General features: G+C 69.6%; 99 protein-coding genes, 4 tRNA genes and 1 pseudogene. 43 read left to right on the top strand and 61 right to left on the bottom strand.

All coding sequences use genetic code 11. The features are described 5' to 3' along the window. Positions 1–20 precede the first annotated feature (20 nt). Positions 21–1469: a MocR-like transcription factor YczR gene (gene yczR / locus CCN39_RS02750; RefSeq protein ID WP_167454958.1), complete on the bottom strand. Its 1449-nt coding sequence runs from the start codon at positions 1467–1469 to the stop codon at positions 21–23. 61 nt (positions 1470–1530) lie between these two features. Between yczR and yczE the strand changes: the two genes are divergently transcribed. Continuing rightward, positions 1531–2178, top strand: coding sequence for a membrane protein YczE (gene yczE / locus CCN39_RS02745; protein ID WP_086838216.1), 648 nt, complete (start codon positions 1531–1533; stop codon positions 2176–2178). Here the strand turns inward: yczE and CCN39_RS02740 are convergent. Both CCN39_RS02740 and CCN39_RS02735 read right to left on the bottom strand, forming a co-directional pair. Further along, complete coding sequence (locus CCN39_RS02740; RefSeq protein ID WP_086838215.1) at positions 2175–2702, bottom strand: Clp protease N-terminal domain-containing protein; 528 nt, start codon at positions 2700–2702, stop codon at positions 2175–2177. The two genes, yczE and CCN39_RS02740, sit on opposite strands and share 4 nt — an antisense overlap. Continuing rightward, positions 2702–2911 carry a sigma factor-like helix-turn-helix DNA-binding protein gene (locus tag CCN39_RS02735; protein ID WP_004559389.1) on the bottom strand — a complete coding sequence of 70 codons (210 nt, stop codon included), beginning with the start codon at positions 2909–2911 and terminating at the stop codon, positions 2702–2704. Before CCN39_RS02735 ends, CCN39_RS02740 begins: the two co-directional genes overlap by 1 nt. A gap of 91 nt (positions 2912–3002) precedes the next feature. Between CCN39_RS02735 and CCN39_RS02730 the strand changes: the two genes are divergently transcribed. Both CCN39_RS02730 and CCN39_RS02725 read left to right on the top strand, forming a co-directional pair. Further along, a complete protein-coding gene (locus CCN39_RS02730; protein WP_167454957.1) occupies positions 3003–3788 on the top strand; it encodes a protein phosphatase 2C domain-containing protein in 786 nt (261 codons plus the stop codon). A 34-nt stretch (positions 3789–3822) separates the two neighbouring features. Further along, positions 3823–4389: pseudogene (locus CCN39_RS02725) on the top strand (DUF998 domain-containing protein); the annotation flags it as partial. Positions 4390–4467: 78 nt separating this feature from the next. Here CCN39_RS02725 and CCN39_RS02720 read toward each other — a convergent pair. Together CCN39_RS02720 and CCN39_RS02715 are read right to left on the bottom strand one after the other, a co-directional pair. Beyond that, positions 4468–5496 carry a D-cysteine desulfhydrase family protein gene (locus tag CCN39_RS02720; protein WP_086838213.1) on the bottom strand — a complete coding sequence of 343 codons (1029 nt, stop codon included), beginning with the start codon at positions 5494–5496 and terminating at the stop codon, positions 4468–4470. Between the two features lie 28 nt (positions 5497–5524). Then, the gene (locus CCN39_RS02715; RefSeq protein ID WP_086838212.1) at positions 5525–6082 is read right to left on the bottom strand and encodes a dihydrofolate reductase family protein; all 558 of its coding nucleotides are present in this window, start codon (positions 6080–6082) and stop codon (positions 5525–5527) included. Between the two features lie 126 nt (positions 6083–6208). Between CCN39_RS02715 and CCN39_RS02710 the strand changes: the two genes are divergently transcribed. From CCN39_RS02710 to CCN39_RS02700, 3 genes are read left to right on the top strand one after another with little or no spacing between them, the layout of a single operon-like run. After that, positions 6209–7585 carry an amidase gene (locus tag CCN39_RS02710; protein ID WP_086838211.1) on the top strand — a complete coding sequence of 459 codons (1377 nt, stop codon included), beginning with the start codon at positions 6209–6211 and terminating at the stop codon, positions 7583–7585. Continuing rightward, a complete protein-coding gene (locus CCN39_RS02705) occupies positions 7552–8127 on the top strand; it encodes a TetR family transcriptional regulator (RefSeq protein WP_086838210.1) in 576 nt (191 codons plus the stop codon). Before CCN39_RS02710 ends, CCN39_RS02705 begins: the two co-directional genes overlap by 34 nt. Further along, positions 8127–8993, top strand: coding sequence for an oxygenase MpaB family protein (locus tag CCN39_RS02700; protein ID WP_086838209.1), 867 nt, complete (start codon positions 8127–8129; stop codon positions 8991–8993). Before CCN39_RS02705 ends, CCN39_RS02700 begins: the two co-directional genes overlap by 1 nt. 258 nt (positions 8994–9251) lie before the next feature. Here the strand turns inward: CCN39_RS02700 and CCN39_RS02695 are convergent, their stop codons facing one another. Then, positions 9252–9794 carry a CGNR zinc finger domain-containing protein gene (locus tag CCN39_RS02695; RefSeq protein ID WP_208630116.1) on the bottom strand — a complete coding sequence of 181 codons (543 nt, stop codon included), beginning with the start codon at positions 9792–9794 and terminating at the stop codon, positions 9252–9254. A gap of 54 nt (positions 9795–9848) precedes the next feature. Here CCN39_RS02695 and CCN39_RS02690 point away from each other — a divergent pair, with 54 nt between their 5' ends. The 5 genes from CCN39_RS02690 to CCN39_RS02670 all read left to right on the top strand — a co-directional run bounded on the left by CCN39_RS02690 (position 9849) and on the right by CCN39_RS02670 (position 14277). After that, a complete protein-coding gene (locus tag CCN39_RS02690) occupies positions 9849–10703 on the top strand; it encodes an alpha/beta fold hydrolase (RefSeq protein WP_086838207.1) in 855 nt (284 codons plus the stop codon). Between the two features lie 95 nt (positions 10704–10798). After that, positions 10799–12196: a DUF8832 domain-containing protein gene (locus CCN39_RS02685; RefSeq protein WP_208630115.1), complete on the top strand. Its 1398-nt coding sequence runs from the start codon at positions 10799–10801 to the stop codon at positions 12194–12196. Continuing rightward, the gene (locus tag CCN39_RS02680; RefSeq protein ID WP_086838206.1) at positions 12193–12585 is read left to right on the top strand and encodes a FixH family protein; all 393 of its coding nucleotides are present in this window, start codon (positions 12193–12195) and stop codon (positions 12583–12585) included. Before CCN39_RS02685 ends, CCN39_RS02680 begins: the two co-directional genes overlap by 4 nt. Positions 12586–12596: 11 nt before the next feature. Continuing rightward, positions 12597–13739, top strand: a complete 1143-nt coding sequence (locus CCN39_RS02675; RefSeq protein WP_086838205.1) for a hypothetical protein — start codon at positions 12597–12599, stop codon at positions 13737–13739. Continuing rightward, entirely contained in the window at positions 13732–14277 is a 546-nt protein-coding gene (locus CCN39_RS02670) for a hypothetical protein (protein ID WP_086838204.1), read from the top strand. The genes CCN39_RS02675 and CCN39_RS02670 overlap by 8 nt, the downstream gene beginning before the upstream one ends. A 111-nt stretch (positions 14278–14388) precedes the next feature. On the opposite strand, the gene CCN39_RS02665 is transcribed toward CCN39_RS02670, so the two are convergent. After that, complete coding sequence (locus CCN39_RS02665) at positions 14389–14643, bottom strand: DUF397 domain-containing protein (protein ID WP_086838203.1); 255 nt, start codon at positions 14641–14643, stop codon at positions 14389–14391. Positions 14644–15072: 429 nt separating this feature from the next. On the opposite strand from CCN39_RS02665, the gene CCN39_RS02660 reads away from it, so the two are divergent. Then, the gene (locus CCN39_RS02660) at positions 15073–15327 is read left to right on the top strand and encodes a hypothetical protein (RefSeq protein ID WP_086838202.1); all 255 of its coding nucleotides are present in this window, start codon (positions 15073–15075) and stop codon (positions 15325–15327) included. A gap of 63 nt (positions 15328–15390) precedes the next feature. On the opposite strand, the gene CCN39_RS02655 is transcribed toward CCN39_RS02660, so the two are convergent. The 4 genes from CCN39_RS02655 to CCN39_RS02640 all read right to left on the bottom strand — a co-directional run bounded on the left by CCN39_RS02655 (position 15391) and on the right by CCN39_RS02640 (position 18632). Continuing rightward, complete coding sequence (locus tag CCN39_RS02655; protein ID WP_086838201.1) at positions 15391–15999, bottom strand: class I SAM-dependent methyltransferase; 609 nt, start codon at positions 15997–15999, stop codon at positions 15391–15393. After that, positions 15996–16844: an SAM-dependent methyltransferase gene (locus tag CCN39_RS02650; protein ID WP_086838200.1), complete on the bottom strand. Its 849-nt coding sequence runs from the start codon at positions 16842–16844 to the stop codon at positions 15996–15998. The genes CCN39_RS02655 and CCN39_RS02650 overlap by 4 nt, the downstream gene beginning before the upstream one ends. Next, positions 16816–17667: an SAM-dependent methyltransferase gene (locus CCN39_RS02645; RefSeq protein WP_086838226.1), complete on the bottom strand. Its 852-nt coding sequence runs from the start codon at positions 17665–17667 to the stop codon at positions 16816–16818. Before CCN39_RS02645 ends, CCN39_RS02650 begins: the two co-directional genes overlap by 29 nt. Positions 17668–17768: 101 nt before the next feature. After that, positions 17769–18632 carry a helix-turn-helix domain-containing protein gene (locus CCN39_RS02640; protein WP_013222333.1) on the bottom strand — a complete coding sequence of 288 codons (864 nt, stop codon included), beginning with the start codon at positions 18630–18632 and terminating at the stop codon, positions 17769–17771. A 236-nt stretch (positions 18633–18868) separates the two neighbouring features. Between CCN39_RS02640 and CCN39_RS02635 the strand changes: the two genes are divergently transcribed. After that, the gene (locus tag CCN39_RS02635) at positions 18869–19789 is read left to right on the top strand and encodes an MBL fold metallo-hydrolase (protein ID WP_086838199.1); all 921 of its coding nucleotides are present in this window, start codon (positions 18869–18871) and stop codon (positions 19787–19789) included. Between the two features lie 86 nt (positions 19790–19875). Continuing rightward, on the top strand, positions 19876–21315 hold the full coding sequence (gene gnd / locus CCN39_RS02630) for an NADP-dependent phosphogluconate dehydrogenase (RefSeq protein WP_086838198.1): 1440 nt from the start codon (positions 19876–19878) through the stop codon (positions 21313–21315). A 98-nt stretch (positions 21316–21413) separates the two neighbouring features. On the opposite strand, the gene CCN39_RS02625 is transcribed toward gnd, so the two are convergent. From CCN39_RS02625 to CCN39_RS02600, 6 genes are read right to left on the bottom strand one after another with little or no spacing between them, the layout of a single operon-like run. Continuing rightward, positions 21414–22148 (bottom strand): Clp protease N-terminal domain-containing protein, encoded by a 735-nt coding sequence (locus tag CCN39_RS02625; protein ID WP_086838197.1) that lies wholly within the window; start codon positions 22146–22148, stop codon positions 21414–21416. 52 nt (positions 22149–22200) lie between these two features. Next, positions 22201–23373 (bottom strand): 4-hydroxybenzoate 3-monooxygenase, encoded by a 1173-nt coding sequence (locus CCN39_RS02620; RefSeq protein ID WP_086838196.1) that lies wholly within the window; start codon positions 23371–23373, stop codon positions 22201–22203. Further along, positions 23373–24587, bottom strand: coding sequence for an NAD(P)/FAD-dependent oxidoreductase (locus CCN39_RS02615; RefSeq protein WP_086838195.1), 1215 nt, complete (start codon positions 24585–24587; stop codon positions 23373–23375). The genes CCN39_RS02620 and CCN39_RS02615 overlap by 1 nt, the downstream gene beginning before the upstream one ends. Before the next feature lie 57 nt (positions 24588–24644). Continuing rightward, positions 24645–25427: an IclR family transcriptional regulator gene (locus CCN39_RS02610; RefSeq protein WP_086838194.1), complete on the bottom strand. Its 783-nt coding sequence runs from the start codon at positions 25425–25427 to the stop codon at positions 24645–24647. After that, entirely contained in the window at positions 25424–25744 is a 321-nt protein-coding gene (locus CCN39_RS02605; protein ID WP_086838193.1) for an NIPSNAP family protein, read from the bottom strand. Before CCN39_RS02605 ends, CCN39_RS02610 begins: the two co-directional genes overlap by 4 nt. After that, positions 25744–26883 (bottom strand): 5-methyltetrahydropteroyltriglutamate--homocysteine S-methyltransferase, encoded by a 1140-nt coding sequence (locus CCN39_RS02600; RefSeq protein ID WP_244210589.1) that lies wholly within the window; start codon positions 26881–26883, stop codon positions 25744–25746. Before CCN39_RS02600 ends, CCN39_RS02605 begins: the two co-directional genes overlap by 1 nt. Before the next feature lie 82 nt (positions 26884–26965). Between CCN39_RS02600 and CCN39_RS02595 the strand changes: the two genes are divergently transcribed. Next, positions 26966–28297 (top strand): nucleobase:cation symporter-2 family protein, encoded by a 1332-nt coding sequence (locus tag CCN39_RS02595; protein WP_086838224.1) that lies wholly within the window; start codon positions 26966–26968, stop codon positions 28295–28297. On the opposite strand, the gene CCN39_RS02590 is transcribed toward CCN39_RS02595, so the two are convergent. Continuing rightward, the gene (locus tag CCN39_RS02590) at positions 28284–28823 is read right to left on the bottom strand and encodes a hypothetical protein (RefSeq protein WP_086838192.1); all 540 of its coding nucleotides are present in this window, start codon (positions 28821–28823) and stop codon (positions 28284–28286) included. The two genes, CCN39_RS02595 and CCN39_RS02590, sit on opposite strands and share 14 nt — an antisense overlap. Before the next feature lie 169 nt (positions 28824–28992). Here CCN39_RS02590 and CCN39_RS02585 point away from each other — a divergent pair, with 169 nt between their 5' ends. Together CCN39_RS02585 and CCN39_RS02580 are read left to right on the top strand one after the other, a co-directional pair. Next, positions 28993–29721, top strand: coding sequence for a rhomboid-like protein (locus CCN39_RS02585; RefSeq protein ID WP_244210588.1), 729 nt, complete (start codon positions 28993–28995; stop codon positions 29719–29721). A gap of 65 nt (positions 29722–29786) precedes the next feature. After that, positions 29787–32108: a sensor domain-containing protein gene (locus CCN39_RS02580; protein WP_086838190.1), complete on the top strand. Its 2322-nt coding sequence runs from the start codon at positions 29787–29789 to the stop codon at positions 32106–32108. Here CCN39_RS02580 and CCN39_RS02575 read toward each other — a convergent pair. The 3 genes from CCN39_RS02575 to CCN39_RS02565 all read right to left on the bottom strand — a co-directional run bounded on the left by CCN39_RS02575 (position 32102) and on the right by CCN39_RS02565 (position 34836). Then, the gene (locus CCN39_RS02575) at positions 32102–32893 is read right to left on the bottom strand and encodes an arylamine N-acetyltransferase family protein (protein ID WP_086838189.1); all 792 of its coding nucleotides are present in this window, start codon (positions 32891–32893) and stop codon (positions 32102–32104) included. The genes CCN39_RS02580 and CCN39_RS02575 overlap by 7 nt on opposite strands. A gap of 33 nt (positions 32894–32926) precedes the next feature. Then, positions 32927–33277, bottom strand: a complete 351-nt coding sequence (locus tag CCN39_RS02570) for a YciI family protein (RefSeq protein ID WP_086838188.1) — start codon at positions 33275–33277, stop codon at positions 32927–32929. Between the two features lie 152 nt (positions 33278–33429). After that, the gene (locus CCN39_RS02565; protein WP_143263915.1) at positions 33430–34836 is read right to left on the bottom strand and encodes a hypothetical protein; all 1407 of its coding nucleotides are present in this window, start codon (positions 34834–34836) and stop codon (positions 33430–33432) included. A gap of 2372 nt (positions 34837–37208) precedes the next feature. Between CCN39_RS02565 and CCN39_RS53095 the strand changes: the two genes are divergently transcribed. Continuing rightward, the gene (locus CCN39_RS53095) at positions 37209–37487 is read left to right on the top strand and encodes a tyrosine-type recombinase/integrase (RefSeq protein WP_244210587.1); all 279 of its coding nucleotides are present in this window, start codon (positions 37209–37211) and stop codon (positions 37485–37487) included. Positions 37488–37754: 267 nt separating this feature from the next. On the opposite strand, the gene CCN39_RS49180 is transcribed toward CCN39_RS53095, so the two are convergent. From CCN39_RS49180 to CCN39_RS02520, 9 genes are all read right to left on the bottom strand, one after another. Beyond that, a complete protein-coding gene (locus tag CCN39_RS49180) occupies positions 37755–38228 on the bottom strand; it encodes a hypothetical protein (RefSeq protein ID WP_143263913.1) in 474 nt (157 codons plus the stop codon). A gap of 158 nt (positions 38229–38386) precedes the next feature. Next, a complete protein-coding gene (locus tag CCN39_RS02555) occupies positions 38387–39484 on the bottom strand; it encodes a tyrosine-type recombinase/integrase (RefSeq protein WP_208630114.1) in 1098 nt (365 codons plus the stop codon). A gap of 35 nt (positions 39485–39519) precedes the next feature. Next, complete coding sequence (locus CCN39_RS02550; protein WP_086838223.1) at positions 39520–39732, bottom strand: excisionase family DNA-binding protein; 213 nt, start codon at positions 39730–39732, stop codon at positions 39520–39522. Positions 39733–39752: 20 nt separating this feature from the next. Then, positions 39753–41384 (bottom strand): replication initiator, encoded by a 1632-nt coding sequence (locus CCN39_RS02545; protein ID WP_086838185.1) that lies wholly within the window; start codon positions 41382–41384, stop codon positions 39753–39755. Continuing rightward, positions 41384–41770 carry a hypothetical protein gene (locus CCN39_RS02540; RefSeq protein ID WP_086838184.1) on the bottom strand — a complete coding sequence of 129 codons (387 nt, stop codon included), beginning with the start codon at positions 41768–41770 and terminating at the stop codon, positions 41384–41386. Before CCN39_RS02540 ends, CCN39_RS02545 begins: the two co-directional genes overlap by 1 nt. After that, complete coding sequence (locus tag CCN39_RS02535) at positions 41767–43335, bottom strand: FtsK/SpoIIIE domain-containing protein (RefSeq protein ID WP_208630113.1); 1569 nt, start codon at positions 43333–43335, stop codon at positions 41767–41769. The genes CCN39_RS02540 and CCN39_RS02535 overlap by 4 nt, the downstream gene beginning before the upstream one ends. 337 nt (positions 43336–43672) lie before the next feature. Then, on the bottom strand, positions 43673–43921 hold the full coding sequence (locus tag CCN39_RS02530; protein WP_086838183.1) for an AMED_5909 family protein: 249 nt from the start codon (positions 43919–43921) through the stop codon (positions 43673–43675). Continuing rightward, the gene (locus CCN39_RS02525) at positions 43905–44180 is read right to left on the bottom strand and encodes a hypothetical protein (protein WP_086838182.1); all 276 of its coding nucleotides are present in this window, start codon (positions 44178–44180) and stop codon (positions 43905–43907) included. Before CCN39_RS02525 ends, CCN39_RS02530 begins: the two co-directional genes overlap by 17 nt. Positions 44181–44468: 288 nt before the next feature. Continuing rightward, positions 44469–44930 carry a hypothetical protein gene (locus tag CCN39_RS02520; RefSeq protein WP_086838181.1) on the bottom strand — a complete coding sequence of 154 codons (462 nt, stop codon included), beginning with the start codon at positions 44928–44930 and terminating at the stop codon, positions 44469–44471. 139 nt (positions 44931–45069) lie between these two features. On the opposite strand from CCN39_RS02520, the gene CCN39_RS02515 reads away from it, so the two are divergent. Beyond that, positions 45070–45819 carry a GntR family transcriptional regulator gene (locus CCN39_RS02515; RefSeq protein WP_086838180.1) on the top strand — a complete coding sequence of 250 codons (750 nt, stop codon included), beginning with the start codon at positions 45070–45072 and terminating at the stop codon, positions 45817–45819. A 61-nt stretch (positions 45820–45880) separates the two neighbouring features. On the opposite strand, the gene CCN39_RS02510 is transcribed toward CCN39_RS02515, so the two are convergent. The 8 genes from CCN39_RS02510 to CCN39_RS02475 form a co-directional block, all read right to left on the bottom strand. After that, positions 45881–46264: an SCO5389 family protein gene (locus CCN39_RS02510; RefSeq protein ID WP_086838179.1), complete on the bottom strand. Its 384-nt coding sequence runs from the start codon at positions 46262–46264 to the stop codon at positions 45881–45883. 137 nt (positions 46265–46401) lie between these two features. After that, positions 46402–48045, bottom strand: a complete 1644-nt coding sequence (locus tag CCN39_RS02505; protein WP_086838178.1) for an RNA-directed DNA polymerase — start codon at positions 48043–48045, stop codon at positions 46402–46404. A gap of 438 nt (positions 48046–48483) precedes the next feature. Next, positions 48484–49080: a hypothetical protein gene (locus CCN39_RS02500; RefSeq protein WP_086838177.1), complete on the bottom strand. Its 597-nt coding sequence runs from the start codon at positions 49078–49080 to the stop codon at positions 48484–48486. 416 nt (positions 49081–49496) lie between these two features. After that, positions 49497–49570: transfer RNA gene (locus tag CCN39_RS02495), tRNA-Phe, on the bottom strand. Positions 49571–49601: 31 nt separating this feature from the next. Further along, positions 49602–49675 (bottom strand) — tRNA-Asp (locus tag CCN39_RS02490). Positions 49676–49696: 21 nt separating this feature from the next. Further along, a tRNA-Glu gene (locus CCN39_RS02485) sits at positions 49697–49769 on the bottom strand. A gap of 117 nt (positions 49770–49886) precedes the next feature. Then, the gene (locus CCN39_RS02480) at positions 49887–50663 is read right to left on the bottom strand and encodes an SCO6745 family protein (RefSeq protein WP_086838176.1); all 777 of its coding nucleotides are present in this window, start codon (positions 50661–50663) and stop codon (positions 49887–49889) included. 150 nt (positions 50664–50813) lie between these two features. After that, on the bottom strand, positions 50814–51068 hold the full coding sequence (locus tag CCN39_RS02475) for a hypothetical protein (protein WP_086838175.1): 255 nt from the start codon (positions 51066–51068) through the stop codon (positions 50814–50816). Positions 51069–51781: 713 nt separating this feature from the next. Here CCN39_RS02475 and CCN39_RS02470 point away from each other — a divergent pair. After that, on the top strand, positions 51782–52222 hold the full coding sequence (locus CCN39_RS02470; RefSeq protein ID WP_244210586.1) for a hypothetical protein: 441 nt from the start codon (positions 51782–51784) through the stop codon (positions 52220–52222). A gap of 109 nt (positions 52223–52331) precedes the next feature. On the opposite strand, the gene CCN39_RS02465 is transcribed toward CCN39_RS02470, so the two are convergent. Beyond that, positions 52332–52535, bottom strand: a complete 204-nt coding sequence (locus CCN39_RS02465) for a cold-shock protein (RefSeq protein ID WP_003097368.1) — start codon at positions 52533–52535, stop codon at positions 52332–52334. A gap of 425 nt (positions 52536–52960) precedes the next feature. On the opposite strand from CCN39_RS02465, the gene CCN39_RS02460 reads away from it, so the two are divergent. The 5 genes from CCN39_RS02460 (at position 52961) to CCN39_RS49170 (ending at position 55981) form a co-directional block, all read left to right on the top strand. Beyond that, positions 52961–54202: a L,D-transpeptidase gene (locus CCN39_RS02460; protein ID WP_167454954.1), complete on the top strand. Its 1242-nt coding sequence runs from the start codon at positions 52961–52963 to the stop codon at positions 54200–54202. Positions 54203–54371: 169 nt separating this feature from the next. After that, on the top strand, positions 54372–54677 hold the full coding sequence (locus CCN39_RS02455; RefSeq protein WP_086838173.1) for a hypothetical protein: 306 nt from the start codon (positions 54372–54374) through the stop codon (positions 54675–54677). Positions 54678–54681: 4 nt separating this feature from the next. Beyond that, positions 54682–55236 (top strand): SigE family RNA polymerase sigma factor, encoded by a 555-nt coding sequence (locus CCN39_RS02450; protein ID WP_086838172.1) that lies wholly within the window; start codon positions 54682–54684, stop codon positions 55234–55236. A 5-nt stretch (positions 55237–55241) separates the two neighbouring features. Next, entirely contained in the window at positions 55242–55727 is a 486-nt protein-coding gene (locus CCN39_RS02445; protein ID WP_086838171.1) for a hypothetical protein, read from the top strand. 2 nt (positions 55728–55729) lie between these two features. Next, on the top strand, positions 55730–55981 hold the full coding sequence (locus CCN39_RS49170; RefSeq protein WP_143263911.1) for a hypothetical protein: 252 nt from the start codon (positions 55730–55732) through the stop codon (positions 55979–55981). Positions 55982–56044: 63 nt separating this feature from the next. Here CCN39_RS49170 and CCN39_RS02440 read toward each other — a convergent pair whose 3' ends face one another. Continuing rightward, the gene (locus CCN39_RS02440; protein WP_086838170.1) at positions 56045–57379 is read right to left on the bottom strand and encodes an MFS transporter; all 1335 of its coding nucleotides are present in this window, start codon (positions 57377–57379) and stop codon (positions 56045–56047) included. Between the two features lie 237 nt (positions 57380–57616). Between CCN39_RS02440 and CCN39_RS02435 the strand changes: the two genes are divergently transcribed. Then, entirely contained in the window at positions 57617–58210 is a 594-nt protein-coding gene (locus CCN39_RS02435; RefSeq protein ID WP_208630112.1) for a PaaI family thioesterase, read from the top strand. Between the two features lie 59 nt (positions 58211–58269). Here the strand turns inward: CCN39_RS02435 and CCN39_RS02430 are convergent, their stop codons facing one another. The 11 genes from CCN39_RS02430 to CCN39_RS02385 form a co-directional block, all read right to left on the bottom strand. Continuing rightward, complete coding sequence (locus CCN39_RS02430) at positions 58270–60972, bottom strand: serine/threonine-protein kinase (protein WP_086838168.1); 2703 nt, start codon at positions 60970–60972, stop codon at positions 58270–58272. A gap of 73 nt (positions 60973–61045) precedes the next feature. Beyond that, positions 61046–62020: a glutamate ABC transporter substrate-binding protein gene (locus CCN39_RS02425; protein WP_244210585.1), complete on the bottom strand. Its 975-nt coding sequence runs from the start codon at positions 62018–62020 to the stop codon at positions 61046–61048. Next, positions 62017–63426 (bottom strand): GlnX family signal transduction membrane protein, encoded by a 1410-nt coding sequence (locus tag CCN39_RS02420; RefSeq protein ID WP_086838166.1) that lies wholly within the window; start codon positions 63424–63426, stop codon positions 62017–62019. Before CCN39_RS02420 ends, CCN39_RS02425 begins: the two co-directional genes overlap by 4 nt. A gap of 192 nt (positions 63427–63618) precedes the next feature. Beyond that, positions 63619–64740 (bottom strand): sensor histidine kinase, encoded by a 1122-nt coding sequence (locus CCN39_RS02415; protein ID WP_244210584.1) that lies wholly within the window; start codon positions 64738–64740, stop codon positions 63619–63621. 29 nt (positions 64741–64769) lie between these two features. Further along, positions 64770–66032: a helix-turn-helix domain-containing protein gene (locus CCN39_RS02410; protein WP_086838164.1), complete on the bottom strand. Its 1263-nt coding sequence runs from the start codon at positions 66030–66032 to the stop codon at positions 64770–64772. Positions 66033–66116: 84 nt separating this feature from the next. Further along, entirely contained in the window at positions 66117–66866 is a 750-nt protein-coding gene (locus tag CCN39_RS02405; RefSeq protein WP_086838163.1) for a thiamine pyrophosphate-dependent enzyme, read from the bottom strand. Then, positions 66863–67897, bottom strand: a complete 1035-nt coding sequence (locus CCN39_RS02400; RefSeq protein ID WP_086838162.1) for an ATP-NAD kinase family protein — start codon at positions 67895–67897, stop codon at positions 66863–66865. The genes CCN39_RS02405 and CCN39_RS02400 overlap by 4 nt, the downstream gene beginning before the upstream one ends. A 207-nt stretch (positions 67898–68104) precedes the next feature. Then, entirely contained in the window at positions 68105–68329 is a 225-nt protein-coding gene (locus CCN39_RS02395) for a heavy-metal-associated domain-containing protein (RefSeq protein ID WP_086838161.1), read from the bottom strand. A gap of 64 nt (positions 68330–68393) precedes the next feature. Further along, entirely contained in the window at positions 68394–68597 is a 204-nt protein-coding gene (locus CCN39_RS02390; RefSeq protein WP_004563013.1) for a cold-shock protein, read from the bottom strand. 206 nt (positions 68598–68803) lie between these two features. Beyond that, complete coding sequence (locus CCN39_RS50610; protein ID WP_167454953.1) at positions 68804–68974, bottom strand: hypothetical protein; 171 nt, start codon at positions 68972–68974, stop codon at positions 68804–68806. 213 nt (positions 68975–69187) lie between these two features. Beyond that, positions 69188–70846 (bottom strand): thiamine pyrophosphate-binding protein, encoded by a 1659-nt coding sequence (locus CCN39_RS02385; protein WP_086838160.1) that lies wholly within the window; start codon positions 70844–70846, stop codon positions 69188–69190. Between the two features lie 84 nt (positions 70847–70930). Between CCN39_RS02385 and CCN39_RS02380 the strand changes: the two genes are divergently transcribed. Together CCN39_RS02380 and CCN39_RS02375 are read left to right on the top strand one after the other, a co-directional pair. Continuing rightward, the gene (locus CCN39_RS02380) at positions 70931–72262 is read left to right on the top strand and encodes a hydroxyacid-oxoacid transhydrogenase (RefSeq protein ID WP_434781078.1); all 1332 of its coding nucleotides are present in this window, start codon (positions 70931–70933) and stop codon (positions 72260–72262) included. Then, positions 72256–72669: an acyl-CoA thioesterase gene (locus tag CCN39_RS02375; RefSeq protein ID WP_086838159.1), complete on the top strand. Its 414-nt coding sequence runs from the start codon at positions 72256–72258 to the stop codon at positions 72667–72669. The genes CCN39_RS02380 and CCN39_RS02375 overlap by 7 nt, the downstream gene beginning before the upstream one ends. A 696-nt stretch (positions 72670–73365) precedes the next feature. On the opposite strand, the gene lanKC is transcribed toward CCN39_RS02375, so the two are convergent. Continuing rightward, positions 73366–75927 carry a class III lanthionine synthetase LanKC gene (gene lanKC, locus CCN39_RS02370; RefSeq protein WP_086838158.1) on the bottom strand — a complete coding sequence of 854 codons (2562 nt, stop codon included), beginning with the start codon at positions 75925–75927 and terminating at the stop codon, positions 73366–73368. Positions 75928–76372: 445 nt separating this feature from the next. On the opposite strand from lanKC, the gene CCN39_RS02365 reads away from it, so the two are divergent. The 3 genes from CCN39_RS02365 (at position 76373) to CCN39_RS02355 (ending at position 78071) form a co-directional block, all read left to right on the top strand. Beyond that, complete coding sequence (locus CCN39_RS02365) at positions 76373–76738, top strand: hypothetical protein (RefSeq protein ID WP_086838219.1); 366 nt, start codon at positions 76373–76375, stop codon at positions 76736–76738. A 22-nt stretch (positions 76739–76760) separates the two neighbouring features. Further along, on the top strand, positions 76761–77132 hold the full coding sequence (locus CCN39_RS02360) for a hypothetical protein (RefSeq protein ID WP_086838157.1): 372 nt from the start codon (positions 76761–76763) through the stop codon (positions 77130–77132). 222 nt (positions 77133–77354) lie between these two features. Next, positions 77355–78071, top strand: coding sequence for a S1 family peptidase (locus CCN39_RS02355; RefSeq protein WP_086838156.1), 717 nt, complete (start codon positions 77355–77357; stop codon positions 78069–78071). Positions 78072–78119: 48 nt separating this feature from the next. On the opposite strand, the gene CCN39_RS02350 is transcribed toward CCN39_RS02355, so the two are convergent. The 3 genes from CCN39_RS02350 to CCN39_RS02340 form a co-directional block, all read right to left on the bottom strand. Next, positions 78120–79421 (bottom strand): alginate lyase family protein, encoded by a 1302-nt coding sequence (locus CCN39_RS02350; RefSeq protein WP_086838155.1) that lies wholly within the window; start codon positions 79419–79421, stop codon positions 78120–78122. A gap of 97 nt (positions 79422–79518) precedes the next feature. Continuing rightward, a complete protein-coding gene (locus CCN39_RS02345; RefSeq protein WP_086838154.1) occupies positions 79519–80028 on the bottom strand; it encodes a SixA phosphatase family protein in 510 nt (169 codons plus the stop codon). 89 nt (positions 80029–80117) lie between these two features. Beyond that, positions 80118–83756, bottom strand: coding sequence for a beta strand repeat-containing protein (locus CCN39_RS02340; RefSeq protein WP_086838153.1), 3639 nt, complete (start codon positions 83754–83756; stop codon positions 80118–80120). Between the two features lie 545 nt (positions 83757–84301). On the opposite strand from CCN39_RS02340, the gene CCN39_RS02335 reads away from it, so the two are divergent. Further along, positions 84302–85669, top strand: a complete 1368-nt coding sequence (locus tag CCN39_RS02335) for an XrtP-associated glycosyltransferase (protein ID WP_244210582.1) — start codon at positions 84302–84304, stop codon at positions 85667–85669. Between the two features lie 145 nt (positions 85670–85814). Further along, entirely contained in the window at positions 85815–86705 is an 891-nt protein-coding gene (locus tag CCN39_RS02330; RefSeq protein ID WP_244210581.1) for a D-alanyl-D-alanine carboxypeptidase family protein, read from the top strand. Between the two features lie 126 nt (positions 86706–86831). Here the strand turns inward: CCN39_RS02330 and CCN39_RS02325 are convergent, their stop codons facing one another. Next, on the bottom strand, positions 86832–87392 hold the full coding sequence (locus CCN39_RS02325; protein ID WP_086838151.1) for a TetR/AcrR family transcriptional regulator: 561 nt from the start codon (positions 87390–87392) through the stop codon (positions 86832–86834). A 219-nt stretch (positions 87393–87611) separates the two neighbouring features. Between CCN39_RS02325 and CCN39_RS02320 the strand changes: the two genes are divergently transcribed. The 4 genes from CCN39_RS02320 to CCN39_RS02305 are packed head-to-tail and all read left to right on the top strand — an operon-like array spanning position 87612 to position 91114. Beyond that, entirely contained in the window at positions 87612–88583 is a 972-nt protein-coding gene (locus CCN39_RS02320; protein ID WP_086838150.1) for an alpha/beta fold hydrolase, read from the top strand. A 22-nt stretch (positions 88584–88605) separates the two neighbouring features. Beyond that, on the top strand, positions 88606–89418 hold the full coding sequence (locus CCN39_RS02315; protein ID WP_086838149.1) for an oxidoreductase: 813 nt from the start codon (positions 88606–88608) through the stop codon (positions 89416–89418). Then, on the top strand, positions 89415–90266 hold the full coding sequence (locus CCN39_RS02310) for an alpha/beta fold hydrolase (RefSeq protein ID WP_086838148.1): 852 nt from the start codon (positions 89415–89417) through the stop codon (positions 90264–90266). The genes CCN39_RS02315 and CCN39_RS02310 overlap by 4 nt, the downstream gene beginning before the upstream one ends. 23 nt (positions 90267–90289) lie before the next feature. Next, entirely contained in the window at positions 90290–91114 is an 825-nt protein-coding gene (locus CCN39_RS02305; RefSeq protein ID WP_086838147.1) for an enoyl-CoA hydratase/isomerase family protein, read from the top strand. A 48-nt stretch (positions 91115–91162) separates the two neighbouring features. Here CCN39_RS02305 and CCN39_RS02300 read toward each other — a convergent pair whose 3' ends face one another. Further along, on the bottom strand, positions 91163–91906 hold the full coding sequence (locus CCN39_RS02300) for an SDR family oxidoreductase (RefSeq protein ID WP_086838146.1): 744 nt from the start codon (positions 91904–91906) through the stop codon (positions 91163–91165). Positions 91907–92994: 1088 nt separating this feature from the next. Between CCN39_RS02300 and CCN39_RS49160 the strand changes: the two genes are divergently transcribed. Then, entirely contained in the window at positions 92995–94131 is a 1137-nt protein-coding gene (locus CCN39_RS49160; protein WP_208630110.1) for a hypothetical protein, read from the top strand. A gap of 168 nt (positions 94132–94299) precedes the next feature. Here the strand turns inward: CCN39_RS49160 and CCN39_RS02295 are convergent, their stop codons facing one another. Further along, positions 94300–94632: a hypothetical protein gene (locus CCN39_RS02295; protein ID WP_086838145.1), complete on the bottom strand. Its 333-nt coding sequence runs from the start codon at positions 94630–94632 to the stop codon at positions 94300–94302. Between the two features lie 153 nt (positions 94633–94785). Here CCN39_RS02295 and CCN39_RS02290 point away from each other — a divergent pair, with 153 nt between their 5' ends. Then, positions 94786–94983, top strand: coding sequence for a helix-turn-helix transcriptional regulator (locus CCN39_RS02290; protein WP_086838144.1), 198 nt, complete (start codon positions 94786–94788; stop codon positions 94981–94983). Positions 94984–95210: 227 nt separating this feature from the next. Next, positions 95211–96173: a site-specific integrase gene (locus tag CCN39_RS50995; RefSeq protein WP_244210580.1), complete on the top strand. Its 963-nt coding sequence runs from the start codon at positions 95211–95213 to the stop codon at positions 96171–96173. 39 nt (positions 96174–96212) lie between these two features. Here the strand turns inward: CCN39_RS50995 and CCN39_RS02280 are convergent. Then, positions 96213–96285, bottom strand: a tRNA-Lys gene (locus CCN39_RS02280). A 111-nt stretch (positions 96286–96396) separates the two neighbouring features. On the opposite strand from CCN39_RS02280, the gene CCN39_RS02275 reads away from it, so the two are divergent. Further along, positions 96397–96927: an AAA family ATPase gene (locus CCN39_RS02275; RefSeq protein WP_086838143.1), complete on the top strand. Its 531-nt coding sequence runs from the start codon at positions 96397–96399 to the stop codon at positions 96925–96927. Between the two features lie 44 nt (positions 96928–96971). Here the strand turns inward: CCN39_RS02275 and CCN39_RS02270 are convergent, their stop codons facing one another. Then, positions 96972–97820: a COG1361 family protein gene (locus CCN39_RS02270; protein ID WP_208630109.1), complete on the bottom strand. Its 849-nt coding sequence runs from the start codon at positions 97818–97820 to the stop codon at positions 96972–96974. Between the two features lie 211 nt (positions 97821–98031). Here CCN39_RS02270 and CCN39_RS02265 point away from each other — a divergent pair, with 211 nt between their 5' ends. Further along, the gene (locus CCN39_RS02265; RefSeq protein ID WP_086838141.1) at positions 98032–98574 is read left to right on the top strand and encodes a DinB family protein; all 543 of its coding nucleotides are present in this window, start codon (positions 98032–98034) and stop codon (positions 98572–98574) included. Between the two features lie 4 nt (positions 98575–98578). Here CCN39_RS02265 and CCN39_RS02260 read toward each other — a convergent pair whose 3' ends face one another. Next, on the bottom strand, positions 98579–99220 hold the full coding sequence (locus CCN39_RS02260) for a TMEM175 family protein (protein WP_086838140.1): 642 nt from the start codon (positions 99218–99220) through the stop codon (positions 98579–98581). 68 nt (positions 99221–99288) lie between these two features. Here CCN39_RS02260 and CCN39_RS02255 point away from each other — a divergent pair. Continuing rightward, positions 99289–99724: lyase family protein (locus CCN39_RS02255; protein ID WP_244210579.1), on the top strand; the 436-nt coding region annotated here is incomplete at its 3' end.

Raw genomic sequence — 99724 nt, 5'->3', positions numbered from 1 at the left:
CATCCAGCGCACCGGTTCGTTCATGCGATGGGCGCGTCCAAGGAGGCCGGGGTGCCACGGACGGACGCTTCGGCCGCGCTCAGCCGCCGGACCGCCTCGTCGATCCGGTCCGGTGGCAGCGAAAACGGCAGCCGGATCCAGCGCTCGAGCCCGCCGTGGACGCCGAAGCGGGAGCCCGGTGCCACCTGGACGCCGTGGCTCGCCGCCGCCACCGCCAGGCGCGAGCTCACCGGCTCCGGCATGCGGCACCACAGCGACAGGCCGCCCGCCGGCATCGTGAACGTCCAGTCCGCGAGGTGCCGGTGCACCGCGCCGGCCAGCGCGTCGCGGTAGCCGCGCAGTTCCGCGCGCCGGCGGTCCAGCAGGGTTTCGTCGGCCAGGAGCTCGGTCAGCACGAGCTGCTCGAACACCGGTGACCCGAGGTCGACCGCGTAGCGCGCCGAAACCAGCCGGCCGAGCAGGTCCTCCGACGCGCGGATCCAGCCGAGCCGCAGCCCGCCCCAGTGCGTCTTCGACGCCGAGCCGACGCAGATGGCCAGGTCGCCGGCGAACGCGGCCAGCGGCGGCGGCCCGTGCCGCGGGTCGTCCTCCAGGTCCAGCTCGACGAGCGTCTCGTCCACCACGACCGGCGTCCGGGCACGGGCCAGCACGCTGCCGAGCCGGGAGCGGCCGTCGGTGTCCAGGCGCAGGCCGGTCGGGTTCTGGAAGTCGACGACGAGGTAGGCGAACCGCGGGGCCGCCTGGCGCAGGGCCGCGTCGACGCCGGCGATGTCCCAGCCGCGCTCGCCGCTCGGGTCGAGCGCCACCGGCACCGGGATGGCGTGCGCGGCGCGGATCGCCTCCAGGGCGTTCGGGTACGTCGGCTGCTCGACCAGCACCCGGTCGCCGGGGCCGGCGAGCATCCGCAGGACCAGCACGAACGCGTGGTGCGCGCCGTTGGTGACCATGACCTGGGCCGGCGTCGTCGGCAGGCCGCGCTCGGTGTAGCGCCGCGCGATCCGCTCCCGCAGGCCGAGCAGGCCGCGTTCCTGGTAGCCGTGGTCGCCCAGGTGGTCGGCGAGCCGGACGCGGGCCGCGTCGACCGCCGAGGCCATGCCCGGCACCGCGGGCGAGGACGCGTGGGTGAAGTCGATCGAGCCGTCGCCCGCCGGCGCGAGCGGGCCACGGCGCCGCCGTCCGGGCGCGGCGATCCACGAGCCCGCGCCGCGGCGGCTCGCGACCAAGCCGTTCTCCCGCAGCCGGTCCAGCGCCGCGCCGATCAGCGTCCGGCTGGCGCCGAGCGCGTCGGCCAGCTCGCGCTCGGCGGGGAGCCGGGTGCCCAGCGGGAGCTGGCCGTCGAGCACCTGCAGCTCGATGGCCGCCGCCAGGTCGGCCGCTCCCTGCCGGGAGCCACCTTGCCGCCACGAGCCCAACATGACGGCCAATCGCGGGCCGGAGATACGTCCACCTACGGGCAGTGCGGCTTCCATAAGGCCAATATCCTGGAATTGGCTATGGTTTACAAGACCACTTCGCGGCGATAGTGGAGATGTGGCTCAGATCGATCTCCGGCCCGTCCGGATCTCCCGTGACCCCGTCCGCCGCAGCGTCCAGCTGTTCGCCGGCCTCGCCCTCTACGGCACGAGCGTCGCCATGCTCACCCGCGCGCACCTCGGCCTCGAGCCGTGGGGCGTGCTGGCCGAGGGCGTCATGAAGCACACCGGCCTGACCTTCGGCACGGTGACCGGCGTGATCTCGGTGGCCGTGCTGCTGCTGTGGATCCCGCTGCGCCAGCGGCCCGGGATCGGCACGGTCGCGAACGTCGTGGTCATCTCGGTCGTGGTCGACGTCGTCCGCGCGGTCCTCCCGGACCAGCACGAGCTGGGGTGGCAGATCGTGCTGCTGGTCGGTGGGGTGGCGCTCAACGGCGTCGCGACCGCCACCTACGTCGGTGCCCGGCTGGGCCCGGGCGCCCGCGACGGCCTGATGACCGGGCTCGCGGCGCGCACCGGCCGGTCGGTCCGGCTGGTTCGCACCGGGATCGAGATCACCGTGGTCGTCGCCGGGTTCGCGCTCGGCGGCACGCTGGGGTTCGGCACCGTGCTCTACGCGCTGGCCATCGGCCCGCTGACCCAGGCGCTGCTGCCGCTGGTCGTGTGGCGCGAACCGCAGCGCGAGGAGCAGCAGGCCGTTCACTAACCCGCCTTGCGCTGCTGCACGGCCCGGCGCAGCGTCAGGTAGTCGGCGCCGCGCCGGGCGAGGACGTCGTCGGTCCCGCGCTGCTGGGCCAGCGCCAGCAGGATGTGCTCCTGGCCGAGCTGCTTGTCGCCCAGCCGGACGGCTTCCTTGAGGCTCAGCTCCAGGGTCTTCTTCGACTGTGCGGTGAACGGGATGTGCCCGCGCTTGGCCGGGCCGAGCCGTCCGGCCAGCGCCCCTTCGCCGTGCGTCTGCTCGACGCGCTCGACGATCTGCTCGACGTCGATGCCGAACTCGGTGAGCGCCTCGGCATCGGCGTCGCTCACGCCGCCGCGGCGCCGGGTGCGGGCCAGTTCGGCCGCGATGTCGTCGGTGGACACGCCCAGCTCGGCGAGCACCTGGACACCGGTCTTGACCAGCCCCGCGAGCAGGTGGGCGGGCCCGATCTCCACCGAGCCGGACTCGCGCGCCACGATCTGCGCCTCGACCACCGCCATCCGCGCGTCGGCCGTGAACCTCTCGAACATCAGTGCCTCCCGTACTTCTTGTGCACGGCCTGCCGGCTGACCCCCAGCTCGGCGGCGATCTCCTGCCACGACCAGCCGTGCACCCGCGCGCTGCGGACCTGCACGGCCTCCAGTTGTTCCAGCAGCCGCCGGAGCGCGGCGACCGCGCGCAGCCCCACCCGGGGATCGCGGTCACCCGCCCGGGCGGCCAAATCCGTCGCTTCCGTCATGCCTGTCAACCTACGTTGACATGCCGGAGGTGTCAACCCACGTTGACACGCTCAGCGCGAACCCACCGGACGGGCGACGTACAGTCGGGTGATGCCCGAGATCGCGATCGCCGAACGGGCCGGGGTGGGCGCCGACGGCCACCCACGCCCCACCGAGGACCACGTCGTCGTGCTGGACAACGCGGTGCTCGTGCTGGACGGCGCCACCTCGTCGGATCCCTCGCACCCCCCGGGCGGCTGGTACGCCGAACGCCTGGCCCGCCGGCTCGCGGGCGACCTCCGCGCAGCCCCGGAAGCCGACCTGGCCGAGGTCCTGACCAGCGCGATCGCCGCCCTCACCACGGAGCACGCGTTGCAGCCGCAGCGCTCGCCGTCGAGCACGGTCGCGGCCGTGCGCTGGCTCGAAGACCGCGTCGACGCGCTCGTGCTGGCCGACAGCCCGGTGGTCGGGTTCGGCGGCTTCGGCGTCGACGTCGTGTCGGACGACCGGCTGACCCGGCTGCGCCGGCGCGGGCTGCTCCAGACCGGCGCCGACGTCCGGCGCCGGCGCAACGCCCACGACGGCTTCTGGGTTGCCGAAGCCGTCCCGGGTGCCGCCGCGCACGCGGTCCGGCGCAGCTGGCGGCGGGCCGACGTCGACGCGGTGCTGCTCGCCAGCGACGGCGTGTCCATCGGCGTCGACCAGTACGAGCTCTTCGACTGGCCCGAGGTCCTGGCCGTCACCCGCGCCGACGGGCCCGACACCGTTCTCGACGCCGTCCGCACCGCCGAAAAGCAGGATCCGGACGGCGAACGCTGGCCCCGGCCGAAGCGGCACGACGACCAGGCGCTCGTCCTCGTGGATTTCAATCAGGGGGTTAATCAGGGTCTTCCCTGATCACGGCGGTGCGGTTTCCGGCGACCCTGGACACATGGGGACGGAAGCGGGGAAGCGCACCAGACCGTGGCGGCTCGTCGCGGTGGGCGCGATCGGGTGGGGCCTGTTCACCGCCGTGGTGCTGCACATCGTCAGCTCGCGCAATCCGGTGTACGACACGCTGTCGAGCTACACGGTGACCGACCGCGGCGAAGGGATGCTCGCGGCGAGCGTGCTCTCGCTGGCCATCGGGTCGCTCGCGGTGCTCGGCGCGCTGCAGGTCGCCGGCGTGCCGCTGTCACGGACAACCCGGCTGCTGCTCGCGTTGTGGGCGCTCGGGATGGCCGCGGCCGCGATCTTCCCGGCGAGCTACCCCGAGGCGCCGGACCCGGTGAGCGGCGAAATCCACCTCTACGCCTGCCTGGTCGCGTTCTGCAGCCTGCCCGGGGCGGCGATCTCGCTGCTGGAGCCGCTGCGGGGCCGTCCGGAGCGGGCCGCGCTGATCCGGTCGATCCGGCTGACCGCGGGGGCGTTCGCGCTCTTCGCCTTGAGTTTCGTGTTCGTGCGGCTGAGCGAAGCCGGGGTGGCGCCGTTCCGCGAGATCTCCGACGCCTTCCCGATCGGCGTCACCCAGCGGCTGCTGCTGCTCGCCGACGTCGTGCTGCTGGGGACGCTGCTGTGGCTGGCGACGCGGCTGGAGTCAGCCTTCGACGGCCGCCGCGAATTCGGGCGCGTAGCCGTACAGGCCGGGCATCCCGCCGGTGTGCAGGAACACCACGTGGTCGTCCGGGGCGAAGTGGCCCGCCCATTCGACCAGCGCGGCGGCCACTTTGCCGGTGTAGACCGGATCGAGCACCACGCCCTCGGTACGGCCGAAGAGCCGTAAGGCGTCCCAGACCGCGTCGGTCGGGATGCCGTAGCCGGGGCCGAGCGTGGAATCGCCCAGCCTCGCGTGCGTGTAGGGCGGCGGCTCGACGCCGAGGAGCTTTGCCGCACCGTCGACGAGGTCGTGGAGGTTCTCCGTGGCCTCGTCGAGCGGGTGGCTGCAGCAGGCGATGCCGACGCCGAGGCCGCCGAGGAGCCCGGCGGCCAGCGTCACCCCGGCCGCGGTGCCGCCGCTGGCGTGCGGGACGACGAGGTGGGCCCGCTCGATACCGCGTTCTTCCAGCTGCTTGGCGAGTTCGTGGGTGGCGCGGACGTAGCCGAGGGCGCCGAGGGCGTTCGAGCCGCCGACCGGAACGGTGAAGACCTTCCGGCCGTCTTTCTGCGCTTCGGCGACGAGACGGTCGTACGTGCGGCCGGTCTCTTCGCCGTCCGCGCAGACGTGCACGGTGGCGCCGAAGAGCCGGTCGAGGGGGACGTTGCCGCCGCGTTCGTAGGCCTCGCCGTCGCGCGGGACCTTGGCCGTGAGCACGAGTTCGCAGCGCAGGCCGAGCTTCGCGCACGCGGCGGCGGTCTGGCGGCCGTGGTTGGTCTGGAGCGCGCCGAAGGTGATCACGGTGTCCGCGCCGGCCGCCTTCGCCGCGCCCAGGTGGTATTCGAGCTTGCGGAGTTTGTTGCCGCCGGCGCCGAGCGGGTGGACGTCGTCGCGCTTCAGCCAGAGGTTCCGCAGGCCGAGGGCTTCGCCGAGCCGCGGCGCCTCGTGCAGCGGGGTCGGCCAGCCACCCAGGTCGACCCGGGGGATCGCGGCCAGCGCGGCGTCGGGGAATCCGGCGAAGTCGAACGTCATCGGCCCTCCAGGCTCGGCTTTCTAACCACTATAGGGGGTTAAGCACCGCGAAGCGGAGCTCGGTGCGCGCCCCGACCTCGCGCACGCCGAGCCGCCGGAGCGTGACGCCGTCGAGCTCGGGGTCGCCGAACAACGGCAACCCGGCGCCCAGCAGCACCGGCGCGATCTGGACGTGCAGTTCGTCGGCCAGCCGGGCCCGCACGGCCTGCCGGACCACGCTCGCGCCGATCACCTTGACCGCCCGCTCCCCCGCTGCGGCCCTCGCCTGCGTGATCGCCGAAGCGATCCCGTCGGTCACGAAGGTGAAGGTGAGGTTCTCGTCCTGCGCGGGCGGCACGGCCGGCGGCGTGTGCGTGACGACGAAGATCGGGACCTGGAACTCGTAGTTGCCGACGTACCAGTCCGGGTCCTCGGCCATCGCGAACGAGCGGCGGCCGAGGACGACCGCGCCGGTCTCCCGGATCAGGTCGGTCATCCACTCGCTGCCGCTCGACGCGGCGGGGTCGGACAGCCGGGCCGTGCCGCCGTGGCGGTCGGCGACGAAGCCGTCCAGCGACATGCTCATCCCCGCGTGCACCGTGGCCATGGGTTCTCCTCACGTAGTAGTCCCCCGGGTAGACGACCGGGGCGGCGAAAACTCATCGGGAGTAGCCGGAGACCGTCGGTATCCGGTAACGTTCGTTCGAACGAACGAGAACCTTCGGGGGCCGCCATGACCGCTACCAGCCTCGACTTCACGGGCCTCGCCGCCCAAGCCGCGCAGCTGGCCGCGGGTGAGGCCTCCTCCGCCGAGCTCACGGCGGCCGCGCTCGGGCGCGCGCACGCGAGCCAGCCCACGCTCAACGCGTTCCGGCACCTCCGTGACGCCGAAGCCCTCGCCGAAGCCGCCGACGCGGATCGGCGCCTGGCCGCCGGCGACCGGGCTCCCCTGCTCGGCGTGCCGGTCGCGATCAAGGACGACGTCGACCTCACCGGCCTGCCCACTTCCTTCGGCTGTGTCGGCGAATTCCCGTGCGCGACGGCCGACGCGCCCGCGGTCGCGCTGCTGCGCGAGGCCGGAGCTGTGATCATCGGCAAGACGAACACCCCCGAGCTGGGCCAGTGGCCGTTCACCGAGGGCCCGGCCTTCGGCGTGACGCGCAACCCGTGGCACACCGGCCACACCCCAGGGGGTTCTTCGGGCGGGAGCGCGGCCGCGGTGGCGTCGGGGGTCATCGCGGCCGCGCTCGGGTCCGACGGCGCCGGTTCGGTGCGCATCCCGGCCGCGTGGACCGGACTGGTCGGCATCAAGACCCAGCGCGGCCGGATCCCCACCGGCGGCGAGCTGTTCCACGGCCTCACCGTGCTCGGCCCGCTGGCCCGCACGACCGAGGACGCCGCCCTGCTGCTCGACGCCGCCGCCGGGACGCCGGGCGTGTTCCGCGCGGCCGCCGCGCGTGAACCCGGCAAGCTGCGGATCGGGCTGTCCACGCGGATCCCGTTCACCGCCACCAAGACCCGCCTCGACCCGGTCGTCGACACCGCCGTGCGCCGGCTCGCCGAGTCCCTCGCCGGGCTGGGCCACGAGATCGTCGAGGTCGAGCCGGACTACGGGCTGATCGGGCTGACGTTCCTGCCGCGGTCGCTCACCGGCGTCCGCGATTGGACGCTGCGGGTGCCCGACCGGACCGGGCTCGACCCGCGCACGCGCAGCAACGCCGGCCACGGCCGATTGCTGGCCGGGCCCGCGCTGCGGCTGGCCCGCGCCCTCGAGCCGGGGCTGCACCGGCGGATCGGCTCGGTGTTCGGCCGCGTCGACGTCCTGCTGACGCCGACCACCGCGACCCCGCCGCCGCCGGTCGGCACGTTCGACGGGCTGTCCGGCTGGGAGACCGACCAGGTCATGATCGCCGCCTGCCCGTACGCTTGGCCGTGGAACGTGCTGGGCTGGCCGGGGGTCAACGTCCCGGCCGGGCAGACGGCGGACGGGCTGCCGCTCGGCGCGCAGCTGCTCGGCCCGTCGCACGCCGAGGAGCGGCTGATTTCGCTTGCCGCGCAACTGGAAGAGGTCGAACGGTGGCCGGAGCGGCATCCCGCGACAAGTTGGTGAGCACCCGGGAAGCCATCCTGCGCGGCGCGCTGACCGTCGTCGGCGAACACGGCGTCGGCGGGCTGACGAACCGCCGGATCGTCGCCGCCGCGGGTGTCTCGCTCGGCACCCTGACCTACCACTTCACGAGCCAGACGGCGTTGCTGCGCGAGGCGATGCTGCTGTTCGCCGAGGAGGAGACGGCGAAGCTCGGCGCGATCGTCGACGGTTACCGTTCGGAGGGGTTGAGCGTCGAGCAGGCGGCGTCGGTGGTCGAGCACGTGATCGCCCAGCTGCCGTTCGGCGCGGACGAGCTCGGCGCGCACGAGCTGTACCTCCAGGCGGCGCGCGACCCGGAGCTGCACGAAGCGTCTTCGCGGTGCTTCGCGGCGTACGACGAGCTGGCGGTGACGATCCTCAGCGCGTTGGGGGTCCCCGACCCGGCGCGCCTGGCCGGGCCGGTGGTGGCACTGATCGCGGGGTTGCAGCTGCGGCGGCTGGCCACGGGTGAGACGGACACGCCGGTGGCCGAGCCCCTGATGATGTTGCTCCGCGGAGCTTGATGGCTCCGCCGATCGTCCGCGGCACGGCGGCCTGGAAGTACTTCGGCGACTTCCGCGACGGGTTGCTGGCGGGGCAGGTGCTGGTGCTGCAGGTGGCACACCCGGTCGTGGCGGCGGGGGTGCGGGACCATTCGGACTACGCGTCGGATCCGTGGACGCGCCTGATGCGGACGGGCGCGTCGCTGTCGATCTACGTCTACGGCGGTGCGGCCGGTGCGCGTGTGGAAGCTGCGCGGTTGCGGGCGTTGCACCGGACGTTCACGGGGGTTGCGGACGGACGGCGGTACAGCGCGTTGGATCCGGCCGCGTATGCGTGGGTGCATGCGACGCTGGTGAAGGTTCCCGTTGACGTGCAGCGGTTTTTCGGGCGGCCACTGTCCACATCGGAGCTCGGCGAGTACTACGCCCAGATGTGCGACGTCGGCCGGATGCTGGGCGTGCGCCCGCAGGATTTGCCACCGGACTGGGCGGCGTTCGAGCGTTACTACGACTCGATGGTGGCGGGCTTCACGACGAACCCGACGATCGAGCAGCTCTTCGAGACGATCCGGACGGTGCGGAAGCCGGTCCGGTGGCTGCCCGATCCGTGGTGGCGGTGGCACGCGCGGATCCAGCTGTTCCTGATCCGGGCCACGCTGCCCACGAACCTCCGAGAGCGCCTGGGTCTCCAGTGGACGGCGGCGGACCAGCGCCGCTTCGCCCGCTTCGCGGCGGCGGTACGCCTGTGCGCGACGCCGATCCCGGCCGGGTTGCGGACGGCGCACATGCGGTGGATCGGCAAGCTGAACGTGTGGTTCCGCGCGCACCCGCGGGTGTATCGCGCGCTGGTCCGCCGAGACGGCCCGGGCGCCAAGCCGAACTCGTGAGGACGATCGCGGCCGGCAGCGCGTGATCGAAGGCGGGACTCGCGTGACTGGAGGCCGATCTCACGTGACTGAAGGCGGAACTCGCGTGATTGGGGACCGATCTCGCGTGACTGGGGACCGATCTCGCGTGATTGGAGGCCGATCTCACGTGATTGGAGGGTCGACTCGCGTGATTAGGGGCGGGACTCGGGTGATCGGAGGGTCGACTCGGGTGATTGGGGGGTCGACTCGGGTGATTGGGGGGGCGACTTGGGTGGGTCAGCGGGTTCGGGCGTAGTGGGCTCGGGCTTTGGCTCGGTTTCCGCAGCGGGCCATCGAGCACCACTGGCGGTTGCGGCGCGGTGAGGCGTCGCAGAACCGCTGGCCGCAGTCGTCGGCCGCGCAGACTCGGACCTCCGCGTCGCTCGTGGCCAGGTCGATTGCGTCCGCCGCCAGTGCCGCGAACGCCGCCGCCACCGGGTCCTTCGGGGCCGGGACCTCGCGGCGCAGCGTGCCGCCCACCAGGGCCAGGCGCGGTGGGGGTGCCGGGGCCGAGGCCGCCGCGTTGTTGACCAGGTCGACGTCCATCTTCGACAGCTCCTCCGGCGGCAGCAGCACCCGGTCGATCGCCTCCCGCAGCGCCTTCGCCGCCAGCACGTTGCCCGCCGTCACCGGCACCGGGCCCGTCGTCAAGCCCGCCAGCGAAAGCCACTCCGCCAGCGCGTCCGGCCCCGTCAGCAGCTCCACGCCCGACTCGTGCCGGCTGCGCAGCGTGTTGACGAGGTCGAGGCACGGCCGTCCGCCGTCGAAGACCCACTCCATGCCGATGATTCTAACCCTTGAAGACAGTTAGAAGCAGCGCTACCGTCTAACCCTATGAACCGGTTAGAAAATCTCGCCACCGTGAACGGCATCCGCCTGCACTACCTCCGCGCCGGCGACGGCCCGCCGCTGTTCCTGCTGCACGGCTGGCCGCAGACGTCGCACTGCTGGCACAAGGTCCTGGCCCCCCTCGCCGAGACGCACACCGTGATCGCCCCGGACCTGCGCGGCTACGGCCGCACGGACAAGCCGAAAGGGGGCTACGACAAGCGCACCATGGCCGCCGACATCGCCGCCCTCGCCGATCACCTGGGCTTCGCGAAGACCGCCGTCGCCGGGCACGACCGCGGCGGCCGCGTCGCCCACCGCTGGGCGCTCGACCGCCCGGACCAGGTCGAACGCCTGGCCGTGCTCGACATCGCCCCGACCCGCGCGATGTGGCAGCGCCTCGACGCCGGCGTCGCGAAGGCGTACTGGCACTGGCTCTTCCACCTCCAACCCGACCTGCCGGAGCTCCTGGCCGGCCAGAACATCGCCGCCTACCTCGGCTACTTCTTCGAACGCTGGACCTACCAGCGCCACGCCCTCGACGCCGACGCCCAGGCCGAGTACGTCCGCGCCTTCTCCCAGCCGGGCGCGCTCCGGGCCGGCTTCGACGACTACCGCGCCTCCTTCCCCGACGACGCCGACCTCGACGACGCCGACTTCGAAGCCGGAAAGCGCGTCACCCAGCCACTTCTCGCCCTCTGGGGCGCGAACGGCCTGCTCGGCACGCTCCCGACGCTCGACATCTGGCGGGAGTACGCCGACGACGTCACCGGCGCGGCCCTCGCCGAGTGCGGCCACTTCCTCCCCGAGGAGCAGCCCGGCGAAGTGGTCGCCCACCTGCGGAAGTTCCTCCTTCCCTGAGATCCCCGGGGCCTCCGGTCCCCCGAACTGGGGACCGGAGTTCCCTCGCCGCCGTGACGCCCACCACCGGATGAACCGGTTAGGTTCGGTCCACGATGGGGAGCAAATCGAAAGCGGCACTGCTGATGCTGCTGGCCGCACTGGGGATCGTGGCCGGCGGCGGGATCGCGCACGCCGACGGCGCACCGGCCGGCGCCGACATCCAGGTCGCCCAGACACTCGGCGCGCGCGAACTGACCGTGATCATCCGCCGCGTCGACACCACGCCTTCGCCGCTGCGGGTCGACGTCGTGACGCACCAGGGCACCGCGCCCGGCACGCTGCACCTGGCCGTCGCGGCCGACGGCGTCCCGAGTTCGCGCGGGGACGTGGTGCTCGGCGCGGCACCGGGTGTCTACGCGGGAAGTCTCCAAGTCGACAAACCGGGGCCGTGGGAACTTTCGCTGAGCGACGGCACCGGGCCGCCCGCCACGATCCCGTTCATCGTGCCCGCCCGGGTGGTTCCGCCGTGGGAGCGGGCGACCTACGGCGGGTTCGTCGCCGCGGGGGCGTTCCTGCTCATCGCCCTCGTCGTGGGGGTGCGGGCCAAGCGGACCGCGTACGCGCTCGTCCCGGCGGCCGGCGTGGTCGCCGCGATCGCCGTCGCCGTCACCGGCGCGCTGCTGTCGGCGAGCACTCCCCCGCCGCCGGCACCCGGCAGCCAGCTGGACCCGACGTTCGACAACCTCACCGACCCCTACGCGAACGCACAGCTGTCCACAGTGGATTACTCCCGGCCGCCGGTGAACCTCGCCGTCGAAGCCCGGCGGGGCGACCTGCGGCTGCGGCTCACCGACGGCGCCACCGGCCGCCCGGTCGACGACCTGCTGGTCCACGACAACGCGCTCGTGCACCTGGTGCTGGTCTCGCCGTCCGGCCGGCTGAGCCACCTGCACCCGGTGCGCGTCGGCCCCGGCGACTACCGCGTCCGGCTCGCCGATCCGGAAGCGGGTACCTACGCCGTCGCCGCGGAACTGGCCCGGCGCGGCGGTGGCGTCCAGCTCGTCCGGTCCACTGTGGACATGAAGGGCACCGCGACCCCCGCGCCCGAGCCACCCGGCCCCGGACCGCGGACGATCGACGGCACCCCGGTCGAACTCACCGTCAGCCCCGGGACGCCGACCACGATCACCGCGCGCTTCCCCGCCCAGGACCTCCAGCCGTGGCTGGGCATGCTCGGCCACCTGATCGTCACCGGGCCGTTCACCGGCCCCGCCGGCGAAGGCGCCGCGAAGGCACCCACGTGGGCGCACGTCCACGCGATGGTCCCGCCCGTCGCGGGACAGCGTGACCGTCCTGATGAGACAGTCGCCGCGTACGGCCCCGACGTCAGCTTCACCTACACCTTCGCCGAGCCCGGCCGGTACCGGATCTGGCTGCAGGCCGAACGCGGCTACCGGGTGCTCACCGTGCCCGCCGTGGTCGACGTCCCGACGACAGGAGCCGGCCGATGAAACGCCCGACGTTGCTGATCACCGTCGTCGCCCTGGTCGTCGCGGCCGGTGCCGCGTGGCTCCTTTGGGGCGGCGGCGACGCGAAACCCACTACGCAGCAAGCGGTTTCGGGGCCCTACACGGTCCAGTTCTCCGCGGAGCAGCCCCGGATCGGCGGCAACACCTTCGCGGTGGCCGTGACCGGGCCCGCGCCCGACGCCGTCACGGTCGCGCCGGTCATGGCGCAGATGGGCCACGCGCTCACGCCGGTGCCCGCCGGACCGGACGGGCCCGGCCGCTTCCGCGCCGCGGACGTCGGGCTGCCGATGGCCGGGCAGTGGGAGATCACCGTTGCGCTGCGCGGCCCCGGCGGGCCCGCGCAAGTCGTCTTTCCCGTGTTGGTCAAGTAGAAGGAGGGGGTATGGATCTCACCGCATCCGGCGTGCGCACCACGTCGGTGGCAAAACAAGCGCGGACGGGGTTGCTGCCGGCGAACGTCGTGCTCGGCGGGTCGCTGCTGTCACTGGTCGGGCTCACCTGGGACATCCAGTGGCACGACGACGTCGGGCCGGACACGTTCTTCACGCTGCCGCACCTGTTCCTGTACGCGGGCAGCGCGGTCGTCGGCCTGGCGAGCCTCGCCGTCGTGCTGCTGACGACGGCGGCGCGGCACGCGGGACGGCCGGTCGACCCGCGGATCGGCGGGCGCGTGGTCAACGTGTTCGGCCGGACGTTCGCGGCCCCGCTGGGCTACCTGGTTTCCGGGGTCGGCGCGGCGACGTTCCTCCTGTACGGCCTGTGGGACCAGTGGTGGCACGGGCTTTACGGCTTCGACGCGGTCATCGACTCGCCACCGCACATCGGGCTGCTGCTGTCGATCACGGTGTCGCTCATCGGCACGACCGCGGTGTTCGCCGCGGCGCGCGAGCACCGCTGGGGCCGGCTCGGCACGCTGGCGTCGCTGACCGTGCTGCTCACCTTCGGGCCGGTGCTGGCGCTCGGGTTGCAGCAGGTGCCGGACGACTACGCCGACGCCGTCGCGATCGGGACGTCGATGATGGCGGTGCTGCTGGTCGCCGTCGGCGCCGGGTTCACCCGCCGTCCGGGTGGGGCGGTGGGCACCGCGGCGCTGGTCGCGGCCGTGCAGGCGGTGTTCTGGTGGTTCTCGCCGTGGGCCGCGCGGGCGTACGCCGACCTGGTCGGCCTGCCGATGCGGGACGCGATCTCCGGGGTGCCGGCGATGCCGTCGCTGACGCCGATGGCGCTGCTGCCGGTGGCCGCCCTGATGGAGCTGGTGTACCTCGCCGGCCGACGCCGGGGGTGGCGTGCGGGCCGGGTGTCCGTGGTCGCCGGCGGGATCGCCGGGCTGCTGCTCGGGCTGAGCCTGCCGGTGCAGCGGTTCCTGCTCTACACCGGCGCGCACCTGCCGCCGGCCTGGTACCTGACGACGACCGCCGTGCTCAGCGCGGCGCTGGGGCTGCTCGGCGGGTTCGCCGGGTGGCGGTTCGGCGGGATGCTCTGCCTGCTGGCGCCCGCGAAGAAGGGGGAAACCGCTGATGCGTAAGGCACTCCTGGCCCTGGCCGCGGTCGCCGGGCTGCTGTTCACGACCGCCGGGACGGCGAACGCCTACGAGCCGGTCAACATCGTGCACACCGAGCGGGTGCAGGCCGGGCCGTACGGGCTGACCGTCGGGTTCAGCACCTGGCCGGTGAAAGCCATGCAGTCACTGGACTTCACCTTCATCCCCGACGGCGGGATCGAAGGCAAGTCCGGCACGCTCACCATGGTGAACCCGGAAGGCGGCCAGAACCGGAAGCAGCCGCTGGTGCGGCACCCGCGCAAGCTGGAGGTGTGGGGGCTCGACGTCCGCTCGATGCCGCGGCCGGGCGACTGGACGCTCCGCTTCACCGTCAACGGCCCCGCCGGTTCCGGCACCGGCGAGCTGCGTGCGTTGCCGGTGCTGGAACAGCCGGGGCCGCCGATCGGCCTGAGCTGGGCGATCAGCACGCTGCCGCTGATCGGGCTCGTGGCGCTCATCGTGGTGGCCTGGCGCCGGACGCGCGGCCGCCTGCGCGGAGGCGAGCTTCCGGCAATCGGGTGAGATTCCCCTCACATCAGGCGTCCGCACGTATTCGGGCGGTCGCGAAGGCCTCCTTCACCGTAGAGAGCGGGGAAGGGGGCCTTCACCATTTGTCTTCCGGGGTACGGCCGTTCAGGCGGGCAGGTCGAACTGCCCGGCTTTGACGGCGATCAGGAACGCTTCCCACTCGGCGGTGTCGAACACGAAGACCGGGCTGGTCGTGAGCTTGGTGTCCCGGACGCCGATCACGCCGTCGCGGCCCAGGTTGACCTCGACGCAGCTGCCGCCGTTGGGCTCACTGGCGAACGACTTCTCCCAGGCGGCCTCTTCGAACAGGGTCACGGCCGTGTTCGGATCGTAATCCGCGAACGACGGATAATCCGCCATGGGTCGTACCTCCGAGGATCGATGGGGGGCGCGGTCGTGACCTGGTCGAAGGCACCCGCTCCCGGCTACTCAGTGTCTCAATGGAGCAAGCCACAGGGCCAAGCGGGTGATCAACTGGGTACGGCCTCGACATGAAGATTATTCCAGGAGTAGGATTAATCGCATCGGCCGGGGCGGCTGGTGTCGGTGAATGACTGCCTGCCCGCGGCGGGCGGTCGTCGAGGCGGGCCGAACAGTCGGAACGACCGGTGCCGGAACCAACCAAGCCAAGCCACCGCAGGACCTCATGGGGGAGGAACAGCGTGATCGTCGAGGAAGGTGCGCCACCCCGCGCGCTCGCCGTGACCAGGCTGGTCCGAACCAGAGATGCGGAAGCGTTTTCCCTCGGGGGCGCCGAAGCACCGCGACGAGAGCTGGGGGTGTAGACGAATGGCCGTCCGGGTGAACTCGCTCTTCCGCCGCGAGGCCGAAGAACACCGTGGCCGCCGGGGCATCGGGAACGAGCTGCGGAACCGCTTCGGCTTCAGCCTGATCCAGGCGCCGCTGCGCAAGACCACGACGTGGGCGACCGACCAGGACCTCCCGCTGCGGCGCCACGCCGACGGGGTCCGCACGTCCCGCCCGCTGGAAACCACGATCGACCTGACGCCGCTGATGCGCGGCCGGGTAGGCTCGCGCGCCTGAACTGCCGTACCACCACGAAAGAGCCCCGGTTTCCTGCGGAACCGGGGCTCTTGCCGTGCGGGGTTACGGTTTTCGCAGCAGCAGGCTGCCGTGCCGCAGCGGCCGCTCCCCCTCGCCCGGCTCGCGGTACACCCGCCCCACCTCGGTGAGCCCCGCCGCGGCCGCGATCCCCGCCAGTTCGTCCAGCGGCCAGCAGTAGGCCGTCGTCACCTTGTGATCGAACGTCGTCAGCGGGCCGCCCCGCGATGCGAAGCACCCCAACAGAACGTGACCGCCGGACGCCAACGTTCGGGCGAATTCGGCGAAGTACCCCGGCACCTCCGACGGCGGCGCGTGGATCACCGAGTACCACGACAGGATCCCGGCGAGCGACGCGTCCGGCAGCTCCAGCGCCGCCATGGACCCCACCTCGAACCGCAGGTCCGGATGAGCGGCCTTGGCGAGCGCGATCATGGCCGGGGACAGGTCGACGCCGAACGCGTCCAGTCCCAGCGAACGCAGGTGCGCCGTGAGGTGGCCGGGACCGCAGCCCAGGTCGGCGACCGGGGCGTGGCCGCGGACGGAATCCGCGAACGCCGTCCACACCGCCCGCTCCAGCGGGTGCTTGTCCCAGACCTCGGCGGCGAATTCCGCGTACTGGTCGGCGATCGCGTCGTAGGCCGCGGCCGTCACGGCTTGCGGCCGAGGCCGCAGAGGTGACCGACGAACGCCGGGTCGTTCGCGAGCTTCTTCGTGGCCCTGGACTCGATCTCCTCCGGGTGCCACTCCGGCAGGTAGACGATGCCCGGCTCCACCAGCTCCAGTCCCTCGAAGAACGACGTGAACTCGGCCCGGCTGCGCAGGTGCAGCGGCGTGCTCGACTTGTTGTACTGCTTCATGATCGTCTCGCGGCTGTCCGCGTCGGCCATCTCGTGCAGGCCGTCGTCCGTCAGGTGCGAGGACAGGAAGTACGAGCCGGACGGCAGCAGCGACAGGTACTTCCGGATGGTCTGGGCCACCGGCTCGTCGGCGCCGAGGAAGTACAGGACGCCGACCATGATCAGGCCGATCGGGCGGTTCGGGTCGAGGACGCCGGTGTCGAGCGCGCGCTTCCAGATGTCGGCCGGGTCGCGCAGGTCGCCCTGCAGCACCGCGTGCCGCCCCGCGACGCCTTCCTTCTCCAGCAGGATCTGGGAGTGGGCCACCGCGACCGGCTCGTTGTCGACGTACACGCACCGGGCGTTCGGGTTCACGTCCGTCGCGACTTCGTGGACGTTGCCGACGGTCGGGACGCCGGAGCCGAGGTCGAGGAACTGGTCGACACCGTTGCGCGCCAGGTACCGCACGCCGCGGCCGAGGAAGTCGCGGCCGGCGCGCGCGACGGTCTTGATCATCGGGAACGTCTTGACCGCCTGCTCGCCGAACTGGCGGTCGATGGCCCAGTTGGCGTCGCCGCCGAGGAACCAGTCGTAGATGCGGGCCGCGTTCGGCCGGTCCAGGTCCACACCTTCAGGGGCTTCGGGGTCCTGCGTCGTCATTGCGTCCTCCAGGCTTGCGGCCGACACCGCCGACCACGCTCGCGAGGGGGACCGTGGCGGCGCCGGGCTCAGGGCGCCACTCTCCCACAGGCACGATCCCGGGCTCGACGACGTCGAAGGTACCGAAGAACGCGGCGATCTCGTCGAGGGACCGGGAAACCGCGGGCGAACTCGACCGTTCGGACAGCTTCACGAGCTTCCTGATCTGCGCCAGCTCGTCGCCTTCGACGCCGGATTCGGTCGCGTGCGAAAGCACGTACGCCGACCCGGGCGCCAGCAGCGTCCGGTAGTCGCGGATGGCTTCGCGCACGCCGGTGACGTCCGGCAGGAAGTGCAGCACCGCCACGGTCAGCAGGCAGATCGGCCGGTCCGGGTCGAGCACGCCGGTGGCGAGCGCGGCTTCCCAGACCTCGCCCGCGTCGCGCAGGTCGGCGTGCAGCACGGCGTGGCGTTCGGGGTCGCCGGCCTCTTCGAGGAGCATCCGGCCGTGCGCGACGGCCACCGGCTCGTTGTCGACGTAGACGCACCGGCTGTCGTCGACGTGGTCGTCGGCCACCTCGTGCACGTTGCCGGCGGTCGGGATGCCGGAGCCGAGGTCGAGGAACTGCGTGATGCCCTCGGAAAGGCAGTAGCGCACGGCCCGGCCGAGGAAGGCGCGGTTGCTGCGGGCGAGCGTTTTCGCCAGGGGGAACGCCTGCACGGCCTGCTCGCCGAACTGCCGGTCGATCGCCCAGTTCGCGGTGCCGCCGAGGGCCCAGTCGTAGATGCGCGCGATGTTCGGCCGGTCGAGGTCGATGGCGTCGGGGAGGAAGTCGGGGTCCACGATGTCCCCTTCGGGCGGCACTTCCGGTGGGTTTCGAGCGCAACAGACCCACTCTACCGACAGTTGTTCACCGCTCGGGACAGCTGACGCCGCCGTTCGCCCTATTGGAGCTGCTGCATCTGGGCGCGGTAACCCTCCGCAAGCTCCTTGAGGAACTGCCGGGTCTCCTGGCGCTCCAGCGCGGCTCCCCGCAGCCTGTCCCACGAGTCGACGAAGATGTTGAAGTCCTTGACGTCGTCGAGGTACAGGCCGCCGGCGGAGTGCTCGATGTAGACGAAGTCGCGGGTGCGGTCCGGGAACCGCATGATCGTGAAGTCGTTGGGCACCGCGGCCAGCCGCGCGCCGAACGGGAGTACGTGCACGTAGACCCGCGGGTGCTTCTCGAGCGAGAGCAGGTGCTCGACCTGGTCGAGCATCACCGCGGGCGCGTACCCGCCGGGTGCCCGGCGCAGCGCGCCTTCGCTGATGATGAAGCGGTAGTACGGCGGCTGCTGCTGCTCGAACACCGCCTTGCGGTCGAGGCGGTTGCGGACCAGCGACGTCACGTCCGTCGCGCCGGCCTCGGTGAACTGCTTGAGCATGTAGTGCTCGGACTGCAGCGGGCCCGGGATGCGCTCACCGTGCCAGGTGAGGATCTCCGCGGCCGCGGGCTCCAGGTCGGTGAAGGTGCGGAACCAGTGCGGCACCACCGAGCGGTAGCCGGACCAGTGGCCGCGCTGCCCGGCGGCGGCCCGCGCCAGGTTCATCAGCGTGTCGGCCTCTTCGCCGTTGATCCCGAACGCGTTCAGCATGGATCGCACATCCCCGAGCTTCACCCCGACGGCACCGGACTCGATCTTGTTGACCTTGCCCTGGGTGCAGCCGAGGACCTCGGCGACCTGCTGCTGTGTCATCCGCGCCGCGGTGCGGGCATGCCGGAGCTCGTTCCCGAGCTGCTTCCGGCGCGAGGTGACGGTGCTGGCCATCGCCCTGCTCTCCCGGACCACTACCAAGCGACGGCGGCCTCCCGGTCGCCGTCGCGCGCGAACTATCGAACCCACCCAGGTTAGTGCTTCACCTTGCGGATCTCGATGATGACATCGCGCAGCGTTCCAGGAAACGCCGCAGAATGCCAGTCACCTGCGGTATCACTCGCCTGGACCAGCGAAATTCCGAATTATTCCGCCAACCGGCGGAGCCCCGTCTCGGGCATAGTGGCCCCGTGACCGATCGCTCGCCTTCCGCCGCCGCCGTCACCCGGCTGGCCGACCAGGTCCACGGCTACGTCCAGCCGGACGGCTCCTGGTACATCAACAACTGCGGGTTCGTCGACGCCGGCGACCACACCGTGCTGATCGACACCTGCTCGACCGAGCGCCGCACGCGCGCGCTGCTCGCGGCGGTCGGAGCGACCACCGGCAGCCCGGTGACGACGCTGGTGAACACCCACCACCACGGCGACCACACCAACGGCAACTACCTGGTCGAAGGCGCGGCGGTGATCGGCCACCGCAAGACCCGCGAGCTGCTGGTCGCCGAGGGCATCCAGACCTACGAGGGCGTGTTCGTCGGCAGCGACTGGGGCGAGCTGAAGTCGCGGCCGCCCGAGATCGTGTTCGACGACCGGCTCACCCTCTACGCCAGGGACGTCGAGATCCAGCTCATCCACCCCGGGAACGCGGCCCACACGACCAACGACGTCCTGGTCTGGCTGCCGGCGCAGCGCGTGCTCTACGCCGGTGACCTGGTGTTCCACGGCGGCAGCCCGTTCGCGCTGATGGGTTCGGTGGCCGGGTGGCGCAAGGGCCTCGACGTCATCCGGGAACTCGACCCGGAAGTGATCCTGCCCGGCCACGGCGGCCCGTGCGGACTGGACATCGTGGACAAAGTGGACGAGTACCTCGCCTTCGTCCAGAAGACGGCCGAGCGGGGCAAGGCTGCGGGGCTGTCGCCGCTGGAGCTGGCGAAAGAGACCGACCTCGGCCAGTTCTCGGAGCTGACCGAGCAGGAGCGGCTGCCGGGCAACCTGCACCGGGCGTACGCCGAGCTCGACGGCGCCGAGTGGGGCGCGCAGATCGACCTCGTGGCGGCGATCACGGACATGCTCGCGTTCAACAAGGGACCCATCCGCTGCTTCTCCTGAACTAGGTGAGCTGCTCCTCCGTGCCCTCCCTTGAGGCCTCGATCGGACTAGGGTCTGAATCGAGAGAGTTCTTCGGAAGGATTCGGATGAGCAAGAAGGCGAGCATCGGGGTCACCGGCCTGGCGGTCATGGGCCGCAACCTGGCCCGCAACCTGGCCCGGCACGGTCACACGGTGGCCCTGCACAACCGGTCCGAGGAGCGGACCCGCGCGCTGGTGGACCAGTTCGGCGACGAGGGCGACTTCATCCCGGCGTACTCCGCGCAGGAGTTCGTGAACGCGCTGGAGCGGCCGCGGCAGGTCGTGATCATGGTCAAGGCGGGCGGCCCGACGGACGCCGTCATCGAGGAGTTCGCGCCGCTGCTCGAAGAGGGCGACGTCATCATCGACGCCGGCAACGCGCACTTCGCCGACACGCGCCGCCGCGAGAAGGCGCTGCGCGAGCGTGGGCTGCACTTCGTCGGCAGCGGCGTCTCGGGCGGCGAGGAAGGCGCGCTGCACGGGCCGAGCATCATGCCCGGCGGCTCGAAGGAGTCGTACGAGTCGCTCGGCCCGCTGTTCGAGGACATCTCGGCGAAGGTCGACGGCGAGCCGTGCTGCACGCACATCGGCGCGGACGGGGCCGGCCACTTCGTCAAGATGGTGCACAACGGCATCGAGTACGCCGACATGCAGCTGATCGCGGAGTCGTTCGACCTGCTCCGGCACGCGGGCGGCTACGCACCGGCCGAGATCGCCGACGTGTTCCGCACGTGGAACACCGGGCGGCTGGACTCGTACCTGATCGAGATCACCGCCGACGTGCTCGCGCACGTCGACAAGGCGTCCGGCAAGCCGTTCGTCGACATCGTCGAGGACGCCGCCGAGCAGAAGGGCACCGGCCGCTGGACCGTGCAGATCGGCCTCGACCTGGGTGTGCCGATCTCGGGCATCGCCGAAGCCGTCTTCGCGCGTTCGCTGTCCGGGTCCAAGTCGCTGCGCGCGGCGGCCCGCGGGCTCGGCGGTCCGTCGGCGGCACCGCTGTCGGGTTCCGCGCTGGAGCGTTTCGCCGACGACGTCGAGCAGGCGCTGTACGCGTCGAAGGTCGTCGCGTACGCGCAGGGCTTCAACCAGATCCAGGCCGGCGCGACCGAGTACGGCTGGGACATCGACCTCGGCAAGGTCGCCTCGATCTGGCGCGGCGGCTGCATCATCCGCGCGAAGTTCCTCAACGACATCACCGCGGCCTACGCCGACGAGCCGGAGCTGCCGACGCTGCTCACCTCGGGCGGCTTCCGCAAGGCCGTCGAGGACGCGCAGGACTCGTGGCGCTCGGTGATCTCGACGGCGGTCAAGCTCGGCATCCCGACGCCGGGCTTCTCGACGGCGCTGGCCTACTACGACGGCCTCCGCGCGGACCGGCTGCCGGCCGCGCTGGTCCAGGGCCAGCGGGACTTCTTCGGCGCCCACACCTACCGCCGGGTGGACCGCGAAGGTTCGTTCCACACGGCCTGGGCCGCCGACGGCCGCCCGGAGTCCGACGCCTGAGGAGTCGCTGCTCTGACCGGGACGGCCCCCTCGCCCCCCCCCCGGTCAGAGCAGCGTCACCAGCAGCACCGCGAGAAGCACGGCAGCCAGCAGGAGCCTCATTGCCCCCGGGCGGCGAGGAGCTCCGCCAGCACCTCCACGATCTTCGCCTCGGCCTTGTCCTTCTTGACGCCCAGGCCGTCGAGCACCTCGAAACCGGTGCCTTCGCCCTGTTCCAGCAGCGCCAGCAGCATGTGCTCGGTGCCGATGTAGTTGTGCCCGAGCCGCAGCCCTTCGCGCATGGTCAGCTCGAGGGTCTTCTTGGCGGCGGCGGAGAACGGGACCACGTTCGGCGCCGGGTCGACCGGCTCGGGCAGCCGCGCCTCGGCGGCTTCGCGGACGGCGTCGAGTTGCACGCCCTGGGCCAGGATCGCCCCGGCCGCCAGCGCGGCGGGCTCGGTGAGCAGGCCGAGCACGATGTGCACGGTGTCGATCTCCGGGCTGGCGTGCTCCGCGGCCGCCTTCTGGGCCTCGACGACGACGTGCCGGGCCCGGTCGGTGTAGCGGCCGTAGACGCGCTCGATGGCGCCGCCCGGGTCGCCGCCGGCGTCGACCTTCGGCACGAACCGCTTCTGGGCGGCCTGTTTCGTGACACCCATGCTGGCGCCGATGTCGGTCCAGGACGCCCCGGACCGCCGGGCCTGGTCGACGAAGTGGCCGATCAGGTGGTCGGCCACCTCACCGAGGTGCTGGCCCACGTAGACCGCGTCGGTCAGCTGGGCCAGGGCGTCCTTCTCGTTGCTCTTGATGGCGTTGATGAGGTCGTCGAGCTTGATGTTGGTCGGCAGGGTCATAGCGTCAACTGTAGGTTGACGATTTCAGTGCGTCAACCACGAGTTGACGATCTCAGGCGAACGGCAGGCCCACGTAGTTCTCGGCCAGGCTGGTCGCCGCCGCGCGCGACGACGTCGTGTAGCGCAGCTGCGACAGCTGCAGCTGTCGCGCGAAGCCGTCGGCGTGCGGGTCCGTGTGCAGCATCGTCGTCATGAACCAGGAGAAGTGCTCCGCCCGCCACACCCGGCGCAGGCAGGTGTCCGAGTAGGCCGCGGCGAGGGACTCGTCCCCGCGCAGCAGCGCTTCCAGGGCCCGCGCCAGCACCCGGACGTCGGCGATGGCCAGGTTCATGCCCTTCGCGCCGGTCGGCGGGACGATGTGCGCGGCGTCGCCGGCCAGGAACAGCCGCCCGTGCCGCAGCGGCTCGGCGACGAAGCTGCGCATCGGCGTGATGCCCTTGTCGAGGATCGGGCCTTCGCGCAGGGTGAAGTCGCCCTCGACCTCGAGCCGCGCGGTCAGCTCGGCCCAGATCCGGTCGTCGGACCAGTTCGCCAGGTCGTCGTGGGGATCGACCTGGAGGTAGAGGCGGGTGATCTCCGGCGTCCGCATGCTGTGCAGCGCGAACCCGCGTTCGTGATGGACGTAGATCAGCTCGTGGTGCGACGGCGGTGTCCGCGCCAGAACACCCAGCCACGCGAACGGGTACTCGCGTTCGTACACCGCCAGTGCACTGTCCGGAATGGATGGACGAGAGATGCCGTGGAAGCCGTCGCAGCCCGCCACGGCGTCGCACTCGATGACCTGCGCGCCGCCTTCGCCGTCCACGTAACGGACCCGCGGCCGCTCGGTGTCCACATCGGACAGTTCGACGTCCGAGACCTCGAACGAGATCGGGTACCCGCGGGCCTCGTGCGCGTCGATGAGGTCCTTGACGATCTCCTGCTGCCCGTAGACGGTGATCGTCTTCCCGGTCAGCTCGGTGAGGGCGATCCGGTGGTCGGCGCGGTCGAACCGCAGCGACAGCCCCTCGTGCGGCATGCCTTCGGCGGCCAGCCGCTCGCCGAGGCCCAGCGACGTCAGCAGTTCGACGGTCGGCTGCTCGCAGACCCCGGCCCGCACGCGCTGCCGGACGTACTCGCGGTCGCGGGCTTCCAGGACCACGCAGTCGATCCCGGCTTCGTGCAGGAGGAACGACAGCAGCAGCCCGGCCGGGCCGGCGCCGATGACCGCGACCTGCGTGCGCATCACGCCGCTCGCGACTTCAGGTGCGCCTTGAGGTCGAAGGCGCTGGCTTCGAGGTCGGCGTACGCGGGCTTCGGCTCGGCGGTGAACAGGCGGCGCGCGGCGATGTGGTCGGCGGGCCGGTTCACCGACTCGACGGCGATGAGGACGTCGTCGCGGAAGGACAGCACGGAGAACTTGCCCTCGGCCGGGTCGCCCGCGACCACCGTCCGGTCCGCCCCCGAGAGGATCCCGGCGATCTGCAGCTTGGCGCCCGCCTGGTCGGTCCAGAACCAGGGCAGGCTGGCGTACGGCTCGGCGGTGCCGGTGATCGCCGCGGCCACGCAGCGGGCCTGGTCGACGGCGTTCTGCACGGACTCCAGCCGGGTCTCGGCGCCGGCCTGCACGCACGGGAAGTTGGCGCAGTCGCCGATGGCGAAGATCCGCTCGTCGGCCGTCCGCAGGTGCGCGTCGACGACGACGCCGTTGCGCACCGGCAGGCCGGCGGCCTCGGCGAGCGCGGTGTCGGGGACCACCCCGACGGCGACGACGACCAGGTCGGCGGGCAGCCGGGTGCCGTCGGTCAGCTCGACCTCGCGGACGTGCCCGTCGCCGTGCAGCGCCGCGACGCCCTGGCCGAGCAGCACCGTGTGCCCGGCGGTGCGGTGCAGGTCGGCGAAGTAGGCGGAGATCTCCGGCGTGGCGACGCGGTTGAGCAGCCGGTCCTGCGCCTCGACGATCGTCACCGGGCGGCCGGCGTGCGAGGCGAACTCCAGCCCGATGAATCCGCCACCGGCCACGACGACGTTTCCGGCCTGCCCGAGGGACGCGCGGAGGCGGTCGGCGTCGTCGCGGGTGCGCAGGGTCAGCACGCCCGGCAGGTCCGCGCCGGGCACGGGCAGCGTCCGGTTGCGGGCGCCGGTGGCCAGGACCAGGAAGTCGTAGTCCAGGTCGCGGCCGTCTTCGAGCTTCGCTTTCCGCGCCTCGCGGTCGATGCTCCGCACGCGGCCTTCGACCAGCTCGATGTCCTTCTCGGCGAAGAAGTCCTCGCCACGCAGGTGCAGCTGCTCCAGCCCGGCGGTCCCGGCGAGGTAGGCCTTCGACAGCGGCGGCCGCTGGTACGGCACGCCCGGCTCGTCCCCGACCAGCACGACCCGGCCGGCGAAGCCCCGGTCCCGCAGCGAAGCCACGGCCTGGAACCCGCTCTGACCAGCACCGACGACGAGCACGGTGGTCATTCCTTCTCCTCACCCCATCCGGCAGCCCTCGATCTCATCCGACCACACCGGGCCCGGTCAGTCGAGGCGTGGTTCCCCGGCCGGCCGCGGCGCGCCGAGCACCCGCGAGATCCCGCGCGCGGCGGCCCGCACCGCCGGGACCAGTGTCCGCGGATCGGTCCCCTCGGCCGGGACGACCACGGAGATGGCGGCCACGACCTCGTCGGTGGCGTCCCGGACGGGGGCGGCCACCGACAGGGCGATGAGCTCGATCTGGCCGTCGCTGATCGCGTAGCCGTCGCGACGGACGTCGGCCAGGACCCGCCGCAGCCGGGCGGGCGAGCCGATCGTCTTCGGCGTGAACGTCTTGAGCGGGCCGGCCAGGACTTCTTCCTGCGCTTCGGCGGAGGCGTGCGCAAGAAGGACCTGACCGACGCCGGTGGCGTGGGCGGGCAGCCGCCCGCCGACGCGGGTCACGACGTTGACGGCACCCCGGCCGGAGATCCGTTCGACGAAGACGACCTCGGGCCCGTCGAGCACGGCGAGCTGCACGTTCTGGTGTGTGGCTTCGTAGAGGTCTTCCAGGAACGGCATCGCGCTCTCCCGCAGCTCCGCGCCGTGCGGGGCGAGGGACGCGACTTCCCACAGCCACAGCCCGACGCGGTAGGCGCCGGTTTCGTCGCGCAGCAGGGCACCGCGCCGGGTGAGCTCACCGGCGAGCCGGTGCGTGGTCGACAGCGGCAGCCCGGCCCGCCGGCTGAGCTCGGACAGCGTGAGCCGCGGCCGTTCGGCGGTGAAGGCGCCCAGGAGGTCGAGGACGCGATCCACCACCGACGGCGGCCGCTGCGCGCTGTGTCTCACACTTCTTCGTCGTCCGGGAGCAGCGGGCGCATGAACGTGCGCCGGTACCGGAGCACGCAGCCGCTTTCCTCGCGGATCTTGTCGGCCTCGATGAAGTCCGGGTCGACGCCGAACAGCGTCCGGTAGCGCTCGTACGCCGCCAGGCTCTCGAAGCTGAACAGCGCCCGGGCTTCGTCGCTCGCGCCCTCCGACGGCAGGAAGTAGCCGTGGTGGATGCCGCCCTCGCGCTGCACCAGCCGCATCCACGCCGCGGCGAAGCGCTCGAAGTCCGGCAGCTTCGCGGGGTCGATGACGTAGTCGACGACGCAGGTGATCATCAGTGGCCGCCCCAGACGCGGTCGGCCGTCGAGACGATCAGCTCCAGCTTGCGCAGCTGGTCGTCCGCGGTCAGGTCGTTGCCCTCCTCGGTCGAGGAGAACCCGCACTGCGGGGACAGGCAGAGCCGGTCGACGTCGACGTACCGGGACGCCTCCTCGATCCGGCGGACCAGGACGTCCGGGTCCTCCAGTTCCGGCCGCTTGGTCGTGACCAGGCCGAGCACCACCTTCTTGTCCTTGGGCACGAACCGCAGCGGCTCGAAGCCGCCGGAGCGTTCGTCGTCGTACTCCAGGAAGAACCCGTCGACGGCAAGCTCGCCGAACAGCGCCTCCGCGACGAACTCGTAGCTGCCCTCCGCCGCCCAGGACGACCGGAAGTTGCCGCGGCAGAGGTGGGTCGTCACGGTGAGGTCCTCGGGACGGCCTTCCAGCGCCGCGTTCATCGTCGCGATGTTGCGCAGGTGCTGGGTGTCCGGGTCGCCGCCCATCCGCGCGACGAGCTCCCGCTGCGCCGGGTCGTTCAGGTAGGCGAGGCTGGTGTCGTCGAGCTGCAGGTACCGGCAGCCGAGGCCGTGCACCGCGGTGACCTGCTGCCGGTAGGCCGCGCTGAGGTCGGCGAAGAACTCCTCGAGGTCCGGGTAGACGCTCTCGCTGACCGCGGCCCGGCCGCCGCGGTAGTAGACCATGCTCGGTGACGGGATGGTGAGCTTCGGCGTCACGCCCGGGTCCACATGGGACTGCAGGAACCGGAAGTGGTCGGCGAAGATCGGTTCGTCGAGCCGCACCTTGCCGTCGACCTGCAGCCCGGGCGGGCTGAACTCGAGGTCGCCCGCCAGGTTGTGGAACTTGACGTGCAGCCGCTGGTCGCTCTTCGAGATGCCGCCGAGCGCGTAGATGAAGTCCATGTGCCACGAGGCGCGCCGGAATTCGCCGTCGGTCGCCGAGATCAGCCCGGCCGCCCGCTGCATCTTGATCACGTCGCGGATCGCGTCGTCCTCGACCGCGCGGAGCTGCTCCGCGGCGATCTCACCGCTTTCGTGCCGCCGTCGCGCGTCACGCAGCACCGGGGGCCGCAGCAGGCTCCCCACGTGATCGGCGCGAAACGGCGGGCCCACCTGGGAAATGCCACCCGAAGTCATGCACCGATGGTCACACATTCCCGGCCGTTGCGCCGCCCCCCGGAACATGATCATCACGCCCGGCACTTGCTACCGTCCGCTCATGACGGAATCCGCGGTCCACCCGGTCGACCGGGGCCTGCCCGCCGGACGGCTCGCCCTGCTCGGTCTCCAGCACATGTCGATCATGTACGCCGGCTCGGTCGCGGTGCCGCTGATCGTCGGCAGCGCGCTCAAGCTCGACCCGGCGACCATCGGGCTGCTGGTCAACGCCGATCTGCTGGTCGCGGGCATCGCGACGCTCATCCAGGCGGTCGGTGTCGGCAAGCTGCTCGGCATCCGGCTGCCGGTGGTGGCGGGCGCGACGTTCACCGTCGTCAACCCGATGATCCTGATCGCGTCCCAGTACGGCCTGCCCGCGGTCTACGGCGCCATGCTCGCCTCCGGCGTGTTCGGGCTGCTCATCGCGAAGCCGTTCGCGAAGCTGATCCGGTTCTTCCCGCCGCTGGTGACCGGGACGCTGCTGCTGGTCATCGGCGTCTCGCTGCTCGGCCCGGGCGCGGCGATGATCGCCGGCCACGACAGCACGGCACCGGACTACGCGGCGCCGTCCCACATCGGGCTGGCGTTCGGCGTGCTCGCGCTGCTCGTGCTGTTCACCCGCGTGCTGCGCGGGTTCGCCAACCAGATCGGGCCGCTGCTCGCGCTGGCCATCGGGCTGGTCGTGGCGATCCCGATGGGGCTGGTGCACTGGGACGGCCTGCGCGCGGCCGGCTGGTTCGGGCTGGCGTCGCCGTTCCACTTCGGCGCACCGACGTTCCCGGTCGCCGCGATCCTCTCGATGTGCGTGGTCATGCTGGTGACGTTCACCGAGTCGACCGCCGACATGATCGCCGTCGGCGAGATCACCGGGCGCCCGCCGACCGACGCCGACCTGGCGCGCGGCCTGGCCACCGACGGCGTCTCGGCGGTGCTCGGCGGGGTGATGAACTCCTTCCCCGACACGGCGTTCGCGCAGAACGTCGGCCTGGTGCGGATGACCGGCGTGCGCAGCCGCTGGGTGGTCGCGGTGACCGGCGGGATCCTCGTGCTGATGGGCCTGGTGCCGAAGGTCGGCGCGTTCATCGCGGCCATCCCGGAACCGGTGATCGGCGGGGTCGCGGTCGTGATGTTCGCGATGGTCGCCGCGGTCGGCGCCCAGAACCTCCGGACGGTCGAGTTTTCGGGCAACCACAACACCTTCGTCGTCGCGGTGGCCCTCGGCGTCGGCCTGCTGCCGGCGTTCTTGCCGGACTTCTTCAAGCACTTCCCGGCCTGGCTGCAGACGATCTGCGGCAGCTCGATCACGCTGGCGGCGGTGCTCGCGTTCGTGCTGAACCTGCTGTTCAACCACCTCGGCCGGCGTCGCGAGCCGGACCTGCTCACCAGCAGATGATCAGCAGGACGCACGACGGCTCGGACCGCGGCGTGGTCGTCGGCGCGGGCGAATGACCGCCGGACGGCGGCGGGTTCCCCGTCGGCGTCACCGTGGGGGAACCCGTGGTCGAGGGGTCGGCGCCGGACGGCGTGGCGGTCGGCGTCGCGGTTCCGGTGCTGCCGGTTCCGGTGGCCGGGTCGCGGCCCGGCACTTCGGTGACGGTGCCGCGGTGCCCGTTCGACGCCGTGACGACGTCGCCGCCGGTGCCGCCGCCGATCCCGCCGTCGGGCGGCGAGTCCGTGGCCTGGTCGGCACCGCCCAGCCCGGTCGTGCGCTGCGGGTACGGGATGACCTGGATCTGGTCGACCGGGGACGCGTCCTGGCGTTCCTTGCCGCCGAAGGCGACCAGGGTCGCGGCGGCCCCGCAGCCCACGATGACGGCGAGCATCACCGCGACCACCCGCCAGCGCGACTGGCCGGGTCCGGAACGGTCACCCCAGCCTTCGCGCACGAGCAGTTCGGCGACCGATACTTCGTCGTTCACCCCGACAGACCTTCCCGAGAGGCCTTTCGGCCGACATCGTGGCCGTATTCTTACCGTAAAAAGACCCCGAACGGGTGAAGTCGCGGCAAAAATTCGTCACGTAACGCGAGTTTTGACGGTGAGTGACATCCACAGCGTTTTCTAAGCTGACGCTCGTGATACTCCCAGCATGACCACCGAAGCTCGGACCATGCTGCGGACAGCGGAACGGCCGATCCCCTCGATCGCCGTCGCGCGCCGACGCGGCCCGTGGTCGTTGCTCCGGTACGTCCCCAACCCCAAGACGACGCCGTTCACCTTCGGCTACCTGGTCGTCCTGCTGGGCACGACGCTGCTGCTCGAGTTCGCCGACCCGGCGCTCACGGACCGGCTGCTCCGGCTGTCCAGCACCGACGCCCACAACCTCTGGCGGCGCCCGCTGACCTCGCTGCTGAGCAGCGCGTTCTGGCTGCCCGGCGAAAGCTGGCTCCCCTACGTCCTGATCTTCGCGGTCGCCGTCGCGCCGCTGGAACGCCGGTTCGGCGCCCGCCGCACGGCGCTGGTGTTCTTCTCCGGCCACGTCGTGGCCACGCTCGTCACCGAGCTGCCGGTGATGGCCTTGATCAGCGCGCACGTACTGCCGAACTCGGCCGGGCACTGGCTCGACATCGGCGTCAGCTACGGCTTCTTCACCACCGCGGGCGCGCTCGTGTTCCTGCTGCGCGGCCGCGCGCGCCTGCTCGCGCTGGCCGCGGTGGAGGCGTTCGTCGCGGTGATCTGGCTCAGCGACGACCCGGCCGGCCTCGACTCGATCGTCACGCTGCTCGGCCACGCGTTCGCCGCGCACTTCGGGCTGCTGGTCTGCGGACCGTGGCTGCGAGCGCGCATCCCCAGGCCGAGCCCGGATTCCGCCGGGTAGGCACGGGCCGGAGTCGGTGGTGTAATCGACGAGCCACACGCCGACTTCACGGGGGACGGACGCACATGCAGGCCGACTCGCTCGCCGAACTGGTGGAGCTGAGTCCGGACGCGATCTGCGTGCACGAGCACGGCGTGCTCACCTACGCCAACCGCGCCGCCCTCGAAGCGTTCGCCGCGCGCTCCGCCGACGAGGTCGTCGGCCGCCGGTTCACCGACTTCGTCGCCGAGGACGCGCGGGCCGCGGTGATCGAGAAGCTCGCCCGGCTGACCGAGCCGGGGCAGGCGAGCGAGCCCGTCGAAGCGCTGATGTCCCGGCTGGACGGCAGCAAGTTCGCCGTCGAGACGGTGCTGGTGCGCCTCGGCGAAGACGCGTACCAGGTCGTCATGCGCGACATCACGGCGAAGAAGGCGGCCGCCGACGCCCTCCGCTACCAGGCCGCGCTGGTCTCGCACGTCAGCGACGCGCTGATCGCGACCACCGGCGAAGGCGTCGTGACCAGCTGGAACCCGGCCGCCGAGGCGGTGTACGGCTGGACCGCGGCCGAGGCCGTCGGGCGGCGGGCGAGCGAGCTCGTCGGCGCGCCGCTCGACCTGCCGGAAATCCGGCGCGGCGGCGGTGTCGCGGAGGCGGTGCACCGGCGGCGGGACGGCGCTCCCCTGGCGGTCCGCGTCTCGGCAGCTGAGATGAACGACGGGTACGTGCTCGTCTGCGCCGACGAAACCGCGCGGCGGCGGGCCGAGCAGAACTACCGCACGGTGGTCGCGTCCCTCGACGAAGGCGTGCTCGTGATGGGCCCGGGCGGGCTCATCGAGGCGGCGAACCCGGCGGCCTGCCGGATCCTCGGCGTCGCCGAAGCCGACCTGATCGGCGTCCCGTGCCACACGCTGACGCTGTTCACCGAGTCCGGGCAGTGGATCCCGCCGGAGGAGATGCCGTCGGTGCAGACGCGGCGGACCGGCGTCACGCACAACGGCCTGGTCGTCCGCCTGCGCCGGCCGGACGGCCGCGACGTCTGGGTGTCGCTGACCTCGCGGCTGCTCGCCCCGGACGACCCGGCGGCGATGGCCGTGGTCACGTCGTTCACCGACATCACCGAGACCCGCGCGATCAGCGCCCAGCTCGCGCACGACGCCACCCACGACCCGCTGACCCGGCTGGCGAACCGGACCCTGGTGCTCGGCAGGCTCGACGTCCGCGAGCGCGGCGCGGTCACCGTGTTGTTCCTCGACCTGGACAAGTTCAAGGTCATCAACGACTCGCTCGGGCACTCGGTCGGCGACCAGGTGCTGCGGATCGTCGGGGAACGCCTGCGCCGCAGCTCCGGCCGCGACGACCTGGTCGGCCGGCTGGGCGGCGACGAGTTCGTCGTCGTCACCGCCGAGGTCACCGAGCCGGCCGAGGTCCGGGCGCTGGCCGAGCACCTGCGGGCGGCGCTGGCCGAGCCGCTCGGCGTCCTCGGCAGGCAGCTGCACCTCGACGCGAGCATCGGCGTCGTGCTGGTCGGCCGCAACGACCGCCGCAGCGCCGAGGACCTGCTGCGCGACGCGGACATCGCGATGTACCAGGCGAAAACGCTCGGCCGCGGGCGCCACCACTTCTTCGACGTCGGCCTGCGCGAGCGGATGCAGCGGCGGCTGCGGATGGAGCAGGACCTGCGCGACGCGGTCCACGACGGCCAGCTCTGGCCCGCTTACCAGCCGGTCGTCGACCTGCGGACCGGCGAGATGGTCGCGGTGGAGGCCCTGCTGCGGTGGACGCACCCCCGGCAGGGCGCGATTTCGCCGGCGGAGTTCATCCCGCTCGCCGAGGAAAGCGACCTGATCAACGTGATCGGCAAGGAGATGCTGCGCGCGACGACCCGCGAGCTGGCCACGCGACGGGCTCGCCAGGGCCTGGACCTGACGCTGAAGGTCAACCTCTCCACCCGCCAGCTCGACGACCCGCACCTGGTGCCGGCGGTCCAGGACGCGCTGGCGGCCACCGGGCTGCCGGCCGGCGCGCTGTGCTTGGAGGTCACCGAAAGCGCGTTGATGCGCGACCAGGAAGCGGCCGGCGAAGTGCTGGCTTCGCTGCGAGCGCTGGGCGTGCTGTTGGCGATCGACGACTTCGGCACGGGGTATTCGTCGCTCGCCCAGCTGCGCCGGCTGACGCTGGACACGCTGAAGATCGACCGCTCGTTCATCACGGGGATCGCCGAGTCCCGGGACGCGGAGGCGATCGTCACGAGCATCATCGCGATGGCCCACGCGGTGGACCTGACGGTGATCGCCGAGGGCGTCGAGTCGGCGGAGCAGGTGGAGCTGCTCCGCGCGCTCGGCTGCGACCAGGCGCAGGGCTACCACCTCGGCCGCCCGGTGTCGGCGGCCGAGCTGTTCGGTCAGTAGACCCGCTTCAGCCGCTCCAGTTCGTCGTCGGTCAGCTCGATGCCGAGGTCCTTGAGGGTGGCGTCGAGCTCGCCGGGCGTGACGGAGGTGGTTTCGCTGCTGCCATCCGGCTTTTCGACGGTGAGCTCCCGGCCGAGCAGCTTGCGGCTGACGCCGGGCTCGATCCGCATGACCACCAGCCGCCCGGTGAACGGCGACTTCGGGTGCGTCGACGTGTAGTGGTGGTAGACCTCGTAGTCGATGGGGTGCATCTCGTTGAGGCGGAATTCGAGGAGGTCCTCGTCGCCCTTCCGCAGCGTCCACCAGCCGTCGTTCCGGGTGATCCGGTGCGGCCAGCCGGCCTGGTCGACTTCGTGGCCGTCGACGAGCGGCATGGGATCGACGATCCCGGCCCCGAACCCGACGTCGGCGAGGAACGGTTTCCCGTCGACGTCGACGACGAGCGTCATGTGCGTGTAGGGCCCGGGCCGCCGGGGTTGAACGCGCGCGGAGAGCCGGTGCACGGTGTAGCCGAGCTGTTCGAGGACGGCGGCGAAGAGGCCACTCTGTTCGTAGCAGTAGCCGCCCCGCCGCCGTCCGACGAGTTTCGCGCTCACGACGTCGAGCGAAATCCCTTGGTGCTGCCCGAGAACGACGTCGACGTTCTCGAACGGGATGGTGTTGACGTGCGCCCGCATGAGCTCGCTGAGCGCGCTTTCGGACGGCGCCCGCCGCGGTTGCCCGACGCGCGCGAGGTAGGCGTCGAGGTCGACGGCGCCGATGCCCCATTCCCCTTCGGTGGTCATGGATCCATGGTGGACCCTCGACCGAACTGGAGGTCAACCCTCGTGGACGACCTGCCGGACCTCGACGGCGGTGTACTGGGCGTCGGGGATCTCGGCGGCCAGCTCGACGGCGCGGCCTTCGTTCTCGACGTCGACGACGTAGTAGCCGCAGAGGAAGGCCTCGGCCTCGACGTAACCGCCGGCCTTGGTCTGCGCCACGCCGTTCTTGACCTGGACGGTCTTGGTGGCGGCGGGCTCGGCGAGCGCCTTGGTCTCGACCATCTCACCGGAGTCGGTGATGAGCTTGATGAAGGCCCCGTGCCCTTCGTAGACGGCGTTCTTCTGGTCGTCGGTGAGGGTGTCCCAGAGGGCGGGGTTCATGTGGAGGGTAAGGAGGTAACGCATGGTCCGGCTCCCCGTGTGCAGGTGGCGGCCCCTGGTGGGCTGCCTTCGCCGGTGGGTCGAGGCGGTGTCCCCGGTCCGGACACGGGTTCGTGCGGTTCACTCGTTCGGCCTAATGAGCGCTTCGGCGTCCCGGACGTTCCGCGTCATGGCGGCTACGCGACGCCCAACGCAGCGAGCACCTTCCGCACAGCCTCGACGACGGGCGCACCGACTTCGCCGGCGAAGGAGGCCACACCCAGGATCTTCTTGGCCGCTTTCTTCAGCAGTCCTTTTTCGCTCTTGCCGTCGGCGATGACCGCGTGCGCCTCGTCGACCTCTTCGGCCTCGTCCGCGTCGAGATGGGATTTCATCGACTCGATTGCTTCGGCCAGCTCACGAAGAGCTTCCTCGTGGCCGGGCGCGGCGGTCGACCAGGTGTTGCCTTCGACCTTGTTCTCGCGGCCGATGACGCTGTTCGTCACCGGGGCACTGATCTCGTAGTTCTCTTTGCTGCTCAAGTCGATACTCACCCTGTCGATGTAAGTGATCCGGACACGGTCCCTGATCGAGTTTTCCGGCGTCTTGACGGTTCGCTCGATCAGCAGTTCAAGCCGCCGGAGGATTCCCTTGCTCCGGTCCAGCAACTCCGAGCGCAGGCCGCGGAGAACGGCCGGGGAGACCAGCTGTTCACAGCTGTTCGCGAAGGCCAGCGCCGATGCTTGGTCGAAGCCGCCGCGTTCTTCGGGTACCAGCATTTTCAGCTGGGAAGCGAGGTAGCTCTTCAGGGCATCCGCCGAAAAACTGTCCGGCGATTCGTTCCACGCCCGGATGACACCCCGCAGCGATTCGCGTTCGGCGTGCAACCTCCAGAGGTTTCCCCGGATTTGCCGGGATTTCGCGCGGTCCGCGAGCTGCCCGGTGGCCACGGACCAGACCGGGAAGATCCTGGCGCCGTGCTCGACCTGGTACCCGTTGATGGAGGTGCTGTCGATCCGCCAGCTCTTCAGCAGCTCGCTCGTGACGTGCGCGGAGGGCTCCACCAGCACCGCGGGAAGACCCGGGACGACCAGGTCTTTCGACGATTCGGGCGCACCTTCGAAGGACCGCGAAGTGGAGACCTGCAGGAACTTCCTCGCCAGCGGTTTCCCGCTGTCCGCCAACGGCCGCCCCGAACCCGAAGCGTTCGACCGCACTTTGACGGCGAGACAGTCCTGCGCGATGCGCCGCACGGTTTCCGCGGTCAGCCGATAGCCCGCGTCGTTGAGCTGGAATCCCCAGTCGAGCCGCGCGGTGACGCCGGACGAGTACAACCGGCGGAACACCGGGGTCATCCGCGTCCCGTCCCGCAAGGACGGCAACTCGTCACCGACGAACGGAACGAAGTTTCTCGCGTCGCAGAAAGCTCTTTCCCCGGCCCAGTCGGAGATTCCCCCGCGTCGTCTGTCCCTGATCGGGCCGGCGTCGCGCAAGAACTCGTCGTTGCTGACGGGATCCGGCCAATGCGGAGCCGAGAGACGGCCGGTGGGAGACGAAGCCAACAGCCGGAGGTCGACCAAGGGCAGTTGCACGACAACGAGCATGAACCCGCTTCTCCGGTGAGCATCTCCGAGGTTCTGCCAGCCTAGGGCAGAACGATCCCCTCGTCGAACGTAATGGGGATCGCCTCCCAGGACGGGGCCGGAGGTCCGCACCGGGGATTCCCCGGAGGGTCGGCACTCCGAGCACCTCTCGCCGGAATTCTGCCGGCGACTGTCATCCTGCGACGCTGTTCTCCCGAGTCAACCAGCGGTTGACCCGAGGAACCATCCTCGAGCAGCTCGCGGCTCTCGAGGACATTTCGCTGCGCGCAGCGAGAGGTCAGCATAAACCCCAAGATCCACGGGTGCCATCGGGCGCACACAAGAAAGCCGCCTTGACCGAAGTCAAGACGGCTTCTTCGAACGGTGGCCAGGGCCGGGGTCGAACCGGCGACCTTCCGCTTTTCAGATCTCGGCAAGGCTGTTCAGCCGGGTTCACCCGACCACAAATGCGCTGGTGAGGGAGACCACTAGAACAGCAGCAACAGTCTGAACGGACCTGAACTGAGACGGACGTCTGACCAGCCGATACGCCCTGCCGGTTGGCTTCAGCGCAGCCACGGTCGACGCGGGTCCGTGGCGACCTGCTGGCTTCCTCGAGCAGCGGGAGCCGGGCATGGGAGAGGCCAGCTACGCACCGGTAAGGCTAAGCGCCATTGGTTGTCCAGTCGCGGTGTTCACTGGGGTCGGCCAGCTAAGTCCAGCGATCTTGATCGGCTGCGTCCGGTGATCGCTAAACCGTGCGTGACCTGCATAAATAGGTCGCCGGTCGAACGGGCTTCTGGGGAATTCGCCATCCGGCTTCGAGATCAAGAAGGTCTGGTCTATGGTTGCCACCGTCGGCGCAGCTGCGAACATGGTTCATTGCGCCGACGCGCTGAAGAGAGTAGGCGGGGCACCGCGACCGGTGCAACGGTCGTCGTGCGGCACCCCGCCCGTTCGTGGGTTAGGCCAGCAGGTACCAGACTAGAAGTGCAGCCAGTACCAGCAGGGCCGCGGCCCCGGTCACCACCTTGGTGACCGGGCCGCTCACCCTCAGCGTCAAGCTGAAGTGAGCGCCTTTACGCCTTCCCATTTCCATCACCACCTCTCCTGCGGTCTCGAGTCCGCAGGGGGGCGTGTGACGCGGCGAACGATATCGCCGCTCAAGTTTAGAGCCATGACGGGGGCCTGAATTCGCGCGTTTCCCCTGGTAGACGCGGTGCCGACCGCACGCTGAAGCAGCTCGCCCGCAGGTACAGCGAAGTCAACCACGGACGAAATTGGCGTTCGACTCATTTAGCGAATTAACAAGGCGCAGGTCAGAGGGGTTCCACATGATGGGAAATCTGGTGGGGATGCGACAAAGATGCAGGTCACGGGCCCTAAGAAGAACAGAAGTTTGTGGGACGAAGCAAATTTAATTCTAATGAATGTGAACAAAAGGCCTCCGACTCCGACGGAGTTGGAGGCCTGGTCTGCGCCTGGCAGGCGTCCGCTGTTTCGGCGCGTACCGGAGTCCTCGCCCGCGCCGGGGGCACGCGCCACGGCTTGCGAGCTTGCGGTTACTTTTCAGGCTGTTGCGCTGCCTGCGGCGAGGCAGTCGGTTTTGGGTCGGAAGCCGGAGCCGACGCCCCGACTGCCGGGCGGTTCGAGACCTCGGGCAGCTTGGCGTGGGTGCGCATCGCGTCGACAAGATCGAGCCGGAGCACTTCGAGAAGCTGTACGCGAAGATGCTCAAGTCGGCGACGGCGCACCAGGTGCACCGCACTGCGCGGACCGCGTTCGGCGAGGCCACATCGTTCGCAATCCGGCGGAGTTGGCGAAGCCGCCGCGCGTCGAGGAAAAGGAGATCGAGCCGTTCGAGGCGAACGAGATTGGCCGGCTCCTGGTGACCGCGCTTGCGCGGCGGAATGGTGTCCGGTTCGTGCTCGCGCTCGCGCTCGGCACACGGCAGGGCGAGACGATCGGGCTGAGGTGGTCTCGGCTCGACCGGGAGCACCGGGCGTTGCGGATCGCCAAGCAGTTGCAGCGCCAGACGTGGCAGCACGGGTGCGACAGCCCGCACAAGTGCGGCGCGAAGTACCACAAGGTGAAGTCCTGTCCCGAGGACTGCAGGCGGCACCACAGGAAGCCGTGTCCGCCGCCGTGTCCGCCGGACTGCGTGAGCCACGCGCGGTGGTGTCCACAGCGGCACGGTGGGGGCCTGGTCGAGGTCGACGTGAAGTCGTCGGCCGGCCGCCGGGGCGTCGTGCTGCCAGACCGGCTCTATGACCTGCTGATGACGCACGAGGAACGGCAGGCCAAGGAGCGGGAGCACGCCGGGTCCGAGTGGCACGAGGGCGAGTGGATGTTCACTCAGCCGAACGGGAAGCCGCTCGACCCGCGCCGGGACCTTGACGAATGGAAGACGCTGCTCGAAGCAGGCTGGGGTGCGGGAAGCCCGACTGCACGATGCGCGGCACACCGCGGCCACGGTGCTGCTCGTGCTCGGGGTGCCGGAGCGGGCCGTGATGGAGTTCATGGGCTGGTCGAACAGCGCCATGGCGAAGCGGCACCAGCACATGACCGGCGGTCTCCGCCGGAACATCGCGGACCAGCTCAACGAGTACCTGTGGAAGCCCGAACGGAAGGCGAAGGGCAAGCGCCGGAAGGGGCGCAAGAAGGGCGATTGAGACGGAGCACACGCGAAACAGCCCCCGCCGGGTTCGGTGGGGGCTGTTTTGGCTGATCAGAACGGTGGCCAGGGCCGGGGTCGAACCGGCGACCTTCCGCTTTTCAGGCGCAGACGTTTCCGCAGGTCACGGGGGCTACCCCGTAGCCACGTGCAACCCCCGTGCAACATGGCCGCTACTGAGCACCAGCGTCCGTCGACACATCGTCGGACAACTTCAGTTGACCAACCCAGCTCCCCCCGCACACAAGCAGATCCGGAAGCGAGCCTATATATCTGAAGTGACCTTTCGCTCAATCTTCATCTTCCGCCGTTTTTCCTTGACTCTATTCGCCATCTTGAGCGTGTTTCGAGCAATTGTAAAACTCGCAATAACCCCGATCAGGCTGACCAATTGTCCAATCGCTACAAGAAAAACGCCCGCCACGTAGCCGATCCTGCTGGCAACATTTTCCGCGATATTTCCGCCCAACACAAGGACCCCGCCGACCAGTCCGGCTATGGCAGTGATAACCGTGATCTGCAAAGTTGCAGATATAAGGTAAGTAATATACTCAGTGCTATCCGCAGCAAAGGAGCGAACCCTTTCATTCAGGGCTGCATTTTGCGTCTCAAGACGAAGTTTTGCCTTCTCACTACGCCGCGCGATGAGCGCTTGAAACTTCGGCGTTGCCAAGTTGACGCCGATACCGATGGGGACGGCGAGCAATAAGGAGAGCCAAAACCCAGTTACGCCATCCATCGCCGCTACTCGCTTCCTCGCTCGTCACCCACACCGCCGCGATATACAGTCGACTCAAGCGAGTGGTTCGTTACGAACCCAGCCGGGTGGGGGATAATGTTGCGGCCTCGAAACAACATCGAGATCGAGGAGCTAGAAGACTGATGTGAAACAAGTGCTTAGTGTTTGACGACGATGGACTTGGGCAGCTTGGCAGCGTCCCCGCGCGCGGCGAGCTTGCTCAGTTCGTCGGCCACCTCCCGGTCCCGACCTTCCACGGCGTGGAGATACCGCAGAGACGCAGCAGCGGACGAGTGTCCGAGCCGCTTCTTCAAGTCGGCGAGCGTCGCCCCCGCACTCGCCGCGAGGGTCTGCCCGGTGTGCCGCAAGTCGTGGAAGCTGACCCCGATGCCGACCTTCAGGCGAGCCCGGACGAACGCCTGGTAGACCGCGTTGCCGTTCATCGGCCGGCCATCCTTGCCGACGAAGAACCGCTCCCGACCGGCCCACTCCTTCGCGTGGTCGCGGAGGTACGGCATGACGTGCGGGGGAACCGACACTGGCCGACGCCCCGCGTCCGTCTTGGGGTCCTTGTCGTACTTCTTTGGGCTCTCCAGAAGTTCCACGCGGTTCTTCCGCACCCAGACGACGTGGTCGGCCAGGTCGACGTCCTCGGTTCGCAGCCCGCACACCTCCCCGCGTCGAAGACCGCACCAGGCCGCCAGGAGCACAGCCGCCCGGTATCGCGGGGTGATCGCCTCGACGACCTCCGCGACCTGCTTGGGCGTGGCGATTCCCCGTTCTTTCGCCTTGTCCGAGCCCGCGCCGGGGATCTGACACGGGTTGACCGCGATCGCCCCATCACGCTTCGCCGAGTTCATGACGGCTCGGAGGAACCGGTACGACTGGGCGATGGACGTCTTCCCGCCGGTCCCGGCTAGTGCCTTGGCGTACCAGCTCCGGACCACAGGCGGAGTGATCGCGATCAGCGGCCGGTCAAGCAGCTCGACCATGTGGAGCCGCATGTTCCGCCGACACGTCTCCTCCCAGCGCTCCCCGATCTCGGGGTTGGTGCGCAGATAGTCACTGGCGTAGTTGCCGAACGTCTCCCGGCCGAGCTTGTCGTCCAGCCAAGCCCCCTTGGCGAGATCGGCCTCTACCCCGACCAGCCAGCGGTCCGCATCCGTCTTCGTCCGGAAGGTGTTCGGCGCGTACTGCCGCTGGCTGTTCGGCCCGATGAACGACGCCTGGAACTGACCGGACGGCAGCTTGCGCACCGAGCCGAACCGGCGACGACCTTGCTTCTTCGCCATCACGCCACCGCCCGGCCGGCCGACCAGTTGACCCGGACCGGCTCGACTCGCCCGGCCTGAGCGAACGCGTCCAGGTCCCCGAGGGCGAGCCGGACATGCGCGCCGAGCTTGTGGAACGCGATGCGCCGTTCCGCGATCAGTCGGCGGATGAAACGCTCCGTGGTGCCCAAGTAGGCAGCGGCTTCCTTGACGTTCAAGTACTGCGTTTTCATGTGCTTCTCCCCCATGTTGATCAGGCTGCGAGCTGAGTTGCCGAAGTTTCCGGACCGTCCCCTGGTGGTCCGGCGGCAGCGAGTAGCGCCCGGTCGTACTCGGCCTTCCACGTGATCCGTTCCGCGATCGCCCGCATCACTAGGTGCGGCCGGGGCGGAACCTGCGGGTCTCCCGGTTCGACCTTCCGCCAGACCAGCCGGGTCGGACCCGGTTGTGGTTTCTCGATACCGATCGCGGCCAACGCCTGCGTGACGAACGTCTTGCGGTCGGCTTTGTGGTCGTCGAGGGTCTTGCCCGACCACTTGCGCGACACCAGCACCCGCCGCCCCGGCAGCCCGAGCGTGGTCCGGCGGTGAGCCCGTCCCTTGCAGTGGCCGGGGGTGGTCTTGCTGCTCGCACCCTTGGGCTGGATGCCGTAGAGCAGCCACACCGCGCAGCGCGGCGAGCACGGCGTGACCGACAGCTCGGCGTGCAGCCGGTCGTGGTGATCCCGCAGCCGCGCCGTCTCCGCCTCCACTACCTCACCGGTGGACTTGGTGAGGTACTTGGTCAGGTAGCCGATGTGACGCCCGGCCTCTTCGGTCCCGCCGAGGATGCCCTTCGAGTGCACCTGCCGCCCGAACACGACGACGTGCGCCGGTTCCTCCACCTGGTCAACCGCGTTGTCCCAGCTGGTCAGCGGTTGCCGGGTGTCCGGGTCGAGGAACATGCGGGTGTCGCTGTCCCAGACCGGCAGCCGCTCGGTGTAGACGATCTGGTCGTGGTTGGGCCACCAGACCTGGTGGTAGGTGGCTTCGGTGACCTGGCGGATGACGTCGTGTGGGATCGCCCCGCGGATCGCCGCGTGCAGGTGTGGCGCCGTGCGCTTCTGCGGTTCGACGGTGGCGAAGTACTGCGCGTCCCAGCCGACCACTCGTCGGAGGTTCTGCCACCACCGGTCCACCAGCGCCGAGAAGTGCACCGCGTCCCGAGCCGCCCGCCGGTAGTCATATCGACTCGGGTCGACCGGCGAGCCATCGCCACGGACCGGGCCGTAAGTGTCGCAGGTCAGCGTGACGAACATCGACGGCCGGAACTTCCCCGCGTACTCCCGGCCCACGGTGGTCTTCGCGACCTTCCGCCGGGGCAGGTTCGGCGCGTCCTGCCGACGACGAGTCGACCGCTTCACCGCCCGCCTCGTCGGGACGTCGACGGCGGGCAGCCGACCGCGCATCCCGAGTTGCCGAAGTTCCGCATCCACATCCGTGATCTCGTCGCGCAGTTCCTCCGCCTCCGCCTGGTCGTGCTCGACCACCTCCCGGTACGCCGCCACCAGATCGGCGCGGTAGGTCAGCAACTCCTTGTGATCCTCCGAGGGCGGCTCGACGGCGAGGACTGGTTCTTCGGTCATGTGCCAGCCCTCGCGGCACTGGGCCTGTCGCAGCGCCTTCGCCTTCCGCGCGCACGGCAGGCACACCGACTCCACAGTGGAGCCGCACGGCACAGGCACGTACCGGAGTTCGCCGGTCGAGGTGTCCCCGACCTCCATCGTGAACGGGCGAACACAGACGCCGTGCTTCTCCGCCGTCGCCCGGATCACGTCAGCCGCCAGCGGGGTTCGCATCCGTTCAGCCCGGGTCCCGGTGGCCGGCTGGGTCTGTTCTTCCGTCATTAGGCGGCCACCTCCCCAGGGCGGGTCCATTGCCGAAGCTGGAACACGGGCATGTTCTGCCGGGCCCCGGCAGGCAGGTCCGGGAACACCGCCGGGTCGTAGGCGACGCCGCTGTACACCTCCACGGGAATGCCGCACGGCGTCCGGCCCGTGACCGACAGGTGCACCGAGTCACCATCCTGGATCCGCCACAGCGAGGCCGACACGTCATCGAGCGTGTTCGCCCAGGTCAGCAAGGCCCCAGCGACATCGGGCAACAGGTGGGCGTCGAGCTGGACCGTCAGCGGCTCCGACCACGTCCGCACGGTCAACGTCGCCACCGGTGGGAGCTGGTGCAGGTCGAGGTGGTCGCGGATGGTGTCGAGGAAGACCATCAGCCGGTTCACGCCGCCACCCCCTCAGCACCGCGCCGAGCGGCCAGGTCGACCACGCCGCCGTTCGTGACGTAGTGCTCCAGCTCCTTCACCGCGTCGTCACCGACCCACCCGGCCCGGATGCGCAGCGGCTCGCGGATGCCCTCGCCCCACACGTAGCCGACCCCGGCTTCCGAGTCGCCGATCCGGTTGGCCCAGGCGCCCCGTTCATAGGCGCCGTCGCCGAGGACCATCGGGACGTGCGTCTTCGAAGTCACCCGCAAGCACACACGGCGGGTGAACAGCTCCCGCACCGGGACCGTGTCCTTCGTCGGTTCCTGGACGTAGCCGCGAACGGTGATCCCGAGCGCTCGCCCCTGCGTGGTCAGCAGCGCGACGCGTTCGACGATCTGATCGCGGGTCTTGCGGTCGGTGTACTTGGTCAGGGCGCCGATCTCGTCGAACTCAAGCAGCTCCAGCGGGTGTTCGGTGCTGATCGGGACCGTTCGCAGGCGTCCGGCGAACTCGGCCTTGCGCGCCTCCATCGTGCCCACGAGGTCGTCCAGGACCTCGATCGCGTCCTTACCGGACACTGCGTACCGGGCGAAGATTCCGCGCCCGTAGGCCAGTTCCATGCCCTTGGGGTCGATCCCGGACATGCGGACCACGCCCGAGCGGATCGCCGAAGCAGCCGACACCAGCGGGCACCACATCACCGAGTTCTTCCCCGCGCCCGAGGCCCCGGCCGTCAGGCAGTGCGCGCCGGAACCGGACAACGGGACTCGCCAGTCCTGCCCGTACTCGGTGTGGCCGGACCACACGCGCCGCAGATCCACACCGGTCGCGTCAGCCGCCAGCAGATCGGGCACCAGCAACGAGTGCACGACCGAGCCGAGCAGGTCCCGCCGCTGGAAGTCGACCGACACCACATTGGGTTCCAGCTCCCGCACCTGGCACCGCGCGACCTTCCGCGCCGAAGCCAGCGCACGAGCGGCCTCATCGAAGTCCTCCGGCTTCTGGCCGGCCACGAGCTGAACCCGCACCTCATCCCACGACGGGCCCGACCGGACACCGAGGACCTTCGGCATCTGCACCCCGGCCTGCCGAGCGGTCGCCCGGGATGCCTTCCGACGACCGACCAGGTTCACCGTCACTTCCACCGGCAGCACGTCATCGCGAACGCTCAGGCCACATGCGTGCAGCCAGCCGGGAAGCTTGCGCCCGTAGACCGCCCAACGAGCCCACCATGAGCGCAGGAACCGCCAGCACCACTGATCGAACGACACGATGTCGACCAGTCGCCACAGGGCGAGGATCAGCGCCAGGCCACCGAGGACGAGCACGAGCGACAGCCAGCCCAGCCACCCGCACCACAGGTAGACCGCGACCACGGCCAGGCTGGTCCGCCACCGCGTCACTACCTGCGCCAGCAGCCAGAACGCCGCCTTGCAGGCCCACCAAAGGGCGACGAACACGATCACCATCGCGGCCAGCGCCTCGACCACCGACGCCAACGCACGGCCGATCTTGTGCAGCACCCATACACCCAGCCCCAGCACGCCCAGGGCCACTATGAGGAATCCCGGAGACAGGTTCATCACCGGCCACCCCGCAGCACCGCCGAGAGATCCAGCGGCAACGCCCCCAGGCACGGGGCGCACTTGGTTTCGCCGGGCAGCAGCCGAGCGAACCGCTTGCATTCCGCGCAGCGCGAGCGGGTGACCCCCACTGGCGCACGCCTGTTGCCATCGTCTAGCGTCTGCATTGTTCACATCCCACGGTTGTGGACAGCGCAGGAGCGGCATGGTTGGTAGCCGAGTTTCCGCTTCTGCGCCTTACGGTTCCGCGTCGCCGGAAGAGGACGCGTTTCATCGACGCACGACATAGCGCGCGTTTTTCGTTGCAGTGTTTGACTGTTCGTATGTCTACACGAGACTATTCAGACTTCGACTTGCCGCCCTGGATCTGTGTCGACACCTCCCCCGCCTTCCGGCGTTCATAGCCCGCCCAGTACAAAGCCTCGTGGTGGTGCCCCCGGTCGACGTCGGCGACCTTCTCGTACATCCGCGCGTTCGCCTGCCGGAAAGCCAGCCACACTGCCGGGTTCGCGTCCGGCGCCGGAAGACGTTCCGTTGCGATCTCGTGCGCGTCCCGCAGCGTGCGCGGCTCAACCGGCTTGCTCATCACGCACCAGCCGAGCCACCGCGCGAGCTTCGAGAAGCGCCGCCAGGTCCTCGGCGCCGTCGCGGAGCTGGCGAAGGAACTTCACGCATGCTGGCCACATCGCCGGGTCGTCCGGCGGCCGCAGCATCACCACGCACGGCGCCCCCGCGAGCACCAGCATCGGCGGATGCGTCGGCTCCGAACCAGTCTCCTCGACTGTCAGTTCCGCTTCCCGCCCGACGATCCACGTCACGCCGAGCCCGTCCCAGTTGGCCGTCATGCCGCCCTGCCTTGCTTGCCCATTCCTTCGCCAGCTCTTCGAACCCCTCGGCGGCCGACTCCAGAGCCGCGACGCACCACCAGGGCAGCCCCCGCGACTTGGCCAGCTCGTGCCACGCCCGCGACACCCGCTGTGCCGCACTCGCCGTGTTCTGAGCGTTCGTCGGCGACAGCACCGCAGCCCCGTGCTCCCAGGCCGCCATGTAGTCGCGGTACGCCTGCTCCCACGCCCGGACCAGCTCGTGAAACGCCGCAGCATTGCGAACCGGCCCGGACGTGTTCATGTCGCTCACGCCGCCTTGGCCGACGCTTCACCGGTCGCGGCCGACCGCGTCGACTTGGACCCGGAACCGCTTCCGGCCGCCTTGAAGCCGGTCGCACGGAAGGCGTAGGACAGGTACTTGAACTCCCCCTGCCCGGCCACCTTCGGCTCCGCCGTCAAGCCGTCCAGCTCGATCGGGCGCATGCCCGGCAGCGCCTCCGACGTCACCGGAACCGGCTGGACGTCGGCCAGAAGCGTGATCTCGAACGAAGCCCGCTTCGCCTTGGTCTCGTCCGGGTCGGTGACCGTGGCCTTCCACTGCCGCTTGCCGGTGGCTTCGTCGACTCGCTGCCTCGCGGGGCGTCCGGACGCGCGATCCTCTCGCGACTGGTACTCGTTGTCGGGTGCCACTTCGCCCACCAGCACCAGACCCTGCGGAAACGCGCTGTCGAACTCGATCGGGAACCGGTGTCCCTTCATGATCGCCATGTCAGAGGCCCTTTCTCAGCCGTTTGCGGCCTTGCCGCCGCCCCCTTGGTATGCCAAGGTCTCTCTAGGTATACCAAGGCTTGGCATGCCAAGTCAACTAAGCTGATCAAGCACGCCCGAACCAGGCAGGAGAGCGACCGTGCCCGAGCACATGTACGAACGCGTTGCTGACGTGCTGCGCGAGCGGATCGTCAGCGGCGATCTCGCCCCAGGCGACCGGCTGCCATCGCAGGAGGCGCTGAGCGAGCAGTTCGAGGTGTCGCGCATCGTCGCTCGCGAAGCCCTGGACCTGCTGGAGAGCGAAGGGTTGATCGATCGCGTCCAGCGACTCGGCGCGTTCGTCCGCCGGTATCAGCCGCTCATCCGCAGGTCAGAGCAGCACTACCGCACCAACCCCGGCGCCCCGTTCGCCGAAGAGGCCCTGGCCGCCGAGCGCATCCCCCGGTACAGCCACGAGACGTACCCGGATCGCGCGAGCGCCGACATCGCTCACCGACTGCAGATTCCCGTCGGCGCCGACGTCATGCGTACCGACTACACGTCGTACGCGAACGATGAGCCCATGATGCTCACGCACTCGTACGAGCCGCTGGAGATCACCAAGGGCACGGTGATCGAGCGTCCCGAGGAAGGCGTCATGATGACGGCCGGCCTGGTGGACCGCTTCACGGCTATCGACATGCGACCGACGCGGGTCGTCGAGAGACTTCGTTCGCGGATGCCCCGACCGTCGGAGACCGAGGCCCTAAAGCTCCGCAAGGGGACGCCGGTCGTGATCATCGTACGAACCACGTACTCGAACGAGACGCCCGTGGAAACCGCAGACATATTGTTGGACGCACATAGGTTCGAGCTTGAATACGTGCTCCGCGTAGACCCATTGCAATAGGAGCATGGAAATACGAAAAGTGCCCGCCGCGTTGGTTCGCGACGGGCGCTTTGTCGTATGCCTAGCAGTTGATCAGTTCGGGCTTCTGGTTGAGGATCTGCGCGCGCGGCGAGACGAACTCCTCGTACTCCTTCACCGCCGACGGGGCGAACAGGCCCGTCTTGCAGCAGTTCTGGAACGCCAGCCGGACGCCGTACTTCCGCTCGACCGCCCCGCGCATCGAGTCGCTGGCAGCGAAGCGCAGCAGCTCGCCCCACGCCTGGTCATCCGGCGGAACGGTACCGTCCTCGGCGACCGTCGCCCCGCCCTCGTACTGCTTGACCAGCCGCTCGACCACCGACCAGGCGTAGGGAAGCGAGTTCTGAACGCAGGCCAGGAATTCGTCATCGGTCATCGCGCCCGCCTGCGCCTTCCTGACCAATTCTTCCGGGACCGTCAACGACATCGCGGCACTTCCTCTCAGCGTCAACACTGCCGCAGTCCAGTTAACGCCCAATCTTCACTTTGCGCGACCACCCGTCAGTGTGACGTCAACGTCCACGCATCGTTACATAGCGGTCGGACAATATGGTAACCCATTCGCTAATCATGATCGAAGTCTCGCGGAACCTCCGCCGGTTTCCAGGAGTTGGCTTCCATCCACCGCGCCAGGAAAACGTTCGACGGCGACCTTTTAACGAGTGTTTCCACTAGGTTTCTATCTTTCCTAGCCTGAAGCAGGGTTAGGGCCAACACTCGCTCCAAGAGCGGATCATGAACTTCGTCCGCCCTGCTCCGCACAATCTCATAGGCCATATCAGGGTCAAGTTCTGAAATACGCTGACCAGCCATTGCAACGAGTTGCATATTATTACTAGTCGTGAGCCACTCACGCAAAATATCACGAAGACCGGAGGAGACTTTACTAGTCGGTATCGCTAGAGCCAACTGAGCCTTGACCCAGTCCACTCGACACCAGCCGCTCTTCAGATGTTCAATCAGCCACTCCGACAGCTCACCCCACGCTGGAATATCGTTTTCATCAAAGAAACTGGGAGCGCCAGGTTGACGTTCCACACCTTCCGCACCCGCGCCCCTCAAGTAGCGCCCCAGGGAGTCGGCAGCGTGAGGGATATTCTTCGCATTGTCCAACCAGGCGCGTGCACGATCGAAGTTTTCACTCTTAGTCAGCGAACTTAACGTCGCCCGCAGCCAAGGCCTTGCTGCATCGGCGCCTTCACGAAGTGCGACGTCTTCCAACTCGATGAGCTTTTCAACATCCTCTTCGCTGACCTCGCTTGCTTCAGCATCAAGGTTACCATCGTAGTCACTCTTAAGTTCTTTCCAAGCGATATGTACATCACGAACTTGCTCAAGGTCAATGGCGCGCACTATTTCTTCAGAGCGCGCCAGCCTCCCCTTAGCCGAGTTCAACTCCAACTTGTTCATGCGCGATATCTCTTGAAGCTCAAGATATAGCTGATAAAGCGAGACTTCGTCTCCAAACGCAACGATATCGTCCATCCAGCGCGCTACAATAGACACCCCGTGGCGACGCAGCGAGCTGGCAAGAACGTTATCAATCGGCAACATATAGAGATTAGCCAAAGCAGCGGAGCCGAAGCTGCGTTGCGGAAGCCCTGATCGCTGCGACAACTTAGAATGACTTCTAACGACGTGCGAGATGATAGCGAAAGAAGCGTTCTGACCGATTCTATCTCGAACAACATTCAAGAGACGATCGGTATCGATTGACGCAAAGAAAGACGTTATGTCAGCCTGCAGCCCGTAATCAAGCGAAAGCCCACCTCGAACATGGTCGATGTAGTTCGCCCATTCCTTATCATTGGTAGCAGCCTCAGACTGCGAGCCAGAATCAACCGGACTGCCCCCACGCGACTCTCGCCACCCAAATACAAATTCGGCAAGATCGCCGTGCAAAGATTTCATCGACGCACCGACAGCAGCCAAGTACCAAAAGCGCGAAAGGGGATCTTGGATTACAGCCGGCCTCGTGCCAAGATGCGTTTTCGGAACTTCCATTTTATGGAAGACCGGCTCATACTTGAGCTCCTTGCTCTTAGGGTCAAAGAACTCCGCCGCTGAGATCTTCTCTACGTTGGCCTGGATCCATCGGAACTCCGGCCACCCCCAGGGATCCCGGTACCAGTCTCCATACTTCTCCTGGGCAAACAGCTGAAGACCTCGGGAAAGGTCGAGCCCCAGATTACTCACGATCCCGCTCACCCATCGTCACCGTTGGAGTTCTTCGCAAGGCCCTCCATTCTGCCGTGATGCAGCGTAATAAGCCACTGCGTTGCCGAACTTGGCTCTATGGGATCAAGGCGCCGCCATCGGCGGCGCACCTCGGCTCCACACGGCGGCCCCGCCCGAGTGCGGCACGGACGGCCTGCCGCTCCGCTTCGGCCGCCGGCCGCCGGGCGGGCCGCCGAAGGTCACCTTGTGCGCAGCGCCGCCGACAGCACCACCCCAACCCGTCCCAAAAGCAAGAACGCGGCACCCGGTCGCATCGCGCGCGGAGTTTGGCCCTGCTCAACGCGGATACTCTCGGGTGCCGCGCTCTGCACTCTACGACCACACCGGCAGGCCCGCGCAAGATCGATGATCGATTTAGGCGAACACACTGCTCGAAGTGACCAGCCATCCCGGGCGATGACGAGCGCCCTAGTCGTTTGGCACCCCGAGATCGGTCCGCATACTGCTAAGTAGCAGTTGCTGCGCCTCGTCGAACACCCCTTGCCCGTCATAGAACGCCTCAGAGCCGAAGTCGTCGTCAAGACCTGGGATGACCGACGACCCAGCTGTGGCGGGGGCGGCATCGTCGTCGGCCCTGTCCGTAGTAGCCGCCTCCTCCGCCTCCAAGTCGACCGCATGGCCCCACCGCCACAGCGCGCTATAAGCGAGGTGCGCCAACTCGCGAACCTTCGGGGTTGCGTAGAGCTCCAGACGCAAGAGCTCCTGATAGGCGGGGAAGTTCCAGTCCGGATCGAGGGGCGGGCCCAGCTCCAACCCAGCGTCGTAGACCATCTTCGCGGTTGACCGCAAGAGTTCGTAGAAGGTGCTGTAGCCCAGACGGCGGTGTTCGAACGTTCTGGCAGCTTCCTCACGTTCCCAGAGAATTCGCTCGTGATCGCGTTCGCGTTCCCACTGCTGACGCTCACGACGGTCTGCTCTCCGTTGGGTATAGACCACGCCCGACAGCGCGATGACGCCGGTAATCAGGCCAGTGATCAAGCTGCCCCACAGCGTCGGGTTACTCATGCGTCCATCCTTGCCATCGGTGGTGCAGGCACAACGGTTGGCTGCTCCCTCGCAGGCGATCGTTTAACACCGGCCCGCCGCCATCAAGGGCGCCTGCGGCGTCGCTGCGCGATGAGCTGCGCTCACCCTTGACACCGACGACCCGGCGCCAACTGCGGCAGGGGCGAGGAAGACGGGGGCAGACAGCCACCGCCGCGCGGAAGAGGAGGACGGCATGCGCCGGATGTGTCGGAGCCCACATCAGCTCAGCATGTGGAGCCGCTACGAACTCGCGGAGCACCAGACCCGCCGTGCAACATACGTGCAACTAGCGACGGCCAACGGCGGTCAACCAAGGTCAACAGCGGCCACGGCCAAGATCGACCCCAGACACAAGAAAGCCGCCTTGACCTGGGTCAAGACGGCTTCTTCGAACGTGGCCAGGGCCGGGGTCGAACCGGCGACCTTCCGCTTTTCAGGCGGACGCTCGTACCAACTGAGCTACCTGGCCGGGAACGCCGGCAAGGAGCCGAACGATCTTGCGACCCTGACGGGACTCGAACCCGCGACCTTCGCCGTGACAGGGCGACGCGCTAACCAACTGCGCCACAGGGCCTTGCTTTACTACTGTACTGCGTACTCCCAACGGGATTCGAACCCGCGTTGCCGCCTTGAAAGGGCGGAGTCCTAGGCCGCTGAACGATGGGAGCCCGGTCGGTTTCGGGTGACCGACCGACCGCGCTCTCAGGTTCCCCTGGGAGCGATTACAAGCATAGGGCACGCCACCACCGCTTTGCACAGGGGGTTCCTTAAGCGATCGGCGAGGCTCAGACCTGCGCAAACGCCGCCAGATCCGCCAGGCGGCGCTCGAGCTCGGCCTGCTCCGGCTCGGGCAGCGCCGACGCCAGCAGTTCGCCGATCCGGTCGTCGGTCAGCGCTTCGGCTCGCTGCCAGCGGTCGCGCAGGTCCGGCTTGCGCTCCGCCGCCGCCACCAGCTCGTCAGCCGCGTCCTTGGGCCAGGCCGTGCGCAGGAGACGCGCGCGGCCGCCTTCCGGGTCCGCGATCACCGCCTCCGGGACCGACAGGCCCAGCGCGCGCAGGGCCGCGAAGTGGAGGCCGCCGCGCAGCTCGCGGAAGACCATCAGCGCGAAGCCGAGGCGCTCGATGTCACCCGTGGGACGCTCGGCGTTCTTCCACCCCGCGAAGAGCGCCAGACCACTCGCGTCCGCGGCGTCCACGACGCGGAACAGCAACTCCGCCAAGCGGGCGGGCTCCGGTACGGCCGAAAGGCTGACGCGCGACCACCGAGCCGATGACTCGGCGTAGGCGCGGACCGCGGCGGGTGCGTCGAGGGCGGCCGTCGCCGGCGGCAGGACGAACTCGAACAGCCAGTGCGGGAAGATGCCGAACAGCTCCGCGGCCACCTTCGGCGGGACGTCCCCGAGCACCGCCGACCGGCCCCGCACGTACAGCGAACGCGGCGGCAGCCCGACCTCCGCCTCGACCGCGGCCAGCTCCGGCGACGTCATGAACCGGCCGCCCAGCACCTGCACCACCGGCCTGATCCGGTTCGCCAGACCCGCCACACCTTCGACCGTCGTCATGTCGGTCCCCTTTCGACACGGCAACGGTAACACTGTTACGAAACCCGCGTCAAACACCACCCGACAGCCTGGCAATCACTTCCCGGAAAGCGGCACAACCAGCGGAAATATCACCGGACGGGCCCGGCGCCACACGCCGGACCCACCCGCTCAACGCTGAACCGGCGCCTGCCCGTCCTCATCCAGGTTCAGCCCCAGCATCTCCAGCAACTGAACACAGTCCTCGACCCCCAGCGCACCGTTCGCCACCGCCAGCCGAGCCCGCCGGACCTGATCATCCGACACCCGCTGCGCATCCGCCGCCCCACTCCGCTGCGCCGGCAACGCCCCGGCAAACGGCGCACTCCCCCCATCGGCACCTTCGTACCGAAGGAGGAACTGCCGCACTTCAACAGACCCGCTCATAGCCCCTCCACACGGCTCACAACAACTTGGCCGCGAGGCTAACCAGCACCGGCCACCACACACAGCCCCCCGGAGAGTGAACCTGAGGCCACGCTCCGCTCAACGCAGCGCAATCGGCACAGCAGAAGAAGAACCCCACCCGAACGAACGTCACCCCCGAGCCGAAGTGACACCACACGGGGAAATTTCCCGCTCTCCACTCGCCCAACCACCCAACTCGTGCAACAATCGAAGAGCTGACACACCCCCGGTCAGCGCCTGTGGAGATCCCCTCCGACCCCCGCGTTCCTCCCCCTGGCGCGGGGGTCCTCCATTTCTGGCCTTGCTCGGGCTTCGCCCTCCGCCAGCCCGGCATTTCGGCGTGCTGACCCGGGGGGCCGAGCCCCCCGGACCCCCCACGGTGCGGCCTGCTGCGGTCCCAGCGTGGCTGGTTCGCCTCGGGCGCTGCGCGCCCTGGCGAGCGTTGTCGGGCATTCGCCTCGGGCGCTGCGCGCCCTGGCGAGCTTCGTGCGGAACTCGCCCCCTCGCTCGTTCCTCGCTTACTTCTGCTTCGTTGTCGTGGGGTGATCGACTCGGTGGGTTAGGTGGGGGTTGCTTTGTGTTGGTGGGGGTTGGGCTTAATGGGTGAGGGTTGGGCCTAATGGGGAATGTTGGGGGCGTGTTGTAGCTCACAGTGGTTTGTGTGGCGAGATCTAAACGTTATCGTGGCGTTCGTGCCTCTTCCCTCCCTTGGCCGCTTGAGCAGCCGCACGAACCTGAAAGCCGCCGCGTCTTCCGGGCGTCATCGTGGTGCCGCGAAGCCCGTGGACGACGGTGTTGTCGAGGACACTGAGCTCACGTCGTACCTGGCGGCGCTGGCCCCCGACAACGACCTGGAGAGCACCGGGTCCGGCAAGCGGTTCGGTGAAGCCCAGGTCATCCAGCTGCGGATGAGCCTCGTGGCCAACCAGCAGCTCAAGGACATCGCCGCCGAACGGCAGATCTCGCCGCAGGCGCTCGCCCAGGAGTGGATCCTGGAGCGGCTCAACTGGGAGGGGCAGGCCTCCTCCGTGCAGGACCAGCGGCAGCAGCAGGCCGGCGAGATCAGCGACCTCACCGACGAGTTCCACTTCCCCGCCGACGCCTTCGACGCGCCGGCCGTGGCGCGGCGCTGAACCGCAGCGCCCACAACCCACGAGAAAGGGCCCCCGGCGAGATCGCCGGGGGCCCTTCACTCAGGCCTTAAGACGCGCAAAGGGCCTGTGAGGCTTGTTCAGCCTCGTCTCAGATCGCGCGGACCTTCTGGGCCTGCGGACCCTTCTGGCCCTGGCCGACCTCGAACTCCACTCGCTGGTTCTCCTCGAGGGTGCGGAAACCACGGCCCTCGATCTCCGAGTAGTGAACGAACACGTCGCCTTCGCCGCCGTCCTGCGCGATGAAGCCGAAGCCCTTCTCCGCGTTGAACCACTTCACAGTGCCTTGCGCCACCGCTGTACTCCTCGTTACACAGATCCGCTTCGAATGCCACCGAAGCGGCACCCCGACCGTCCCGGGCGGTTCCAACGAGACGAGTCAAGAGCGGGTCGGCTCCATGGCTCGCGTCAGAAGTTCCGCGAGTGTGAAGCCACGAACACGCAAAACGACGGCCTGAGAGCAGACTACCGGGATCTGGCCAAAGTTGAACCCCGTGATCGAGGCGAAAACCGGCTCTGCGCACCAAGGTCACCGGAACGTCGTAGGGCTCCCGCCCGGTTCTGTCGTACCCACCGGCTAGTCTGGCGCAGCACAGCGACACCGTGATCACCGGATACGGCTCGGAGTCGGCCGTGCCCCCTCCGTGAAAGCCTCTCCGGACCGTTGTGACGCTCGTCACTCCGACGTTACTCAACGTACCCGGTCCACGGGACGTCTCGATGGGGGGAAGCACCAAAGGGGCAAAGGGGATAGGTGTGACGGTGAGGATTTCCACGCGGCGCCGGGGCGCTGCCGTGGCACTGGGCTTGGTCGCCGTGCTCACGCTGGGGGCGTGCAGCAGCGAACCGACGGTCTCGGCGAGCGGTTCGTCAGGCGGGGGCCCGACCAGCTCGCCGGCACCCAGCGCGCAGCCCGCGAAGCTGACGGTGACGCCGGCGGGCGGCGCCCAGGACGTCGCGCCCGGCGAACCGGTCGGCGTCCAGGTCACCGACGGCACGATCATGTCGGTCACCCTGACCAACCCGGACGGCAAGCAGGTCCAGGGCCAGACGTCGGCCGACAAGAAGAGCTGGAACACCACCGAGCAGCTCGGCTACGGCAAGACCTACACCTGGTCCGGCCAGGCGCAGGGCTCGGACGGCAAGAACGTGCCCATCGCGGGCGCGTTCACCACGGTCAAGCCGAAGCGGCAGATGGCGGCCAGCCTGAACGTCGGTGACGGCCAGACGTACGGCATCGCGATGCCGATCGCGCTGAACTTCCCGAGCCGCGTCACCGACAAGGCCTCCGTCGAGAAGGCGCTGTCGGTCGAGACCACGCCGAAGACCGAGGGCTCGTGGGCCTGGATGCCCGGCGACGCCTCGGTGCACTGGCGGCCGAAGGAGTACTTCAAGCCCAACACGCAGGTGAAGGTCAACGCCAAGATCTACGGCGTCAAGATCGGCGACGGCGTGTACGGCAAGCAGGACGTCTCGGCGAGCTTCGCCATCGGGCGTTCGCAGATCGTCAAGGGCAACACCACGCAGCACACGATGCAGGTGATCCGCGACGGCCAGCAGATCGCCGACTACCCGGTGAGCTACGGCCTCGACTCCGACCCGGGCCGCGTCACGCACAGCGGCGTGCACGTCGTCATGTCGAAGCACGCGACGTACTCGATGAGCAACCCCCGGTACAACTACACGGACGTCAACGTGCCGTGGGCGGTCCGGATCTCCAACAACGGCGAGTTCATCCACGGCCTCGCGGCGTCGGTCTGGGCCCAGGGCAAGAAGAACATCTCCCACGGCTGCCTGAACCTCTCCCCGGCGCGGGCCAAGGAGTACTTCGACGGCGCCCTCACCGGTGACCCGGTCGAGATCACCGGCAGCACGCAGACGCTGAGCGCGAAGGACGGCGACTACAGCGACTGGACCTACGACTGGGCGAGCTGGCAGAAGCTGTCGGCGCTCGCCCGCTGAACCACGGCGAACACCGGGCGGCCGGGAAGTCCACTGCGGGCTTCCCGGCCGTTCGCGTTTCCGCCGCGAAACCCGCGAAATCCGATGCAACCCCGGTGATCACCCGCCGCATGACTAAGGGCAGAGGCGCAGCGATCCCCTGCCGCGCCCGCGAGAATGAGGAGTTGTCTTGCGTATCCGCATCGCCCTGACCCTCGGCGCGCTCGTGCTCGCCGGTGGCGCCCTGACCGGTGGCATCGCGCTGGCTTCGGAGGCGCAGGCGCCGAACCCGAGCCCGACCCAGGCGACCCGGCCGGGCGAGCCGACCGTCGCCCCGGCGCCGGTGAGCACCCGCCCGCAGGCGCCGACCGCGATGCCCGCGCCGCGCGAGACGAGCCGGCCCGCCCGCACGGGGCCGGCTCCGCGCGTCCCCCGCGCCGTCCCGGCCGGCCCCACCGGTGACCTGCACCTGCCGGCCGTGTGGGAGACCCGGTAACCAGGTGATTTCCCGCTCCCGTCCGTCGACCGGGCCGGGCTCGCCGTGGGACGGCGAGTTCGCCCGGTACTTCGGCGAGCGCGCGCACAGCCTGCGATCGACCGCCTTCCTGCTCTGCGGGGACTGGCACCAGGCCGAAGACCTCACGCAGGCCGCGCTGCTCAAGCTCTACCTCGCCTGGCCGAGGCTGTCGCGGCACGACGCGCTGGACGCCTACGCGCGCAAGGTCGTCCTGCGCACGTTCCTCGCCGAGCACCGGCGCAGCAGGTGGAAACGGGAGCGGCTCACCGACGCTCCGCCGGAACTCCCGGCGGAGCCCGCCGCGAGCCACCAGGACGAACTGGTCCGGCAGGCGCTGGCCGTGCTGGCCCCCAAGCAACGCGCCGTGCTGGTGCTGCGGTACTTCGAGGACCTGAGCGTCGAAGAGACGGCGAAGGCACTCGGCTGCAGCACCGGCACGGTGAAGAGCCAGGCCTCCCGCGGCCTGGCCACGCTGCGCAAGCGGCTCGGCCCGCACTACGGTGCGTTGACCTTCAGCGCACCCTCGGAGGGGAGGTGACGAACATGGACCCCGAAGACGACGTCCGTGCGATCCTGACCGGCGCGGCCGGCGGCCCGCAGCCGCCGATGCGCCTCGAAGCCACCGACGTGATCGAGCGCGGCGGCCGGGTCCGGCGACGACGCAAGCGCTTCGCCGTCGCGGGCACTTCGGCCGCGACGGCGGTCGTCCTCGCGGTGGCCGGTTTCCTGGCCGGCCACCGCGTGGGCCCGCCGGAGCCGGTGGAGCCCGCCGGCCCCGGGCTGTCCACGATCGGCACCACTTCCCCGGCCTCCCCCTCCCCCTCGCTCGAGGTCCCGCCGACGTCGATCGCGCCGGAACCGTCGTCGGCCCAGCCGGGCCAGACCCGGTCCCGCTCCCAGCGGACGTCGACACCGCAGGCGCCGTCCGCGGGACCGCGGGAGACCTCCCGCCCGTCCCTGGCGACCTCGCCGACCTCGACTCCGGTCGCGACCCGGCCCGGCGCCCCGACGGCGGCGACCACGCGCTAGCCGTGGCGCAGATCACCGCGCGTTCGTGGGTTTCCGGCGAAATACCCGGCCGGTTCGTGGCGATATGTCCGGTGGCGTTCCGATCGGACGCCGGACAGCTGCTCAGCCGGCCGCCGCGCCGGCCCGAGAACCCGAGGAGGAAGCACATGGTGCTCGCCGCACTGATCGTCGAAACCGGAATTGCCGTCGTGGTCGCGGGGGCGCTCGCCGCCTGGTCCCGCAGGCGCTTCACTCCTCGCCGCGACGCGGTCTGACCCACGACGCACGTGTGCCCCGCCCGGTGATCCGGACGGGGCACACGGCTTTCCGGAGACCGCTCAGCGCTGAGCGGCCGCGGAGGTCAGCCTGCCGGTGTTGTCTTCGGTGTCGATCTGCTCCATCGGGACCTGCGACGTCTCCGGGATCTTGATGATCGGGAGGATCGCGATCAGCGCCGCCGCCATCAGGTAGTACGCCGGCCAGTCCTCGTTGCCGGTGCTCTTGATCAGCGCCGTCACGATGACACCGCAGGTACCGCCGAACAGCGACGTCGAGATGTTGTAACCGATCGCGAACGAGCCGTAGCGGACCCGCGTCGGGAACATCGCCGGGAACGTCGAGCCGATCACCGCGAGCATGAAGACCAGCAGGATCGCCACGATCAGGAACCCGACGAACAGCCACAGGATGCTGCCGGACTGCATGAGCTTCAGGCAGGGCCAGCTCAGCACCAGGAACCCGATGGCCGCGGTGAGCAGCAGCGGTTTCCGGCCGATCCGGTCGGACAGGGCGCCGAGCGGGATGATGATCGCCATCTGGATGACTTCGACCGCGATGATGATCAACGTCGAGGTGTTGTCGTTGATCTTCAACGTGTCGGTGAAGTACGTCGGCATCGTCGTCAGCAGCAGGTAGTCCGCGACGTTCAGCAGCAGGACGATGCCGATCAGGTTGAGGATCATCCGCCAGTTGCGGACGAAGATCTCCTTGAGCGGCGCCTTCTTCGGCGCCTCGCCCGCGGCCTCCATCCGGCGGAACTCGGGGGTGTCCTCGAGCTTGTTCCGCAGGTAGAGCCCGATCAGGCCGAGCGGCAGCGCAACGAAGAACGGGATCCGCCAGCCCCAGGCGTCGACCTGCTCGGGCGACATGGACAGCGTCACCGACAGCACCACCAGGTTGCCGAGCACGTAGCCGGCCAGCGTGCCGAGCTCGAGGAAGCTGCCGAAGAAGCCCCGGCGCTTCGTCGGGGAGTACTCGGCGATGAACGTCGCCGCCCCGCCGTACTCGCCGCCGGTGGAGAAGCCCTGGATGATCCGCAGGAGCAGGATCGCGATCGGCGCCGCGATGCCCATGCTGTAGCTGCCGGCGTAGGTCGGCAGGACGCCGACCAGGAACGTGCAGCCGGACATCAGCAGGATGGTGATGGCGAGGACCCGCTTGCGGCCGAGCTTGTCGCCGAGCGGCCCGAAGAACGCCCCGCCGAACGGCCGCACGATGAAGCCGACCGCGAGCAGCGCCAGCGACTTCAGCACGGCGTTCCCCTCACCGGGGAAGAACTGCGTGCCGATGCTCACCGCGATCGCACCCGAGGTGAAGACGCCGTAGTCGTACCACTCGGTGGCGTTGCCCATCGCCGACGCCCACACGGCGCGCTTGACGGTTCTCTCGTCCACTGACGGTTTGCCCGTCGTTGCTGCTGGTTCGCTCATGCCGGCGACGACTCCTCCCGTGCAGTGCCCACTGGGCCGTTCGAGCTCATCAGCCCAGTCTTGACCGGCTCTTCCGCGTCGGCAGTCTGAGCCGCGAATTGTCTACAGTCGGGAACTTTCCGGCTACTGAGAGAAGTTCGTTGCGGACATACCTCGCGGGCCGGGCGCAGTCTCCGGCTACCCGCCGGTTAACGTCAGCGCATGAGTCGTGTTTCTCAACCCTGGCCGCCGGTGGCGGTGGAGCCCGCGGTCCCGCACCCGAAGGCGCCGGAACCGGGCACCGAGCTCGGCGTGCACTTCGCGGAGTGCTTCGGGTGCGGCGACGAGGCCGACGCCGGGCTGCACCTGCGCTCGACCGTCGGCGAGGGCCAGGTCGTGCACTCGCGGTTCACCGTCACCGCGGCCCACCAGGGCGCGCCCGGGCTGGCCCACGGCGGCCTGCTGGCCTGCGCGTTCGACGAGGCGCTCGGCTCGACGGTCGGCAACCTGATGCGCCGACCGGCGGTGACCGGCAAGCTCGAGACGGACTTCCGGCGGCCGGTCCCGGTGGGTTCGACGCTGTTCATCGAGGCCCGGCTGGACGGCATCGCGGGCCGCAAGATCTACGTCAGCGCGGACGGCCGCCTCGACGCCGAGGACGGCCCGATCGCGGTCAGCGCGCGGGCGTTGTTCGTCGTCGTCGGCTTCGAGCACTTCAACACCCATGGTGACCCGCAGGCGCTGGAGAAGCTGGCCGCGCAACACGAGAAGAACCAGCGGGAACGCGCCGAACGCGACTGGGAGATCAACCCGTGACCCCGGCCGGTCGTGAGGGGCAAGGCGGGTTCTGACCGGCCTTGCCGCTCACGACGGCGTCAGGTGAGGGTCCGGGGCCGGATCGTGTTGGCTCGGTCCACCAGCTCGATGCGCTCCTCGATCGTGCCCGCCAGCCGGGCCAGCGCCCGGTAGCACCGTTCGAGGCCGAACCGCAGCTCGCGTTCCTCGAGCGGGCACCCGAGCACCCGCGCGCCCGGTGTCGGCTTGCCCTGCTTGACCCACTCGTGCGCGGCTTCGAGCACGCCGGCGGACAGCTGCGTCCGGCGTTCGGCGTCCAGCCGGAGCCGCTCGAGCCGGGCCGACGCGTCGAGCAGGTCGTGCTCGGTGACCGGGGTTTCGCGGCCGTTGGCCTTGGTCGCGGTGGTCTTGATCTTGATGGCCGCGACCTGCGCGTCGACGTAGTGGGTGGAGGACGGCGGCACGGTCTCGAGCACCTCGACCGCGCTGGCCCGCGCCCCCTGCGCCAGGTACACGCGGGCGAGGCCGAAGGCGGCGCTGACGTAGGTGCGGTCGGTGCGCCAGACCAGTTCGTAGAACCGCGCGGCGGCGAAGTAGTCGCCGACGCCTTCGGCGCTGACGCCCAGAGCGAGCTTCGGGGCGATCTCGCCCGGCAGGTCGTCGTACACCGCTTCGAACGCGACGTGCGCAACCCGCGAACGGCCACCGGCGAGTTCGATCAGGCCGCGGTACCAGTCGATCCGCCAGTCGTGCGGGAAGCCGTTCTTGATGGCCAGGTACTGCGCGGCCTGCAGCTGCCGCTGGGCCTCGGCGAACTCGCCCAGCTCGATCCGGGCGCGCACGATCCGCAGCCGCACCTCGATCGACTCGCGCGGCGCGCCGGCCAGTGCCTCGATGGCGGCCCGCGGGTCGAGCGCGGTCGTGGTGGCGAGCACGCCTGCCGCCGGGTCGTCCGTATCCACCTGCGGGATCGGCAGGCCGGCGACGACCTCGTCCGCGCCGGGCAGCGGCACGCTGGCGCCGGTTTCGGGCACCACCAGCTGCACGCCGAAGGTGCGGCTCTCCGGGCCGAACACCGTGGACGCGCCGGGCCGCGGCTTGCCGGTGCCGAGCGCCATGATCTCGCGCAGCACGCCGGTGAGCTGGTCGGCCATCTCCTCGGCGGAGAGGAACCGCCGATCCGGGTCGGAGTGCGTCGCCCGCCGCAGGAACCGGTAGTACGAACCGAACAGCGCGAACAGCGGGACGGCGTCCGGGCCGGGCAGGGTCGTCTTGAACTTGCTGGTGTAGCCGGTGAATTCGAAGCTGAGCACGGCGAGCGTGCGCCCGACGGTGAACAGGTCCGAAGCCACCGACGCGCCCTGGGTCGGCAGTTCCGGTGCGCTGTAGCCGGTGGTGAAGAACAGCGGGCTCTCGTAGTCGTCGGTGCGGCGGACCGCGCCGAGGTCGATCAGCTTGAGCTGCTCGTTGGTCTGGATGACGTTGTCCGGCTTGAGGTCGCAGTAGAGCAGGCCCTGGCTGTGCAGGTAGCCGAGCGCGGGCAGGATCTCCAGCCCGTAGGCGATGACCTGGCCGATGGGCAGCGGCTCCGGGCGGCGGCTTTCCCGGTGGTGCGCCAGCGCGAGCTGCCGCAGCGACTGGCCGCCGACGTACTCCATGACGATGTAGCCGGTGGTCGTCCCGCTGTGGGCGTCCGGGTGCTGCACGAAGTTGTGGATCTTGACGATGTTCGGGTGCTCGACCTCGGCGAGGAACCGCTGCTCGTTGGCCGCGGCCGCCATCGCCGTCGCGTCACCGGTGTCGATCAGTCCTTTGAGGACGACCCAGCGGTCGCTGACGTTGTGGTCCTGCGCCAGGTAGATCCAGCCGAGACCGCCGTAGGCGATGGCGCCGAGGACCTCGTACTGGCCACCGACGAGCTCGTGCGGCTGCAGCTTCGGGAGGAAGGAGAACGGCGCGCCGCAGTTCTCGCACTTCCCTTCCGGCGAACCGGGTTTGCCGTCCTTGCCACGGCCGACCTTCGCGTTGCAGCTGCCGCAGAACCGCTTTTCCTCCGACACCACCGGGTTCGTCAGCACCGCGGACGCGGGATCGCGCGCGGGGACCGGCGGGACCTCGACCAGCCCGGCGCCGAGCCGGCCGCGGCGTGACCGGGACGTCCGCGACGACGTCCGTCGCGAGGTGCCGGGGAACGCGCCGGAGCCGGAACCCGAGCCGCTGCCGGTCCCCGTTCCGGTGCCGGTGCCGGTTCCCGTCCCGGTGTGCCGGCCCTCGCTGGTGCGCTCGGGCAGGACGCTTTCGGTGCCCGGGTCGGGCAGCGGCGCGCCGGGACCGGTGTCCGGCCGCGGCACCGGCGGCATGATGCTCTGGGTCTCCGGCGCCGGCGAGGCGAGGACACTCGTCGGCTGCGGCGCGTCGGGGTCCGGCCGGAAGGCCTGCGCCGGCGGGGCGACGGGCACGTTCGGAGGCTGCGGCGCGTCGGAATCCGGGCGTAGGGCCTGCGTCGGCGGGGCGACCGGGGCGATGCTGCCCGGCGGGCGGGTCGGGTCTTCGGCACCCGGGATCGGCGGCCGGGCGGCGGACGGCTGCCCGCGCGGCGGCGTCGGCGGGCGGCGCACGGGTGCCTGCCCGCCGGCCGGTTCGCCGTCGTCGAGGCGGCCCGAGATCGACGGCTCCGGCGTCTCCCACCGCACCGGTGGCGGCGGCTGCCAGCTCGGCGCGGCCACCTGCTGCGGCTCGTCGTCCGGCGCGGCGTGCCGAGGACGGCGCGGCTCCTCCGACACTGCTACCTCCCGGATCCCCTGCGACGTGCGGAGATCGATCCTAGTCGCGCTGTGCTGCCTGGTCCTGCGACGTTCACTGCTGGTACTGGGGCGACGGCGGCGAAGCCGGTCCGAGGCGGGCTTCCACCCAGCGGCGGTAGCTGTCCTGCCACACGCCGTTGCCGCGGATCTGGTCGAGGACCGCGTTGACGTAGCGGACCATGTCTTCGTGGTCCTTCGGCACGCCGATGCCGTAGTTCTCCTGCGTCAGCCGGTCGCCGCGGACCTCGAGCGTCGAGTCCTGCGCGGCCATCCCGGCGAGGATGGTGTCGTCGGTCGACACCGCCTCGACCTGGCCCTGCTGGAGCATCACCAGGCAGTCCGACCAGTTGTCCACCGAGATCGGCACGGGTTTGGCCGGGTCCGTCGCGATCTTCGCCAGCGACGTCGACTTCTTGGTCGCGCATACCCGCTTGCCGCTCAGGTCCGCCAGCTTCTGCGCCTTCGACTCCTTGGTGACCAGGATCTTCTGGCCCGCCACGTAGTACACGGAGGAGAACTCGACGTCCTTCTTGCGCGCGCAGGTGATGCTGTAGGTCCGGACCACGATGTCGACCTGGTGCTTCTTCAGGACTTCCTCGCGCTGCGACGACGGGATCGCGCGGAACTGGACGTGGCCGTCGGCCGAGCCGAAGATCGCCTTGGCGACCGCGTTGACCATGTCGATGTCGAAGCCCTCGAGGTTGCCCGAGGTCGGGTTGCGGAAGCCGAACAGGTACGTGGTCTGGTCGACGCCGGCGATGAGCTTGCCGCGCTTGCGGATGTCGGACATCGTCGAGTTGTCGGGGACGGTCGTGCTGGTCGGCGACAGGCTGGCCAGCGGGTTGCAGCTGGTGTCGGAGGTGCCGCCGGCCGTCGCGTCCGGGCCGCCGACGTGCGCGGGCTGCGGCCAGGCGGCGTTGCCGACCGGCGCCGGGTCGATCGGTTTCCCGGGACTGCCGCAGGACGCCGCCAGCAGCGCGACGACCGCCAGCACACCTGCCCGGACCGTGTTCCCGCGCCTGTTCACCGGTACTCCCTCAGTCGCTCCCGGATCCCCATGGTGACACCCGCCGCGGCGACGATCGCCAGCACGGCCAGGCCGGGGGCGAGGAGCGTCAGTGCGCGGTCACCGTTGTGGGTGTCGTCGACGAAGTCCTGCCGGCCGACGTCGATCGCGGCCTGGAGGCTGTCGTCGAGCCGCCGGAACGCCGGTGCCGAGCCGCCTTTCGCGTCCTCCTGCACGGCGGAGTCGACGGCTTCCTGGTACGCCCCGGCGTCGTCCTGGGCGCGCACCTGCCGGTGGGCCTTGAGCCAGTCGGTCGCGGCCGCCGACGCGTCGGCGACCTTCGTGGCGCCCTCGCCGTCCTTGATCAGGCCGCGGGCTTCGCCGAGGAGACCGCCCTGGCCGTCCTCGCCGACCAGCTGGACCGCCTTGGCGCTGAAGTCCCTCTCGTACGCCACGCCGTCGCCGCGGGCGACCAGCGTCAGCGTTTCGTCGGCGCGGGCCTGCAGCGCGGCGATCCGCGCGCGGACGAGCACGTCGACGCGGTGCGAACCGTCGTCCTGGCCGCTGCCGACCAGGCTGCCCTGGAAGACCAGCGCGACCGCGCCCCACAGCAGCGACACCACGACGGCGGCCGTGGCGATGACGAGCCCGACGTTGAGCAGCCGGTTGGTGCGCCGGGTCAGGTAGACCTGGGCGACGATCAGCGCGGCCAGCAACGCGATCATGAGGATCGTGGCGAGCCACGGGAATCCGGTGGCGCTGTCCTGCTCTTCGATGAGCCGCTCGGTGTCGACGCGGTAGAGGTCCTGGGCGGCGGGCAGGATCTTCGCCCGCATCAGCTCGGACGCCTCGCGCAGGTAGGACGCGCCGACCGGGTAGCCGAGCCGGTTGTTCGCCCGGGCGGTCTCGACGAGCCCGGTGTAGACGGGCAGCTGCTGGTTCAGCACGTCGACCGGGGCGGCGGCGTCGGCGACGTCGGCGCTGTCGGAAGCGGCCTTGGCGAGCGCGGCGCCCGCTTCGGCGATGTCCCGTTCGTAGCGCTGGCGGAGCTCGGGCGGCTCGGTGCCGATGGAGAGGAACGCGCTCGCGGCGGTCGCGTCGGCGTCCGAGAGCGAGCGGTAGACCTGCTGCGACGCGGCGGCCAGGGGCTCGCGGCGGTCGATGACGCCGCTGATCGTGTCGTCGCGGTCCTGCACCGACAGCGTCGCGACGAGCCCGGCGACGAGCGCCAGCAGCACCAGCCCGACGGCGATCACGGTGAGCCGGCCCGGCGTGGTCGCGGCCGACCGGACGACGGCGCGGACGCCCTGGCCCGGCAGCTCGAGCAGCCCCAGCAGGCCGCTGCGGCCCCCGGTGCGGTCGCGGTTGCCCGGTGGCGACGGCGGAGGTCCCGGCGCGGGCGCCGGGGCCGTCGCGGTGCTGGTCATCCCCGAATTCCTCCCCCTGCCATCCGGGGCCTCGCCCCAGGCCGGGGGCTTCGCCTCCCGGAGCCCCCGAAAAAAGATCGCTGTGAGCCGTACCCGCAGAAGGTAGCCGAGTCGCCGCGCGCGCAGCCACCGGCACCGCCCGCTGTCATCAGCACGTGATCTGGGCGGACGTGTTCCCGCGCACACCGGCGCTCAGGTCCGGACTTCCGCCAGCACGCGCCAGTGGCCGTCTTCGGGGCCCGAGGTCAGCGTTCCACCGGCGAGGGCGAGCCGCTCGCGCATGCCGGCCAGGCCGAATCCTTCACCTATCCGAGTGACGGTGGGAAGGGGGTTGCGGACGTCGAGCCGGACGAGGCCGGGCGCGTGGCTCAGCCGCACCCGGATGTCCTCGCCCGGCGCGTGCTTACCGGCGTTGGTCAGGGCTTCCCGCGCGATGCCGGCCAGGGCGACAGCCGCCGCGGACGGGAGCGGCCGGGGGTCGCCATCGGCGTCGAACGCGACGCTGACGCCGTGGTCGCGGGCGTGCGCGGCGGCGACCGCGGCGAGGGTTTCGGTGAGCGGCGGGACATCCTGGCGGAGCGCGGCGACGGCGTCGCGTGCCTCGGCCAGCCCGTCCGCGGCGAGCTTCCGCGAGCGCCGCACGGACCGCAGCGCACCGTCCACATCGGACCGTTCGGCCAGCAGCGCCTCGGCGAGCTCGAGTTGAACGCCCAGCGCGCCAAGGGAGTGCGCGAGGACGTCGTGGAGCTCGCGGGCGATCCGGGTGCGTTCGTCGAGCGCGGCGGCGCGGGCGTGTTCGGCCTGGGCGAGCCGCGTCTGCTCCAGCAGCGCCTCGCTCTGCGCCGCCTGCACCTCGTACTGGCGGCGGTTGAGCCCGAGCAGCACCAGCAGCAGCATCACCCCGGCGTCGGCGAGCGACTCGCCGAGGGAGTGGCCGGCGAGCGCGTGCGACGTCACCGCCAGCGCGGCGTCCAGGAGGCTGGTGGCGAGGATCGCGCCGACGCTGACCGAGGTGAGCGTGGCGAGCCGGCCGAGGGCGATGACGGACAGCAGGATCGCCGACGAGTCCCCGGCCCAGCCGACGATCGCCGCCGGCAGCACGCTCGCTCCGGCGAGCAGCGCGGCCGCCGTCTTGGGTCGGCGCTGGGTCAGCAGGACGAAGCCGAGCCAGCTCGCGGTCGCAACGCCGTACGCGGTCCAGATGCGCGGGTCGGTCTCACGTGCGGTGAGCAGGGTGGCGGCGAAGAAGAGCGTGCCGAGCAGCTGCACCACCAGCCAGCTCGGCGCGATGGTGTCGGGCAGGCGTTTCAGCACGGCGTCCATGATCCCGCTCGGCCGGGGAGTCAGCCTCGGATGGCCGGAGCGAGCGAGTGCGGGAGCACGGCTTCGTGGTCCGGTGGCCGCCGCACCACGACCTCGACGTCGTCGGCGAAGCGGTACGGCTTCGCGCCGAGGATGCCGCCGAAGTGCCTTCGCAGCCGGGACATCTCGGCGCGGACGGTGACCGTCCGGCCGGCGTCGCCGAACAGGTCGGCCGACAGCTCGGACGCCGACCGGCCGTCGCGGTGGCTGGCCAGCACATACAGGACTTCGGCGTGGCGCGGGCTGAGCCGGTGCGTCCAGGTCCCGGCCGCGCTGGCCACGGTGAGCTCGGGCTCCCGCGGCGACCGGACGTCGAGCACGACGCGGGTGGGCGGCGCGGCCTCGTTCTCGGTCAGCCGGAGCAGCCAGCCGCCGGGCACCGGCTCGACCGAGCAGCCGCCGTACGCGGGCAGCCAGGCCCGTCCGGCCCCGAGGCCGGTGGGCAGCGCGACCCGGTCGACGGGCGCGAGCCCGGCGGCCGCGGCGACCCAGCCGTGTTCGTCGGCCACCATCGCCCGTCCCCCGACCTTCGCGAGGACCGGGACGGCGAAGCCGCGAAGCCGTTCGAGCTCGGTGAGGTGGGTGGTGCGCAGCTGGGTCTCCGCGAGCCGCGTCACGGCGTCGACCAGCGCCAACGTCGTCGCGTGGACGGTCGAGGCCGGCCCGGAAAGGTCGACGACGCCGAGCAGCCGGCCGTCGCGCGGGTCGTGCAGCGGCGCGGCCGCGCACGTCCAGGAGTGCTGGGCCCGGACGTAGTGCTCGGCGGAGTACACCTGGATCGGGCTGCGCGCGACGAGCGCGGTGCCGATCGCGTTGGTGCCGACGGACTGCTCCTGCCAGTCGACGCCCTCGACGAACCCGAGCCGGTCGGCGCGGCGGCGGACCGCGGCGCTGCCGTCCCGCCAGAGGACGGCACCAGCGGCGTCGGCGATCACCATGATGTGCGCGGCCTGCTCGGCGAGGCTGATCAGGCCACCGCGCAGGATCGGCAGCGCCTCGGCCAGCCCGCTCCCGCGGCGGCGCGCTTCCAGCTGCTCGAAGCTCAGGACGGGTGCGGCGGCCCGGCTGTCCGGGTCCACGCCGAGCCGGCGCATGCGCTGCCAGGACGCGCCGATGACCGGCCGCAGCTTGCTGGGCAACGCCCGGCCGTTCAGGGCTGCCTCGTGCACTTCCGCGAGGACGCGGGCATGCCGCCGGGGATCCGCCCCGGCCGGCAACGCCGCCTCCAGGTCTCGCTGCCCCAACCGCCGCTCCTCGTGCTGTACCTCCTCGGAGTCTGCCGTTTCGAGCGGATGATCGGTAGGTGGCGCGCGTCGCGGTTCGTCTGCTCAGTAAGAAACGTAGACGTCGGTCTCCAGCTCGTCCGGGGCGGATTTCGGCGCGGAGACGGAGACCTCGATGAGCCGGGCGACGTCGGCGTCGATGGCGTCGAGGACCTGTTCGCGCAGCTCACCGCTGTCGGTGACGCGGGTGCGGAACCGCTGGAGGCAGTCCCCGACGTGCCGCGGGAAGCCGGCCTCGATCAGCGTCGGGCCGCCGCCGTCGCGGGCCCGGCCGACCGCTTCTCCGGCCGCTTCGTGGACGGCGAAGAAGTCGGATCCGTCGACGACGACCCCCGGCACGCCGAGCCCGGCCACCCGATCGGCGTAACCGGTGTCTTCCGTGACGAAGATGGCAGGGAGGTGCCAGGCCGAAGCGAGGTTCAGCGCCTCCAGCGTCGTGCCGGGGCCGTCCCCGAGGAAGGCGACGCCGACGCCGCCGAGGTCCTGCTGTTTCGCGGCGATGGCGGCGCCACAGATCAGCAGCGGGACGCCGCCTCGCGTGTCCGTCGGGATCGGCCGGTCGTGCCGGATCTCGGCCAGGACGGCCCGGACGTCGACGCCCTTGGCGATGCGGTGCCCGTGCCGGCGGTGCGTGCCGGCGATGGCGTCACGGCCGTCGAGGTGGAGGCAGATGCCCGCGGCCAGGGCTTCCTCGCCGGGGTACCGGTGCCCGCAGTCGCCGGTCGCGCGCACCTGCTCTTCGACGGCCCGGATGGTCCGCATCACGCGGTACGCACCCCGGAGGGAGTCCGTCATCTCCGGCGCTCCTTCCCCAGTTCGGTGTCCGTGCGCAGGAGCCCTTTTCGCGCCGCCTCCGCCATCGCGGCCCGGACGTCGACGACCCAAGGTCCGTCAGGTTTGAGCTCCACGAACGCGCTCTCACCGGTTTTGAGTTCGAGTTCGCGCTCGCCGTCGAGGGCGATGACACCGCCCGCCGCAGCGAGCTCGACGCGCACGCCGGGCTGCAGGAGCCCCCAGCCACGCACGCCGACCGGCCGCACGAGCCCGGGTGCGATCGGCGCGTGCACGACATACGGCGTCTCCCCGACCGGCCCCAGCTGCAGCGCGACGCCGTCCGGGCTCGACCGCGGGCTCGGACAGAGTTGGCCTGGAACGCTCGAGAGGCCGATACCGTCCGGCTCGGCGAAGGTGCAGTACAGCTCGGTGAGCGAGGACGGGTCCCACAGCGCCCGCGCCCCGATGTGCCTGCTCAGCGACACGCAGACGTCGACGAGCGCGATCTCCCTGCGTGCTTTGGTCACGACCTCCAGCACGCTGACCCGGTGCGTGACGAGGTCGGGATCGATCTGCCCGGTGGCGATCAGCCCGGCGGCCAAGCCGGCGACGGTCGCCTCCCGCACCTGCGGGAAGACGTTGTTGGTCCCGGTGGAGAGGGCGATCAGCGGAACGTCTTCGCAGGCCGCGGCGGCAACGCGGGCGGTCCCGTCCCCACCGAGGACGACGATGACCCCGGCACCGGCCTCGACCATGCGGCGCACGGCGTTCGTCGTGTCGGCGGCGGTGCCGGTGAGGGCGTCGTCCTCACAGAAGTCGACCTTCGGCCAGGAGCCGCCACGCCCGAGCGCGCGCAGGACCGCGGCGGAGATCCCGCCGAGGTCGGTCGAGACGAGAGCCCGGTCGAGCCCGGTGGCGGCGAACGCCGCCAGCAGCCGCTGGACCATGTTCGCCTTCTCCGCGGTGGGGAACACCGACGCCTGCGCGACCAGCCGGCGGATGTCCCGCCCCGAAGCGGGGTTCGCGACGATCCCCGCCACCGTTTCACCCACCTGACCTCCCGTTCTTTCACCGAAGAACAGGAGACTCCGTGATCGGGCGGAGCGGAAGGGTTGCAGGGCGTTGCAGTGGTGGTGCCGCAGTGTCCGCGCCCCCGCGCGACGCAGATCACACTGCGCGTCTCACCCAGTGGTCTCCAGTGGACTGTCCAACCTGGAGTGGCGGAGAAGAACCAACCGGATCGAGGTTCCAGTGAAGGGCTACGGCACCAGGTCGGCGACGCCCTCGTAGGTGAAGCCCGCCTCTTGGACCGCGGCCCGGACGTCCTCCTCGGCCAGCGCGGTGTGGGCTCGTACGAGGACCCGGCCGGCCGCGACGTCGACGTCCACTTCGACCACTCCGGGCAGTGCGGTGATTTCTTCGGTCACCGACTGGGCGCAGTGTCCGCAGCTCATCCCGGAAACGGTGTAACCGTGCTCGATCATGGTGCGCAGCGTACGAAAAGGGCCGCCACCCTGAACGGGTGACGGCCCTTTCCCAAGATCAAAGTCAGATCACGGTGACCGACGTGGCCTGCGGGCCCTTCTGGCCCTGGCCGATCTCGAACTCGACGCGAGCGTTCTCCTCGAGGGTACGGAAGCCGTTACCCTGGATCTCGCTGTAGTGAACGAAGACGTCGCCGCCACCGTTGTCGGGGGTGATGAAGCCGAACCCCTTCTCGGAGTTGAACCACTTCACAGTGCCCTGAGTCATCAAAAATCTCCATATGTAACACCAAAACAGGAAGCCACTTCGGCGACCCGGGTCAGCACCCGGACGGTTTGCTTCCTCGGCGAGGAGACACTACGCCCGCTGAAATCTGCGAGCGTGACTCATCACGAACACAAAAATCGAGACCATAAGCAGTAAAGCACACCTTGACCAGGGCGGACAAGCCATCTTCACCCGGGAGGGGTGAGCTATTCGCCACTCGCCGGACGCAGCCCCTCGGTGGCGAACGGCGAGCGCCAGGTGGCGTCCCGATCGGCGGCGACCACAGCGTCATCGTGGGCCTCTGAGCTGGCACTGAAGAGCACCGGTACGACGCCGGAGGACTTCCGCTGTTCGGATGCGTGCTGGTGATCGGTCACGTCGAAACTCCCCTCGTTCCCTGCCCGCTTCGGCGCGGGTCATGACCGTGATGGTGCCATGCGGCACCGACAGAAACCGGTTGTCTCCCGCCGGGACCCGGCCGGGAAGGTTCAGCGGCGAACCACCACCGGAACACCGTCAGGTTACCCGAGCCAAGGCCCTGCTACCACACGACATTCCCAGCTTTTCCGGAACGAAACAGAGCAAAACCGTTACTGGGCGGGAGGTTGCGGGCGCGCCTGCCCGAGCAGGGCCGAGAGCCGCACGTCCGGGGTCACGACATCGGGGTCCGTCCGCACGTCGATGACGCACGGCCGCTGCCGCACCAGAGCGCTGGCGATGATCGGCTCGAGCTCTTCACGATCGTCCACGGTGTACCCGGCCGCGCCCAGCCCACGCGCCCACGAAGCGAAGTCGGTCAACGGGATGGAGACCCCGGTGAGCCGGCCGTAGGTGCGCGCCTGGTGCATGGCGAGCGCGCCGTGGACGCCGTTCTGGAAGACGACCACCATGACCGGCGCCCGGTACCGGACGGCCGTTTCGATCTCCTGGCCGGTCATGAGCGTCCCGGCGTCCCCGACCATGGCCACGACGGTCCGCCGCGGCTCCGCGAGCTTCGCCGCAACGGCGGCCGGCACGGCGTAGCCCATGGCGGCGTTGCTCGGGCCGAGCTGGCTGCGCGGCGCCGTGAAGCACCAGTAGCGGTGCATGAACTGCGCGAAGTTGCCGGCGTCGCTGGTCACGATGGTGTCCTCGGGCGCGAGCTTCCGCAGCGCGCGGACGACGTCGACGGGGTGCACCCGCGTGTTCCCGCTGGTGTCGGGCGGGGTCATGAAGGTGTGGACGGCCGCGTTCGCCGCCGAAGCCCGCCGCGTCCTCGGCGACGCCACCTCTCGCAGCTCCCGCAGGAACGGCTCGACCTCGGAGTCGACGCGGAAGGTGAGCCCCCGCCGCTTCGGGCTGACGTCGATGCCGGTGCCGACCATGACGAGCGTCTGCTGCGCGGTCGGGTAGCGGTAGGCCTGCGTGGTCACCTCGTCGAGCTGGGTGCCGAGCGCGAGCACGAGGTCCGCGCGCTCGAGCGCGTCCAGCTGCCGCGCCGGGATGCCGAGCCCCAGGTGACCGGCGTACCGGGCGTGGTTTTCCGGGAAGGCGTCCTGCCGCCGGAAGGCGTTGTAGACGGGCAGCGCGAGCTCATCGGCGACGGCGATCAGCTCGTCCCGCGCCGACCGAGCCCGCCCGCCGACGATGACGACGGGGTATTTCGCCTCGTCGACCAGCTGAGCGACGGCGTCAGCCGAACGGCCCAGCGTCCCGGACGCCGGCGGCCGCACCCGCGCCATCGGCTTCGCTGCGTCGTAGGGCATCCCCCAGATGTCGCAGGGCACGCCGAGCACGACCGGCCCCGGCCGTCCTTCCTGCGACGTCGTCAGCGCGTGCGCCAGCAGCCCCGGCAGCCCGTCCGGGTCGGTCACCCGCACTGTCGACTTGGCGATCGACTCGAACATGGCCGTGAGGTCCGAGGTCGGCAGCTCCCCCGACGACGACCACACCGGCTCGATCGCCGGCGTCTCCAGCAGCACGACCATCGGCGTCTCGTCCTGGTACGCCGTTTGGACGCCGATGGCCAGGCTCGCCGCACTCGGCCCCCGGCTGGCGAGCAGCACGGCGGGACGTTCGGTGAGCTTCCCCTCGGCCTCCGCCATGAACGCCGCACCCGCGTCGTGGCGCGCCGAGACCAGCGTGATCTCCCGCTCCCGCTGCAGGGCGTCGAGCAGTTCCAGGAAGGACTCACCGACCACCGCGTACACGCGGCGGACACGCGCCTCGGTCAGGATCCGCACGGCCGTCTGGGCGACGGTCGCTCCCAGTTGGTATCTAATGAGGAGAGCTTAGGCGGGCACCGTTCAGTGCAGTCAAGTGATCTTCACCGAAACCGGACAAGGATAGGCCGAATGTCCGCTTTGACCGACTGCCAGCCGATCAAGGGAGCGAGGACCACCGACTTGGCCGCGACCGAACATGAAACTGTTTTTACTTATGGCGCACCGGCGTTGAAGTACGGCACCGGCGCCAGCGACGAGATCGGCTACGACCTCACCCAGTACGGCGCGCACCGCGTGCTCGTGGTGACGGATCCTCAGGTGGCCGCGACCGGCTGGCCCCGCCGCATAGCCGACGGCATCGCGGGCTACGGCATCGAGACCGAGATCTTCGACGGCGTACACGTCGAACCCACCGATGTCAGCATGCAGAAGGCGGTTGACTTCGCCCGGGGGACGGGTCCGTACGACGCCTTCGTCGCCGTCGGCGGCGGGTCCGCCATCGACACCGCCAAGGCCGCGAACCTCCTGACGAGCAACGACGGCGACCTGATGGACTACGTCAACGCCCCCGTCGGCGGCGGCCGCGCACCGGCCCAGCCGCTCAAGCCGCTGGTCGCGGTCCCCACCACCACCGGTACGGGGTCGGAGAGCACCACGGTCTGCGTCCTGGACGTGCTGTCGCTGCGTGTCAAGAGCGGAATCAGCCACCTGCGGCTGCGCCCGACCCTGGCCGTCGTCGACCCGCGGCTCACGGTCAGCCAGCCGCCCGGAGTGACGGCCGCCAGCGGCATGGACATCCTCTGCCACGCCGCAGAGAGCTACACCGCCAAGCCGTACACCGAGTTCGAGCGCAAGCGCCCGGAGCAGCGCGTGCCGTACTGCGGCTCGAACCCCCTGGCCGACATGTTCGCCGAGCAGTCCCTGCGGCTGCTGTCGTGGGCGCTCCCGGCTGCCGTGCGCGACGGTTCCGACCTCAAGGCCCGCGAGGCCATGGCCCTGGCCGCGACGTTCGCCGGCCTCGGCTTCGGCAACGCCGGCGTGCACATTCCGCACGCCAACGCCTATCCGATCGCCGGCCAGGTCAGGGATTTCCACCCGGACGGTTACCCGGGCGAAGAACCCATGGTTCCGCACGGCATGGCCGTCTCACTGACCGCACCCGCCGCATTCCGCTTCACCTTCGACGCGGCGCCGGACCGCCACCTGCGAGTCGCACGCCTCCTGGCGCCCGACTTCGAGTGGCCCGGCGACTTCGCCGACCACCTGCCCGCGGTGCTGATCGACCTGATGCGCCAGATCGGCATCCCGGACGGCATCGGTGCCGTCGGCTACACGGAGTCCGATGTGGACTCCCTCGTCGAGGGAACGCTCAAGCAGCAGCGCCTGCTGGCCACCGCGCCCCGCGAGGCATCCGCGGACGACCTGTCGGACATCCTGCGCGAGTCGGTGTCGCTGTGGTGAGCGAGTACCCACACTGGCAGACGATCCCGTTGCGCTGGAAGGACAACGACGTCTACGGGCACGTCAACAACGTGGTCCACTACTCCCTGATGGACACCGTGATCAACACGTGGCTCATCGAGCAGGGCGGCCTCGACATCGAAGCCGGGGCGGTGATCGGGCTGTGCGTCGAGTCGCACTGCGGGTATCACGCATCGGTGTCCTTTCCTGGCTCGCTGAGGGTCGGGTTGCGGGTCGCGCACCTCGGGAAGTCCAGCGTCCGCTACGAGATCGGGATGTACGCAGCCGACGAGTCCCTGGTCGCCGAAGGGCACTTCGTGCACGTCTTCGTCGACCGCGAGTCCCGCCGTCCGACACCGGTCTCCGGTAAGCTGCGGGAGGCGCTGGAGGCATTGCAGCCCGGATGACGTGCACCGCCGTCGTCTCACCTCCTCTTCGACAGTGCCGGTTCCGGGCTGTGTTTTCCTGTGCTTCCGATCATGCACCACGGCCCTGACAGAACGGCCCGATCGGACCGAGTTGTCCACAGGCAGCCCGGTCATCGTCGAGTTGTCCACAGATTCGCCGCGAGGGGTTCCACGCCCCCTCGACGGCGATAAGCTGAAGGCACATGAGATCGGTCCACAGTGGACGAGCTGTTTCCTCACCGGATCGGCTAGTAACACGGATGGCGACCTAGGCGTCGATCCGGTTGCGGCGGCAGAGTGGTGAGCCGACGGCTCGAGAGTGGTCCCGTACCCGTCGCCGGCAGGCGTCCCTGCGACGGTCGCGGCACCCGAGCACAGAAGTGGACCAACAGTGGTGGTCGCGCGTCCGCTTCCGGCAGACGCCCCGGGAGCGGACGCGCCACCGCTTTTTGTGGCCTGGTGGAGATCACGAAGTTGTCGCCGGTAGGCGCCCCGCCGACGACTGAAATCCCCACCGCGGAGGCCTGGTAGTGGTTGCGGCCCGTCGCCGGAAGGCGCCCCGCCGGCGGGCCGCGCCACTACCGCAGTCAACCGCCTCCCGACTCTGGGAGACAGGTCGCCGGCACCGGCCGTCGCAGTGCAGGCCGGGGGCGGCGAGCCTGCCCTACTCTTTCTCGGCGGTGATGACGGGCCGGCTCAGCGACCAGTGGCCGCAGAAGAGGGGGTGCTGCCCAGGAAGGGCAACACCTCCTTGCCATCGAAGAGCGAAGCAAGAGAAAGGAGAACTCCCGCCCCGCCGGTCTTGACGTCCATCGAGAGGCGCAGCAACCGGTTGCCCGGGAACGCGAGGCCGCCCTTGTACGGCACCGCGTACCGAGCCAGCCACGCCAGGTGCCGGTCGATCGCCGCCGCACGGCTCGGCTGCTCTGCGTCCGGGCTCGCGGCCAATGTGACCGCCAGCCCGCACCGGCCGTTGAGCAAGCCCGGGTGGGCGACGAACTCGCCGAGGCACGCCTCGCGTAAGGCGGGAAGGCTGTCAACGGCCTCTGCGGCCGGGAGATGCCGCGCCAGCTGCTCGGCGACCAGAAGGATCCCGGCGCTGCCGACACCGACGCAGGGCACCGTTCGGGCGGCGCCGTCTCGGACCTGCAGCGAGCCGTCGTCGACCTCGATGCATTCTTCGAGGTCGCGACACAGCGCCTGGTCGGCGAACGAGAGCCAGGCCGGCTCACCGGTGCGCTCGAAGAGCCGGATGAACAGCAGCGCCGGCCCGGACCAACCCGACAGCAGGCCGGCACGAGCCGAGTTGCCCGGCGGCGCCGCAGTCTCGAGCGCTTCGGCCAGCCGGACGGCAGTGGTCAGCGCCTGGCGGCCGTACTCGTTGTCCTGACGGACCGTCGCGAAGTGCAGCATGGTCAGCCCGATGCCGGCCAGGCCGCTCTCGAGGGAGTGGTCGCTCGTCTGCTCGACGAGCCGCGCAGTCGACGCCATCAGCTTGCCGGCTTGGTCGTGATACCCGAAGTTCTCCAGCACGTAGGCGATGCCGGAGCTGCCGTCGTAGAAGCCGGGCCGGGTCGGCGGCTCACGACGGACCGCGTCGATCAGCCAGCGTTCGTGCTCGGGGAAGCGGCCGGCACCGGCGACGTCGAGGGCGTGCAGCACGCCGGCAGCACCGACACCGAAGCACGCACCGCCGACGGCGAACTGTTCGATGTCCCCGGCGAACAGCCGGTCCTGGCGCGACAGGGTGGCGCTGGCCAGGATCGCCTCGACGATCTGCTTGCGGACGAGCGGCCAATCCGGTTTGTCGTGATCGAGCTCGGTGTGGGCCGATGCCCGCTCAGAGGGGACGTCACGCGGGGCCAGCACCGCGACCGCGGCGTCCGCGTATCCCTCGGGCAGCGCGAACCGGCGCTCTACGAAGTCGGCAATCCGGCGCAGCTTCGCCGGCGCGAGCTCGGCCAGTGGCGACGACGGCAAGAACAGCCACAGCCGCAACGCTGCGATCGCGTGCTCGTCGACCTCGAACCCAGTGCGGTCGGCCGGCGCACGGAAGCCGGGCGTGCCCGGGGCTGGGCGGTCGGCGCACTTGGCGTCGAATGCCGTGCCGAAGTCCGTCAGGAAGATGCGGTCGTGGTGGTCCTCGTCGATCAAGATGTTCAGGGGGTGCAAATCACCCAAGGCGATGCCGCGGGCGTGGACTTCCGCGATCACCTTCTCCACTCGCGCGACGATGTCCAGCGCGCGCCGCGCGTAGGCCGTGAGGTCGGCGGTCGTTGTCCTGCTCCTGGTCAGCGGGTAGTTGCGGGCCAGCCAGCTGGCCAGCGAAGTACCCGGCAGGTACTCCGTGGCCAGGTAGTGGCGCTCTGAGACGGTGAACTGCTCGACGACCCGCGGCACGCCCGGGATGCCGACGAGCCGGCCGAGCACTTCGTGCTCTCGGCGCAGCCGCTCGACGGCGTCGGTCCTCGCCTCGTCGAGACCCGCGTACGGTCGGGCCTCCTTGAGGAGGACTTGGTCGCCGCCCGCCTTGGGGTCGGCGAGGTAGCTGCCGCCGCCGTTCGATACGCGCAGTGGCCTCACCAACCTGTAGGGGATGCGGGCCGAGGCACCTCCTTGACGCGTGGGCGCGCTGCTTCGCAAACAGGCTGGGAGCTTGACCCAGTCGGGCACGGAGAACGCCGGTTCGCGCTTCTCGGGGACCAGTCGGCCGTCGGGCTTGCGGACCGCCGGGACACGGTTGCCGTTGTGTTCGACCCACTGGTCGGCGAATCCGCCGTAACGTACGTAGAGAGGGCCATCGCCGTACCGCAATCCACTCGGAATGCCTGGGCCGTGCTCACCCTCCAGCCGCGTTGACAGGGCGGTGAGCACTCGCTCGAGTTCGTTGTGGTCGACCGGGTAAATGGTGGCCAGTTCGACCCCGCTGTCGCCGGATGCGTATTTCGAATTCCGCGCGTGCAGCGTCACCAACGAGCGGAGGTGCTTGTAGGCGACCGCGTGCTCGAGGCAGCACTCACATACCTGCGCAAGGACCCGGCTTGCGTCGTCCAGACCTGCGGAGACGTGAATCTGCCAGCCCTGAGCCGGAAGAACGTGACCCACAGGGTGTGCTGTGCGCCACACGCCGCGGTCGGTGGTCATCCAGCCGGTGGTCGGCAGTGTCGTGGTGAGATTCTCGGCCGGCGCGCCGTTTTCCTGCTGTTCGTCGTAGAACAACGGGTCGGCGAAGCAAAATGCTTCGTAGCGCAGGTCCATCCGAGATACCCCTCCGTGCGATCCCCCGGACGCCACGGTCCTGGGACGATGAATATTCCCCCATGCCGGACAGCTCTGAGCCAATCCGCCAACCCGGCGGTTCAACTGGGCTATCCGAGGTAGGCAAAAAGGGCGTCTACCGGCCGGTAGTCGAACCCAGGGTGATTTTGTCCAGTCGGATCACCACACCATAGTGGCGTAACATGAAGATCCTTCCAGCATTTCCGCAGGTCCACCCAAGGACAGCTCCAAAAACTCCGCCAAATTGGCACAATGCCATCAAGTCCGGACCGTGATCTATTTTCCCGATGGAGCCCGAGCAGGTCAGGGGCACCGTGGCCGCACGATCACCGCGGTGGTCCACGCCACGCCCGCGGCACCTCGGCGGCCGGGCCCGCCGGTACCACGGAGTAAGTTGACGGCGGCGGACCGGAAGGAGGAACGGGTGATCTTCGGATTCGCCGTGACGGTCGCCGTGGCTGCCACGCTCGTCGCGCTCTGGAGCTTCGTCCAGTCGGCTCGGAACCGGCTTCCGGACAACCCGCTCCTGATCGCGCTCGCGGTTCTTGAGCTGCTGCTGGTCGTTCAGCTGGTGATCGGGATCGTGCTGCTCGCCGGCGGTGACCGGCCCGGCAGCCTGGCCACCTACCTGGCCTACCTGATCGGCTGCCTGGTCGTGCTGCCCGTCGGCGCTGCCTGGGCGCTGGCCGAGCGGAGCCGGTCGAGCACCGCCGTGCTCGGCATTGCCTGCCTGGCCGTTCCGGTGATGGTGCTGCGACTGAACGAGGTGTGGAGTGGAGCAACAGCGTAGGACGGCCAGCGGCCCCGGGCGGGTGCTCGTCGCCGTGTACGCGATCTTCGCGCTGGCCGCGACGTCGCGGGCCGGCGTCCAGATCGGCACGAAGTTCCACGAAGCCCCGCTCGCCTACCTGCTCTCGGCGTTCGCCGCGGCCGTCTACATCGTCGCCACCGTCGCGCTGGCCCGGCGTGGTGACGGCTGGTGGCGCGTGGCCCTCGTCGCCTGCTCGATCGAGCTGCTGGGCGTGCTGACGATCGGCACGCTGAGCCTCGTCGACGCGGCCGCCTTCCGGCACCCGACCGTCTGGTCCGTCTACGGCGAGGGCTACCTCTTCATCCCGCTGGCCCTGCCGGTCGTCGGGCTGTACTGGCTGCGGAAGACCGCCCCGGTGAAGGTCGCCGCCTGATCGTCGGCCCGCACGCAGCCGACAGGCACCAAGCGCGCAACTGCCCCCAAGCGCGCGGAACAGTACGGGAACTGCACGTAGCCCACTCCGGGAAATAAATACGGATTCGACCGGCGACTTTCGTCGGTTCCGGACATTCACCGGCAACTCGGACAATCTTCGAGTTCGGTCCCCACCGGCTTTCCCCCCACGCGGTTCTCCCCCGCGTGAAAAGGAGTGAGCGTGAAATTCGGCAAGTTCGTCCTGCTGGCCGCGAGCACCGCACTGGCCGTCGTCGGCCTCGGCGGTCCGGCGGCCGCCGACAGCACCCCGCAGGCCCAGCCGTCGATCATCGGCGGCAGCACCGCCACCAGCGGCCCCTGGGCCGCCCGGCTGTTCGTCAACGGCCAGCAGAACTGCACCGCGACGATCATCGCCCCGCAGTACATCCTCACCGCCAAGCACTGCGTCAGCAGCTCCGGCACCTACACGTTCCGCATCGGCAGCCTGGACCAGTCGAGCGGCGGCACGATGGCCACCGGCTCCACCATCACGCGCTACCCCGGCTCCGCCGACCTGGCGATCGTCCGGCTCACCACTTCGGTGAACGCCACCTACTCGCCGCTCGGCAGCGTCGGTGACGTCTCGGTCGGCCAGAACGTCTCCGTCTACGGCTGGGGCGCGACCAGCCAGTGCGGCTCCGAGATCAACTGCCAGTCGCGGTACCTCAAGGTCGCGACCGTGCGGGTGAACTCGATCAGCTGCAGCGACTACACCGGCGGCGTCGCCGTGTGCGCGAACCGCGTCAACGGCATCACCGCCGGCGGTGACTCCGGTGGCCCGATGTTCGCCTCCGGCCGTCAGGTCGGCGTCGCGTCGACCAGCGACCGGTCGAACAACACCGCCTACACCAACATCACGCGTTATCGCAGCTGGATTTCGCAGGTGGCCGGCGTCTGATTTCCCACGGGAAAGGGCCCGGCCGCGAATGGCCGGGCCCTTTTCCCGTCAGGACGTGGAAATGTCGTCGAGCTGTTCCGCGGCCGGCCGCACCGGGTAGAGGTCGCCGCCCGGCTCGACCGGCACTCGCGGCAGAGCCGTCCGCGCGGCGCGGTCGCCCGCGTCGGCCGCCGCGTGCAGGACGTCCAGTGCCGCGTACGGCCGGAAGTCCAGCTCCGGATACGGCCACGCCGGCTGCCCCTGCGTGGCTCCCGGGATCAGGAAGTCCACCGCGGCGAACAGCGTCGCTCCACTCGGGGCCGTGTAGTGCCACAAATCGACGCCGACGTGCTGGCCGATCTGCGCGAGCCGCGTCAGCGCGACCAGGTTGAACGCCGAGTAGTGCCAGCTGCGGGTCCGGCTCGTCTCCTGCGGCTGCAAGCCGCCGGCCTGGATCTGCGGGGCGATCCGCTTCGGTCCGGCGTCCCGGGCGATCGCCGCGGCCAGGTCCCGCTGTCCCGTGCCGAGGGCGAGCGCCGCGACGAGCATGTCGTAGAAGCTGCCGTGGTTGTTCTGGGCCTTGGCCTCGTCGGTCCCGTTCTTGCTGGTGCGGAGCCAGTCCAGGAACTGCGTGTACCAGCCGGTCATGCCGGCCTGGTCGGTCTTCGTCCAGCCGGGAGCGCCGGTGGCCAGGATCGCGGTGGCGTCCACGACCTGGCTCAGCGTGTAGGAGAACTCGATGATGCCGATGCCGCGGCCGTCCACCTTGCACGGGATGCCCTGGGCGAAGTTCATGTTCGGGTTCATCTTCGTGGCCGCGTCGAGGAACCACGTGCGCAGGTCGAGGGCCGCGCGCTGGGCGTACCGCGCGTCGCCGGTGTAGTACCAGGCGAGCGCGAGCCGGTAGATCGCGGCGAACGCCTGGCCGCGGTAGGCGTGGTCGGTGATCTCGTCGACGATCGGGTTGCGCTGGCCGTCGCGCTGCACGAACGGGCAGCCCCACGGGTTTTCCGCGGTCGGCTGCGTCGTCGGCCACCAGTAGGGCGCCAGGCTGAGGTAGTCGTGCTTGTCCCCGCTGGGCGGGACCTGTTTCTTCGCCGTGACGCTCCACGGCCCCGCCGTGAGGTCGGTTTTCGCGGCCGCGAGCAGGTTGTTCAACGCGGTGCGGGACGTCTTTTCCCCCACGAGCGCCGCGAACTTCGTGCGAAGCAGCTGCTTGCCGTCGAGGACTGCGGTGGCCGGCGCGCACACCGCCCCGATGACCGGGACGGTGCAGCCGGTGGGTCGCGACGCGGCCTCGGCCGGCGCGGCAACGGAAGCGACGAGGCCGAGCGCGGTGAGCGCGGCCACGACGGTGTGGCGGAAAACCATGTCCGCTCCATTCACAAATATGAACATCAGACCTGTGAGTGAATGGAGGGTACGCATGTGAACGTGCCCGAAGCAATGCCTGGTTCAGACCACCAAGTCAGCCGGTGAAGTCGCGCGGCCGGAAGAAGGCGACGAGCCGGGCGGTGCGGAGCGCGTCCCAGGGATCCGTCGTCGCGAGCACGGCCGCGGCGCCGGTGGGGAACTTGGTCTGGACCGGCAGGGTCTCGTCCCCGTGCCCGGCGAGGTGCAGGGTCAGGTCGCTGACGCCGGGCTCGTGCCCGACGAGCGCGAGCGTGGTGACGTCGGACGGCGTCCGGCGAGCGGCGGCCAGGAACTCGGGGACGTCGGCGCCGTAGAGGTCGTCGTCGTACTCGATGGGCGGCGGCGCGGGCAGTTCGTCGCTCACGCGCAGCCAGGTTTCCCGGGTGCGCCGCGCGGTGGAGCAGACGACCAGCCCGGGCACGTGCCCCTCCGCCGCGAGCCACCGGCCGAGCCTCGGCGCGTCACGGAGGCCGCGCGGCGCGAGCGGCCGCTCGTGGTCGGGCAGGCCCTCCGACCAGTCCGACTTCGCGTGCCGGACAACGATGAGCCACCTGGTCGCGTCCATGCCCGCCACCCTAACGGCGAAGGGGCCCTGGAGCGGTTCGCTCCAGGGCCCCGATTTCGCTCAGCCGAGGCCGAAGCCGAAGCCGATCACTACTGGAGCGGCAGGCCCAGCACCGAGATGCGCGGCTGCTTCACCGGCGACAGCAGGCTGCTGCCCGCCGCCCCGGACACCACCGGAACCACCGGCACGTCCGCCCGCGGCGCGCTGGGCACACCCGGCAGCGCGACGTGGGGCGACGTGACCTGCGGCAGCACACTGCCACCGAGCAACCCGGACACCGAAGACACCCCGGGCACCGACGGGCTGTCGCTGCGCGACTCGTGCCCGGTGGCACCGGCCACGGTGGCCGGCAGACCGCCGAGGGTCTTGCCCGACGCCGAGCCCAGTGCGCCGGTGGTCTGGCCGAGGACCTGCGCCGAGCCGTTGCCGAGCAGCTCCATCGCGCCGCCGAGGCCGTCGGCGCCGAGGCCCGGCGCGTCGGTCCGCGCCGAGACGTCGTCGCGAGCCAGCGGCGACACCCCGCCGAGCGCACCGGTCAGGTCGAGCTCCACCGGGATGTGCGCGGCTTCGGTCCGGCCGACCACGACGTCGGTCGTGTCGGTGCCCGTGTTGAGCACCTCCGCCAGGACCGGGACCGTCACGTTCTTCACCTGCGGCACCAGGCCCACCGGGACCTGCACCGCCGGCGTCGCCGTCGGTGTGCCGCTGACCTGGCTGTCCACCGTGCTGTCGACGTGGTTGTCCACCGTCGACAGCGCACCGACGCCCCAGCGGAACACCTCGGGGTCGGCCGCGACCGGCACGTCGAGCAGAGCGCCGCTGAGCCCACCGCTGCCGGCCGTCGTCTCGTCGCCGCCGTCGGTCGCCGTCACGTCGTTCTGGACGTCGTTCGCCGCGGACCCGATGGCGGAGATGCCCAGGCCGTAGACCTGCGGCATCGCCTGCGGGTCGGCCGAGAGGATGTCACCCGAGAGCGCGCCGCCCGTGCCGTCGGTGACGATCGGGCCACCGGAGACGAGGTCGTCGGTGTTCTCGGTGTGGTTGGCCGTGGTGGCCATCAGCGAGATCGACTGGCCGGTCGCCTGGACCAGCGGCTGGATCGGCGCGGCGACGGCGTCACCGGCGATCGCACCGTCCACACCGGACGTGTACGTGGTGCCGCCGGCGTGCGAGCTGATGTCGTTGTCCGCGTCGGTGACCGCGCCCCCGATCCAGGACACCGCCCAGCTGCTGACCTGGCCGGCGCCGCCGATCGGGGCCTCGACGACGTTGCCGGCCACCGCGCCCTGGTCGCCGTCGGCGTAGTTCGGGGCGCCGGAGGTGAACTCCGTGACGTTGGTGCCGGTCGCCTCGGCCAGGCCACCCCACGTGGCACCGATCGTGTTGACCTGCACCGGCAGCGAGCCGGCCTGGTCGACGATGTTGCCGGAGACGGCGCCGCCCTTGCCGGTCGCCGAGTCGGCGCCGCCCGCGTGGACGTGGGTGAGGAAGTCGCCGTGGCTGGTCGGGTTGCCGCCCCACGCCCCGGCGATGTTCATCACCTGGGCGCCGATCGCTTCCGGCGCGGTGACGATGTTGCTCGAGACCACACCGCCGTCGTCGTCGGTGTTGTTGTCCCCGCCCGAGGTGAGGCACTTGTGCTCGGTCATCGTCGAGGTCGGGATGCCGCCCCACGCGTAGGCGCCGTTGAGCACCTCGACCGGCGTCGCCAGCGGCGCGTCGACGAGGTTGCCCGCCGCGACGGCGTTGTTGCCCGAAGTGCCCTGGAAGCCACCCGCGACGACGTTCTCGGCGTTGGAGCAGGACGAGGTCGGGATGCCGCCCCACGCGCCGGCGTTGCAGATGACGTCGGCGTCGCCGGCCAGCGACGGGCCGACGATGTTGCCGCCGCCCACGGAGTCGTCACCGTGGTCGTAGGTGTTGCCGCCGACGACGGAGTCGACCGTGGTGTAGCACTCGGCGGTGGAGATGCCGCCCCAGTCGCCCGCGGTGCCGCAGACCTGGGCCGGGAGCGTCGCCGGCACGTCAGCGACGGTGCCGCCGACGATCGAGGCGTCGCCGTCGGTCACCTGGCCGCCGCCGGCGTGCGCGGTGTTCTCGTGCGTGCAGTGGGTGGACGTGATGCCGCCCCACGCGCCGGTGTTGCAGGAGGCCACGACGGGCTCCGCGACCTGCGGGTGCGCGATCGTCCCGCCGGCGACCGAGCCTTCGCCGCCGGTGTAGACGTCGCCGCCGGCCGTCGAGTCGACGAAGCTGGCGCCCATCGCGTCGGCCAGGCCACCCCACGCGGCGGAGTTGTGGTTGCCGGTCACCGGCAGCGCGACCGGCGCGTCGGCGACGGTGCCGCTCGCCACCGAGTGGTCGCCGTCGGTCGCGTCGCCGCCACCGGCCTGCGCGGAGTAGTCGTTGGCACAGGTGGTGCCGGTGATGCCGCCCCACGGACCGGTCGTGCAGTTGACCTCGACCGGGCCGGCCACCTGCGGGTGGACGACGCTGCCGGCCGCCAGCGCGCCGGTGCCGTCGGTGACGAGCTCGCCGCCCGCGACCGAGCCGACGTTGTTCTCCGAGTTCGCGAAGGCCTCGCCGCCCCACGCGCCGGCCGTGCCGAGCACGTTGACCGGCAGGGCCACCGGGGCCCCGGCGGCCGTGCCGCCGCCGACGGACTTGACGCCGTCGGTGACCGTGCCACCGCCGGCGTTCGCGTTGAGGTTGTTCACGGAGTCGGCGTGGGTGAGCCCGCCCCAGGGGCCGGAGGTGCCGTTCACGGCGACCGGAGCCGCCGCGCCCGGGGTGAGCGCGGTGCCGCCGGCCAGCGAGCCGGCGCCGGCCGTGGTCGCGTACGGCCCGGCTTCGGGAGCGCCCCGCAGGACGGATTCGGACGTGCCGGCCTCGGCGAGAACGGTGTTGACCGTGTTCGCGGTGGCCTTGCCGCCCCAGGCGGCCGCGGTCCCGTCGACCTGGGCCGGCACCGCCAGCGGAACCCCGGCGACGGTGCCGGAGGCGACGCTGTCCGTGCCGCTGGTGGCCAGCTGACCGGGCGAGTGGGCGCCCTGGGTCGTGGTGGTGTTGACCGTGCCGGTGCCGCCCCAGCCGGCGGCGGTGTTGTTGACGCCGATCGGCAGCGCGCCCTGGACCGCGGCGATGGTGCCCGAGACGACGCCGTTGTCGCCGTTGGTCGTGACCGGGCCGCCGACCGTGCTGTCCTGGTTGGCGAAGCCGTCGACGGTCGCGTTGGACAGCGTGCCGAAGGCCAGGTTGTTGACCCCGATCGGAGCCGTCACCGGCGCGGTGACGACGTTGCCGGCGATCGGCTTGCCCTCGCCGGTCGTGGTGATCGGGCCGCCCTGCTGGTGGATCTGCTGCGAGTCGTTGACGACGTGGGAGTCGCCGCCCGCGCCGACCGCCCAGCCCGTGATCTGGACCGGAGCCGAGACGTCGGGCTTGACGACGTTGCCCAGCAGAGCGCCGGCGAGCGGCTTGCTCGAGTCGTGGAGCACCGTGCCGGTGGTGATGTCGGCGTCGGTGTCGAGCGGCAGCGGCGCCTCACCGGCGGGCGTGCCGAGGTTGATCTTGCGGATCTGGATCGGCACGGACGCGCCACCGTCCAGCGGCGACGGGGCGAGGTCGGGGTTGACCTGCTCCTCGGCGGACGCGATGCCGGTGCCCAGCATCATCAGGCCGCCGGCCAACATCGCGGACTGCAGCCCGCGCTTGGCCCAAGGATGCATCAGTCGTTCTCCTGTTCGTGTTCTTCGCGGCTTCTGCCGGGAGTTGGGTGGGGGGACGAAAACGTCAGTCAGCGGCCTGCGCGCGGCGCCGGGCGGACCGGACGAGCACAACGCCCAAAACGAGGCTGACGACACCGAAGACAATCCACCACGTCAGATTCGCTCCGGTCGTCGCGAGCAGTCCGCCGCCCCCGACGACGCCGCCGATTCCAGGTCGATACACGATTTTTTCTCCGATTTTTCACATGACCGCGTCGCGCACGACGCTCACCGACGCACGCCGCACCGCAGGAACCGCGAATGAATTGATCAAGACAGTATCGGCGGCGCGACAAAGGGCGCAAACGCGGCGCTCCAGGTACACCTGATAGTGGGGTTTGAGTCGGCCGCCAGCGGTTACCGGCCCGAGTTGGTCACAGCCAAAACCGTTGTACCCCCTGAACAACGGACGCCTGAACGGGTGATCAACCCCGCCAAGAAGTGCGCAGCGCAACCCGGTTATCGTGCGCGTCGGCGCCCTGATTCTTCTTCCCCGGAGCGACGTAATGAGCCTGTCGTTATTGCTGAGCTTCACGCAGGCGTTCGCGATTGTCATGAGCGCGGCGTTCGTCCTCTACGTCTGCGCGATCATCGTGCCCTACCTGCGGCACCGACCCACCTGGCCCGGCGATCCGACACTGTTCCAGTGGCATTTCTTCGTGCCGTGCCGGGACGAAGAACAAGTCATCGGCGACACCATCCGGTACCTGCGGACGCGGTTCCGGGCCGCCCACGTCTGGGCGATCGACGACCATTCCGACGACCGGACCCTCGACGTCGTGCGCCGGCTCCAGAGCCGGCGGGATCCCCAGCTGCACGTGGTCGCCCGCCGCCGTCCCCACGCCCGCACAGGCAAAAGCGACGCGCTCAACGCCGCCTACCGGGCCCTGCGCGCGTGGGTCGGCCACCACGACGACGGCGCGAACACGATCGTCGTCGTGGTCGACGCGGACGGCAGGCCGGCGTGGAACTGCCTGTACGTCTGCACGGCGCCGCACCTCTTCGGGGACCCGTCGGTGGGCGCGGTCCAGATCGACGTCCGGATGGGCAACCGCGGCACGGCGCCCGGGGCGGGCAACGGCTTGCGCCGCAGGTTCGGCCGCGCGCTGGTGCGCATGCAGGACCTGGAGTTCCGCACGGCGATCGCGGCGATCCAGATGTCCCGTGGCCACACGGGAACGATCGCGATGGGCGGCAACGGCCAGTTCACCAGGCTGTCCGCACTCGATTCGATCGCCGGCCCCCAACGCCGACCTTGGCGCGGCTCGCTGCTCGAAGATTTCGAACTCGGAGTCCACCTGCTGACGGCGGGCTGGAAGACGGGTTTCAGCGTCGACACGCACGTCGACCAGGAAGGCCTGTACAGCATGCGGCGGTTCCTGGCGCAGCGCACCCGCTGGAGCCAGGGCACGATGCAGTGCGCGCGGTACGCCCGCCGGATCTGGAAGTCCCCGCACCTGACGACGTTCGGCGCGGCGGAGATGCTCTACTACCTGGCCCAGCCGTGGATGCAACTGCTGGGCAGCGTGGTGTACCCGATCCCGTTGGTGCTGTTGACGATCCACGCGGTCACCGAGCCGGCGGCGGTGTGGGCGTGGTTCACGGGCGGGGCGTGGAAGTTCCTGCTGATGTACGGCATCGCGGGGTTGCTGCCGTTCCTGATCTGGGGGCCGGTTTACCGCAAGCACTGCGAGCCTCGATCGGGGCCGTTGCGCGGAATCGCGTACGGGCTGGGATATGCGTGTTACATCTACACGTTCTACATAACAGTGTGGCGGGCGGTGTTCCGCCTGATCCGGGGGCGCAACGGGTGGGCGAAGACGCGGCGGAACACCGAGCAGCCGAACACCAAGGTGGTGGCGCTGGACCGTTGACCTCGGCTTTCGAATGCTCCGAGGATCCACCCGACATCGGCGCGACTAACCCGATAGGGTGACCCCCCAACAAAGTTGATCTAGCGGATCTGGGGTGGTTCACGTGGGCAAAATCCGGCGTCTGGCAACGATCGCAACCGGTGTCGTGGCAACTGTGACCATGGCGGCCGGGCCGGCTTCGGCGGTCACGTCTTCGGTGGACCTCCCCGAGGGGATGACCGCCAGCTACTTCGTCGTCGATCAGGAGACCGGCCAGACCTTCGGCTCCGACGAGCACCAGCAGTACCGCTCGGCCTCCCTGGTCAAGCTGTTCATCGCGCTCGACTACCTCGAATCCCACGGCCCCGACTACGAGATCCCGGCCGACGACCTGGCGCTGCTCGAGCCGATGCTGCGCTCCAGCAACGACGACGCCGCCAGCACGCTGTGGGTGCGCGACGGCTGGGAAGAGATCGTCAAGCGGATGGTCGCCAAGATCGGTCTCACCGACACCGCGCCGCCCGCCAGCCGCGGCAAGTGGGGCTACACGGCGATCAGCGCCGCGGACATCGCCAAGACCTACCAGTACATCCTGCACGACGCGAACCCGAAGTACCGCGACTTCATCATGGGCAACCTGGCGAAGTCGACCAAGTGCGGTTCGGACGGTTTCGACCAGTCGTTCGGCATTCCGAGCGCGGTGCCCGGCCCGAGGGCGGTCAAGCAGGGCTGGTCCGGCTTCGGCGCCGCGCCGGCGCCCGGTCAGGAATGCCAGGAGACGGACGCCAATGTGCTGCGCGTACTCCGCTCCCCGGAGGTCAAGGCGGCCACCGCGATCGCGTCCAGCGGCGAGGGCACGGTCAGCGACAAGAGCACGTTCAGCGTCCAGGACATCGACCTGACCAGCCGCGCGATGCACACGAGCGGCACGGTGGGCGAGGGCAACTGCAAGATCGTCGTGGTGCTGACCCTGGAGCCGACCACGCTGTCCTGGCAGGACTCCGCCGCCCGGATCACGAACCTGACCCGGGACGTCTACCTTCAGTCCGCGCTCTGAGAGACGGCCCCGCCGCGATCCTCGGGTCGCGGCGGGACTGCTCGCGGAGCGGGTCCTTCAGTTCGGCATCCGGTTGAGCCCTGCGGACGATGCGGTCGAAGACCCGGGCCGGCAGGACCGCTCGCCCTAGCTGCGCGGTCCGGTGCCGTGCAGGAGGGTGTCGATCACCAGCGTGGCCAGCTCGTCCGGGTCCTGGGTGTCCGGCTTGTTGATGGCTTCGCCCAGCAAGGCGTAGTACACCTGGCGCGCCCAGTCCAGGTCGGCGTCGGGACCGAGGAGTCCTTCGCGCCGGGCGCGGACCATCAGGTCGACCGTGTGGCCGTCGATCTCTTCCCACAGCGCGGCCGCGGCGCTGGTGTGGGCATTGGCGTGGCTGAGGGTGAACCGCCACGTGCTCTTGACGCGCAGGACGTTCGCGGTCACCCGGTGCAGCGCGACGAGCGCGGGCGCGGCGGCCGGACGGGCGTCTTCGATCGCTTCGATGAGCTGCTGCTTCGCGGAAAGGGCGAGTGCCTCCAGGAGCGCCTGCCGGTTGGCGAAACGGCGGTGGACGGTGATCCTGGTCAGCCCGGCCGCCTCGGCGATCTGCTCCATCGAAGCGCCGGCGTCCTCCGCGAGGACCCGCTCGGCCGCCTCCAGAATCGCGCGCACACTGCGCTCGGCATCCGCCCGCAGTGCTCGGCCCATGGCTGTCTCCTGTCTCTGTCGCGACTCGGCCGCAGGTAGAGGATACGCGAACGCTACTTGTCCCTCCTTATCTGATACGTCCGTGTTGCAGCTAACGGACCTAAGTGATACTTTGGTGAAACCGATCGAGGGTCTCGCTGCACCGGTACGGCGCAACGCCGGCGAGGCTCGACGGGTTCGCGCGCCGGAGATGTCACCGGCCTGACGCAAGGAATTGCCATGCCCTCACCCGAATTTCGTGCCCGTGTCTCCCGGCGCCTCGCCGTGGCAGTGGCCGCCGTGTCGCTCGCCGCTGTCGCCGGCGCGGCACCGAGCGCGGCGAGCGCCGTCAGCGACCACCCGCGCACCACGGCCACGACCGCCCCCAATCTGCGCGTCACGGCCGCCGACGGTGTCACCTACCAGTACCGCCGGTTCGGCAACCCCGGCGCCGGCCGCGTTCCCCTGGTCTTCTTCCAGCACTACCGCGGCACCCTGGACAACTGGGACCCCCAGCTCGTCGACACCATCGCCGCCAAGCGCGAAGTCATCCTCGTCGACAACGCCGGTGTCGGTGGCTCCACCGGCACGACGCCCAGCACCGTCCAGCAGATGAGCCTGGACGCCATCGGCTTCGTCGACGCGCTCAAGCTGTCCCGCTACGACCTGTTCGGCTTCTCCCTCGGCGGCGAGGTCGCGCAGGAGGTCGCGCTGCGCCGCCCGTGGCAGGTCCGTCGCGTCGTGCTGGCCGGCACCGGCCCCCAGGGCGGGGTGGACCAGCGCGCGTCCGACCCCAAGGTGCTGGAGGGTGCGCTGAGGGACAACCCCGGCCCGGCGGACTTCCTCTTCCTGTTCTTCAAGAACACCGCGTCCAGCCAGGCCGCGGGCGCGGAGTTCCTGCAGCGCCTCGGCGGGCGCACCACCGATCGCGACGCCCCGGCCAGTCTCGCCACCCGCGACGCCCAGCTCACCGCGTGGTCGGAGTGGGGCATCCCCGACAAGTCCAAGCTGGTGCGCCTCGCCGCGCTGTTCCAGCCGGTCCTGGTCGCCGACGGGGAGAGCGACATCCTGATGCCGCCGGCGAACTCCCGCCTGCTGGCCAAGGGCCTCCCGAACGCCCAGCTGCACCTCTACCCGGACGCCGGCCACGGGTTCCTCTTCCAGTACGCCGTCACGTTCGGCACCGAGGTCAACACCTTCCTCGACCGCTGAGAAAAACAGTCAGGAGTCCACGATGACAACGAACAAACCAGTAGCCCTCGTCACGGGCGCGTCCTCCGGCATCGGGAAGGCCGCCGCCCTGGCGCTGGTCGAAGCCGGCTACGACGTGGTCGGCACCAGCCGCGACGCGTCGAAAGCCGCCCCGCTGCACGGAGTGAGCTTCATCGATCTCGACGTGGCCGGTGACGAGTCCGTCGCCGCCGCGGTGGGGCAGGTGATCGAGCGGTCCGGCCGGATCGACGTCCTGGTCAACAACGCCGGGTTCGGCTCCGGCGGTGCCGCCGAGGAAAGCTCCATCGCCCAAGACCAGCACGTCTTCGACATCAACGTCTTCGGTGTCATCCGGATGACCAAGGCCGTCCTGCCGCACATGCGCGCCCAGGGCCGCGGGCGGATCGTCAACATTTCTTCGATCGTCGGGTTCATCCCGATGCCCTACATGGCCGTCTACGCCGCGTCCAAGCACGCGATCGAGGGCTACTCGGAGTCCCTGGACCACGAGGTCCGCGAGCACGGTGTGCGGGTCCTGCTCGTCGAGCCCGCCTGGACGAACACTTCCTTCGAGGCCAACGCCACCCAGCCCGACCACCCGCTGCCGATCTACGCCCGGCAGCGGCGCGCCTTCGAGCAGCAGATGGCCGAAGCGGTGAAGAACGGCGACGACCCCACCGTCGTGGCCAAGGCCGTTGTCGCGGCCGCGACGGATGCCAAGCCGAAGCTGCGCTACGCCGCCGGGCAAACGGGCCGCGTCCACACCCTGCGCCGCTTTGCCCCGGCCCGGATCTTCGACCAGCAGATCCGCAAGCTCAACCGGCTGCCCGCATGAGCACCTCACCGGCGGACACGGCCGAAACCCGGTTCGTGGCCGGTCCTTCCGCGACGTTCGCCTACCGGCGCATCGGCCCGCGCGGCGGCGTCCCCCTGATCCTGCTGAACCGGTTCCGGGGCACCATCGACTGGTGGGACCCGCAGTTGCTGGACCACTTGGCCGCCGAGCACGACGTGATCGTGTTCGACGACATCGGAGTCGGCTACAGCACCGGCACCCCGCGCGACTCCGTCGAGGGGTTCACCGACGGCGCCATCGAGTTCATCGAGGCGCTGGGCCTGCCGCGGGTGGACCTGCTCGGCTGGACCCTCGGCGGCCTCGTCGCCCAGTACCTGACCCGTCGCCGGCCCGACCTGGTCCGCAAGCTGATCCTCGCGGCCAGCAACCTGGACGGCCGGGTACCGGGCGCCCCGGACCCGGACCCGAAGGTGCGGGCCGTCCTCAGCCGGCCCGAGGTCGGCCCCGACGACCTGGTTTCCCTGTTCTTCCCCGACACCGACACCGGACGCGCGGCCGGGCACGCCCACCTCTCCCGGGTCGCCCGCCGGCTCGCCACCGGGCGCCCCGAGGTGTCCGAGACGGCGGGCGCAAACCAGTTCGCCGCGATCGGCAAGAGCGCGGCGATCCCGTTCGACCGGACCCGAGCGGACCTGGAGGCCATCACCCACCCCGTGCTCTACGCCACCGGCATGCGCGACGCCATGATCCCCGCCCTCAGCGCTTACGTCGCCGTCCAGCACCTGGCCGACGCCACCCTCGTCATCTACGGCGACGCCGGCCACGCCTTCCTCTTCCAGCACGCCAAGGACTTCGCCATCCAGGTAAGCGCTTTCCTCGCCGCCTGAACCCGTCCAGCAAAGGAAAACCCATGGCACAGTTCGCCATCCACACCGTGACGCCGAAGATCCGCAAGGTCACCTTCACCAACCCACCCGTGAACGTCGTCGGCGCGGACACCGTCGCCGAACTGTCGGAGGTCGTCGACGAGCTGAGCCAGGACGAAGAGGTCCAGGTCGTCATCTTCGACAGCGGCACGCCCGGCTACTTCTTCAACCACGCCGACCTCGGCCAGGTCCCCGAGCTCCTGGCATTGACCGGCGCCGGTTCGACGCCGCTGTTCGTCGACCTGTCCCTCCGCCTGACCCAGGCTCCGTTCGTCAGCATCGCCGCCATCCGCGGGCGGACCAGGGGCGGCGGTGACGAGCTGGCCCTGGCCTTCGACCTGCGCTACGCCAGCCGCGAGCACGCGTTCTTCTGCCAGCCCGAGGTCGCGATCGGCATCGTCCCGGGCGGAGGTGGCGGCGACCGCCTGCCTCGGCTGCTGGGCCGGGATCGCGCGCTGGAGGCGATCCTCACCAGCCAGGACTACGACGCCGAGCGCGCCGAGCGGTACGGCTGGGTGACCCGAGCCGTCGCCGACGCCGAACTCGACGACTTCGTCACCACGATCGCGGCGCGCATCGCCTCCTTCGACAAGGCGTCCGTTCTGGGCGCCAAGACCCAGATAAACCGGGCCACCCTGCCGCCGGAGGCCGACGTGCGCGCATCGTGGGCGGAGTTCGCCGAATCGGTGACCTGGCCGGGGTTCCAGGCACGGGTGCCGCGGCTCGGGAAAGCCATCGCCGAGATCGGGCTCGAGGAGATCGAGCGGGACCTGGGCCACTACGCCGGCCTCATCAACGAGCAGGAATGACAGCCTTCCGGCGGCGGCCACCGTAGTCCTCCTTTCTACGGTTTGCGGTTACCAGCCAACGGGACCGAGGCGATCGATGAAGATCCCGGTCGGCCCGTCGGCGCCGAGCGTCGCGAGCTTGATGATCGGGTCGGTGCCTTCGGTGACCGTCAGCTGGCCGGTGTGGTTGTTCATGTCGGTTGCGGTGTACTTGCGGTTGACGACCTCGCCGGGGGTGATGGCGTTGAACTTGATGTGCGGCAGCGCCTGGGCGTACCGGACGGTGATCATGTTCAGCGCCGCTTTCGACGAGCTGTAGGCGAGTTCGTGCATCTTCGAGACGGGCTGCGTCGGATCGGCCATGACCGCGAAGGAACCGCCACCGCTGGACACCATCACCACCCGCGGATGGTCCGCCGCTGCCAGCAGGGGCAGGAACGCGTGCGTGATCCTGACCGGCCCGTAAACGTTGGTGTCGTAGACGGAATGGATCTCGTCGGCCGTCGCATCCGCGGGCGGGACGGCGTTTCCGGGTGCACCGGCGTTGTTGATCAGCACATCCAGCCGGTCGGTGTGCTTCCGAACGAGCCGCACGGCCTCGGCCACCGACTCGTCGGAGGTCACGTCCAGCGGGACCAGTACGACGTTCGCGCCACCCGCAGCGAGCTTGTCGGCGGCCGCTTGGCCCCGGCCTTCGTCCCGTGAGCCGAGGAAGATCGTCCAGCCCCGCTCCCCGAGCCGCCGGGCCGATTCGAAACCGAGTCCCTTGTTGCCTCCGGTGATCAACACGGAGGTCTGTTCTTTGTTCGTCATGCCCACCAGACACCGCGTTCCACTGGGCTGTGACCGCGTGTGAACGACCTCACAGTCGGGGAGCTTCGGCTTGAAGGGACCCGCTGCGCCGCCACCACGACGCCGGCCGTGACCCGCTGTTCGGCGACGCGGTCGGATACCTGTTCCTCAACGCACTCGGTCAGCCGATCCGACGCGCTGGTCAGAGCGCTACGAGAGCCCGCCCAAGATCGCGTCGAAGCTCGCGAGGTCCACAGACACGAACATCCCCGCTGGTCAGCAGGGATGTCGATCGAGTGGGCCGCCTGGGGCTTGAACCCAGAACCTACGGAGAATAAGCCCAGGTCAGCGGCTAGTTCTCGTCATCTGTCGATACCAGTCTTCACCTGTATGAACGTCCGCGCCAAATGATCATGCTTGGTCGCTGGTTCTCGTCGTTCTGCGTCGTTTCCCGGGGGAAAACCGGGGAGATGATCATGCCCGCTTCACGGCCTCGTGACCGGCCCGTGCCTCCTCACCCTACCGCCCACACCTCCCCCCGCCATCCCGATACGAAGCCAGCACGCGGCCGGGGGCGTCGGGTCAAGGCACGCCTTCCAGCCTTGACTCGACGCCTCCGGCCGTTGTCACGATCAAGCTTCGGGATGGTGCTTACCGCCGAACGGGCGTAACGCGGTCAGGTCCGACGGCGACCCGGGTTGTACGACTCATCGGCGAGGGAGGCTCGACGTTGACTGAAGGGCTCAGACGCGCCGTCGGCGGGCGGCGCTGCGCAGCTGCACCGAAGGCGGCCACGCCGCCCAGCCGGTCGGCAGAGCGGAGCGGAGCCGGCCGTGCTGGGCACGGGCGTGGTCGCCAACGGGAGCAGTTACGCCAAGCGACCGACGCGCCGCCCGACGGCGCGCCCTTGATCCCATAGAGCCAAGTTCGGCAAGCATGCCACCTACTTGACGTCATTTTTCAATTAAGGACTTAGGTTGACTACCTCAGAAAAGAACTCTGCGAAGAGAAGAGTTGCAGGCGGAGAAAATGTCCCAGTCGAATCACTTGATGAGGTAGTCTCAGAGACACTCGCCACGGTTGCCCGTGCACAAAACTCCGTCCTGCGAATGAAGCGCAGGATCGATTCGCGACGAAGCAACGATGACGTTTATATCGTCGGGCAAGGCGACGTGATATTGAAGAGTCTTGAGAGGGCAGAGCAGTCGCTACGCTCGATCCGACTCAGTGGCGTAAATTCGGCCGCAGTTAAAACTATTCAGAGATTCAGCGACCTGGCAAGCCAACAAGCTCAGACAATTAGCAGCATGGAGGTCATTACCTGGGAGTCCGTCAGTCCGCCGCTATCCAAACTGAACGAGTACTCTAGCAAGATCGAGAATGTTGCATTTGCACTACTCCGTGATGCCCTAGGAGTATCCGAGGACACTCGACGCGATCTTTCCGAACTTGCCCTGCATGCACGGCATTCATCCGCGAGGCTTGAAGAGTCCATTAGCCGAACAAACGCAGACATCAAGGACCTTCACGACCGAGTCACAAGAGAGACGCTTCACATCTCGTCCCTCGGTGATTCTCTCCAAGATATGCGCAACTCTCAAATGGAAGCCTTGAATGCGTTTCTCTCCGAGTTTCAACGCGAGAAGACTGTCGCGCTAGCGAAATCCCAAGAACAGGTCGCAGAAGCGATCGAGGCGATCCGAAGCGGGGAAGAATCCAAGTCAAAGGATCACCTCTTGCAACTCGAAAAGCTCGTTGATTCAGCGAAGCTTGCAGCATCAATGGTCGCTAACGACAAAATTTCTAAATACTACTCTGAGTCTGCCGAGGCGGAGACAAAGTCTGCACGAAAATGGACGTGGATTGCCCTTATTACCGGCTTTCTAATTTCTGGCTTGATCGCGACAATCATCATCATCTCGATCTACAATCCCACAGAAAGTACCTTTGCTTCGATAATTAGGGTTCTTGCACCGCTGATCGGCGGACCGATGTTTATTTATGCCACACTGGAATCGCGAAACCATCGACGTCGAGCATGGAAGCTGACCGACTCGGCGATCACTCACAGCACAATTGGAGCAATGATCGCGCCACTACCAGAAGCAATGCAGCATTCCTTGCTCCTGCAGGCCGCGCAAAAGATGTACGTTGCCGACAAGTCCGGATCCAACAGTGAGCCTTCCTCATTGAAAATTCCCGCTAAGTCCGGAGATGAACCAACGCTTGACACCGAGAACAACTAGCCGTCAGCGAACGTCCATCACGTAGCGAAGTTCGTAACGATCTGCCGGGAGCAGAATATCGGCTGTCTCCACTGCGAAGTCGTCCTCGGCGCCAAATCGGTCGGCAACTCGGAAGGTTTGCGCAATCTGGACAACTGGCCGATTCGCCGGGATGTCGAGAAGCTTGGCCTACTCAGCCGTCGGTGTGCGGATGTCCAGGCGTTCTTCGACCTGGTTGACCTCGTGCCCGATGGTCGAGAACCGGTCGACGATGCCCTTGTCGGCGTGCGGACCCTCGTGCGGCAGCTCGATGTCCATCCCGCCCGTAAGGGCCAGCGGCTCCCACGCCAGGCTGCTCGTGACTGGCTGCGGCGGGTTCCCCATCCGGATGAAGTAGCGGGTGCAGGTCACCGGGTCGCCCTCGTTGATGCCAAGCCGCTCGGCGATGCTGGCCGGCGCCGTCGTCTTGGTCGTCTTGTGCTCGACCTGCATCTCGACGTTCGCAGCCTCGGCCTCACGCACGTACGTGCGGGCCTCCTGACCTCGGAAGTAGCGCCGAGCGGATCACCTGGAAGGCCGAGTACGACCGCGCGCTACTCGCTGCCGCCGGACCACCAGGGGACGGTCCGGAAACTTCGGCAACTCAGCTCGCGGCTTGATCTGGAAGGGGGAGGCATGAACAACTACGCGGGGTTCAGTCGGCTGTGGACGGTCGAGGACGTCTCGAACTACCTCGGCGTCCCGGTGTCGACGCTGTATCAGTGGCGGACCAAGGGATACGGTCCGGCCGGCCGTCGGATCGGGAAGTACGTCCGGTACCGGCCGGAGGACGTCAGTTCGTGGGTGGACCAGCTGTCGGATGAGGTGGCGTGATGCCTCGCCCTCAGCTGGAGATCGGGATGTACGGGGAGATCCGCTATTCGGCAACTGCGAAGGGCTCGCGCGCTCTTCCGCGATTTCGACGGCCAGACGCGTGAGGTCGAGCGCTCGGGGAAGACCAAAACCAAGCTGCGAACCGGCTTCGTGCCGCCTTCCTCAACTGGCAGGGCTCGACGGCCGGGGAGATCACGCGGGAAACCCGGCTCAAGGATCTTGCGGCTGTGTGGATCGAACAGGTCCAGCAGGACGCCCGGGAAGGCATCAAGTCGCCGACGACCATCAACGCCTATGAGTCCATCCTCAAGCGCCACGTGGTCCCGGGTATGGGTGAGCTGCGGGTGCGCGAAGCGACCGTGATGCGGCTGGACCGGTTCCTCGGCGCTCTCCAACGGACCGTCGGGCCGTCGACGGCCAAGACTGCGAGGACGGCGCTGTCGGGGATGCTCGGTCTGGCCGCGCGGTACGACGCGATCGACAGCAACCCGACGCGGGACACCCGGCGCATTCCGAAGAGCAAGAAGAAGCCTCGGGCCCTGGACGCGGAGGAACGCACGAAGTGGCTGGCGCGTGTCGAGGCCAACGAGAAGGCCCGGCGCTGGGACCTGCCGGACCTCTCGCGCTTCATGATGGCGGCGGGCGTCCGGGTCGGTGAGGCGCTGGCGACGTTCTGGGAGGACGTCGACTTCGTGGCGGGGACGGTGGACATCACGCATACGGTGGTCCGGGTCAAGGGTGAGGGCCTGCTCCGCAAGCCTCGTCCGAAGACGGAGTCGAGCATGCGCGCGCTCCCCCTGCCCTCCTGGGCGCTGGCACTGCTGGAGCGGCGGTGGGCCGAGGCGACGGCGGATGGCCGGCCACTGGCTAGCCCGATCTTCGCCAGCACGACCGGCACGCTGCGGGACCCGAACAACGTCCTCCGGGTCCTTCGCGAAATCCGGGGATCGGACGATTTCCTGTGGCTCACGTCGCACAACTTCCGCAAGACGACGGCGACCGCCTTGGACGACGCGGGCGTCCCGACTCGGCTGATCGCGGACTACCTCGGCCACTTGCGGGTGTCGATGACGCAGGACACCTACCCGGGCCGGAAGACGGTCGACCCGATCACGGCGCAGGCCCTCGAAAGGCTCTTGGATAAACCGTCGGACCCCAAAACCGGGGATAACCCGGGGAGCCGATCTTGACCGGTGGCGACCGACAGGCCGCTGACCAGGGAGTTTGAGTGGGCCGCCTGGGGCTCGAACCCAGAACCTACGGATTAAAAGTCCGCAGCTCTACCAATTGAGCTAACGGCCCGCGCCCCCAGTTTAGCCAGGTCCCGCCCCGGCCCTCGCACACCGGGTCCGGCTGACGCTCCGGCGAAGGTCAAGACTGGTCCTTCGGCGGCCGGCTGGCCATGATGCCCGCATGGCTGGTTCCCTGCTGATCCTCACCGGGCCGCCCGGTGCCGGGAAGTCGACCGTTGCGCGGATGGTGGCGACCGGCGCCGCGCGGCCGACCGTTCACCTGCACACCGACAGCTTCTACGTGTGGATCCGGACCGGTCTCGTGCCGCCCTACCTGCCTGAGGCCGCGCGGCAGAACGACGTCGTGCTCGGGGTGATCGCCGAGGCCGCCGGTGGCTACGCGCGCGGGGACTACGACGTGGTTCTCGACGGGGTTGTCGGCCCCTGGGCGTTGCCGCCCTTCCGGGATGCCGCCAAGCGTGACGGTCTGGACCTCTACTACGTCGTGCTCCGGCCGAGCCTCGAAGTCACCCTCGCGCGGGGTACTGCGCGCGACGCGACCGAACTCACCGACGTCGAGCCGCTGAAGGGGATGCACGCCGCTTTTGTGGGGCTCGGCGAACTGGAGCGGCACGTCATCGACACGACGGACCAGTCCGTCGACGAGACCGCCGACGCAGTGCGCGGCCGAGCGCGCTCTCTGCTCCTTTGAGGACGGACGTGCGGGGCCCGGGCCGGGCCCCGCACGTCACGCCGTCAGCACTGGACGAACAGGCCCGTGTAGGCAGTGCACTTCTTCGACGCCTTGTCGTTGGCCGCTTCCGGGTCCGCCGGCGCGCTCGCCGCTCGCTGAGCCGTCGCCGTGAACGCGCCCCACGCGAAGAAGCCGCCTTCGGACGTGAACTTCACCGTGGTCGAGGCCCCCGAGGCCAGGGTGCCGATCGCGCAGTTCAGCGTCGCGCCCGAGCGGGTGCAGCCCGTCGTCGAGGCGATCGTGCGGCCCGAACCCGGGTTGGCCGTCACGCGGACGCCCGTCGCCGTGGCCGGGCCGGTGTTCGACACCTTGATCACGTAGTCGACCCGGGCGACCAGACTGGCACGCGGGGTGGCGGTCAGCGCGACCTTGACGTCGGCCTCGTCCGGCGGGGCGATCGTGACGGCCGGGCCGTCTTCCACGCCGAACGCGTAGTTGTCGCCGGCGAACTGGTGCTGGAGCGTGAACTGGCCGGGCTCGACGCCGTCCTTGACGCGCAACGTGAACGTCACCGTCCGGCTCTCGCCCGCGCCCAGGTCGCCGACGCCGCCGCGGAAGCTGCTGAGGTACGGCGCGCACGGCGCGATCGCTCCGGTGCAGGAGACCAGGTCCACCACGTCGGCGATCGGCTTCTCCTTCACGTAGAGCGCCGCCTTCGCGCCCGTGACCGTGAAGTCCGCCGGGTTGGTCAGCTGCTCCGTGACCGTGAACGTGGTGCCCGCGCGCACGGTGGTCGCGCTGACGTCGATCGTGCTCGCGGGCGGGGCCGCGGACGCCACGGCGGGCGCGACGCAGAGGGCCGCTGTCGTCAGCGCGGCCAGCACGGCGGTTCTTCGTCCGGTTCGCTGCATATTGGTGATCTCCTGGTTCCGAACCGAGGGGTGCCGCTCCGACCGGTGAAACTGGCGTGCGCAGCAGGGTGACGAAGATCAGATCGTCGCGCCCCGAAATTCGTTACCGGGTTCGCGAAACCGTGCTTGAACTGGGGTTTTGCGCAGGTTGCCCGGTCACCGACCACAGCGGCGAACCGAAACTGTCAGACCCCTGTGGGACGCTCCGCACATGACCGAACACACCATCCCGGTGGCGCCTCCACCGCGCCTGACCGGGCCCAGAACCGACCCGGCACCGGTCGCGGACGAGCGCCGGGCGCTCACCGAGAGCCTCGACTACTACCGGCGCACCTTCGAGCTGAAGTGCGCCGGTCTGGATCCGGCGCGGCTGTCCGAGCGCTCGGTACCACCGTCCACATTGACCCTGCATGGGCTGCTGCGGCACCTCACCGGCTGCGAACGCTGGTGGTTCCGGATCCAGTTCACCGGCGAGGACGTCCCGAACCTGTACTACTCCGACGACGACCCGGAGCAGGACTTCACGGATCTGGGCGGCGACGTCGAGGAGGCGTTTTCGTTGTGGCACGCCGAATGCGCGCGTTCCCGCGAGATCGTCGCGGCCAGCTCGCTGGAGCAGACCGGCATCCGGCGCAGCACCGGCGAACCGTTCACCCTGCGCTGGCTGATGCTGCGGATGATCGGCGAGTACGCGCGGCACATCGGCCAGGCCGACCTGATCCGCGAGCGGATCGACGGCGTAACGGGCGAGTGACGGCTCAGGCGGCTGCCGGCCGGCGGCGGAAGCGGGAACGGAGGTTGACCACGAGGGGAACGACGATCCAGCACGCGTAGGCCCAGTGCGTGAAGAAGGCGACCGGGATCGAGACGGCGAAGGCGGCCGTCATCGCGCCGATCCCGCGGTAGACCGCGCCGAAGAGCTCCGGCGGGGTGTCCGCGCGGTAGAGGTGGTTCCGCTGGATCTGCCGGGCCATGAGGAGGAACAGCGTCAACGCGATGACCTGCACGACGGCGTAGAAGACGAACCGGAACTCGAACGCTCCGTCTTCGGCGATCACCTTGGTGGCGAACGGCATGATCACCTGCATCAGGAGCCAGCCGAAGGTGAGGCGGGCGAGGCCGCCGCCGAGCGTGGTGACGTAGTTGAACAGGCGGTGGTGGGCACGCCAGTGGCCACCGATGACGATGAAGCTGATCAGGAAGGAGACGTATTCGGACTGGTGATGACCGAGTGACCGCAGCAGTTCGGCGCTGGTGGCGCCCTCCGGCAGCGGCAGCTCGAGCGCGAGCAGCGTGATCGCGATGGCGACGACGGCGTCCGAGAAGAAGGTCAGCCGCTCGGCGGCGATGGCCCGTGGTTCGGAGCCGGCGGTGTCCTCCGTGGACGGGGCGCTGGTCATGGCGGATGAGCGTGCCAGACCCGGTTGTGCGGCCGCCGCCGAGGTCGGGCGCGTGCGATGCTGGCGCCATGAGCGTCGACCCCGATTCCGGACTCCTGTCCCCGGTGCGGGCCGGTACGCCGGCCGAAGCGTCGACCGGCGACGAGGCCTGGCTGCGCGCGATGCTCGACGCCGAGTCGGCGCTCGCGCGGGCGCAGGCGCGGCTCGGGACGGTGCCGCCGGAGGCCGCGGAGGCGATCACGGAGGCCGCGGGCAAGGCGCGGATCGACGTCGCCGAGCTGGCACGCGGGGCGCGGGCGACCGCGAACCCGGTCGTCGGCCTGGTGAAGACGCTGACGTCGGCGGTCGGCGAGCTCGCGCCCGGTGCCGCCGAGTACGTGCACCGCGGCTCGACCAGCCAGGACATCTTCGACACCGCGATGATGCTGGTCGCCGACCGGACGCTGCGGCCGCTCGCCGCCGACCTCGACGCCACGGCCGAGGCCCTGGCCGGGCTGGCCCGCG

Origin of the sequence: Amycolatopsis kentuckyensis (genome assembly GCF_002155975.1) — a bacterium.
Classification (GTDB): domain Bacteria; phylum Actinomycetota; class Actinomycetes; order Mycobacteriales; family Pseudonocardiaceae; genus Amycolatopsis; species Amycolatopsis kentuckyensis.
This window is presented reverse-complemented; position numbering and strand designations above follow the sequence as displayed.

Coding starts and splice junctions, on each gene's coding strand:
- yczR (WP_167454958.1), bottom strand. CDS start 1,469: ATGGAAGCCGCACTGCCCGTAGGTGGACGTATCTCCGGCCCGCGATTG.
- CCN39_RS02740 (WP_086838215.1), bottom strand. CDS start 2,702: ATGTTCGAGAGGTTCACGGCCGACGCGCGGATGGCGGTGGTCGAGGCG.
- CCN39_RS02735 (WP_004559389.1), bottom strand. CDS start 2,911: ATGACGGAAGCGACGGATTTGGCCGCCCGGGCGGGTGACCGCGATCCC.
- CCN39_RS02730 (WP_167454957.1), top strand. CDS start 3,003: ATGCCCGAGATCGCGATCGCCGAACGGGCCGGGGTGGGCGCCGACGGC.
- CCN39_RS02720 (WP_086838213.1), bottom strand. CDS start 5,496: ATGACGTTCGACTTCGCCGGATTCCCCGACGCCGCGCTGGCCGCGATC.
- CCN39_RS02715 (WP_086838212.1), bottom strand. CDS start 6,082: ATGGCCACGGTGCACGCGGGGATGAGCATGTCGCTGGACGGCTTCGTC.
- CCN39_RS02710 (WP_086838211.1), top strand. CDS start 6,209: ATGACCGCTACCAGCCTCGACTTCACGGGCCTCGCCGCCCAAGCCGCG.
- CCN39_RS02700 (WP_086838209.1), top strand. CDS start 8,127: ATGGCTCCGCCGATCGTCCGCGGCACGGCGGCCTGGAAGTACTTCGGC.
- CCN39_RS02695 (WP_208630116.1), bottom strand. CDS start 9,794: ATGGAGTGGGTCTTCGACGGCGGACGGCCGTGCCTCGACCTCGTCAAC.
- CCN39_RS02690 (WP_086838207.1), top strand. CDS start 9,849: ATGAACCGGTTAGAAAATCTCGCCACCGTGAACGGCATCCGCCTGCAC.
- CCN39_RS02685 (WP_208630115.1), top strand. CDS start 10,799: ATGGGGAGCAAATCGAAAGCGGCACTGCTGATGCTGCTGGCCGCACTG.
- CCN39_RS02680 (WP_086838206.1), top strand. CDS start 12,193: ATGAAACGCCCGACGTTGCTGATCACCGTCGTCGCCCTGGTCGTCGCG.
- CCN39_RS02675 (WP_086838205.1), top strand. CDS start 12,597: ATGGATCTCACCGCATCCGGCGTGCGCACCACGTCGGTGGCAAAACAA.
- CCN39_RS02670 (WP_086838204.1), top strand. CDS start 13,732: ATGCGTAAGGCACTCCTGGCCCTGGCCGCGGTCGCCGGGCTGCTGTTC.
- CCN39_RS02665 (WP_086838203.1), bottom strand. CDS start 14,643: ATGGCGGATTATCCGTCGTTCGCGGATTACGATCCGAACACGGCCGTG.
- CCN39_RS02660 (WP_086838202.1), top strand. CDS start 15,073: ATGGCCGTCCGGGTGAACTCGCTCTTCCGCCGCGAGGCCGAAGAACAC.
- CCN39_RS02650 (WP_086838200.1), bottom strand. CDS start 16,844: ATGACGACGCAGGACCCCGAAGCCCCTGAAGGTGTGGACCTGGACCGG.
- CCN39_RS02640 (WP_013222333.1), bottom strand. CDS start 18,632: ATGGCCAGCACCGTCACCTCGCGCCGGAAGCAGCTCGGGAACGAGCTC.
- gnd (WP_086838198.1), top strand. CDS start 19,876: ATGAGCAAGAAGGCGAGCATCGGGGTCACCGGCCTGGCGGTCATGGGC.
- CCN39_RS02625 (WP_086838197.1), bottom strand. CDS start 22,148: ATGACCCTGCCGACCAACATCAAGCTCGACGACCTCATCAACGCCATC.
- CCN39_RS02620 (WP_086838196.1), bottom strand. CDS start 23,373: ATGCGCACGCAGGTCGCGGTCATCGGCGCCGGCCCGGCCGGGCTGCTG.
- CCN39_RS02615 (WP_086838195.1), bottom strand. CDS start 24,587: ATGACCACCGTGCTCGTCGTCGGTGCTGGTCAGAGCGGGTTCCAGGCC.
- CCN39_RS02605 (WP_086838193.1), bottom strand. CDS start 25,744: ATGATCACCTGCGTCGTCGACTACGTCATCGACCCCGCGAAGCTGCCG.
- CCN39_RS02600 (WP_244210589.1), bottom strand. CDS start 26,883: ATGACTTCGGGTGGCATTTCCCAGGTGGGCCCGCCGTTTCGCGCCGAT.
- CCN39_RS02595 (WP_086838224.1), top strand. CDS start 26,966: ATGACGGAATCCGCGGTCCACCCGGTCGACCGGGGCCTGCCCGCCGGA.
- CCN39_RS02585 (WP_244210588.1), top strand. CDS start 28,993: ATGACCACCGAAGCTCGGACCATGCTGCGGACAGCGGAACGGCCGATC.
- CCN39_RS02580 (WP_086838190.1), top strand. CDS start 29,787: ATGCAGGCCGACTCGCTCGCCGAACTGGTGGAGCTGAGTCCGGACGCG.
- CCN39_RS02575 (WP_086838189.1), bottom strand. CDS start 32,893: ATGACCACCGAAGGGGAATGGGGCATCGGCGCCGTCGACCTCGACGCC.
- CCN39_RS02570 (WP_086838188.1), bottom strand. CDS start 33,277: ATGCGTTACCTCCTTACCCTCCACATGAACCCCGCCCTCTGGGACACC.
- CCN39_RS02565 (WP_143263915.1), bottom strand. CDS start 34,836: ATGCTCGTTGTCGTGCAACTGCCCTTGGTCGACCTCCGGCTGTTGGCT.
- CCN39_RS49180 (WP_143263913.1), bottom strand. CDS start 38,228: ATGGATGGCGTAACTGGGTTTTGGCTCTCCTTATTGCTCGCCGTCCCC.
- CCN39_RS02550 (WP_086838223.1), bottom strand. CDS start 39,732: ATGAAAACGCAGTACTTGAACGTCAAGGAAGCCGCTGCCTACTTGGGC.
- CCN39_RS02545 (WP_086838185.1), bottom strand. CDS start 41,384: ATGACGGAAGAACAGACCCAGCCGGCCACCGGGACCCGGGCTGAACGG.
- CCN39_RS02535 (WP_208630113.1), bottom strand. CDS start 43,335: ATGAACCTGTCTCCGGGATTCCTCATAGTGGCCCTGGGCGTGCTGGGG.
- CCN39_RS02530 (WP_086838183.1), bottom strand. CDS start 43,921: ATGAGCAAGCCGGTTGAGCCGCGCACGCTGCGGGACGCGCACGAGATC.
- CCN39_RS02525 (WP_086838182.1), bottom strand. CDS start 44,180: ATGACGGCCAACTGGGACGGGCTCGGCGTGACGTGGATCGTCGGGCGG.
- CCN39_RS02520 (WP_086838181.1), bottom strand. CDS start 44,930: ATGGCGATCATGAAGGGACACCGGTTCCCGATCGAGTTCGACAGCGCG.
- CCN39_RS02510 (WP_086838179.1), bottom strand. CDS start 46,264: ATGTCGTTGACGGTCCCGGAAGAATTGGTCAGGAAGGCGCAGGCGGGC.
- CCN39_RS02500 (WP_086838177.1), bottom strand. CDS start 49,080: ATGAGTAACCCGACGCTGTGGGGCAGCTTGATCACTGGCCTGATTACC.
- CCN39_RS02480 (WP_086838176.1), bottom strand. CDS start 50,663: ATGACGACGGTCGAAGGTGTGGCGGGTCTGGCGAACCGGATCAGGCCG.
- CCN39_RS02475 (WP_086838175.1), bottom strand. CDS start 51,068: ATGAGCGGGTCTGTTGAAGTGCGGCAGTTCCTCCTTCGGTACGAAGGT.
- CCN39_RS02460 (WP_167454954.1), top strand. CDS start 52,961: ATGGGGGGAAGCACCAAAGGGGCAAAGGGGATAGGTGTGACGGTGAGG.
- CCN39_RS02445 (WP_086838171.1), top strand. CDS start 55,242: ATGGACCCCGAAGACGACGTCCGTGCGATCCTGACCGGCGCGGCCGGC.
- CCN39_RS02435 (WP_208630112.1), top strand. CDS start 57,617: ATGAGTCGTGTTTCTCAACCCTGGCCGCCGGTGGCGGTGGAGCCCGCG.
- CCN39_RS02420 (WP_086838166.1), bottom strand. CDS start 63,426: ATGACCAGCACCGCGACGGCCCCGGCGCCCGCGCCGGGACCTCCGCCG.
- CCN39_RS02405 (WP_086838163.1), bottom strand. CDS start 66,866: ATGACGGACTCCCTCCGGGGTGCGTACCGCGTGATGCGGACCATCCGG.
- CCN39_RS02395 (WP_086838161.1), bottom strand. CDS start 68,329: ATGATCGAGCACGGTTACACCGTTTCCGGGATGAGCTGCGGACACTGC.
- CCN39_RS02390 (WP_004563013.1), bottom strand. CDS start 68,597: ATGACTCAGGGCACTGTGAAGTGGTTCAACTCCGAGAAGGGGTTCGGC.
- CCN39_RS02380 (WP_434781078.1), top strand. CDS start 70,931: ATGTCCGCTTTGACCGACTGCCAGCCGATCAAGGGAGCGAGGACCACC.
- lanKC (WP_086838158.1), bottom strand. CDS start 75,927: ATGGACCTGCGCTACGAAGCATTTTGCTTCGCCGACCCGTTGTTCTAC.
- CCN39_RS02350 (WP_086838155.1), bottom strand. CDS start 79,421: ATGGTTTTCCGCCACACCGTCGTGGCCGCGCTCACCGCGCTCGGCCTC.
- CCN39_RS02345 (WP_086838154.1), bottom strand. CDS start 80,028: ATGGACGCGACCAGGTGGCTCATCGTTGTCCGGCACGCGAAGTCGGAC.
- CCN39_RS02340 (WP_086838153.1), bottom strand. CDS start 83,756: ATGCATCCTTGGGCCAAGCGCGGGCTGCAGTCCGCGATGTTGGCCGGC.
- CCN39_RS02335 (WP_244210582.1), top strand. CDS start 84,302: ATGAGCCTGTCGTTATTGCTGAGCTTCACGCAGGCGTTCGCGATTGTC.
- CCN39_RS02325 (WP_086838151.1), bottom strand. CDS start 87,392: ATGGGCCGAGCACTGCGGGCGGATGCCGAGCGCAGTGTGCGCGCGATT.
- CCN39_RS02320 (WP_086838150.1), top strand. CDS start 87,612: ATGCCCTCACCCGAATTTCGTGCCCGTGTCTCCCGGCGCCTCGCCGTG.
- CCN39_RS02315 (WP_086838149.1), top strand. CDS start 88,606: ATGACAACGAACAAACCAGTAGCCCTCGTCACGGGCGCGTCCTCCGGC.
- CCN39_RS02310 (WP_086838148.1), top strand. CDS start 89,415: ATGAGCACCTCACCGGCGGACACGGCCGAAACCCGGTTCGTGGCCGGT.
- CCN39_RS02305 (WP_086838147.1), top strand. CDS start 90,290: ATGGCACAGTTCGCCATCCACACCGTGACGCCGAAGATCCGCAAGGTC.
- CCN39_RS02300 (WP_086838146.1), bottom strand. CDS start 91,906: ATGACGAACAAAGAACAGACCTCCGTGTTGATCACCGGAGGCAACAAG.
- CCN39_RS49160 (WP_208630110.1), top strand. CDS start 92,995: ATGAAGCGCAGGATCGATTCGCGACGAAGCAACGATGACGTTTATATC.
- CCN39_RS02290 (WP_086838144.1), top strand. CDS start 94,786: ATGAACAACTACGCGGGGTTCAGTCGGCTGTGGACGGTCGAGGACGTC.
- CCN39_RS02275 (WP_086838143.1), top strand. CDS start 96,397: ATGGCTGGTTCCCTGCTGATCCTCACCGGGCCGCCCGGTGCCGGGAAG.
- CCN39_RS02270 (WP_208630109.1), bottom strand. CDS start 97,820: ATGCAGCGAACCGGACGAAGAACCGCCGTGCTGGCCGCGCTGACGACA.
- CCN39_RS02265 (WP_086838141.1), top strand. CDS start 98,032: ATGACCGAACACACCATCCCGGTGGCGCCTCCACCGCGCCTGACCGGG.
- CCN39_RS02260 (WP_086838140.1), bottom strand. CDS start 99,220: ATGACCAGCGCCCCGTCCACGGAGGACACCGCCGGCTCCGAACCACGG.